Genomic DNA, 115,343 nt, shown 5'->3' on the forward strand with positions numbered 1-115,343 from the left:
TTTGGCAATTTCTTCTGCAGATTTGCCTTCATCTTCAGCATAATGTTTTAATTCGTCAACGGGCGTAATTTGTTTGAACGCTTTTCCATCCAAGGTAATTTTACTTCCTGACAAATCCTTTGGCACAAAAAATCCATAGTCCTTAAATTTTACAAATAATCCTGTACTGTCATCAGGAGTTTGACTCAATACCATCCAACAACCTTTAACCTGGCAAACGCCAGTCACATATCCAGTAACCTTTGTTAAAATACTATCCTTTGTTTTAAGGGCTTCTAATGCTTCATTTACAGAAATTGACCCTTCCGTCTGAATTGTATCACCATAATACGCTGTGACACCATTGCTTGATTCGGCAACAACAGTTTCCATTTTTTTATCTGTTTTACAGGATGTCCAAAAAAGGAAAGCAAATCCAAATGCGAAATATTTCATATTAACAAAATTTTAGATGCGCAAAGATACTAATCCTGCTTGGTTCTGTGTTTGCTTTCAAAGAAAGGTATTAAAAGATAAAAAAAAAATACTTTGTCATTTTTATATTATATATTTGTTTAATGTATAATATTCTTAAAATTAGCCTTATCGATATAAAATTACAATGTATCAACCACAATTATTGAATATGAAAGGCTTTATTGTTCTACTTATTTTGGCAGCCTTCCAGCAAATCTCCTTTTGTCAAGGATGTAGTAAAGGCAATTGTATCACTGGATTTGGAACCTATCATTACTCAAATGGTGGTCGGTACACCGGTGAATTTAAAGGAGGAAGAAAAGATGGAAAAGGAATTTATTATTATGCTAATGAAAATAAATATTTAGGGGAGTGGAAAAATGACTTCAGAACGGGGGAAGGCAAACTTAATTTTAGAAACGGGGATGTATATACTGGTAGTTTTCGATTGGATAAAATGGAAGGGCAAGGAATGATGGATTTCGCAAGTAAAGATCGATATACAGGATCCTGGAAAAACAATAAACCCAATGGAAAAGGAAGCTATTATTTTTCGACTGGCGAACGATATGAAGGAGAATTTCTAGATGCCCGATTCCATGGAGAAGGAACCTTATACTATAAAAACGGATCCACTTATAAAGGCCATTGGAAACAGAGTAAAAAAGATGGTTATGGTGAATTTAAAGATATTCGTGGAAAAATCGTAGCAGCTCAATGGAGTCAGGATAAATTGATCAAAACTTTAGATGAAACACTTGCTACCAAAAATGAAGAAGAGCATAACAAGAGCCTTACAGAAAATCAAATTTCCACAGAATCAAAAGATTCCATATTTCAAAATGAAAAACCAACAACAAATCCAGCGGAGCAAAAACCCACTGTAAATGAACATACCGTTGTAGAAACAAAAAAAGAAGAGGTTTTAACAAACCCTGAGAAATTAATAATTTGTACACCAGACGAAATAAATCTTCCGAATTGTAACACTACACATTGCGCTTCTGGAAAAGGAGTATTTACCTATAGAGATGGTTCTAAATTTATTGGCGAATTTAAAGATGGTCAACCGAAAGGAAAAGGAATTTGCTATTATGCAAATGGAGATCGCTATGAAGGAATTTGGGAACATCATGCTCCACATGGTGAAGGCACGATGTATTTTGCATCCGGACTTACCTATGGTGCAATCTGGGATAATGGTAAATCTAAAAAAGAATTATTTCGTAAAAAAGAATTTGTATTTGATACAAGCATCCATGTAGATTCTAATCCTGAAGTTAAAATCTGGGCTGTAATTGTAGGCATTGCGCGGTATGAACATATGCCTTCTTTAAAATATTCTGATGATGATGCCTATAAAATTTATGCTTTTTTAAAAAGTCCGGAAGGCGGCGCATTAAAAGATGAACAAATTCGAATCTTAATTGATGAAGATGCTACAAGAAATAATATCTTACAAGGTATGAATCAAATATTCATGAAAGCGGATGAAAATGATGTGATCATGATGTATTATTCCGGACATGGATTAGAGGGAACTTTTATTCCAATAGATTATGATGGAAAATCTAATATCCTTCAACATGAAGATGTCAAAGAAATTCTAAACCGCTCCAAAGCCAAACATAAAGTTTGCTATGTAGATGCCTGTTATTCTGGAAGCCTTTTGGCCGCTAAAGGTCCATTCTCAAATTCACTTTTATATTTTTATGATGAATTGGAAAAAACAGCTGGAGGAACTGCATTTTTAATGTCCTCAAAAAATAAAGAATTTTCATTAGAAGATGGTGGTTTAAGGCAGGGTGTTTTTTCTCATTTTCTGATTAAAGGATTAAAAGGGGAGGCCGATCTAAACAAAAATAAAACAGTGAGCATAAAAGAACTTTTTAATTATGTCTATTTTAATGTTAGACAATACACCGGAAATGTACAAAGCCCTATGATTGCTGGTAATTATAATGAAAATATGCCTGTTGGTTTTATACGTGAAGATTAAATAACCAATCCTTCCAATTCAAATTTTGGATTCCAACGAGGAATGCAAACAGCTCCCTTTGTTTTTAAACCAGATCCATTTCGCTTAGATTTTGTTGTTTTCGATTCCACTTTGGGAGCAATTTCAGGATCTGGTAATTTTCTTCTAACTCCATCTATTGCCACTGCCTGGGGGTTCTTAAAGGGTCTAATCACATTTGGCCAATCGAATTTTAAGCCACTTAATTTTTCAATTTCTTCTAGTCTTACCTGATATGTTTTTCCATCTTTAAAAACTAAATGTTCAAAAATATCATCGTCTTTTAAAAGACACAATACTTTTGTATTTACAAGGAATGGTTTTTTGATAATCGCATCTTCTATTAAAAAGGCTTCCTGACTTTGTATAAAACCTACAGCATAAACTTTTTTATCATTCTTCTTCCAAACAACTACTTTCCAAAATAAACTTGGAATTTTAATATCCGATCCATTTATTTGTGTTACAAAAATACCATCTGTATCAGATAATACAGGTCCTGTAAAAACACTGACTCTCAGATCCTGTGAATCTGCTCCGGTATGCAAAATATTAGCTTCTAAATCTGCCCAAATTTCCTGATTTAATTTTTCATGTTGGGGTGCACAATTTGGAAACCAAAAGGTATGAACACCTGCTTTAATGCTGAGTTCTTTTTCACCCCATTCCGGATCTTCTCTCCGCACTAAATGGCCCCTGTCAAATTTACTATTTTCAGCATTATAAAGCCTATCGCCCAATTGATCATCCATAGTAATTCTAGGATCCTCATTCCAGGTCCCTTTTCGACTATTATCTTGCCAACATGTTCCATCAATATTTACAGATGTAAAATAAGCAAGTTTCCTGCTTTTACACATGACCGCCGAATAATGAATATAATTAATCCGATATTTTCCTTTTTGAAATTTAAGTAAATCCTTTCTCTGCTTTGCAGATAACTTTGGCAATGCTATTAAATAATTACTTCCTAAAAATCTCGAATTATATCCACCATCTGTTTCTGGTTGCTTTTTAATTCTTGCAGCTTTTGTTACCACAGATAAATACTTTACAATTTATAATGAATCAGAAAAAATTATTTATAAATAATTAAACACATCAATTTACGATGATCGTATATTCCTTTTGCTCTATAGCTTGGTTTTCCCAGGATCTTTTTAATTGTAATACCAATTTTGAATTTCCTTTCTTTTTACCAGTTAATTTGACTTCAAGATTTTGCTTACCGCCAACCACTAAAGAATCTTTCTTAGAATTCCTGGCATCCATAGCAACCTGAACGACTTCTGTATGATTATTAAATAATTCCCACTGATAACCAGTACCTGCGGATTGCTCAAGTTGAATAATATGTATCTGACCAATCTTTAAATGGATTTCATTCATAGGCACATTTTCGCGACAAGCAATTATAAATAATAAACATAAAGCCAGATTGGTTAAAATATATTTTTTCATATTACAAATATAGGAAACAGAAGTAGACACTGGTTTAAGCAAATGCACAAAATATATAAATTAAATGCTTCTGGCTTTGTCTAAACCAATTTCTAGAATGCTCCAGTATCAAACCATCCTGCTTTTACAAGTGACCAGATATCTTCTGCAAGTCGATTTTCAATATACTTATAAGGGAACCATCCATAACCTCCATCCCCCCAACCTGTGCCCCAAGAGTTGCGAATTAAAAGTGCACCGGTAGTTTTTGAACCATCATCTGTATTTATAATTACTTTTTTATCATCATATCCTATTGCAATAATTGCATGACCACCCACTACGGAATCTGTTATTTTTGGATATGGAATGCAACCCCCATTACTGCTTGATTGATCTAATGCACTCTGATAACAGGTAAAACCAAACATACTTGGTAAGCCTGCTGCCAAATAAGATTTCATATTTGCTAAAGCTGCAGTACCGGTGGTTGTGCCTGAGTCCAGACGATAGTATTTAATTCCTTTATAATTTTGGGCAAAGGAGTAACAAAAAGCAGAAGGTTCCTCTTCAAATTTAGAAATTACATAAGGATGATATTTTTCCGGAGGGGCGCCAAATCCGGCAATAGCTTGCATTGTTGTGCGTAAATAAGCACCCGTGTCTCCCTTCCATAGCAGTAATTTCCTGGTTACTTTATATAAAAATAAACGGGATGCATCAATATGTTTTCCATATGCACGTTGTTCAAAATATTCTAATAAGCCAATTCCAGCATGCGCAGTACAGGAACCTAAACTTTTTTGGTCTTCTATAGGTGAACAAAAACTTCTTAAATCAACAGAAGTTGGAGTTTTTACTGGTTTTGCTTTGGCTTTTTTTATTCCTGTCTCATGAAAGTTATCAACTTTCAAAAGCTCGTTAGAAATAATTGCACTATCTGGTGTAAAATCTCGTAAATCCGGGCGATCTGGTATCCAACCCATACCTAAAACTTGAGTATCCATGATGTATAATTTTTTGGTTAAGAAATAAATTTAAAGAAAATAGCTCGATGGAAAATATTGAAACAAATGAAATTTTCTAAATTATCACCGCTTCGGATACAAAGTTCAGGAAATAAATATAATCAGAATGCACGAATGTGATTTGGAAAAACTTATATAATTTAAAATATAATGTTTAGTGATTTGATTTTCTTAGTAATATTCCAATAAAACGCTAAATGATCTGAATCCTTTTTTCTATTAAATGGTCCTAAAGTAGTATAGACGAGGAATGTATGCTATGCAAAATTTACATTCCAGAATATCATTCTAAAAAAAATTATTGCAATTTGTCTCCTCTTAATATACGAAATCGTTTACGAGCTTCTACTGCTAAAACGCTATTACTGAATTCCATAAATAATTTTTCATAGAGTTCTTTCGCTTTTTCCTTATTATTTAATTGATAATCATAGATCTGTGCAAGTTCGTATAAAGCGTTATCAGCACGGATTTCTTCTTTGTGTTTTTCTAAAATCAATTCATATTTTTTAATAGCAGCCTCCGTTTGCTTTTTATGATTATAAATTTTCGCTTCTAAAAACCAAACATCATCTTCCAGAAATTTAATCTCAGGATCTGTAAACGGAATTTGATTTAATTTATATAAAGCTGAATCATATTGATTTTGAAATACTTTTAATTCTGCTTGTGAATACATACTTAAAGATTCTCCTGTAGTATCCTGATTTAAATTGTCCTGAATAAAAACTGATAAATCAATTGCATCATTAGAAATAAGTCGACTTGTTGCCCTTTTTAAAATATCAAACTGCTCTTGAGCCCATTGAAAATCACCTGCAAAATAAGAAAGTCTTGCATTTTTAAAACGAGCCAATTCACCTAATTCATCTTCTTTAAAATCTTTATCCACTTGAGAATACAAAAGCGTTGCTTCCCAACGTTCTCCGGTAATTAAATAATAATCTCCAAGATCTAGTTTTGCTTTAGCTTTCGTATGGGGTTCTACAAAATTACTTTTCACCAATTCTAACAGAAGATTTATAGCTTTATCCAAATTATTTAGATAGCGCGCTTCCAATTCAGCATATTCTATAACTAATGGCGCGGATAAATAATTTTTACCAAACTCATCTTTGTATTTTTGATAATCTGTCTCCAGTGCTACAAGGTCTGCTTGTTTATAATCATTGCGTTCAATAATTAATTGTCTTCTGAATGCCAATACTTGTCGGCAAGCTTCATGATAAAATGAACCAGAAACCCCTTTTTCCCGAATGTAATTTAAGGCATCAATTGCGGTATGCAGATCATTATCTGCTGCAGCTGCCATTGCAAGATTAAAAATGCGGTTTCCATTTTCATTCAATTTTCGATCTAGCGCTTTCGCTTGTCTAAATGCATTACCATACTCTTTAACTTGCACTAAAGACCACATTAAGAGTTCTGCAAATGGAATGGATTCTGGATTTTTATCGAGTCGTTGATAAATTTGAGCCTGTAAGATTTTATATTGTTCTGGTGTTAAATAAGCGATTAATAAATTTTGAATTCCTTGCACCTGAACAGATTGATTTTCCAGCCCATCTAAAAAATACTTCATCATCGTTTCCAGATCCCCTTTACGTCTATAGAGATCTGCAAGATTATAGGTAAAAAAGGTCTGAGACTTCATTAGTTTTTCCCCTTTTTCATAAGTCTTTATTGCAAGATCGTATCGTGTAATCTGAATAAAGGCATTTGCCAATCTGTGAATGATGGAAACATCGGCCGTAAGTTTATCGACTGCATCTAAAAATTGCTTTTCAGCCTTGTCTGGATCATTTCTGCGAATTAACAAATTTCCATAGGTGACATATAATTGTACCTCTTTAGGTTTTCTATTAATTTCTTTACGAACGATGTCTTCGCATTCTGAAAATTGTTTTAAGGCCATTAGACAATCCACATAACGGTTAAAAAAATTATCGTTATTAGGGTTTTTCTGATACATTGACTGATACAAGGTTGCAGCTTTCTCATATTCCCCATCATTATAGTATTGTTGGGCAAGTCTGGGATCCTGACTATAGATCAGAGAACTATAAAAACACAATAGAAAAAGCAATTTTCTCATAAGCATTAAACGAATAGGAGGTAAAATTAGTTTAATTTAAGAGAAGCATATAAACATTCGTATTTATACCTGGGTTTGATTTATACTTAAATCCCCATGATACAATCTCAACTTTAAATGAATTGAAAATAAATCTGAATTGGAACCTATTGTATAATCCAGCGAATAGCCTGACAAAACGAATGCCGTTTTTCAATTTCCTATAATTAAAAATGGTTGCTGGAATCTAAATGTGTTACCAGAATTAGCAGTATTAAAAATAAGCAATCCGATAAAATAATTCTAAAAATTAGGTTTAGGAAGCTAAATCTTGTCGATTAATTTTCTTAAACCTGACCCTAAAAATGGATCTAAAATAAAGAAGCCAAATAATATACCGAATCCATTCGCTATAATATCTAAAACATCAAATTGTCTTCCCTGAAGGCTTAAATATTGAAGTCCTTCTAAGCTGATGCCTAGAAAAAGGAGCCAAAAACCTATCGATATATACTGTACCGTCTTAAATTTAAGTAGCTGATATTTTCTAAAACACCAGCTAGCAGCACCATAAAACAAAAGATGTCCGATTTTATCTAAGGCTAAAAAGTCAAGCCAACTTAATGTCTGCATACTTTTACCTGGCAATAGCGATAAAACAATGATAGACAAAACGACAAGCCAGCCAAATAACAAGAAATGATTTGGCTTAAAAACTAACATAGCATTGAAAATACTAGTGGCCTATAAGTTCTTTGTAACTTTTAGAATCTAATAGATGGTTTAATTCTTCAGCATTTAGAATCTCAATTTTAACGATCCAACCCTTTCCATAAGGATCTGAATTAATTAAAGTAGGATCATTACCAGATTTTTCATCTAATAGCGGATTAAATTCAAGGATTTTACCGGTGACTGGCATAAAGAGATCAGAGGTTGTTTTTACTGCTTCTACAGTACCGAAGATGTCATCTTTTGCAACTTCATCTCCAACAGTTTCAACTTCGACATAAACCAGATCACCCAATTCTGATTGAGCAAATTCAGTAATTCCAATAGTGGCATTCATTCCTTCTACAAGAATCCACTCATGTTCTTTTGTATACTTAAGTTGGTCAGGAAAATTCATAAGGCGAATATCGTTTTAATTGTTTGAATGTGCTAAAAAGCTTTTAATTTCTTCAGTAGTTAATGATTTTGGCCTTTCCAAAGGCAAATTATAGGCCCGATCCCAGCATAACTGCGCTAAGACACCTAATGCTCTGGAAACCCCAAACATTACAGTATAAAAATTATGTTCTTTTAAACCATAGTGCTCTAATAAGGCACCGGAATGAGCATCAACATTAGGCCAAGGATTTTTTACTTTGCCAAGACTTTCTAAAATTGGAGGAACCACTTCAAAAACATTCCAAACAATTTGAACCATGTCATCTTCTTTACAATGCTTTTCAGCGAAATCCTTTTGTGCTAAAAATCGAGGATCTGGTTTTCTTAAAACTGCATGGCCATAACCTGGAACTACGACTCCATTGCTCAAGGTTGTTTTTACATAATCTGCAATCTGATCTTTAGTCGGTGTCCTGGTACCTAGATCCCGGATCATATCATAAATCCAATCCATGACCTCTTGATTCGCCAATCCATGAAGCGGCCCCGCAAGGGCATTCATACCTGCAGCTAAAGAAAGATATGCATCACTCAAGGTTGATCCAACAAGATGCACTGTATGTGCTGATGCATTTCCACCTTCGTGATCTGCATGTATTGTCATATAAAGTCTCATTAAATCCCGAAACGCAGGATCATTTTTACCCAACATATGGGCAAAATTAGCACTCCAATCAAGACTTGGGTCAGACTCAATATGCTCGTTATTATAAAAGGTTTTACGATAGATATATGCAGCGACCAAAGGAAGTTTTGCAATGAGATTCATACAATCTTCATACATAATTTCCCAATAATTGGCTTTCACCATCCCATTTTCGTATTCATGTGCAAATACACTTTCAGACTGCATTGCCATAATCGCAATGCTAAATTGAGTCATTGGGTGTGTCCTGGAATCTAAATGGTCTAATAGGTCATAATCTTTAGGAGTCAATATGCCTCGGCGTTGCCATTCATTGCTTAACCAAATTACGTCTTCTTCTGTAGGTAAACTACCCGTTAACATGAGCCAAAACAGACCTTCCGGAAGCGGTTCGGTAGCGCCATTAATTTTTGGCAACTGTTCTCTTAAGTCGGGAATGCTAAAACCTCTGAAACGGATACCTTCTGTTGAATCTAAAGAAGATGTTTCCCAGATCATACTTTGGATTCCTCGCATACCCCCGTAAACCTGCTCAATCTGGACACTATCTATAATTTTAGTGCCATATGACTTGACCAGTGTTTTGATCTCCTCTACCGAGGAACTGAATCTCGATTTAAAAAGTGTCTTTAATCTATCCATGTACTTTCTGTCTGAAACTATCCTTTCAAAAAACAAAGCGCAAAAGTATAATGTTTTTAAAGAATTAAAAGAAAAAGATGATTCTTAACATTAATTTCATAAAATGCCTATTTTAAAATGCATAGACAATTCTTTTAATAATAATAAGTCCACCTGAATTCTCTGTTTTAGCTTTGTGCCATGTTTATTATAGATAACGTTTTGATTAGTGATGATGTTTTAGAATCCAATTTTATTTGTGCTTTAGATAAATGTAAAGGAGCTTGTTGCTATGAAGGTGATTTTGGTGCCCCGATTACAAATGATGAAAAAGATAAACTGGACTCTATTTATCATCAGGTAAAAGCATATTTATCTCCAAAAAGCATCCTTGAAATTGAAAAAAATGGCAACTCCGCATATTATCGTGAAATGAAATCCTTTGGAACTACCCTTATGCCTGATGGCGCCTGTGTCTATATGAATAAGGATGAACATGGGATTGCCGCTTGTGGAATCGAACAAGCATATAAAGCAGGAGCTACTGATTTTCAAAAACCAATCTCCTGTCATTTATATCCTATCCGGGTGAAAGAAAACAAAGCACAAGGATTTACGGCTCTGAATTATGATCAATGGGATATCTGTAAAGCGGCTTGCAGTTTAGGGGAATCTGAAAAGTTACCACTTTTTCGATTTGTTAAGGATGCTCTAATCCGAAGGTTTGGACTTAGCTTTTATGAAGAGTTGGAAGCATTGTACAAACATTTATTACTCCAAAAGAAAAATCCCAATATTTAGTTTTACAAAACTTGTTTAAAACATGGATGATTTATCCTGATCTTATCCCAGGACGGGTCCCAACCATTTTTTCATTGTGCTAAGGTCCCAGTTTTTGCGTTGACGATAGTCTTCAGCCTGATCCTGAGAAATTTCACTGATGGCAAAATATTTTGATTCTGGATGTGAAAAATACCAACCACTGACTGCTGCCGTGGGATACATAGCTTTACTTTCAGTCAAAATAATTCCCGTATTTTGTTCAACTTCTAACAAGCTCCATAGCAGATCTTTTTCTGTATGATCCGGACATGCCGGATATCCTGGAGCCGGACGAATTCCAACATATTTTTCTGAAATTAAATCTACATTAGACATTTTTTCATCGACTGCGTAAGCCCAAATTTCCGTTCTAACTTTTTCATGCAAATATTCCGCAAGTGCTTCCGCAAAACGATCTGCAATTGCTTTTACCAGGATCGCATGATAATCATCTAAAGCGGTTTCATATTCTTTAACTAATGCATCAACACCAAATCCTGTACATACTGCAAACGCTCCAATATAATCTAATTTATTACTTTCGACCGGAGCAATATAATCTGACAAACAAAAGTTTGGTTGATTTGCTGCTTTCTTTATTTGTTGACGCAATTGATGAAGTATCATTTTTTCAGTACCATCCTTTTCATATACCAGAATATCATCCATTTTTGAATTCGCAGGAAAAATACCAATGACTGCTTTTGCAGTTAATAAATTTCTATTGATGATATCATCTATTAATAAATTAGCATCCTGATATAACTTCTTGGCTTCAATACCAACAATTTCATCTTCCAGTATCTGCGGAAACTTGCCTGCTAATTCCCAACTTTGAAAGAAGGGAGTCCAATCAATATATTTTCTTAAAATGCTAAAATCTATAGAATCAAAAACCTGAATTCCAGTTTGTAATGGAATAGGTGGTGCATAATTTGTCCAATCTATTTTAACTTTATTGTTTCTTGCTTCGTGAATTGATAAAAACTCTTTGAAATTTTGACGCTGTTGTCGAAGTATCCGCGTTCGCTCATAATCCTCCCGAATTGCTTGTACATAATTTGCTCGTTGATCACCTTCTTCACTTAATAAATTACTAACAACGGTGACTGCACGAGAAGCATCTAATACGTGAATTACTGGCTGATTGTATTCAGGTTCTATTTTTAATGCGGTATGCAATTTAGAGGTAGTGGCTCCTCCGATCAATAAAGGTAGCATCATATTGCGCTTTTTCATTTCACTTGCAACATGAACCATTTCGTCTAAAGATGGTGTAATTAAACCACTTAATCCAATCACATCTGCATTGATTGCAATCGCATGATCCAAAATTTTATCACAGGAAACCATGACTCCTAAATCTGTAATTTCATAATTATTACAAGCTAAAACTACACCTACTATATTCTTTCCAATATCATGAACATCTCCTTTTACAGTTGCTAATAGAATTTTACCTTTTGCTTTTGCTGCTTGTGATTTATCTTCTTCCAAATATGGGGTGAGATATGCAACAGCTTGTTTCATAACCCGTGCACTTTTCACAACCTGAGGCAAAAACATTTTACCTGCACCAAATAAATCTCCAACTTCATTCATACCATCCATCAACGGACCTTCAATGACGTGTAAAGGTTTTGCAAATTCTAATCTCGCTTCTTCAGTATCTGCAAGTATAAACTCTGTAATACCTTTTACTAAAGCATGTTTTAATCGGTCAGTAACAGATTTAGTTCTCCATTCTTCTTGTATAATATCTCCTTTATCCTTTACTTTTTGTTTAACATTTTCAGCATAATCCGTTAAACGCTCTGTTGCATCTATTCTTCTATTAAATAATACATCTTCAACTAAGGCTAATAAATCTTTTGGAATTTCATCATAAATTTCCATTTGGCCAGCATTGACTATGCCCATATCCATTCCAGCCTGGATTGCATGAAACAAAAAAGCGGAATGCATAGCTTGCCGTACCGTTTCATTCCCTCTAAATGAAAAGGAGAGATTACTTACGCCTCCACTAATTTTTGCATATGGACATTGAATTTTAATTTGTCGTACCGCTTCAATAAAATTAATTGCATAATTATTGTGCTCTTCAATTCCTGTTGCTACGGCAAAAATATTTGGATCAAAAATGATATCTGCTGGTTGAAATCCAATTTTATGAATTAATAAATCATAGGCTCTTTTACAAATTTCAACTTTTCGCTGAATGGTATCTGCCTGACCCAATTCATCAAAAGCCATTACTACCACTGCGGCTCCATATTTTCGTACTTTTTTTGCTTGCTCTAGAAATTTTTCTTCCCCTTCTTTTAATGAAATCGAATTTACAATGGATTTTCCTTGTAGACATTTTAGTCCTTCTTCTATCACTTGCCACTTCGAAGAATCAACCATTACTGGCACTTTCACAATATCTGGTTCAGAACTGATTAGGTTTACAAACTCCTTCATCGCTTTCGCCCCATCCAATAAACCTTCGTCCATGTTAATATCAATAATTTGTGCTCCAGCTTCTACTTGTTGTCGGGCAACTGAAAGTGCATCATCATACTTATTATTGAGAATTAACTGAGCAAATTTTTTAGAACCTGTTACATTCGTGCGCTCTCCAATATTCACAAAATTAAGTTCAGGTCGAAAAATCAATGGTTCTAAGCCAGATAACATAGTTAGCATTGGATTTTGAGGTATCGCTCGTGGTTTTGCTCCTTCCATAGCTTCAACCATTAAGCGTATATGTTCCGGGGTGGTACCACAACATCCTCCAATAATATTTACAAACCCTTCTTTTACAAAATCTGCCATAAAGGCTTTCATTTCTAAAGCAGTTTGATCGTATTCACCCAATTCATTTGGCAAGCCGGCATTTGGATAAGCACTCACTCTGCAACTTGCAATTTTGCTTAAGGATTCCAAATGTGGTTTCATTTCCTTCGCTCCTAATGCGCAATTCAAACCGATAGAAAACAAAGGAAGATGCGTCATCGAAATATAAAATGCCTCGACTGTTTGGCCAGAAAGAGTTCTACCACTAGCATCTGTTATCGTTCCAGATATCATAAGTGGAAGTTTAAATCCTATTTCTTCAAATAATTCTTCAATTGCAAAAAGTGCAGCTTTGGCATTTAGGGTATCGAATATTGTTTCTACTAATAATATGTCTGCTCCACCTTCTACTAAACCTTTTGCCTGCGTATAATAAGCATCTTTTAACTGATCAAATGAAATGGCTCTAAAGCCTGGTCGGTTAACATCCGGACTTAAACTAGCGGTTCGATTTGTTGGACCTAAAGCTCCCGCTACAAAGCGCTTAGTTCCAGGATGCTCCCGCATAAATTCTTCAACTACTTGCTTTGCAATTTTTGCAGATTCGTAATTGATGGCATATGCCCAATCTTCTAATTGATAATCTGCTTGTGAAATAACCGTTGCGCTAAACGTATTGGTTTCTATAATATCTGAACCGGCTTCTAAATATGCTAAATGAATTTCCTTGATAATATCAGGACGGGTAATAGATAGCAAATCATTATTTCCCTTCAAATCTTTTGGATGATTCAATAAAAGTTCATTCCGAAAATCTGCTTCACTGAGTTTATATCGTTGGATCATGGTACCCATTGCCCCATCGAGGACAAGGATCCGTTTGGATGCTATGGATTCTAGTGTTGTTAAAATGCTCATGAAAAAACAAAGGTATATACATACTGATCAAATGTCCAAATTGTTACAGCAATATATCCATCTTATTAATTTTTTCTGCGCAAGCATTTCCATTTCTTTAACAAATCAAACAATTAAAATAATTGCATAATTTCCCAGAGATCCAAATTGTTTAAAAAGATTCCAAACAACTGAATCAAATTAAAGAAAAAGAAGTTTTCTGTAAAAAATAGTTCCACCGGAACTCGTCACTTGTATTATATAAATACCAGAAGTTAAATTGCATCTTTCAATACGAGTAACTGAAGTTAAACTTCCAATCTGAACCAAAACTCCTTTTGCATCATATAAACGATAGGAATCAAATTGGTTTGCATTAATAATAAAATGAGATGAAACTGGATTTGGATAAATCCGAAGGTATTCTTCAGTATAAGCATTGTCATTTGAAACTACAATTTCTTCTGTGATAGCAGTTGCATTCATAAATGCTCGATTCAGTGTATTATTTACATTTCTCATTCCCAATCGCACACTTCCTTTGGCAGCTAAGGAAGCTGTAAAAAAATCTACTATTAAATTCATTTTTTCTTTCGCCCTTAATGTTATCCGCGTACTATCAACGGATGTAGGATAACATACATCCAAACAAATACTGGAAGACCAATCAACCGGCATATTGTTCACTAATCGTTTTACATCAATAGAAACCGGAACATTGGAAGTGTTTTGTATAATGCCAGAGACATACATAGTAGAATTCACTTCTCCTTTAATTAGCGTATCTGTACTCATCATAAAGCTAAATTCTCCAACATCATTTGGAATTGAATCACAGGAATTTAAAGGATCAAAATATTTTTTTAGCTCACATAAAATATTATCAGGTTCACGATCAAACCAAGCATGTTTGATTCTTACGATTCCGGTAGCATCAATTAAGGTAGCATTATTTGGCGCCGGACCAAAATGAAGCCACCATTCATTACAAGGGCCGTCAATAAAAACCGGAACTTCCAAGTTATAGGCATTAAGAAGATCTTCAACAATTTTCAAGCGATCCGCATAAATTACTGGTTGACGATACAAAATCCCATCTTTTTGATTCACTGCACCTGTGTTTACTTTTCCGAAATATGGGCTAATATCCTTATCTGGATGTGCTTCCACTGTATAGATTACAATAATTTCAAGTTGATCTTTATAAAGTCTTTGCAATTCATTTATAACTGGAATCTTTCCTCTGAATATTGGACAGGTATAACTGGATGAAATTAACAAGACTGGTTTTCCGGTTTTTAAGAATTCCGATAAACGCCAAGGCTCACTGTCCTTATTATATAAATTAAAATCATGCACGGTATCACCCATATGATAACCGCTATCTGTAAAACTTCCCAGATAATTTGGAATAGGACAAATCAAATCATTTGACTGTGGAAGCTGATTTAGTCCTATAAATGGTTTAAGTTGTGCTTTAGGCTGAATACAAAGAAGTGCGCATGCAAAAACGACAATAAAAACTGATTTCATCTTCTGTATTTAAATTTTGAATTAAAAATAGTTAGATTCTATGAAATCTTCTTAAAAAAATATCTGCCTTATTAAACAAGTCTTGTATTCTTGCAAGGAACTCAATTCAAAAATTAATTAAAAATAATTTTCCGATAGTAAATATCCCCATTTGAATTTGCCAATTTCAAAAAATAAATACCAGCGGGAATATTTTTCTTTTCAATCGTCTCTGTTTCATCAATCCAACCTCTCTTATAAATAATACCTTTTTCATCAAATAAAATATATTGATTGTATGTTGAAGATTTTATTTTCAAATAGCTTACAGCCGGTTGAGGATACACTATCACATCTACTGTTTTATTAAAACCTTGATATACCGTTGCAATATTATTAATGGAAGCAGCACCCGTTAAAATATTAAATTGATTTTGAGCATGGATTTCAATATCCATCAATTTTAAGAACAAAACAAAAAATAATGTACGCATGATTCTGGATTTAATAATTGGACCTTGCCAAAGATTAAAAGTTTAAACAAAATAAAATTTAAATTAAACCCAGATCAAACAGCCTGAAGAGTGCTAAATATTCATTCAGAATAAATTACATATTTCTAGAAAAAATAGTAGAAGACTTTAAAACTCTATTTTATAGTATAATACAGGAGAAGCAAAAGCGGTATTTACCAAATTTTCACACGATCTTCTTCCTTTACAAACATTTTATCTGATGCTTGAATCTGAAAAGCATCATACCATTCAGGAACATTCACGATTGGTCCATTAATTCTTAAAAAGGGAGGGGCGTGGACATCGATCTTTACCCGTAATGCAATCATTTCGTCACGCATGTGTCCGAGCCATGAAATTGACCAACCAAAAAAATACCGCTGCAAAGGTGTATATCCACCTATTGAAATTTGATCTTGATATTGTTTTGTTTTTTTAAAAGCATCTAATCCTACCAGAATTCCTCCAAGGTCTGCAATATTTTCTCCTTGTGTAGCATCCCCATTAATATAAAGAGAATCCAATACAACAAAATTATTGAACTGAGTTACAATTTTACTACAGCGTTGTTTGAATTGATTTTTATCTGTTTCTGTCCACCAATCCTGTAAATTTCCACTTGCATCAAATTGGCTGCCTTGATCATCAAATGCATGTGTTAATTCATGTCCAACTGTTGAACCACCAGCATATGCATATAAAATGGCATCGTCTACTTGATCTTCTGGAATACCTGGAACAATAAATGCAGCCGCTGGTAAAACAATTTCATTATTCGATGGATTGTAATATGCATTATACGTTTGAGGTGTCATTTCCCATTCCAATTTATCCACAGGTTTAAATAATTTAGCGATAGCATATTCACGAAGCCATATATTTCCGTGTTTAACATTATTAAAATAAGATGCTTTGGATATGTTAAAACTTGAATAATCTTTCCACTTATCCGGATACCCGACTTTCTTTGTAATTGCATTTAATTTAGCAAGCGCTTTCTGTTTTGTACTGTCCTGCATCCATTCCAAATTTTTAATTCGATCCCTATAAGCGTATACTATATCTTCTACCAATTTCTCATGTCTGGCTTTTAATTCAGGAGAATAATATTTTTTAATATACAATTGTCCAAGTGCATCTCCTAAATAGGATTCTTGCTCTTGAAGCACCCGCTTCCATCTGGGCTTTTGCTTTTCTTTACCATTTAGTATTTTACCATAAAATTGAAAATGCTCAGAAGCAACTGCCTCATTTAGGTAATCCGCATATTTATGCACTAAATGCCACCGCAAATAGATTTTCCAATTTGACAGCGATTCCTTTTTTAAAATTGAATTTAATTGTTTAAAAAATTCTGGCTGTCCTACAATAATAGAATCCACTTTTTGTATCCCACTGGAAGTAAAATATAAATCCCAGTTAATTGTTGAATAGTTATTCTGAATTTCTTTCAATGAAAACTTATGATAATTTTTATAAGGATCTCTTAAATCTGCTAATTTTCGGGAAGCACTTGCCAATGCATTTTCTATACTCATTACAATGCTGCTATTTGTCACTGCCACTGCATCCGAATCTCCTAACAAACGAAACATATTCTGAAGATGCACTTTATACGCTTCCCGAATATTTGTTGTTCTCGTATCATTTTCTAAATAATAATCCCGAGATGGCAATCCAATACCTCCTTGACTGAAATGCAATTTATAATGGCTACTCGATTTTTCGTCCTGGTAAATTCCTGCATCAAATAAAATCGGAACACCAATGGAATGCAAGTAAGCTATCTGTTTAATAAATTGACTCATATCCTTAATAGAATCTATATGATTCAAGTCTTCACTTAATGGACTTATTCCTAAATTCTCAATTTGAAATGTATCCATACCAGATAACCAAAAATCACCAATCTTCTGAATCGCGCTTCCTGCTGTTGCATTGGATTGTATAGCCTCTTCATTTATTTTTCGAATCCGGCCCAAGATTTCTGCAGGAATGACTTGAAAAACACCCCAGGACGATTCATCTTCAGGTATTGGATTTCTTTTTAACCAATTTCCTGTTGAGAATTTATTAAAATCATATCCTGGCTTTATGCTTGAATCTACTAATGTTGTAAGATAATTTGTAGAATCCATTGCCTCTTTATTTTGATTTTGATGATTACACGAAAATCCAAAAATAAATGATAGGGATAGAAAGACTATCCAACATAACTTGTGTTTAATTTGCATTCAAGAATTTATAAGAACTTATTATATAAATCTGCATTCACGCTATAAAAATTTATTTCTAATTTAGTGTATACATAATGGTTAAGCCTCCATTAATCCGGACATCTTTATATTGATTCTGAACATACGGAATGGTCTTTCGGTAATCACAGAATAAACGGACATTTAAATTCTTATTCATGCTATACTTAACAGCCGGCGTGAAACTTATTTGCTTTGCACCACTTATTGGTTGACTTTTAATATTTACATCCAATCTATGGATTTTGGTAATATTATCTGTGATACCAAAATCAAAAGTAAATTCCAGATCATTTCCTTTTGGTGTACTTGCATTTTGTTGTTCTTCGGTTTGTTTACTCTTAGACTTACTTTTCTTCTTCTTAAAATTTACACCCTTATTTAATGCTTTCATTCCAGGAAGCCAGGATATAATAACATCTTTAATTACATAGCCTGCTTTAATTGTATAATTAGTTGCTTTGGTTTCAAGAAGTTGACCTTCAATTCCATTTTGGAGTTTCAGGTTTCTATTTTTATTTAAATCAAGCCCTAATTCAATCCCATTTTTTGCTTTAATATTAATACCCAATAAAGGCGCAAATTGTTCATTAATCACCATTTCCGGAACCTCATATTTTGAATGGTAAGAAGCTTTTAATTCATTTCCTCTTCTACTAATTGGCAATTCATTATTGTTGGTTCTATAATCCAGATTCGTTCTAAATGAATTCACGGTCAAGGTATTTTTATAACCGTGTCTTATGGAGAAATCCTGAAAAATATCTTTAAAAACACCAAGTCTACTTAAACCTGTATAATTAATCTGCCAGTTTGGCAATGGAAATGTATTAAATAAATCAAGATTAAAACTATTGGGATCCTTATTGGTATACGCTGCTAAAAACGCCGGACTCACCACATCAATGTGATCCCCCTGGAAACCATCGTAATAGTTTGGATCAAATGGACTTAAATTTCTAACCCCAAGTCGATCCGCTACTCTCTTTGAGATAATAGGACGAGACTTGCTAAAGCGTTCAAACACTGCATCAAGATCACTAAAAATAGTTTGAAGCGAAACATACGAAATACTATATTGCCCATTTTCAAAAGGTGTAAAATGTTGAAAAGCCATATCATTCGTTCCGAAAACAGAATCCAATTTAAATGTTTCTGCCAGATCCTTTGTGTAACTTCTATCCAAATTTAAATCAATACTAAAATCTTTGAATGGTTCTAATTTTATTTTAGCACCAATCGTATTTGATTTCCGTTGAATCATTTCTTTATTAAAATAACAATTTGTAGAAATCCAACCTTTTTCTGCTGCGCGATCCAACCAACCATTCTTACCAAAATCTACCTGATTTCCTGCAATAAAGTCCCAGCCTGGTGCTGTGAAATTCTTACTCATTCCTAACAAATTACTTTTTTCCATAAATCCAGGAATAGAGGTCGTCCTATTTTGAGAAAAATTAAGCTGAATTCTCTTAAGCATTAAAATTGGAGTTAATGCAATTTTGGTTAAAGGATCCACTTTTTCGGAAGTTTCTTTTTTCTTCTTCGTTTTCTCACCATCTTCTGGTTTCGCGCTCTCTTTTGTTTTAGCGGCAGGTCTAAATCTACCGGAAGAAGCACCTTCACCCGAATACTTTCTTAAAAATTTAGATTTATTATAGAGTGTTGTGAAATTAAGTTCATTCGTAATACTTATATTTTGTCCATTACTAATAACAGAACCTAAAGAATCGATACTGTTTAATGAACCCGCAGACCAATTATAATTTGCTGTGTATTGTGTTCTTATGGTTACAAAATCAAGAAATGGAATCAACCTTGTCGGAACTGCATATGCCAATGTAAAATTATGCTTGTAATCTTTTGTTCGCCCAAAGTTTCTTAAATTTTTTGCAACATATTTACTGCGTTCATCACATGGATACGCTAAACCTGTAATCGGATCAATACAATCTTGTCGCAATGGATTATACGTGATTTCATCAACCGCTGCCTCGTTTCGAGCGCTGAAATTAAACTTTAGCGATTTCGTAAAATCCCAGGCTAAACTATAATCTCGATTCCAGCTAAACTTACGATCTTCCCAGGTACTGTATTTTGGTGCTGCGAATCTATAAGTACGCACCGCATTTTTTCGATCCAGGCCATTTCTAACTGAAAAAGAATTTGGAATTAAATTAAAATTAAATTCACCTAATAATTTCAAATTTTTGTTTGTGATTAATTTTTTAAATGGCTCAATATATTTTGGAGTAAGTGCAAAATTATAATCGATTCCACCTTGTTGTGATTTCAATTTATCCAGCGCAATAATCGGATTGTGTTTTGTCGAAACCGATTGTGCATAACTTAATGAAAAATTTTCGATGTCCCAAGGTTTCGGCTTGCTACTTCCTTTGCGCTCTTTCCGAACATTATTAAATGCAAAACTTTTAATATCGGTATAATCTATTGCCTGGTCTCTAATAGAATCCTTTTTTGCCTCGGTTGTTGCTGAATTGATCCGATCTTTCAATTTTATATCTGTATGATTCGGATCGTATTCAGGTGTTTTCGTAATATGGGATACTTGCGCAGAAAATGGCAATCGAATGCCAATTTTTTCAGGAATAAATTTGTCCAAAGCAAGATTGACTGTAGCGTCTATTTGCTTTGTTTCATCCGTAGCACGTTGCGCTAATTTCTGATCAATTCCTCCCCAACCTACGGTTGAAAAATTACCTGCTAAACTTACATTCCCTAAATCGGCTAATTGAATTTCAGCTCTGGCAAGCGCTGCAAATCCTCCTTTTTCTTCAAGTCCTGTTAATCGAAGTTCATTAAACCAAACTTCAATATCCTGCACCGTGGCTGTGTTTTTATTGCGAACTCCTAATAATGCACCGCGCACCAATCCAATCGTTGGATTACCAATGACTCTAACTTTATTATCAGGTCGTTCTGGATCGGAAATTTCATATAAGGTTGCTAAATCACCCGATGGATCATTGTCCCTTTTGTTTTTTAAATCCACCAATAATTGCAATGGAAAATCAAAATCATTTCTTTTAAGCCAGATGGAATCCTGATCAGCCGGAAAATTTTTATCAGAATAGGCTAATGGAATTTCATACTCATAATAATTATTTGTAAAATCTTTTCCTAATCTCATGAATACACAGACTTTATCTACATTTTCTGATTTAATAGATTCCCCATGTACAAACATTTTAATCCGCTTGTATTTTCTAATATCAAGATCCAGAATTTTATAAATAGAATTTTCACAGCCCGCTAATAAATCTTCTTTACGCAATAATAAGGAAGATTCATTTTGTTGAATATCGGCATACTGTGTACTGTAAAATCGTTCTCTTTGAATTCCTGGTGGCGTCTTATAATTAAATGGTGTTTTACCAGAATTTTCTTCTATATCCACTTTATCTAAAATCAAACTTTTATTTCCATCATCAATACCAGTACAGTAATCTTTATATTTCCTCCAGGAGTTTCGACCTAATTGAAATTTAATTAATCGAAACGTTACCGATTGATCAAATCCAGCAAATAAAATTCGCATCGATAATATCGAACGAAAATCATTTATTTGTCCAACGGCTTTTCCAGACTTTACGGGTATTCTAAAGCGATACCATACTTCATCTTCATTTGAATTTGCAGGTCGTACGATAACTGTGTCTGTTATATAATTTGTAGGAGAAGATGGATCAAAAGCAATTTTAAAATCAGGCGTCCTTTCGATCGGAATTTCATAATTATAATAAGACTCTATTTCATTTAAAGATTTATCGTAATTCAAATCTTCTTGATCTGGATAACCGGTATAAGCGGTTGATTGATTATTGTCCGTTTCAATTTGCCCATTCCCTTCAGGCATATTATATCGTTTGTATTTATCAAGTACTGTTTCCCCACCGGTAAAAGAATTGGAACGATAAGAAACATAATCATCATTCGCAGGATCATTAATTACAGTGGGTAAAATTCTAGGATCCAAAAATGCTTTTTGCTTTGATATATAATCAGAAAAAATAATGGCTTCATCTTTATTTACAATGTTTGATGAGCTGTTAAGTCCGTCATATCCTAAATCCTGTTGTTCCCGGTCATTTACATCAAAACTACTTGTAAGTGGAGGTACTCTTGCGATTTTTCCAAAAACACTATAGTCAACTGGAAGATTTAATGAAGTTGTTGGCAAACCATGTTCAAATTGTTGTTTTCCATCTTTTAAAATATCTTCTGAGAAATTTCCTAATTGAAAATACATTTTACCAGAATTGGTTACCGGTTCATTTGGATTAGGTTTTGCTAAAAATGGATTTAGCATCCAAAAATCGATATACTCGACATTATTTGCTTCAAAATCATTTGTATTTAAACGGGTCATTAAACCACCCCAGCGCGTTTCAGGACTCAATAATTTATTGGATCCATCAATTCCAAATGTAGTTACTGTATTCCCATTAATATCAGTACCTGTCAATCCTCCATTTACATCAAAATTATAAGGTCCTTTTTCTTTTGGGTAATAACTAATATCAAAAGTTAACTCTGTACTAAATCCAATGGGACGTTGTTTATTTGGAAAAATTTCAGTTTCATCAACTAATCTTGTATAAGAATTCTGCGAACTGGATGTATTTGTACGTGCGTATTCATCAATTCGATACCAACTCACGAGTGCGCGATTTGCATTGCTGATCACATTATCATAAATATCTGATCCGGCAAATGAAGGGTCACTTAAACCTTGTGGAGCGGATGCTAAAATCCATTGAGAAACATTATAGCCTAAACCAATTCCGGAAGAGCTTCCTTCAAAATCATCAATATACACCACTCCGCCTTCACTGCCTTGTTGATTGATTGCTTTTGAGTGACCTGGTATCAGGGCTGCTGCTTCTGCTTGCAAGGTCCAACTAGAAGCTTCCTTTGTGGAATATAAAGGAAGTTTATCCAAAAATCTGGTCATCCAGGGAGCTTTCCGATTGATATTAAAATCCAATCCAACGACCCGATTATTGATAGGATCTTCGCCAATATTTACTTTTTCAGTGAATGGCTTTTCAAAAAGGTGCATATATGTAGCACCAATAGATAAATCTTTACGTTTTGAATATTCAGCTCTCAATCCAATCATTGTCTTCGTTTGAAAACTAAATAAAGAATTGTCTTCAAATTTTACATTGATTGGTACTCCAGATTGTAATAATGCTTCATTTAAGATGGTAACTTTTCCTAAATTCCGATCGACAATATAATCTGAACCTTCATTTAAAGTTAAGGATCCTGCACTTACAATGACCCTTGCATTTGGATCTAAATTAAATGTGTTTAATGGAATTTCATTTGACTTCCCTGATTTGTAACTTCCTTTTATTAAAAACTGATTTGATTTTAAATCTCTTCTGGCTGCGGTTATTGAAGTGTCATATAATGATTCATAATTATACTTTTTATAAATAGCATCTTCAAGTGTTGGGTTCTTTACAACTTTAGCGAGCAATTTTTTAAATGAAGATCCAAAGGGTTCCAATACAGGAAAAATAACAGCACCACTTGGAGGAATTACTGTTTGCCCGGGAATAAAATCAAACACTCCATCTGGTTGCGGATCATTTGTTTTATTTAAAAAATCCATATTAAATAAATTTAATAATGGATAACCATCAATTTCCTGAATGTATCTTTTTGCAATTCCATCCTGATCTTCATAATAAAGGTCCATGGTAAAATCATCTTGATTCAGATTAAATCCACCCGTGGGATACACGTTTTTCATCATGAGTTTGTAGGATGGTAAATCTGTGCGTTGACCAGATGATTTTAGCATTTTAACAAAAATCACTTTATAACTTAAGGAATCGGATTTAACATCTGAACTCATTTCACCTACTTTATAGATGGCTCCAGTTCTAGGATCGATTTCACGACCATTCTGCAAATATTGATAAGAAACAGCAAGCACCTGATTAGGTCTTGGCCTTGAACGCAATGATATAAATCCTAATTCTGCATTGTAGCTATATTCATTTGGACTTAAACGTTTAGCCCTTACTTTTTCAAAGTCGCGTCCCTGTTTTAAATTTAAACCATTAGGATCTGATAAATAACGAACTACTTTATTTAAATCTCTTGCCTGATCATTAATTAAAATTTGATCCAGTAAAGTATTTGAAGTATTTGATGGAACTAAAGCTCCAGACTTGTCTTTTGAAACAGCGCTGCCCGGCAAAAAACGTGCTGCACTTGTGATTCCCATATCAAATAATTCGGCTTCCGCTACTCCAAGATCATTTAATGCTACGATATCTCTGAGTTCAGTTTCCCGACTATTTTGCGCATCTTCTGTTAACCAGACTTCAATATTTTTAATTTTAAATTGACTATTGATCTCTGGTAAATTAGCCAATGCAATTTCATAAGAATTTCGATTATAATGGCTTAGAAAAAAATGTCGGTTTTCATCATATTGGTCAGGACGAACTTCATACTCCTGAAATACACCTCCACCTTTAGTTTGAATATTTTCTTGCTTTGATTTTTGTTGGGAAATCAATCCGGTTAATCTTAAATGTCCAAATTGCCAATCCGTTTTAAAACCAAATAAATTTTGAGAACCCTGAATAAGATTTGTACGCAATGGTAAACTCACATTCCCTGCTTCTATTTTTTTAATAATATCATCTTCCGAAAATTTTTCAGAATCATAGGCAAGTTTGAGTTTATTCTCAAAATCAAAAGCCGCTTTTGTATCGTAATTTGTATTTAACTTTAATTTGTCTCCAATATTTCCGGTGACATCCATCCGAATATCCATATCAAAATCAGGCGTCAATTGTCTTCGTTGTCTTTCTGGAATTTGAGGATTTGCGGTGTATGAATAATTAGCCCCTAGCGTAAAACCGATAGATCCTTGAGGTTTAATATCGATTCCAAAGCCTCCAAATAAACGGTCTGCAAGATTTTTCTTTAAATCAATTTTACTGATTGGATCTACAATACTTGCATAATTTCTTTTTGTTGTAGAAATGCCCGCTAAGTTTTTAAGATATTCCTGATCTTGTTGACGTGCTTTAAAATTTAGAAATTCAGTAAATGTTAGATTAGAAGACGGGCGATAATAATCGTCCCCAATTTTTTCACTGACATTATATTCACCGGTTTCAGGATCGTATTCAATTTTTTGGTCAATTACTTTAGGGTCTTTAAGATCAAAGGGATTGTCTTTTGGATCATCCACAAAATTTCCTGGACGATCTTTTAATGGGATCGTGTCTTGCACAGATACCGTGGAAGGCTGCTCCCAGTCAGGCAATTGGTGTCCACCTGCAACCAAATTCCAAAAAACTAAAAGAGTAAAACCCACTATAAATGTTATACGTTCCACACTATTCATAAATCAAATCAAATAAATCATTAAGAAAAACCGCCTGACTATAACGTAGAAATTGGCACAAAGGTATGTTTTACAGTATTTCAGGCTAATTTTTTTAATGCCAATTTTATCAAATCTTCTACCGGGATGTCCGGATCGTTTGCTTCTGCTAAATTTTTGAAAACCTGATCAATATTTGATCGTCCAAATCCTAGAGCCACTAAAGCCGAAATTGCCTCAAGTCGGGCTGTAGAACGACTGGATACTGCTCCAAAGGCGGTTTCAGAACCCGCTTCTTTCCCGATTTTATCATACAAGTCAATTAAAATACGTTGGGCTGTTTTTGGGCCAACTCCTTTAATTTTTCTAAAAACGAGATCATCCTTATGAATTATGGCCATTTTTATAGCTTCCGGTTCAAGCGATGATAAAATTAATCTGGCTGTATTTGGACCTACCCCATTTACAGAAATCAAAAGCACAAATAATTGCCTTTCTTCTTCTGTGCCAAATCCATATAAGTGTTGCCCATCTTCTTTTACAATAAAATGAGTCAAAACCTTCGCTTCTTTTAAACCTTCTAATTGACTATAGGTATTCAAACTTATAAAAATCTGATACCCTACACCATTTGCTTCCACGATCACATAGGTTGGGTGACGCGCTATAATCGGACCTTTAATATAATAAATCATTTTTTGTATTCAATCTGCGAAGGTAAAGATTATATATAATATTTTTATAATATGATTAAATTCAAATTTATCCATCAATATCCATCCCTTTATTATCTTTAACTTTCATTCAATTAAAACAAAACATATGTCAATCAACTGGTTAGTAGTATTAGGAGCTGGTTTTATCCCGCTTATCTTAGGTTTTATTTGGTATCATCCAAAGGTTTTTGGAACGATTTGGATACAATTAGCGGGTGTATCTGAAGAAAAAGCCAAGCAATCCAATATGGCATTGATTTTTGGTGTTACCTTATTATTAGGTATTTTTCTCTCAGCCGCCATGTTAACGATGGTCATTCATCAAACCCATATGATGTCAAGTTTGATGAATATACCCGGTTTTGGAGTAGAGGGATCAGAAGTCAATACGTATTACCTCGACTTTCTCAACAAATATGGAAATGAATTCAGAACCTTTAAACATGGTGCATTACATGGAATGATCGGAGGTATTTTAATTGCATTCCCGATTGTATCCGTAAATGCAATGTTCGAACAAAGAAGCTTTAAATATATCCTTATTAATGCAGGTTTTTGGACAGCATGTATGATCCTTATCGGTGGCGTAATTAGTGCCTGTGCTTAATTTTTAAATTCATTTGAAATATGAATTTAAAAGCAGATGTCATTTCCATCAAAATAACAAAAGTGGAATTGGTTTAACTTTTAGACTCTAATAATATTTTATTTTTGGGAAATTTTATTTTGCATCAAGCCTACTTTTGAAAGGGTCGTAAAATATAGAAGCTTGCAAATTTTATCTTGCTTAAAAAAGCAAAATAAAATTTTCCAAAAAATTCAAGATAAGCTTTGAATTGAATATACCATTCAGCTTATACATTCGAAATTATATTAGAATGTTAATGTTTTAAAACAGATTTCAATTCAACAGTAAGTTTGGGTGACAGGCTAAATTAACTTACGAGGGTACCAATTCTTTCTCCTTTAATAATTCGCTCAAAATTAGATTCTTGATTTACATCAAAAACTATAATGGGCATTTGATTTTCTTTGCACATTGTGAAAGCAGTCATATCCATTACTTGAAGACCACGGGATATTACTTCTGTAAAACTTAACTGATCAAATCTTACGGCATCTTTATGTTTTAAAGGATCTTTATCATAGATACCATCAACCCGGGTTGCTTTTAGGATAACCTCAGCATTGATTTCACTCGCTCTTAAAGCAGCTGCAGAATCTGTTGTAAAATAGGGGTTACCAGTTCCTGCAGAAAAGATAAGAACCCGTCCCTTTTCTAAATGACGGATTGCCCTTCTTCGGATATACGGTTCTGCAATTTGCCGCATTTCTATAGCAGAAATTAATCTTGTATAAACGCCCAGGGTTTCAAGAGCACTTTGTAAAGCCATTCCATTAATACAAGTTGCCAACATTCCCATATAGTCACCTTGTGCTCGTTCGATTCCGGAACCTTCTCCATCCATTCCTCTAAATATATTCCCACCACCTATAACCACTGCCAATTCGATTTTATGTGAAACGGCCATCTTGATTTGCTGAGCATAATATTTCAACATGGAAGGTTCAATACCATATTTTTGCTCACCCATTAATGCTTCGCCACTTAATTTCAATAAGATACGTTTGTATTTGGACATGGTTTCAAATTTAGTTTTAATAAATGCGCATAAACTTTTAAAATACGTTTGCAATATAATTCCTATAAAGTGAATACCATTGCATTTTGTCAAAGAAAGAAATTTCAAGATTAAAATTCAATTCACCAATCGGTGAAAAAGATCTTCCATTATTTAGAATTTTTAATAACAAACTAGCTGGAACAAAAAAAAAGCGAATGAAAAATCATTCGCTTTTTAAAATTTTATCCTAATTTGACATGTTTGAATCCTATTACTGTAAGATCCTTATCAATTGATTTCAAATAACTTGAAATAGTTTGTCCACCATCTTTCACAAATTGTTGATGTAACAGCGTATTTTCTTTATAGAATTTTTCCAGCTTTCCTAAAGCTATTTTTTCAAGCATTGCTTCTGGCTTTCCTTCTGCACGTGCTTGTTCTTTTCCAATTTCAATTTCCTTTTCTATGATACTTGGATCTACATCGGATTTATCTAGTGCAACTGGTTTCATGGCTGCAACTTGCATAGCAACATCACGACCTGCGTCTGTATAAGTGTCACTGGCTTTATTCAATCCAACGAGCACTCCTGCTTTATTTCCCATGTGAATATAGCTTTCCACTTGTGGCGCTTCCAGCTTTTCATAATTGCTTAATTCAATTTTTTCACCGATGGCTGCTACCATGTCAGTAACTTTTTCACCTACACTTGTATTTCCATCAAATGTCTGATTCAACAGTGCATCCAAATTTTCTGGAAATGTTGCCAATGCGATATCTGCAATTTTTTTTGTAGTATTTATGAAATCTTCATTTTTAGATACAAAGTCTGTTTCACTACTTAATTTAACTACGATCCCTTTGGTTTTAGAATCATTCACTTTTGCAATAACGGTACCTTCCTTTGCTTCGCGATCAGCACGTTTCACTGAAAGTTTTTGACCTTTCTTACGAAGCACTTCAATTGCTTTTTCAAAATCACCTTCCGCTTCCGTTAACGCAGCTTTGCAATCCATCATACCTGCACCGGTCGCTTCTCTCAAATTTTTAACATCTGCTGCTGATAATGTAAAACTCATATTGTATTATTTAAAAACTAAACTTATTTGATTAATTATTTTCTTCTTTTACTTCTGCATTTCGCTCTTCTAAACCTTCGCGAATTGCATCTACCATATATTTTGTGATAATAGCAATAGATTTAGAAGAATCATCATTCGCTGGAATTGGAAAATCCACAAGATTTGGATCACTATTCGTATCTACCATTGCAAATGTACGAATGCCTAAACGTTCTGCTTCGTCTACAGCAAGATGCTCATTTAATATATCAACTATAAATACGGCAGATGGCAATCTATTTAGTGCTGAAATACCACCAAATACACGTTCCATTTTATCGCGTTCCCTGCTTAAAGTTAATCGTTCCTTTTTTGTAATATTGGTAACCGTTCCGTCTGCAAGCATCCGATCAATATTGTTCATTTTTTTTACAGAACGACGAATCGTTGTAAAGTTTGTCATCATCCCTCCTAACCATCTATCGGTTACGAATGGCATGTTGACACTTTTTGCAGCATCTGCAATAATATCTCTCGCTTGTTTTTTGGTTGCAACAAACATTATTTTTTTACCAGATTTTGCTATTTGCTTCATTGCCTGACCTGCTTTTTCCAAACATTCAGCAGTCCGATTCAAATCTATTAAATGTACGCCTTTGTGTTCTTTAAAAATGAACTGACGCATTTTTGGATTCCATTTTTTACGAAGATGGCCAAAATGAACATTGGCTTCCAACAATTGATTATAACTAGGTTTTTCCATGATTTTCGAAAAATTAAAAAAGTAAAAAGATTAACGCTTACTAAACTGTGAACTACGACGTGCTTTTCGTAAACCGAATTTTTTACGTTCAACTTCACGCGCATCTCTTGTTAAAAATTTCTTTTCCTTTAGTACCGGACGATTTTCCAAATCGATTTTGCAAAATGCTCTGGATATTGCCAATCGAAGTGCTTCTGCCTGTCCTTTTAATCCACCTCCTTTAATGACTGCAGAAATAGAATAAGTAACTTCTCCACCGATCGTTTGAATTGGATCCATTACTTTTTGAGCAATGTCTTTTATGGGGAAGTATTCATTTAAGGCTCGGCCATTTATGGTAACTTCTGATGTTGCAGCAGTTCCTTTGCGAAAATAAACCCTGGCTACAGCGGCTTTTCTTCTGCCAATTGCGTTAATCATTTCCATAGATTAAATAGTATAAGGTTCAGGTTTCTGAGCTTGATGTACATGCCCCGGACCATCATAAACAAATAATTTTCTAAACATTGCATCACCCAATTTATTCTTTGGCAACATTTTACGGACTGCAGTTTCTACAACCCGGGTTGGATGTTTAGCCAACATTTGGCGTGGGGTAATACTTTTTTGTCCTCCAGGATAGCCACTATAGGTCAGATATACCTTATCGTCTAATTTCTTTCCTGTAAAACGAACTTTTTCGGCATTGATTACGATGACATAATCTCCAACGTCAACATGCATACTATAATCAACCTTATGTTTTCCCCTAAGAATACTTGCTATTTGGGAACACATACGTCCTACCACCAGGGCTTCTGCATCGATGACATACCACTTCCGCTGGACATCTTCCGGCCTGGTGTGCATGGTTTTGTAACTAAGTGTATTCACTTTATTGTAATTTTAATGAATGATTTGCTCTTTTCTGAAGCGGGCACAAAGGTAATCGCGGGTCTTATTTCTAGTATCTTTTTATGAAATTATTTTTAGAATAAAATGATGTAACTAGTTGAAAAACAGCTCAAATTTTGACAGTTTTTAAAAACAGATGGTCTTAAATTACTGGTTTTGAACGTTTAAGAACATTGCATCGGACTATAAAAAATCGTTTGCAAATAATTTGTTAAACCTGGAAAAGTTTACCAAACAAATATCCTTGCTTGAAAATTGAAACATATTCAATAGATTTTAAGCTTTCATACTGTACCTGTAGCCAATAGCCAAGGAATAATCAACCATCTTATAATATAATATATTGAATTTCAGTGTCAAAAGATTAGAATTGGACTTCAAACTACGTTTTACATTAAGCTCCTAAATAAAGCGAACATAACAAACCTGTACTGATTGCAATCCCAAAACTCAATAAGGTACCAATCATAATATATTCCGTCAATTTACGGTCGCCAGATTCTTTTAAATCACCAAACCGGAAAACTGATTTAGCCGTAAGGAGGAAACCAATTGCTTCCCAATGTCCCGTCATTACAAAAACAAATAATAAAAGCCTTTCAAATATACCAATAAACTTACCTGCATTCATTAAGGATTCATCCTCTGCATTTGAGGTATGCGGAGTCCATTTTGAAATAAATATTTTAATAGTCAAAGAAGTTGGAGTCGTAAGGAAAACTCCCGCAACGAATAGTAGCAAATTCCGCTCTGTAATTAAAGCACTAAAATCATATATCATCTCCTGATAGCAATAACTCATGGCTCCAATTACTGTCAGATGCGCTAACTGATCTAAAATAAACCAGGTCCATCGATTTGTTTCTTGCTGAAAATACAGTTTTATGACATCTATGATACCATGTGAAATGGCAAGTATAACAGGGATATACCATAAACTGAGATCCCAAAGAAGTATGAAAGCAAGAATACCATGTATAAAAATATGATAATATAGTTTTGCAGATTTAGCTTTAAGTTTTTCTTTTTGCAATATCCAGGATGTTGGTTGCAATAAAAAATCACCTACCAAATGAGCACATAAAAGTTTTAGAAAAAGGATCAATGTATTTTAGATTTATAAGTGGTAGAATTTTACGATATCATGTTTTTCAAATAGATATAATTTTAATTAGGCTACTATTAAATTCTATTAAGATGTAAGCGATTCACTTTGAATCAACTTTAAAATTTTACTTCGAAAATGCATTTCAACATCCAAGATTTCAAGCAAATGAGCACGTTTTTGACGTTCGCTAACCGAGGATTGACTAATTCCAAGAAGTTCCGCTAATGCTTGTTGATTACGCTTTTGATTTTGCAAACTCAAGCTAACAAATTCTGCAGAATTAACCGTCCAATCATCCATAACAATTAAAGCAAGACGAAGATAAAGATTCATTTCATTATCAAAATCGTTCCACATTGTTTTAAGGGCTAAATTTTGCTTATCTACTTTAAGTCTGTCAAATTTTTCACCTGAAAAAACAAATGCCTCTCCATTCGATTCACTAACTCGGGCTGCTTTGTAATCTAAAGTTCCGATTCCAATACCCATTCTGACATCCAGACCTCTTATACATTTAATCGTTGCTTTTAAGCGAATGGCGAACAGCAATACCGTTTCTGGCTGCTTTACTACAATTTGGAAACTATCTCCCCGATAAATTTCCCATACTTCCGGTTGTAAACCGATTTCTGATAGCAATTTTTTAAATGGAAGCATCCATTCTAATGGATTTTTAAATTTCCTTGAATGGATCAGGTCACCTGTTATTACAGCAATCATTGTACAAATATAGTACAAATAGCCGATATATTAAATTATCTGTTATTTTATCTATATATTAATTTATCTGTTGATTTATAGATATTTTAAATTATCCAACAAATTTTATCCTTATGAAAGCATCAATCTTATCCTTGCTTTCCTATAGTAACTCCTCTTATCGTGGATTTCAGCTTATCTTCACACCCTGATTTTCAATATTAAAGAATGGAAAAAGTAAAAATAGGAATTACCTGCGGAGACATCAACAGCATTAGTCTGGAAGTCATTTTAAAAGCTTTAAATAACGATACCGTTTTTAAATCCATCATTCCAATTATATACGGAAATGTAAAAATCGCTTCTTACCATAAAAATATCGCACAACTTGAAAATTTAAGCTTTAACATGCTTGGACAAGGTGAAAGACCCCGTGCTGGTAGAATAAACTTAGTAAATTGCTGGAATGACAATGTAACCATTACGCTGGGCAAACCGAGTCCGGATGGAGGAAAATATGCTCAATTGGCATTGGATAGAGCAATCCAGGACATTCAAAAAGCTGAAATCGATGCATTAGTAACTGGGCCTGTTCATAAAATGTCGATGAGAATGGCAGGATTTCAGCATTCTGGTCATACCGGATATCTATTAGAAAAATCGACTTCAAAAGATTGTCTGATGTTTATGATTTCAGACAAAATACGAGTCGGGCTTGTAACAGAGCATATTCCGATTGCCCAGGTTACTTCTGCTATCACCAAGGAAAGCGTATTAAGTAAATTGAGGATTATGGAACAAGCTTTAATGGTTGATTTTGGAATTGAAAAACCACATATTGCAGTTTTAGGCTTAAATCCGCATGCAGGAGACGAGGGCTTAATAGGTTCAGAAGATGAAGAAATTATTCGACCGGCAATTATTGAAGCAAAAAAAGCTGGATTATTTGTAGCTGGACCCTATTCATCAGATGGTTTTTTTGGAAGTGGTCAATTCAACAAATTTGACGGCATCCTTGCGATGTATCATGATCAGGGATTAATCCCATTTAAAACCATTTCCCAATATCAGGGAGTCAATTATACTGCAGGATTAAATTTTGTTAGAACGTCTCCGGATCATGGAACAGCATTTGAACTTGCTGGAAAAAATGAAGCTGACCCTACTTCGATGTCTCATGCTCTATTTATGGCTAAAGACATTATTCTTCAAAGGAATGGATATCATGAAATGCACCAGAATGTGTTGAAAAAAAGGCCAAAGCTATCAGAAGAATTGAGCGAGTAGGTTCGTCACGCTAATATCATTCGTCTAGGTTTGAGATTGGTTTACTTCGACTCTGACAACCTTGGCAGGACAAAGTTACTAAATTCTCATTTTCCGCTTCTTCTTTTGCCCGCTTTTATATTTTTTCTTAGTTATATTTTTCTTAATTACATTAGAAACTAAGGATGGTTTAAGCGTAACTTCTGGTATTAGATTTTGTTGAACTCCTTTGTTGGTCGTCTGATTAGAAATAATTGCCAAAGGTTCTGCTGCGTCTGTTTGTATATCCAATAAATCCAGATTGTATTTTTGTATCGTTTTAATCAATCGTTCGGCATAACTTGGATCCGTTGCATACCCACAACGTTTTAATCCGTAAGCCCAGGAGACATAATCTGTTTTTGAAAAATTAAATAATTCTTTATACCGAGCGCGATTCATTAAAAAATCAGAATGATCTTTATAGGAATCTATAGCTGAAGAATAGGATCTAAAACAGGAAGGAATAATTTCTCCACTACTATCCCGATCATCATCTTCATGATAATAATTATTTCCGGTCCAACTGCTTTTACATTTTATACCAAAATGATTATTTGCTTGTGTAGCTAATTCGCTTCTTCCAGATTGAGATTCTAATAATCCTTGTGCCATTTTAATACTTGCAGGTATACCACTGCGTTGCATTTCATTGATAGCAACAAATTTAAACTGCTCAATATACTTTTCTTGAAAAGAAATAGGCCTGTTTGAATTAAAGCAAACAAAGAAAACAAGCATTAAGCTGTACCAGGAACGGAGGGGAATTGTAGATAGCATCATTATTATTGGTATCGATTCGTTTTCTAGGTACAAAAATAATACCAATTTTGATTTCACCAAGGGGGTAGTAATATATAATATATTATATTACAATTTTTTATAAAGTATAAATAATTATAATATGTATTAAAATGACTCCTAGCCTTCTATTTACAATTGGGATTTAATGCCCTAAGTTTCCTTTCTATATTTAAAAAAAGGTCACCACTCCATAATAGAACTCCTAATGAGCCCAGCCGACCCTATTTCCATTTGATATTGCAACCCATACTAGGATATTGTATTGAATCTACTGGCTGATTTGCTAAAACGGCATCGAGTGCATTGCGAAGATCCTCGCCTGTAACCGGAGTGCCTGAATTAGGCCGGGAAGCATCCAACCGCCCCCGATATTCTAATATTTTGTTATTATCAAAAATATAAAAATCTGGTGTGCACGCAGCATCATATGCTTTGGCTACTTCTTGCGTTTCGTCGTACAAATAGGGAAAAGGATAGCCTATCCGAATGGCATGCTCTCTCATTTTTTCTGGACCATCCTGAGGATATTTTAAAATATCATTTGAACTGATTCCTATAAAACAAACATTTTTCTTCAAATATTCTTTGCACAATTCTATCAGTTCGGGGTTTATATGAATTACATATGGGCAATGATTGCAGATAAAAAAAATGACATATGCCTGATAATTATTCATTGCACTCAATGAAACTAAATTTCCATTGACAACATTTGGTAAATTAAAATCCGGAGCTTGAATTCCAAGCTTTAACATATTAGATTCTGTTAAGGACATAGTATAATTTAATGTTGATGATTTACATTTCGAACGTAATCCAATAAATTTAATGATTTAAGTGCAGTATAACCTTTAAACCTAAAATTCTTTTGATCTTCGAAACCTTTTAATTGTGCTTTCCAAATTTTTTCTGCAACTGAAATATAGGACCAATGCCATTTTTCTTCATTGAATCCGGTAGGTCTTGATTGTCCGAGTGGAGTATAGGTTTGACAAAAGCCAAATTGTTTTGCATTCTTTTGTAACCATTCAAACACTTTCTTTCCTTCTTCTGTTTCAAAATACTCAGGTTCTGTAGAATTTAAATCGATATCTGTACCCCAATGATGTCTTGAAAAACCTGGAGGAGCCGAATATTCCAATATTTTTTTTGCACGCAATACGGGATCCTTTACTTGCAAGTGTAATTTTTTTCCATCGACGGGTGTTTTACCGGTCCATTTATTTTCCCACAACTCTTTTTGATAATCGAAACTGCGTGTTGCCGATACAATTCCTAAAGTAATTGAATCTTTCAATGCAGCTTTTGCCATTTTTAAAAAGGCAATATACACTTCTGTTCTTAGGAACATCGAATAGGTAGAAGTATCTGAATTAAAACTTACAAACTCAGGATTTTCAGCGGGATCAAATCGTCCTGCAATATATTTTGGATCTTCAATATCTAATACTTTATTTCGATTCATAGTATTTACAGAATTCATTGCTAATTCCAATAAATTAGCGGGTGTAATCATACATATTAAAATAATGAGTAGATACAAGATATGGATCTTTAATTTATTAAATCCTTAAGTTTTTCATTACGTTCCGCCTCTTCCATTTTAATAACATCTTCTAAGGTTTTCTTTTGCTCTACTGTTTTAGAATATCCACCTTGTTTATCAAATAAATAATAAATATTTGTCAACCATTTTGAGGTATCGGGTTCTTGCGATGGAGATGTTACATATTCTTCTATTACCGGGATTCCCAGGGTAAATGGAGAGTTATCCAGCATATAACTTAACTGGGCATGTGCATTTCGAAGGGTTCGATAACTTCCGTAATGTTCTAATCTCAAACACTCCGTCGGTTTCAAATCGAAAAATGTCCAACCAGCCATATTTGGAAGTTTTTCATTCACAGGCAATGCTGCCATAATAAAAACATATCCGGTTTTTGCTTCCCAATCTAATATAAGACCTGCTGGAGGACCTGCCACTTCGATATTCATAGAATCTAATTTGGCATAAATTTTAGGGTAGTTTTTTGCATAGAATTGAGGAATTTTAGAATTCACTACAACATCCATCAATCCAAAATATTTTTTACCAGGATAAAGTACTTTTGCTGCATTAAAGTTACTATTTACCAGACCTTCGATGTACGTTTTTATTCCATCAATATCTGCATCAAGCATTTGATCCATGCGCGATTTCATTCCATAATAGAGTCCGCGTTTATAAAATGGAATCATTCCGGGGATTCGCGCTTTTATATCAACATAAACTGATTTTTTATCTTGTGGAATAATTTGCCAACTCAATTGTAGGGTAGCTGGTAATTTGTCAGTTTTAAGATTTGCAGAAACAAAAGAATCCTGAAATGATTGTGTTATTTCAACATAACCATTCCCAAATTTGGAACTTTCAAAACTAAAATTGGCACCAAGATGATGCTCTCTTCCGCCTAAATTAAATATTAAATCAGGATCTTGTTTTTTCCAACTATACCATTTTGGCCAATCCTTTACATCATTGAGGATTAGGTAAACCATCTTATAAGGACCATCCACTTTAATCTCTTTATTAAACTTATAAACAGATGGTGATAGAAAACAAACTATAAGATAAATTAATACAATTCCTAAAATCCCTAAAATACCTATTAACTTTTTTGACATATGATCCTATTAATTTGCAAAATTAAGTCTTCTAATGCTCATTTTGAAGCTTTGTTCGTAGCTTTGAAGTCCAATAACAAATACAATCAAATTAATTTACGATTCATGATACAATTTAGACCATTTCGTTGGGTTATAGTGGGTTTATTCTCATTTATTCTATCAACGCTCATTTTTTCACAATATGATCCTTATTTACAGATTAGGGTTGATGTTGTTTATCTTTCTTCGGATGACCTACAAGGCCGGGAAACTGGTACAGAAGGGGAGGTGATGGCTGCAGAATATATTCAAAGCAGAATGTCAAAAATAGGCTTAAGTCCAAAAGGGAATGAGGATTGGCTTCAGCCATTTAAATTTTCATCCAATCCGCATGGAGGAAATGTACAGGATAAAACAGGCAGAAATGTTATTGGTTTTTTAAATAAAAAAGCTAAAAAGACTATAGTAATTGGTGCCCATTACGATCATTTAGGGCATGGTGCCACAGGTTCTTTAGCTCCCAATGATCATTCCATCCATAATGGTGCCGATGATAATGCCAGTGGGATTGCTTCCATGCTTTATTTAGCCGAAAATCTAAAAAATGACAAGAAACTTAAATATAACGTCTTGTTTATTGCATTTTCAGGAGAAGAATTTGGTTTATTTGGCTCCAAAGCATTCATGGAAAATCCTACTATTCCAAAAGAAAGTATCCTGGCTATGATCAATATGGATATGGTTGGCAGGTTAAATGCCGAAAAAACCATTGCCATTAGTGGTGTAGGCACTGCTATTGAATGGAAAGATATTTTGGAAAGCTGTAAAAGTCCTGGTTTCACTTTCAATTATAGTGATGGTGGTATCGGACCCTCAGATCATACTTCCTTTTACCTAAAAGAAATACCAGTATTACATTTTTTTACCGGACAGCATAAAGATTATCACAAACCAAGTGATGATAGTCCTTTAGTTAATTATGAGGGGATTTTCGAGGTTTCACAAATCATTTGGGGTGTTGTCCAAAAGCTTTCTGAAAAGACAGCTCTTTCATTTCAAAAAACCAAGGACGAAAACAAGCAACAATCGAGCAGTTTCAAGGTTACCATGGGTATCATGCCGGATTATGTCTTTAATGGAGAAGGAATGCGTATTGATGCTGTTTTAGATAATCGTCCGGCTCAAAAAGCTGGATTGGAAGCTGGGGATATTATTATTCAGGTTGGAGGCTTTAAAGTAAAAGATGTTTACGAATACATGGAAGCCCTAAGTAAATTCGAGAAAGGTCAATCTGCAGAAGTAAAAGTGAAAAGAAAGGACCTAGAAGTTGTCAAAAAGGTAGATTTTTAAGATTAAAAATGGTTAGTAGGATCCTGGTTTTATTTATTATTTCGTTCCACTTTCCTTCTATACAGCGGATAGATGCCAATAGCTGAATAAGCTTGACCCACTATAACGAACAAAATTCCTGATAAAATTGAAAATATTCTTAGATTTGCCCTCCTTTTAAAGGTCGGGTGGCCGAGTGGCTAGGCTGAGGTCTGCAAAACCTCCTACAGCGGTTCGAATCCGCTCTCGACCTCAAAAACCATATTTCCCCTTATTCTACCGGATAAGGGGATTTTTTTTATGCTGATATTTAAATAAGTGCTAAGATTGGGTTTCCTTCCTTTGCATATTCCGTTCGTTACTAATAATAAGGTTTAAAAGGAAGTGTGATTTTGTTGCATAATCCAGTCCATAGGTTGCCACTAAATCCAATGCATAGGTAACCACTAAATCCGGATCAAAGGTACCCGGCTTTTCCGGAGTATAGGTTTCCACCATATCCGGATCAAAGGTACCCGGCTAGTTTGAAGCCATTATAGGTTTGAAAATTAAGTTGGATTGTCTTATATTTTATAATAGGAAGTATCTTTGACTTATGCGAAATATTTCGTGTGTTTTTATGTTAGTGGCCATTTTTACCAAATCACTACTAACAGGCAAAATAATTGACAAAAAGAGATATGAATTGTAAAACTTGCGACAAAGAATTAACTTCAAAATTTTGCCCAGACTGTGGACAGCCAAACGAACTTAAAAGAATTGATGGACATTACATAATTCAGGAAATTAAACACGTTTTACATTTTGAACGAGGAATTTTATACACGATTAGAGAACTAATTACAAATCCAGGACAAAACATAAAAAACTATCTAACCCAAAATAGAAATAGACTTGTCAAGCCAATAATATTCATAATTATCACGTCACTTATATATTCATTATGCAATAAATTTTTTCATTTTGAAGACGGATATGTGAAATATTTAGCCGATACAAAATCGACAACAAGTGCAATTTTTAAATGGATACAAGGTAATTATGGATACTCAAATATTCTAATGGGTATTTTTATTGCCTTATGGACAAAATTGTTTTTCAGAAAACATAAATACAACATTTTTGAAATTCTAATACTTCTCTGTTTTGTTATGGGAATGGGTATGCTGATTTATTCGGTTTTTGGAATATTTCAAGGTTTGACAAATTTCAACATAATGCAAATTGCAGGAATTGTAGGGTTTATTTATACGACTTGGGCCGTTGGACATTTCTTCGAAAAAGAAAAAGTCATTAGTTATGTGAAGGCTTTTTTCGCTTATATTTTAGGTATGCTAACTTTTTCATTAATTGCAATTTTAATAGGATCTATAACAGATTTAATAATAAAACATTAAAAAATATGGACAGTAAAAAAGGAATGAATTGGTTTTTTGCATTGATTGCATTTACACTGGGCTTGACTTTGATTAAACACATTGACTTTAAGAACTTAACACTTAAAGAACCAGCATTAGACATTCTATATATAATTGTGCTTATAATATCAATATACATAATCATAAAAGACTTAAAAAAAAAGACTGACAAATAAAAAACTGCCACTGACAGGGGTTTGGCAAAATGGGGGCAGAAGTGCAAAATTGAACATTAGTAATTCAATTTGGCATTTGTTCAAACCTAAGCATTTTTGCTTCTAATCCGCCACTAAGTCAAGCGCCAAAACATCAGGATGTGAAAAAACTTAGTTAAAATAAATTGTAAATTTCTTTGTATAATAAATTATGATTTGTATTTTTTAATATTATAAATCATATAACAGGCTTACCAAGATTACAAATGCAAATGTGTTCACTTGAGGATTATATTGATCAGGAAAACCCAGTGCGATTTGTTCCTGCCCGACTGCAGGCGGGGATTTATTTGTTGAGCAATTTGATTTATTAAAACTTGGCTTTGATGTTAAAACTTTAAAGAATGAAGGACGTCCAAGTTTTGAATCTTCTACTCTATTAAAAATTTATTTGTATGGCTATCTAAATGGATTGAGAAGCAGTCGTAGGTTAGAAAGTGAATGTTGCCGCAACATTGAACTCCAATGGCTCACCTTAGGATTAAGACCAAACGATCATACGATTGCTGATTTTAGAAAATACAATCCTAAAGCATTGAAAAACGTGTTCAAATTGTTTGTTTCCTTTCTAAAAGATATTGATTTAATTGGACGTCAAATTATTGCCTTTGATGGTACTAAGTCCAGAGCCCACAATAGCAAAAAAAATAATTATAATCAGAAGAAAATTGATAGGCATCTAGCTTATATAGAAGACAAAAGCAACGAATATCTATGTCAATTGGAGGATATTGATACAAAGGAAGATTTTACAAAAGTCTTGAATATCCAGGAAAAAATAAATAGACTTAAAAAAAATAAGATTAAATATGAAGTTCTACAAAAACAACTAATAGCTTCTGACGAGCCACAAGTTTTCAATCCGAATGCATTCAACGCAGAGCGCAATACTTAACCACTCCGTTTGAACTCATCGAATCATTGACTATACCGCAAAATGAATAATTAATAAATAGTTTACAAATAAATTCCTCTATGCTTTTATCGTTTTCCTGAATCAATCCATTTTATCTCAACAAAGTCACATCACCTTTTGCTTGGTGATACCCCCCAAATTTGTCGTGCCAAACTACGCGGTAAACAAAAACAGCAGGACTGGCAGGTTGATTTCGGAAAATTCCATTCCAGCCATATTGAGGATCATTGGGAGGTATGTTTTGTTGCGCGAAAACTACTTCCCCCCAACGGTTATAAACTGCAAATTCATCAATCAAATGAACATCTTCATTTGCATACACAAAGAAACGATCATTAATTTGATCACCGTTTGGTGTAAAAACATTGGGCACATAAACCTCTCCTCCGTCCGAAATCATTAAGACCAGATATTCAATGGAATCACAGCCTTTATGGCTTCGATGGTTATAAATATAAACACCGCTTTGATTGTAAAGCTGATTGGTAGTTGACCAAACAAAACGGTCTAATGCACAAATCGTGTCTCCAAAATGATACTCCGGATTTATCATAAGCTGCATCTGATATGTAGAATCACAACCTTCGCTGGTTTTGGAATCATACCGATAGCTGCCGCTGTTATTATAAATCTTTCCGGTAATGGGCCAGGTAAAATTGATACAGCTTTCAATGGTATCTTTAAAATGATATTCCGGCCGAATTCGAAGATTTATATTCAGGATCGAGTCACAACCGAATTGATTCGCACCATTTAAAATAATTCTGCCGGATTTATTTGTTTCATTAAATACTACCTGATGAATGGACACATTCCCTCTTGGACAAATAGAAGTGTCTATGCGATATGCTGACTCTGGTCGTATATGAATCTCAACTTGAATTATAGAATCACAGCCCACCACATTAGCCCCTGAAAGTACAATCCGACCGCTTGGATTTAATTCGTCAAATCGCTGATTGTGCAAGAGAATGAATCCTCCTGGACAAATAGCACTGTCTAACTGGGACCTTGATGTTGTACGCAAACTGACGCTTACTTCTATAATAGAATCGCAGCCCACCGCATTAGCTCCTGAAAGTACAATCCGACCGCTTGGATTTAATTCGTCAAATCGCTGATTGTGCAAGAGAATGAACCCTCCAGGACAAATAGCACTGTCTAGCTGGGACCTTGATGTTGGACGCAAACTAACATTTACTTCTATAATAGAATCGCAGCCCCATTGATTCGCTGCATTCAAAATAATACTTCCTACAAGATTTGATTCATCAAAACGTTTATTATGCAATAGAATAAATGAACCAGGACAAATCGTGGTGTCCAGAGTCGCTTTTGTAAAAGGTAGGAATTGCAACTTTACATGGATCGTAGAATCACAGTTCCTATGATTGGCTCCGGGTAAAATAATATCTCCTGAACTTCGGTTTGCATCAAAGGTTTGGTTGTGCAAGATTACTTTACCGAATACACAAGTAGTGGTATCCAAATTAGATTCTGACTTCGTAAGAATATTTAGGTTTACCTGAATCACAGAGTCACAACCAAATTGATTTGCAGCTTGCAGAAAAATGATTCCGTTGGTCTTGTTTTTATCAAAAATTTGATTGTGCAAGTTCAATGAATTTCCATCACAGATCGCTGTGTCTAAGCTATAACTTGTCTGCAGATGAATCGCAGTATTTACAACGACCAAAGAATCACAGCCGAAGCCACGGGTATTTGGAAACCTAACTAGCCCAGAAGGATTTGATGCTGAAAACCAGCGATCGCCTACTTTTACAGAATCCGTAATACACAAATCATAATAGATAGAATCAGGTTTGACCTGAAAGCAAGGAAGCAATCCAAAGTCGATTGAAAAATCATTTTCACCGTCTTTACCACTCAAATAATTAATAGCAAGTTTATCCTTATAAATTAGCGGGAGCGGAAGTGATCGCGATGCATCTGAATCATTTTCGGAATTTCCAAAATTTAGGCGCGTATGAAAGGCAGATGTCGAAAAACTTTGCTTGTTAAAGATTAATTCACCATTGATATAGTTGGTATCTGCACCCAATTGTATAAAATATTCGGTGTAAGGATCCAAGTCGCGAAAATAATATACACCATTCTGATCACTATTTGTTTGTTTAATTAATGAATCTTTCGCATTAAAAAGTAACACCGGAATATTCATTAATGGAGTTTCACCCGGGTCTTGAATCCCATCCTGATCCAGGTCATTCCAAATAAAATTGCCAAGAGATACACCAATACCTTTAGGTGTAGATGAGCCAATGAGTAATTCGATATCGCCTAGTCCTGCTGCTTTACCAAAGGTCCCAAGCTCTCCGGTAAAAATATTGTAATTGACTTTCTTTGTACCTAAGGAATTATCAAGTTGACTCCATCCATTAGACCAAATATTTGCTGGATCCATTAGGGTAGCTAGTACCGTATTGTAACTTGGATGGACAGCTAATGCTCCTAAGCTGCTTTCCTGATGACTGTAAAATCCATCTTGAAAATAAAATTCCCCGCCACAAACTCCCTGATTGTTATCTTTTCCTTGAGTGGTATAAAATCCAGAACTTGCATTTTGTTCTAATATATATTCGTTTTTAAGTTTGAATAATTTAAGGTTGTCTCCACCCGCAAAAGTGATGTATCTAATATTGTCTTTAGTATTCGTCCCGTAATCTCGTCCACCTGTTTGATATCCATATCGGTCTCCAAGTGACACGATCATATTTTCCTCAGAATCGAATTCTATATCTGAAAGCACAGGAACAGGGCCACAAACCACATCTCCTTGAATAAAAAACTTGTAAAAATCATTATTCCAAGGGCGGAATGTGGAGCAAATGTTTCCGTCTAAAAAACCTTTTGTATAGTTGAGTTCAAAAGAAACTTCTTGTTTAAAGTTCCCGTTGGTATAGGAATATACCACTGCACGTAAATCATCCCAATTGCCCGTTGATTCTGCTGAACAAACACCTCCAACATAAAGGGATCCATCTTTGTATTTTAGTCCCCAGGGCCGCCAATCACTGGCAATAGAACATCCAGGATCTGGAATTGGAATTTCCCGAACGCGATCTGCGGTAATCGGCAATCGTAAAGGATTTCCGATTGCAATAATTATAAGAGACCGGTTGTAAAGATTGACAACAAATAAAGTATCCCCGGCATCGTTAACATCCAGATCGCCAAGTCCCCATTTTCCAATTTTGTCAAAAGCAGACGAATCGTGGGAAGCATCCAAAGGATTAATTGGAAGATTTCGAATGAGCAAACGTTCGTCCCCGGTTTGGATACCAAAGGAATCAAGATTTACCATCACTTTTGTGATTCCAAAATAACGATAACCCGGTAGTATTTGTGGGTTCGGTAAAAATCCACTTAAGTCCGTAACATAGATCGCACCCAGTCCGCCAGGCCCTAAAGAGGCGTTTCGTTTTAAAAAAGAACCAGAAAATAACTGACGTGTTTCTTTTTGAAAGCTGAGTCCCCAAACGGATCCAGTTTCTCCTGCATTGGCAATATAATAATTCCCATTAGGTCCTGTCCGAGGCCCACCTTCGGTGGTGGAGTAGAGATTTGCTACGAGTGTAGGCTCCGTATGTGCCGGACTGGCAGGATTTAGAGCGTCCCCCTTTGCAAAACAAGTGGTGACCATCCAGGGATTTGGATCAATCACCTTGGTCAACTGATAAATACCGAGGTCAACATTACAAGTACCTACCGTTGCAAATTGAGTACGGGTCTTATTTTCAGGTCCAGGTATGGCATCAAATAAACCGGCCGGTATCTGGTATTCTACTCTTAGTTTTTGTCCTGCTACTAAATTATCAATAGCCCATAGACCATTTGTTTTAGTAGTAGTAACTGCATGTAACTTTTTGGCATCATCATATAATCGAACTTCAATTCCGCGCAATCCATTTTCGGAACTTTCCTGTAAGCCATTGTTGTTAAAATCAGAATAAAGCTTACCACCGATTGCCATCGGACCAGAACAAACGGGTGGATTACATGGTAAGGGTAAAATAATATTCACTGGATTGGCTGCACAGTTTCCTGTAATAAAAGAAGCATCCACTGAATAGTTGCCGCCATCTGGATCTAAAATAAATTGGACAAAAGGAGGACAGCCTTTCATAAAAGGATCAAAGAGTTTAGTCATCCCATTTAGTCTTACTTGTATTTTTTCACCAGCCACGGGCATTGACCATGATAAAAAGACTACGACGATCACTTTAGATTGATTTCCAGTACGCAGTCCATATTCACATTCGCCAACGATTACGCGGTCAATCGTTAAGGTACATATCGCATTCTCAATAATAGACTTATGATAACTTTTTCCGAAAGTTAAGTCTGATCCAAAAACTATAAAAGCGAGGGTCCACAGTGCCATTAATCCTATTTTAATCATAGCTCTATGATTCAAGAAGTTAATTGACTAAATAAAGGTACTAATAAATAGAACCTTTAAGCATCCTTTATGCGTTTAGTGGAATTCAATCTGAAAGTGTGTAAAAGTGAATTCTGTCTCGTCCTAAAAAAACCTGACCGATTGTAGGCGGGGTTTACAGGTTAATTCATTAATCCTGCTATTCGTTTACATTAGTTTCAGTGCTCCGCAGACACTTTTGTGGTTAATCAAACATTGGTTCTACGCATCAATATTTGAGGTATAAATAGCCATCTTCGCCAAGCCTGAAAACCTTATGCTTGACCTTAAAAAAGGCGGTAAAAAATAAAGTGTCGTATTAAAGAAACTATTATCTTCGTCAAAATGATATGAATGGAAGACCTTTTTAGGGTTGAATTGCTTGATGAGGCTACTGAATTCATAGAGCAACTTGACGAAAAGACTAGAGATAAAGTCTTTTACAACCTTAAAAAAGCATCCAAAAAGTAGGATTCAGAATTATTTAAGCAATTGGACAATGAAATCTGGTATTTTAGAACACTTTACAATCGGCAAAAAATCAGATTATTTGAATTTTGGGACAAACAAGATAAGAATGATACTTTAGTAATAGCGACACATGGGATCATAAAGAAAAGTGATAAACCGTCAATTTCTGAAATAAATCACGCAAAATATTTAAGGACGAAATATTTAAAAAAGAAATATAAAAAATAATGAAAACAACAAGCTTAGATACATTAATTGATAAACATATTGGAAAAATCGGGACTAAAAAACGGGATGCATTCGAAAACGAACTTCGATTAGATTTACTTGGAGATGCTGTGAAGAAAGCAAGAAAAGAAAGAAACTTAACTCAAGAGCAACTTGGCAAATTAGTGGGAGTGCAGAAATCACAAATTTCAAAAATTGAAAATTCTGTAACAGATGCAAGATTTGATACTATGTTGAAAGTATTTAAAGCTTTAAAGGCTAAAGTAAGCTTCAGCGTAGAAATTGATAAAAGAAAACTTCTGTTAACAGAATAAAACAGGCCAGAGCATAACAATGCACTAGCGGATAGACTCCCTAACGGTCGTCCATTGCCAGCGCTGTCTCGTTATGCGTCATTTTAGATAACATACAACAACATGACAATGAACAATGTCGATAATAATTCTTCTTACCGCAAATTTGGCCGGATTACTTGTTTGATGGTATTTGCACTAGGAATATTTTATGCCACAATAACTGCGATAGGATTGTTTTCTCTTGAATCATCACATGATTCTATTGGTAATCCATATTTTACAATAATGGAAATTTTAAATATCCAAATTGCCCTGTTAATGGCGATCAGTATGCTTGCAATTCACCATTATGCATCACCAGTTGACAAACATTTTAGTCTTATTGCACTTATTCTTATGTTAGTGGTCAAAATAAATATTCCCATTATGGAAACTTTTTGTACAATTTCATAAAGATTTAATTTGCGAATCATTGCGAGAAAAACGTTAAAAGATTTTTGGACTAAATATCCAGATAGCGAACAATCTCTAAAGTCTTGGTATAGAGAGATTAGTGCTAATAGTTGGAGGAATATAAACGATCTCAAAAAACAATTTCCAAGCATGGGTATTGTTTCTAATAATAGAACTGAATTCAATATAAAAGGAAACAACTATAGGTTGCTAGTCCGCATAAATATTGAATATCAATTAATTTATATCAGGTTTATCGGAACGCATAAACAATATGATAAAATTGATGCTACAAAAATTTAATATGAAAATAAATCCAATCCATTCAAGGAAAGATTATCAAAGTGCGATGAAAAGAATTGATGAAATATTTGATTCGAAAAAAGGTTCACCTACTGGTAATGAGTTAGAAATATTAAGTATTTTAGTAGACCACTATGAAAGAGAAAACTTTCCTATTGAATCTCCTGAACCTATTGAAGCCATAAAGTTCAGGATGGAACAAATGGGTATGAATCAAAATGAACTTGCAAAAATTATTGGGCAAAAAAGCAGGGCAAGTGAAATCTTGAATAAAAAACGAAAATTAAGTTTGGAAATGATTAGAAAACTTACTAAAACTCTAAATATTCCAAGTGAAGTATTGATCAAACCTTACTAAATAAATTGTGAGATCTAAAATACAGCTACTAACAAAGTATTTGCGATCTCTCAAAATATTTATCTTAAAAAAATAGTTCCATTTAAGGAAACAATTCTTATATTTGCAAATTATGGCCGCATTAAATAAGCCTATAGTTGTCATTTTGGATGATGAAGCTGAAGCCTTCTTCGAAAATCTTAATGAGAAAACTAGAAATAAATTCTACGTTTTATTCGATAAAACTGAATCTGGGTATAGAGGTGAATGGTTTGAACCTTTAAAAGAGACGGATGGGTTATGGGAATTTAGACTTAGATTTAACAAGAATTTCTATAGGTTAATAGCGTTTTGGGATCGAGATGAAAAAGTCGAAACATTAATAATTGCTACACATGGATTCTTAAAGAAAACTAACAAAACACCTAGTTCAGAAATTAAAAAAGCAGAAATTATTAAAAAGAAATATTTTAAAAACAAAAGAAGTAATTAATATGATTCGAGTATCAGATTTAAAGGACAAAACGCTAGGCAAGGTTGGAACTCCTAAAAGGGACAAATATGAAAGAGAGCTTAAATTAGAAATTATTGCAGAGCAAATAAAACAACTACGTGAAGAAAAGCACCTTACTCAAGAGCAGCTCGGTGAACTAATAGGTGTGCAAAGAGCCCAAGTTTCCAAACTTGAAAACAGTACAACTAATATTACATTAGGTACAATTATTAAAGTATTTGATGCTTTAGATGCGCAACTCAGTTTTCAAGTACATAAGAAACCACTTGCAAAATCAAAGAACAAAAGAGGACTGCAAGTTACATAGTACTTGCGATCATGCCGCCAACAAAGAATAATATTCCCACATGGCACTTAGTAAAAAACATTTTCTTTCTTTTGGCTTCCGATTAGATGGCGGCTCGTCACAAGTACTGGTCCGTTAGCGGTCAAGCTATAACAGCAACCCAACGATACCAAATATCAGTTTTAAATTAGCACTTTAATAAAATTCGACAGCGTATAAATAAAATGGACATTCAGAAAAATTGGACAGAAATAAGAAAGCATTTCAACAAATGTTTCAGGACTAATTTTCACGTTTCCCTTGCTTCCGTTGACAAAGAAGGCTACCCAACAGTAACCCCAATTGGCTCTTTATTCCTAAACAGCAATCAAAATGGGTTTTACTTTGAAAAGTTTCCGACAAAACTTCCGGAAAATAGTATAGACCACAAAAATATTTGTGTTTTAGCAGTAAACAGCAATACCTTTTTTTGGTTAACTTCATTATTTAAAGGAAAATTTAATAGCTATCCTGCAATTAAACTTTACGGACAACTTGGCGATAAAAGAAAAGCGACCGACAATGAATTAAAAAGACTCAACGCAAGAATGAGGACAACCAAATTGCTAAAAGGGAATAAATATCTATGGGGCAATATGGAATTTGTAAGAGAAATAACTTTTACAAAAGCAGAGAAAATTAACTTGGGCAAAATGACCGAAAACTTATGACACAAGAAACCCGAACCGCTACCAAGGTATTCCCAAAAGCATGCCTGAACGTCTTCGAATGGACATTTATTAAAGGTTCAACTTCCGTTTTTCGATTGAACTTTTGCGCTAAAAATCCCCCACTTCAACAATACAGACACATTAGCGGTCAGGCTAAGACGACAGTCATAAGTACACATAACCTTTGGCAATAATAATCAAGAAATGAAATCAAGTTACAAAGCAGAATTAGACATATTGGTGCAAAAGAAAAAGAACGAAATGCCGACTTCTTTTTCTGAAATGGCTCTTGACACTATTTTCATAACACTTGAATATACGCCTCAATACTTGACTGAGTTTGCGACACACTTTGACGATAAAAGTTCACTAAAACCAATTATTGACGGAAAAAGGTCTTTCAAAGAAACCTTGATACACTTGTTGAATTTTGAAGGACTTAACTACACAACCATATATCCTGCTTTTCTGATAAACAATCCGAAGGTTTACCCATTACACGCTGAAAGGGATTTTGACAAGTTAAGTTTATTTTCAGATTTTCAATTTAAGGAACTATTGACAGCATTTTGTTTTGAAAGGAGAAAGTATTTGAATTTTTTAAAATCATTAAAGAAAAAGGACTGGAACAAGCAATTAAGAGAAGAAGGAAAGGCAAGAGTAGAAACAATTTATTTAATGGCACGAAGAACGGCAGTTCACGATTTTACACACATTCAAATTCTTAAATTTCAAACTAATTTTTTTTAGGACCATAAACAGTGAAAAAACAAATGACAAAAGCCAGAACCGCTATCAGCACATTTGCAATAGGCGAGGCTTCATACTCCGCAGACAGTTTTGTGTTTACAGAAAGTGAATAATTAATATTTTCATATTAGGACTTCTGACAAGTTGCTCAACGTTTAATAAACCTGTCGACAACAAATCAGTATTCGCTATTAGTCTGGACTCTCTGAAATTGTATGACCAAAGCAGGCAAAGAGAAATTCCAATTGCTATTTATAAACCTAAAGCAGACAAAAAACTAAGAAATTAGAACTTTGTTTTTTTCAGTCACGGGTATGGACAAAATAAAGGCGGAGATTATTTGGCTTATTCATAATTGACAAAATATTTAGCTTCCAAAGGATATTTCGTTGTCAGCATTCAACACGAGCTTTCGACTAACTGTTTAATACCTTTGACAGTCCTTTCACAAATATTCTGCTCAGGTAAATAAATTTGTTGTGGTTTACTTTGTAAGGTTAAAAAAAATCGCAATAGTAAAAATTGGTTTTCATAATTTTAATATTAAATAATTATTTAAAATTCTTTGGTTAAAGAAAGTCCTATGTCCATTTTATAATTTCTAATCCAATTCGTATGCCCAAAGGTAATGCGTGGACTGAATTCTAAATCATATGCAGATACTAAACCATAGCTTAAGGTATGATTTATTTTTATTTTTATATCGTTTATTTTAAAAGGAGTTACCTCAATGTAATACGTAAGCCCCCAATCAAATTTATTAAATGAATAAAAAAACAATGGGAATGTATTAGCTTTAAATCCAACTTTTTCGAATGTAGTTGCAAGATAAATTCCAGGTAAAATTCTCAATCTATCGTTAAATAGGTAAACACCTAAGCATATTGGAACACTTAAATAAGGTATATTAAAATCAACATCCTTTTTATTAAAAATTGCTCCTTTGGTTTCATAATTTATCTCAGTTCGAAATAGTAAAATGCTTGAAACTTTCTTGCTAATACTAAAGCCAACACAATAGGTTATTTTACTGTCTAAAGTACCAGTATTATTTTGGTCAATTAAATCTGAATTACCTAATCTATAATGTAATCCTAATTCCAATTGAGCAAAAATACATTGACTAATAAATAGATTAAATAAATAAAAACTAATTAGCTTTTTAACGCTCATAACAAATTGGAAATACCGCAATAATCTTTTATCTTGACATTAAAATATTTCGAAATCGGAATCAAAATACTATAAACAAACTATTTTTTATATTATTATTATCCGACTAAAATACACTAAAATTTTGATGTAGCCCTTATTAAATCAAATTTTGCATCAATTTTATGGTGGTTTGAAATTTCAGAGTAGTTGGAGTGCTCAAATTAGCTTGTATTAAAAACAGTAATTTCATGTTTCTTCTAAGCTTTATAAGCATCCTTTATGAATGTACACAATTCAACGTAGCTCATTAGATGAAGCTTGATAACGGTGATCATATTTTCAAAGATTTCCTTGCCATTGCTTTTTGGAAGTTACCATCTTTAATAATTGGGCAATTAACACACATTACACTATCTTCATCAACACCAAACTCTATGATTTACTCAAAACGTAATTTATCACATGTGCTTAACTTGTACCTTAGAAATTTATCCTGTGCATTTTATGATGTTTTATACCCGCGATAAGCTTGTCATGTGCATAACGTGTACATGACAATAGTCTCATGTTCTTACAATGTACATAACAGATCAATTAAGTCCCATTTTGAATCATTTTGGTGCAGGACACAGATCTCGTGGTATAGTTTGCTTCACTACAAATTATATCATCTACAGGAATGAATTTCCTGCATTTTAAAATATGAAAAGATCTGTTTACTTAATCAACAAAAGTTTATTATGGATTTCTTGGCCATTGAATTGAAGCTTGCAAGAATAAATTCCAGCTGGAAAGTCAGATGCATTCCAGACAATTTGATGGTCTCCACCTTCTTTGACTTCATTTATAAGTTCGGCACAATGTATTCCAGCTGAATTATAAATATGAAGCTGAACGAATCCTTTAGTTGGGATCTGGTATTTTATTTTAGTATTGTATTGAAACGGATTCGGGTAATTTTCAATCCGAAGTTTTGAAGCTGATTCTCCGGATGAAACGGAAGTCAAAACTGCCAACACACTGGTAGCCCAAGAATTCCCAACGCGTATGCCATCGATTTTTATGTCGCATCCTGTCAATCCAGATTGTGCATAATTATTATTCAAATAGACTGAGCCCTGGCCGGTGTAATCATTTCCTTCAATGGTTACAGCCAATGGCTTATTTGGTTCAACTCCCGGTACTCCATTTGCAAATACATATAAGCTGGAAGAGTCATTGTTTACACCAGCTACAATCGAATACTTTAATACAACAAGATAGGTTTTATGAATATCATAGGTCGAATTGCTAAAATCTATATAACTCAATTTTCGAACCCCGAAATCAAACGTTTTATCGGAAAGCCTTTTAATATGTAATGCCGTATTTAAATTAGTCCCGCCGGTATTTGGATTAAATGCTATACCATAACCTTGTGTAACGGTTGTAGGCAAACTATCCACTCTAAACAAAAAAGACATATAAACTTCACCTGTAGCAATTGGTGAACTGAAATTTCTATATACTATGTCACCTTCTCCAGAATTGCTGATCAAACTACAATTTCCTCTAGCAGATCCCACATAATTAGCATATTCAAGTCCAGGTGAAACAATCTTTATATTATATTTTGAATTTATACCACTGCGATACCAACTGCCCGAATTTTCAAGACTGTCTACAGGATCAAAAATAAAATCTTCTGAAAGCACATTTTGGGAGAATAATCCAATTGTCATTGAAAAAACAAAGCATAAAATCAAGTAAACATTTTTCATTGTAGTAAATTGAAAATAATTAATTTATATTATAATAAAATACATTTCTAAAAATTATAAAACTTAAAATGCTATAATAAGCCTCCAGATTTCAGGAGTCAAAATTAAGAATATTTTTGAAAATCAGAATTCAATATTTTGCACTTAGATTGAAAATCAAATAATTATTAAATAGGATGCTTTATTTTGTAATCAAACTTTCAAGCTTTTTCGCAAAGTATTGAATATCAATTTATTAATGCTATAACTCCTGAATAAAAAACATTGGTAAATTCAATATTTTAATAGTTGATTTATGATATGCTTTTTAAATCAACCTAATAAAAAGACACAATAAGATACTGCATTACCGCAATTCACTGTTTTTAGAATACCTGAAGTTTATGTATTCAATTTGATTCTTTCAAAAATAAACAGTAGTGTATTTAAAATTTAAGACAAAAAATATTGTTTCTACTCGTATTTAAAAATAAATAAAATCCTTTATACCCAATTTAAGATCATTCAATATTAATCTATCATTTAATTTTAATGAAATACGGCAATGGCATCAATATAAAATACAAATGGAGCCATCTTGCGATAACTCCATTCAAATATTTTAATTGTAATTTTAAATCGTATCTACTTATTTGGTTTCTTTTTCTTCTTTCGAACTAACATTCATATCCCGTACACAAACATACTTACCATCCCGTTTTTGAAAATAAGACATATAATGTCCTTTCTTTATTTCTGCACCAGCTGTATCTATTACTGTCCAGGAACCAATTTCTACCGCCATATCCCCTTCAGCAAACAGATCTACAACTTTATACACATTATACTCTCCTGTAGTATCCTTTGCAAAGCCTTTTAAAATTTTTTCCTTAATGGCTGCTCTACCTGATGCTGGTTCTGAATTCCGACTATAGCTTATAGCATCCTCACTATAATATGCTACGACAGCATCCGCATCTTTTGCCTTTTCTGCAGCAGCAAAAGCATCTTCCATTTTCTGGATGTCTCCTTTTAATTTTTCCAAATCCATTGGTTTTGGAGCTTCAACAGGAGCCGTACAAGATACTACCAGGAAAGCGATCATCCCACAAATGGATGCAAATTGAGTTTTCATTCTTTTCATAATTGGTTTTAGTTTAGTTTAATTAATCATGCAATATAAGAATAATTACCTTGTTCAACAAAATCAAAAAAATTCATCCATTGTTTCTTTTAAGTGTTTGTTGAAATTAGGTACCTACCAAAGCTCTATTCAGATTTCATCTAATTACCAAAATGGACAAAGTAATCTCTAGTTCAAAATAAATTAATCACTAAAAACCGCTTATAATAAATAGATTTCTTTACTTCAATTATTCATTAAAACGGAATGCTTATAGAATTCATAATTAACACTAAAAAAAATGGAATGAAATGAATATTAATATACTAAAATATAGTCAAAAAAAACAGAAGCATGCTTCTTAAAAATTCATTGATTGTTCAATCAAAATATTTCTAAATAAAAAAAATCCTAAACCTGGCTTTAATATTCCAAATTTAGGATTTTACTCAATACTAAAACAAATACTAATTCAATTTAAAATTTAATAAACTGATTAAAATTTATAAACATCCTATTCATATAAACGCAATTCCGAATTACCGAATAACTTCAAATTTTCCATTCTTCATTGATCCATCTGCACTCTTTACTTGAATAAAATATAAACCTTGAGACCAATCGCCGGTATCCATTTTATGAATTGATTCAAAAACTGTATTATCTGAAAAATAAACTTGCTTTCCATCAAGATCAAAAACTTTTACAGATTGTATGATTCCATTTTTTAATCCTATACTAAGAATATCTGATACCGGGTTTGGAAATAATATCAATTCATTTTCTTTAAATATCAATTTTTCAATTTGATCTTCAGGAATTGTGCTCTCGGATACATCCAAAATTGAATTCAAACAATTTTCTGCACATAATAACTTATAAATATCATTTGTACTTTTTAATGATTGATTTCCACCATGCGTCACATTATTGACGATATTTATACAATAATCTTCAACTTCTCCATACAGGAATGTACAACAAGGATTCGCCGGATAAGATCCATAGGACATAGCAACCCGCATTCTGGTAGATTTTGGAGTGCATCCAGGGATTGTCACATCGCCGCAAATTTTTGTTGTCCCGGTTCCATATGCAAATAATTCACCTGCATCTTCAAAATCAGAATCTCCATTAAAATCTATCCATACCTTCCAATAAACTTGATAGCTTCCGCCAGCAAAGCCTGGTGTTAAACATAAATTATAGGTGTTCCCTGTGATGACCTCTATACATGGATTACTAAAATATTTATAACCTCCATTTGGACCTGAACAATTATCCACATTTGCTAATTTGACACATTGGATCCAAAGATTACTACAATCTAAACCCTTAGATGGACAATATGTACTTCCATTACAATTTACCGTTACATAAAAGCTACAAGTATCTGTTGCTTTTCCTTGTTTAGCAACATAGGTCACTTTTGTTGTTCCACATGGAAATAATGCTCCACAAGGCGGCCCTTCAATTTGTGTTATGGTATAACATGGAATTTTACAAATAAATTCACGGGTACTGGTATTGTATTGATCATTCCAAGTTCCATCTGGTACCAATTCAACATAATCTTGTTCTCCATTTGCATTATTCGGCTGTCCGGTATACCAGTTCGTAAAACTTAATGGCGAACCATCAAGCCATTGAAAAACACCTTCAATATTGCTATCGTGCAATCCAATAAAGGCTGTTTGTCCCATTAGTTTATTGGCAACCCATTGATTTTCTGCAAGTGAATTCATAACACATAATTGTCCGCCAACATTTTCACAAATCACTTTAGCCGATGGCCAGGTCGCAGGACTTAAGGAACAAAAATATCGATTCCCTAAATAGGTACCCATGTATATAAATCCGGAAATAGTATCATTACATGGTTTACAAGTCGTAACGGTAGGATGATTCCAATTTACGACTGCACCATTCCAATTAGGATCTTTATCCACGGTTATATTATTAGGACACTGAATCTTTAGGCCAGTTCCTAAAACCGTTACTTTGAAACTATGGTTGGTTAAATTTCCACAATAATCTAATGCAGTATAAACTACCACCGTAGTTCCTGCTGGAAAAGTATTACCAGGTTTGTAATTAGACGTCACTTGCTTTACACCACAATTATCTGTTGCAGTTGCTGGATTCCACCATGCTTTTGCTTCACAATCTCCTTTTGCATCCACTGTAATATCTTGTGGACAATAATTAAAAACAGGCGGGATTGAATCTTTCAAATCAATAATCTGTGTACACTCCGAAAATAATTTTGGATCATTTGGATCCGTTGCTCTCCAAATTCGCTTAAACAATCTGGCATTTATACAAGAATAATTTTTTATTAAAACATCTACATACGTAATTACTGGAGTTCCACAAGAACTTGAATAGGGTATCGCAGTAGCAACGCCAGAAATCACCGGATTACAATTTATTTGAGGACAAGCAAAATAATCAGGCGGACAAATAATTTTTGGAGGCTTGTTACAACAGTTACCGATAACATTCACTTTAAATGAATACGCTTTAGAATTCCCACAAACATCAGTAGCAATATAATTTACAAGCGTAGTACCTAAAGGAAATCTACTCCCAGGTGTAAATGTGGAAACTAAAGAAATAACTGCACAATTATCTTTTGCATCTGGTAAATTCCAATTTGCAATTGCACTACAGGTAATTGTATCAACAACAACATTTACATCAGTAGGACCTGAAATAAAATGGGGTGCAATGGTATCTTTTAATTGAATATCTTGCAAACACTGTACTTTTAAATTAGGGTCATTTGGATCAATAGCTGACCAATGACGAATCAATCGTGTTGCGCCCATGCAAGGCCCAGTACTAATAATAATATCTTTATATGTTACGATGGGTGTAGAACATCCTGGATTCCCGGGATCCACCTTAGGAACACCGGTAATTGTTGGATCCGTAGAACTTCCCGGACAAGCAATAAAATCTAACGGACAGGTCATTGTTGGATTTACATTACAACATTCTGAAACCGTTATATTGAATGTCCATTGTGCCGTATTCCCACATACATCAGTCGCAAGATAATTGATAGTAGTGGTGCCAACATTAAAAATTGTGCCTGGCTGAATATTTGAAGTGATCACCACACCAGTGCATTTATCCGTTACTTGTGGAGTAATCCAATTTACTTTTGTTTGGCAATTAATTCCAGGACTTACAGTAATATCAATTGGACAACAGGTAAAAACCGGTGCCTGGTCATCTTTTAATTCTATAAATTGGGTACATGAAGATTTTTTTATTGTATCAATTGGATCCAAGGCTGTCCAAATACGGATAAGACTTATCGAACCCGGACAAGGACCTGAACTCAAAATAGAATCGCGATATCTATAAACTGGCACATTACAAAGTGGAGAACCTGGTGTCACAATTGCAACTCCCGTTTTTGAAGGATCTGTTCCATCATTTGGACAGCCTAAATAATCTGGTGGACATCTTAAAACTGGAGGCAAATCACAGCAGGATCCTAAAACATGAATACTAAAACTACAACTACTCATATTCCCGCATGGGTCTTCCGCACTATAGGTAACCTTTGTAGTTCCAATTGGAAATATATCACCAGAAACATGACTTACGGATAAAAATAATTTACCACAATTATCAGATACGTTTGGTGAATTCCAAAAAACAGTAGCATTACAATTGCTATTTGCTATCACCGTAGTGTCTTTCGGACAATCATGAATCGTTGGTGCATCTGTGTCTTTTAGAATAATTTTTTGTAAACAGGAAGTGTTGAGTTTAGGATCTTGAGGGTCTGTAGCAGTCCAAACTCTATTGATCTCAATACTATTGATACAAGGTCCTTGAGAAATAATATTATCCAGAAAACTGATTAAAGGTTGACTACAGGAAGGTCCTCCAGGTATTCCATTTGCAAACCCTGTATTCGCAGGAGCTGTAGAGACTCCCGGGCAAGCATTAAAATCAGGTGGACAAGTAATAATCGGTGGAAAATTACATGCATAAATTTTCGAATTTGATTTTCCAGCTTTCTTTAGAAGCTTCGTTTGTGCAGATGTCATTGTAAGGAAGACAAACAAACATAAAATCGTTAAGCAATTCTTAGTAATTGCAATAGAGAACTTGTCCATAACAGGGTATAGATTTGAATAAAAGTGAATAAAGCGCTTAAAGGCGCAAAGAATGCTTAAAGTGTAACTGTAAAACGTGTGACGATAGGTGTCCCAAAACCTGGGAAAAACAAAAATATTAATTCAAAGGTAATAAATTCATTTAATACTATCACATTAAAAATTAAATTTTAAGCATTCATTTGAAATAGCAAATACAAATTCTAACAAATCCATAAATTCAGAATCCATACTTATTACACTTCCAAATTGTATTCAATTTAAATTATTCTATTTGAAAGTCCAGTTTCAACTCCCTTCTTAAAAGTAAATTACCTTGTTTATTTATAAAGATTAGCATCTGGATTACCGTCTCCATTCGCATCAAAACCAGTTACCTTGAGTTTAATTTTTAAATATCCATTTGTGCCTGTAGTTCCAAATTGATCTGTTATCAATAATAGCCCATATGCCTGCCGATTTCCCATTTCTGTTTTAATTGCGAAAACCTTTCCATTTATTTTTGTCCGGCTCTCAAATTTATCTTTGAATCCGGAAATTTGTTTGATCACCGCCATCAATTGATTATTATTTTGAATTTTTTCAAATTTCTCTGCAGTTAAACTGGTCAAGGCAATTTCACTTTCATTTACTTCATCCCATTGCTTTACAGGAATGTTTACGTCTTTAAAATTGCTTCCTCTAAAATAATAATTTGAGAAATTATCTTGTTTCACATAAGATGGAGTTAACAATGCATACATGGGAGCAGATCCAAAATAATCTGTAGCTGTGAAAATTAAATCTACATTGGAAGTATTACCCGCTGCATCTATATCATCCATGACTTGACCTTGCATTATGTCAATATAACAACCATATTGCTTGTGATTTTGATTTCCAAGATTGGCTGTACCATCAACATTGTAATCTGAAGATTCAGGAACCAATATAGCTTCTTCAGGAGATTCCTGCACGATGTCTTCTGCATCCGTTGCTTCTAAACTTTCAGTGGGCTCTTGTAAAGTCTCTGTAACTTCTGAATTTGGATTCGGAGCATCCATAGAATTTGATGACTTTTTTAATCGCAATCTCAGAATCGGTTCAAAAATTTTAATAATTGATTTTACATTTTGCACCGTTGATTTTACTTGTACACCTGCCGTTTGCATATTTTGATTCATCAATGCACTTTCTTGTTGGATTTCCATACTTTTCTGGCTAATTTTTTCAGTAGTCTTGACAGCTTTTTGTCCTGCTGTTTTCTTTGCAGCAGACTCTTGCGCATTTGACTTCTGAACCAATGCACATAAAATTAGGATTAACATTTTACAATGAGATCGTATTAAAGATTTCATGATGTGAAATTTTATTGGATTTATTTAAATTAAAAATTATTATTCTAATTTTCTACAGTGTCTGTGCCCAGTTGGATTAAATTAGCAAACCAGCTCAAAAAGCATACTACTATTTAGTACCCGGATTCACTATCAAAGAATTGTTTGACAAAATGGCATCATCATTATTCGTATTATTGTCATTGACAATATCTGGATCAAATACAATAATTACTTGATAATCTGGTACAAACTCTTTACCAATCTTAAATGCTGGTCGTTCAAACACAATCTTTATCTTTTCATTGCATTTCAGATTTTTGAATGGAATTTGCTTGACCAATTTCTTTTCAGTATCAGAATGAATTTCCCAAAGTTGAATACTTTGTTGATTCGTATTGGAAATGAAATCTTTGCCCCCGATATTCTTTACGGTTCCTATAATCCGAAAATTACTGCCAGTTGCTTTTTTAATAGCTTTAAAGTCAATAGAATTTACAGCAATATCCACCGTATTTAAATATACTGAATTGCTATTTGTGATAATTTGCCTATTTGCAGATTTTACTTTTGGATTATGCTGTGCTTGAAGAAGACTAACAAAAAAGAAACTAAATAAAACAAGGGAGCAATTTTTCATAATCATTAACTTTATATTAAACTTTTCAGAATTAAAGCGATGAAAATTAATTAAGCCTTTTAAATACTTAAAGAATAATTTTTGCTTCAAATGGCTTGTTATTCCCATCAAATCTTACAAGTGGTTTACCAAAAGCTCCAAAAATATCTTTGTAATTTGAGCCTTCCTTTGCAATGATACGAAAAGAATCCATATTCCAGTTATCGCCACCAATGCCGCCTCCAAATGTAGTTTGTAAAACAACACTTTTAATTTGATCTAACTTTACTCCAGGTTCTAAACGAATTGGTACAATCTGATAATAATTATCAATCCAACGTACTCTTTTATTCAGGTTTTCGAATTTTTGTGATTTTCCGTTTTTGTAATATACGGTGGCATTTAAATTGTCATTTCCACCTCTTAAATCATCTGCACCTGTATAAAATTCCAATAATAATTCTCCGACATTACCATTTTTACTCATCACTTCAGATTGTATTTGTGGTGGCCTAACAGGTCTATAATTTTTATCTACAAAATAGGTCATCCATGAACAGCTTAAATCTTCTTTGTAATGGTAACTATTCTTTGAAGGGTCTGGTACTAATGTCATGGTTCTATTTGGAAAATTTGGATCACATATGAATATTTTCAAATCTTCTTTATAGTTTCCAAGATCCCCCTTATAACGACCTAACTGATACCCGATAGCAATCACTTGGTGATGTGCTTCTGTACCTCCACTTCCTGCTTTAAATAAACCTAGCACTGCTGGTCTTCCGGAATCGATAATTTCTTTAAGTTCTTGTAAACGGCCTCCATTAAAACCCTGGATGCCCCAATTAAAAAACTCTGTTGTCCGCGTTCCAAACGGATTTACAATAAGTTCTGCCCATTTATCCACATTTGATAAAATAGATTGTTTTTGTCGATCTTCTATAAAATTTCCCAAGGTTGATCCATTATATGGACGAAACATTTGTTGTGGAATTGTTTTACCTGCAAAATAATAATCCAACATAGTGTAAGACATGCCGCCACATGCTCCAGCAAGGACAGGCCCATTTGCAACAATTAAAGGCAACTCCCAATGAATATCGTTTACAAATTTTAAGCCATGGATCTCCGGTTTAAAATTTGACATTTTACTATTCAGGAGTAAATTCTGCGTTTTAATAGGAACACTTGTTATTTTAGCTGTATGCTTTGATTGCGAATAACTTGCACTCATTGCTATTGTTACAATAAATAAAATGCTGATTACATTAATTTTTGATTTCATAATTTTAGTTTTAATGGATATGATTGAATTATATTTTTTTATACTTTTTAATAATATTATCTGCAAGTAGCACCATAAACAGGCATGGTATATCGCTTATTACTTCCAGTAAATCGAACTAACGGAGCACCTGATCCTCTGAATAATAGAACTCCATCTGGATAAGCACTACTGATATAATAAATGTTGAGTTCATCTACATTCCAATTATCAGTACTATCAAATATGCTTGCTCCACCACTTTCATAAGTGAGTCTCATGTCCAGAATTTGATCTAATCTTACACCTGCAATTGGAAATTCCATGGTTCGGTTTGAATTTCCTGTTAGTCCTCCATTGCCTGCTACAATCCGATGGATTCTAGTTCCAGAATTCATGACATTGACATGCATACTCGCTTTACTGCCACCCCGAAGGTCATCACTTCCTGTTTTGAGAATTACCCGGAGCCTTGAATCAGCAGCATTTATTGTTCTGGAGATTATGGTACATCCTCTAACTCCAAGGTTTGCGCCTGCTCCTGCTTCATTTCTCCAAAATTTACAGATGCCTGTACAGCCACCTTCATTGGCCATCAATACTAAAACTCCTATTGGAATTTTAATGGATTTAACATTGAAAGGAAGACTGATTTCTCTGCTAATACCTACGCGCTGTGATGTTCCTCTGTAATCCGGTTCACTATAGATGATAACTTGACTCGTTAATGAATTAGAAATGCAGAAAAAACTGCAGAATAAAATAAAATTAAATACTTTGTTTTTCATAATTTATAAATTTTTAAAATGAATAAAATAATAAAACAAAGGTATTGGGGTCTGGAACCAGAACCAAAAAATTGCCATCACATGATCGTGTTAAAAATCCTGCTCAAGCATCACATAATCATGTTTAAATTCTTAAGAATGTGGAGTATTTAAAAAATTTGAGAAATTCCAATTTTTATAGATAAATAATTTCGTATTAGCGATGCCAATCCTTGATTCTGGAGGCCGCAAGTTTAGACTCAATAATAAAAATGGAAAAGAAGAAAATCAGTTACCGAAATTTACTAAAAGCATAGATGGCTTCTGTAGCACTATTCACTTGAAGTTTTTTATATATTTTTTTGATATGGGTTCTAATCGTATCAATACTTAATTGCAATTTATCCGCCATCATTTTATAGCTATATCCCTTAACCAATAAGTCCAGGATTTCAATTTCCCGCTCTGTTAATGTTTCCGGTACATTCCCTTTAGAAGGACTAGATTTTGAAAATGAATTTAATATTTTTCTGGCAACACTTCCAGTCATTGGTGCACCTCCTTTCAATACTTCCCGAATTGCTGAAATTACATTTTCAAAGTCATTCTTTAAAAGGTATCCATTCGCACCTGCACAAATCGCATTATAAATATTATCATTATCATCGAATATAGTTAACATAATAACAGGGATTTCAATCTGCTTCCCCCGAATAATCCCTAATGCTTCAATTCCATTCATAATTGGCATATCAATATCCATTAGTATAACATCTGGATTAAATTCCTGAATATCATTTAATACTTCTGATGGATTAGCTTTTGCGGATAATACCTCAAAGTCCTGATTCCACATGAAAAGCGAACAAAGACTGCTTCTTAAGTGATCATTATCTTCGTATATTATAATTCGAATGGGCATATTAAAATTTTTACAAAGGTACAAGAATGAAAAACAAATAGAGAATCACATAATCATGCGATCGGTAAAATCAAATTTACCTGTGTCCCATTTTGCCCAGGTAAAACTTCAAGTTGTCCACCAATGGCAAGAGCTCTTTCTTGCATACTACGCATACCTGTTCCAGTGCTTCCTAAAGATCCCTTCCAAACTCCATTATCAGTTATTTGCAATTGATAATTAGACTCAGAATGAACCCATTGAATTTTCACCTGGTCAGCTTCTGCATGCTTGATAATATTATTGATAACTTCTTTGAAGATCAATAATACTTCTTTTCTTGCTTGTATTGGTAGGACTTTGCTTAATATTTCTTCGTCCACATTAAACACAACATTAATATTTTTTGGTTCAAGCGTCTTACCAGCAAATTCACGCATCCTTGCTGTGAGAGCTTCTATTTTTTCGTTATCAGGTCGGATTGCCCAGACAATATCACTCATGTTTTGCTGAATGGTTTTACTCTGAGTCGCAATTTCACCCAACATTTCTTTTGCTTGCTCCGGTGCCTGATCAAAAGATTGCTTTGAAACATGACTTAATATATGAATACTTGTCAAGGTACTTCCAATTTCATCATGGAGGTCTTTAGCAATATTATTCCGAATATTAAAAAGAATAGTTTGTTCTGCAATTTTCTTTTTTAATTGAAACCGATTAAACAATAAAAAGCCTATGAAAGCTGCTACTAATAAAGCTAAAAGAAACATTTGAGTATAGGCTTTCTGTTTTTGTATTTGCTTTTCCTTTATCCATTTTTCTTGTTCCAGGATTTTTATACTCTGATTAGAAATCGATAATTGTTGCGTATTTGTCTGGTTCAATAATTCCTGCATACTCTTTTCAGATTCCATTTCCTGTAGCTTGGCCTCTTGAATATCCTGATCTTTTTCCAATAATGAAATGTGTTGTCTATTCTTCAGATTCAATAATTCCTTAATTTGGATTAATTTATCTTGTTTATCGATTTCCAATTCCGACTGTTTTTGCTCAGCACTTAATTTTGCTAATTGAAGATTTTTCTTTTCTGTTTCGTATTTGAGTTTAAGGTCTTCAATATTCGTTTTGGTTTTTTCATCAATTAAACTGTCCTTATAAGTTGTATTTAAATCCAGATTCTCAATTGCTTTCGAGTAATTTTGATGTCGTCTATAAAAATTGGCTTTATTAAAATAATAAGCCTGAAGTAAAGGTTTGTTTTTTTGATCCCATGCGATTGAATATACTTTTTCAAAAAACCCTTCTGCAGCTATAGAATCTGACAAATTATCTTTTAGATTTGCGCACTGAATATATTGACTAGCAACTTTATTTAAATCCCCTGTTTCCAGATAAATGCTTGCTGCTTTTTCTTGTAACTGAAAAGCTTCTGAAAATTTATTTTGCTTATTCAACAATGTTGCTGTATTTGAATAAGCTTGTGCTTTATTACTTTTAATACCACTCCGTTCTGCATATTCCAAAGCTTTTTGCTGATAAATCAATGCAGAATCCAAAGAAATAGAACTATAAAGTGTCACTAAATTTCCAAGAGTAGTAGAAATTCCTTTTATATCTCCAATTTTTTCACGAATCGCTAAGGATTGCTTAAAAAAATTAGCTGCCTCTGGTTTGTTATTTAAACGAAAATAAGAAATTCCTACATTTCCTAAACAATTGGATACTTCCTTTTCATTTCCAAGTGCTTCAAAAATTCTCAAAGCATCCAAATAATTATTAATAGACAAAAGATATTCCCCTTTTTTATCCAATAAAAATCCCAGATCATTCCTTGTTATCGCAATATAAAAAGAATCGGTTCTAGCTAAATAATAGGATAGTGCTTGTCTTAATGCTAAGATAGCGTTATCATATTCATTAATAGTTCTTAAATATTGTGACTTTTGATGATATGCTAAACCCATCATCAGGCTATCCTTAATTTCAAATCCGATTCGCAAGCCTTCATTTAAATGAAACTTAATATTCTCGTATTGTGATTTCTTAAGTAAGAGATCTGCGATTTTAAGATTAGCGTATCCTTCTCCACGGCGCATCTGCTTCTCCTGACTTATAAATAATGCTTTTTTAACTTGAAGAAAAGCATCCTCAATTTTTCCTTCAAAGTCTTTTTCATCAGCCGCATCCAACAAAGAATAAATAAGGATAGAATCCTGAATAGTATACAATGACTGGGCTCCACCATATTGGGTCCAAAGGAGAGCCAAACATATGTATAAAGAAAACTTGAAATCACCTTTCAGCATGACAAGAATTTTCCAGCATTTATCCTGAAAGATAATGTACTTCTGGCAAACTGAACAATATCATTACCAATCCATATCCCAACGCTATAATAACAAAATGAAAATTATAATTATTCTATTGAGAAGTTCTGCCTGATTAGATATTGACCTAAATACTATGTTCATGATTTTGTTGACACAAGTTATGAGCATCCCAATCCTGTTAGGTCAATTAAAAGATAAGAAAAAGAGCATTTTAGCATCTCTGGGAAATTATTAATGAAGCTTTAATATCTCTGTTAAAAATTAAGAATTCAAAATAAATTCGTAATATTGCGGCTATAAAAACTAAAAAAATTCATATGAAATCTTCATTATTATTATTTGCAGTACTCTCCATATTTGTAGGATTAAATTCTTGCAAAGATGAAAAAAAGGCTGAAACCACACCATCAACAGAGCAAGCTCCGGCTCAAAATCCAAATGCTGGTGCAACACCTACTGATCTTTCAGCTCCACAAGGAACTCCACCTGCTAATGTTACGCCTCCTGCTACAGCAACGCCTGAAGCGCCACAAAATGCAAAAGGAGTTTGGCATTTCACGTGTAGTAAAGGTTGTCCAGGTGGCGCAGGAACGCAATCCAATTGTGCAAAATGTAATAATCCATTAACGCATAATCCTGCTTACCATACCAACTAAAATAAGCAGTTAATCAATTGCTTTACAAATTAAAAAAGAGGCCAAGAAGTATATAAATACTTTTTGGCCTCTTTTCATTTCATAAGGAATGAATGATTCAATTTTCAAAGACTCAGGATTTTACCAGGGTCAGAATGAACACTTTTATTATTAGAGATACCCGCTAAAATTGATATTCACTTGTGCTCTGTTATTTAGCCTATTTGAAATTTGATACAATGGATAGAATACAAATTAATCCAACACTTTTATTTCAAATTTAAGGTGTTGAATGAAAGCAAAATTCCCTGTGTTGCGATTCAATATATCAATGTCTTCCCCAAAGCTCCACAACTGCTTTAGTGTTTTTATAATTTTTGGTATCATACCAGAATACAACTTTAGTAATGACTCTTCTGTTTCCAGCAAGATCTATAACCCGGCTTTCTTGTCCGGCTTTAAAGTTATTTCTAAGTTCAATATCTTGTGTAGTGCCATCTCCAAAATGAACAACCATTTTATGCATATCTAAAGCAGAACGAAGTACTTTAATCTTTAATCCGGTAAAAAAACCTTCTTGCCTGGTGACTAAAATTTCATCTCGGTCAAGGCCATATTTTACTGTTCTGGTGCCTAACACCTCCCAACGTCCCTGAATTAAGGTTGGATTTGATGGAGTCGCACAGTTACTGATAACAAAACTTCCAACAAACAAAATCATAATGTTCGCAATTTGAATTACATTTTTCATATCTAATATTTTTAAAGTTTGCAATACTAAGTCAGACCAAAAATAAGTAGAATAGTTTAAACAGCAAATCATTTAATTGAATTTAATGCCCAGTTATAATCCATATAGGATATTTTGGTTTTTTCTGAAATTTCTGACGGACCATATTTTTTTACAAATTCACGCACTCCACCTAACACATTAAAATCGGATTTATACCATTTAAATATCATAGATAGTTGAGCTATTTTTGAATTCACATTATTTCTAATTGGATCCGCCAAAAAACGTTTACTTTGATCATCCAGTTGCGTATCCAATTTTTTGGGATCATAGGCTTCATTTCGCAAAGCCGGACAAGAAACAGAAGCACATACTAAAGCCATGTGAATTCTAGGATCTTCATACTTTTTCCGAAGTTTACCATGCTCAATATTATTCAGATCCAATATTTCATTTCCAATGGAAATAAATTTTATATCCCAGGTACTATTGATAAATGGAATTTTACCACCAATTTCTTTTATACTTTTTATCGGGTAGTTTCGGATTACCAATTGAATTGTAAAGGCATTATAAGCATTCATCCAATATGCCTTTATTTCATTTTCATTCCAATGAGTCTTAGGAGCATTTGAAGAAAGCATCCCAAGATATTCATTTAACCGGGTACTATCCTCTATAAAACCTTTATAATCAACATCTCCATTGGCACGCACATTTTTTTTAAGCAGTACATCAAAATTCTTATGCAACGAGGATTGAGCGAATAGTAGCTGTACAAAAGATATAAGGAAAATTGAAAATTTTAAAACTTTACACATACTTAATTTTTAGAATAACAAATAATAGTTGACTTCAGTTGCAATAAATATAAGTTTTCAATGTACTGCTTCAGCCATTTAAACTAATCCAAGCAATTCATTGTATTGACAATTTATGCATTGCAAATTGCAAATAGATCCTGGATCGGAATCGAATTTAAGTTTGGCATTCGAAAACGAATTGGTAAGGTATCAAAAAGAATTCGCAAAACATATGCATTCTAAAAAATAATTTATGGATTTTAATCAATAATCGTTTTGTAAAAATTAAAAATATCTGCTGATTCTTTTTGTAATTTTTCAGGATACATAATGTAACAATACACTAAAATTGCTACTATATTTAGATTCATTTGGCCCATATAGTTCTGCAATTTTTTTTCTTCCGTGACTAAAATTTTACAAATTATTGACCAAATTAAATCAGCATCTAATTTGAAAGTTGCAGGCATTTTATGAATCTTTATAAAAATACAAGCCCATTCATATAAAGCAATATTAAAAAACGCATCCGGTTTTACATACGCTGCTTCTAACGCATCACTCGCTAAAATAATTACCCCATCTTCATCTTGTGTTTCTGACAAATGAAGATATTGTTGTTCAGGACTTGGAAATGCATGGTGATAAAATACAATTCGACCATAGTGTTTAACAGCAGGATCTTTAAATGAAAGGTTTAATCGAATTGCTGGAGCAAGAGCCATAATTTTTAATTCCTCCGGCATTTCTTTTTCAGACATAGACGTAAATTGTTTTTCCGTGAGTTGTATTGCGAGTTGATTACAAAAATGATCTTGCGCTATTTTTGGCAAATTTTTATAAAACGGAACAAACCGTTTTACCCAATTCAATTCATAATCACTGAGTTTTGGAGGGTTTCGTTGATACCATTTTTGATTGATTAAACTTCCAAAAACAAAGCTAGCCAATGCAAGAATACCTGTTGGAATGAGGACCCAAAGACTATCCTCGGTAGATTTATCAATAAAAAACAAGGTAAGTAAGAATAAAGTGGTGCATAAGGTCTGTGCAATTCTTGAAGGCATCTTAGTACTTTAAAATATATAAATTATTGAATTCCAAAATATTACGCAAATTTAAAGATTGATTTTTAGAAATCGGTTAAAATTTAGGATCTTATTTAAAAAAAATACAAACTATCCGGGTCGATTTAGTTTCCATTTTCTAAATTCAATTATATTTGCAGCCCAAAATCATCAAAATCAAATAGGATTAAACTTCTATTTGATTTTTGGATGGTACCTTAGCTCAGTTGGTAGAGCACAGGACTGAAAATCCTGGTGTCCCTGGTTCGATCCCTGGAGGTACCACAGAAGCAGAGCGAGAATGAGAGCGAGAGCGTAATTTGGTGCTCTTCAAAATTTTAAAGCCACATTTTTTGTGGCTTTTTTAGTTTAGGGAGTAGGTGTTCTGGTTTGTGTTAATCTTAATCTCATATCTTCCTAAAACTTCGTGGGAAGCAGAGCGAGAATGAAAGCAAAAGCGGAATTTGATGCTCTTCAAAATTTTAATGCCACATTTTTGTGGCTTTTTTAGTTTAGGGAGTAGGTGTTCTGGTTTGTGTTAATCTTAATCTCATATCTTCCTAAAACTTCGTGGGAAGCAGAGCGAGAATGAAAGCAAAAGCGGAATTTGATGCTCTTCAAAATTTTAATGCCACATTTTTTGTGGCTTTTTTAGTTTAGGGAGTAGGTGTTCTGGTTTGTGTTAATCTTAATCTCATATCTTCCTAAAACTTCGTGGGAAGCAGAGCGAGAATGAGAGCAAAAGCGGAATTTGATGCTCTTCAAAATTTTAATGCCACATTTTTTGTGGCTTTTTTAGTTTAGGGAGTAGGTGTTCTGGTTTGTGTTAATCTTAATCTCATATCTTCCTAAAACTTCGTGGGAAGCAGAGCGAGAATGAGAGCGAGAGCGGAATTTGGTGCTCTTCAAAATTTTAAAGCCACATTTTTTCTGGCTTTTTTAGTTTCAAATAGAACTGATTCAAACTAAATAATTTTGATTAAAAATTACACATTATACCTTTTTAATCCATTCCATTTTTATTTGAAAAAGTTCAATTATCAATTTTAAATTGCTCATTTTCAAAAATTGCTTGATTTTCCTTTTAAAAATATAAAAATCAAGAATTTTTAATTTATCTTCAATTCTATTTTTTAATCTGCTTACTTTTTGCCAAGCAGCATTCTTTCATCCATAGGGATCATTAGCATATGAAAAAGCAATTGAAAAACCTTGTATTCACTGCCTTACTTTTAGTAATTAAACTTCATTTCTTGCAAACTCAATGCTCTCCACCAATGTCGGAAGAGTGCAATCAGGTGAATGTCCTTTGCTCATTGGATGAACTGAATGGTTATGCTTGTAATAATACGAGTACAGTACCGAGCCATTGTGGTCCGCTATGTTCTCAAGGCGGAATCGGAGAAAACACAAGTTGGTGGGGCTTTGTAACGGAAGGCGGGAATGTCACGATGACCTTAACTATAGGTTCGTGTAACACCGGTCAAGGACTCCAATTTGGAATTTGGGGAGATTGTCTGTGTGAGGAAGAGATTGTATGTCGTTCTAATCCTTGTTCAATACCTAACAGTGTAAATACGGTAAGTGCAAACCTTCAGCCTTGCAAAACGTATTATTTTTGGATAGACGGTTGTAATGGAGATTTTTGTGATTTTACGATAAGTACTTCAGGAGGTGCCGCACCTACTTTATCCCCTTTAGGGAAGATCAATAATAAAGCAAATATGATTCTTGAACCTATTTGCGAAGGTGCTTGTAATGTATTGTTTTTTGTTAATCCACAAAGCGGAGGATGCAAACCCCATTATGTTTGGACCCTAGATGGAAATGAAGTAGGTGGAAATATAAACGAGATTCGACTTGATTTACCGGATTCAGGAGATTTTATTCTCTGTGTAACTGCTTATATAGGCAATCCTCAAAATGGTTCAGTTTGCGCTCAACAAGGTCCGCAATGTGCTACGCTAAAAGTCAGACAGATTCAAAATAAAATTGGATTGCCACGCATTCTTTGTAAAGAGCAAACAAATGCTAGTGGATATAAATGGCATTCTCTACGAATTAAGGAAAGTGGAATTTATAGTGAGCAATTTTCGGATGCGAACTGCTGTAAATTTGATTCTATTGTTGAATTTATTGTTTTAGAAGCGCCAATACCTGAAGCTGTTTATTATTTAACATGTAACAATACACCCTATACGGATGCTGCTGGTAAAAAACATCAACCTTGTTTGTTCCAATCTGAGATCGCACTTCCAAAAATAACAAATCCATATCGCTGTGATAGTTCTATCCTGTTAACAGCCGTAAATGTAGATTTTGCGCCATCATGGGATATTCATTGTTTTAATGCTAAGGTTGAATTAATACCCAATTTAAGCATTTTAAAACCTTGTAATGCCGGTGAAATCTATGAATTTGAATATCGCTGGTTTAAAAAAAGTGATCCCTTAAATATTTTGAGTACGGATGAAAGATTATTCGTTAATCCTGTTTCAGAAGACTATTGTCTGCAAGTCATAGTAAAGACAACACTTGAAAATAAAACTGCGATTTGTACTAAAACCTTTTGTGAAACACTTCAGGAAGGTAGTTTAAATCCTGAATGTTCCTTTACCATGAACAGTAGTAAAATATTTTGCTTTGATTCCATTGGGACATATTGGATTGATTCATTTCTCCCTAAAAAAGCAAACTTTTATACCTGGACAATAGATGGAGGATTTATAGTTTCAAATCCTGACAGTTCTGTTGTCAATGTAAAATGGTTATTAAATTCTAGAGATACCGGAAAAGTTTGCGTATCCTATGATACAGATTGTGGGACTAGCTGCGAAAAATGTATTGACGTCATACCAGACACAAAAATAGCTGGTCAGGATTTTGAAAAAAGAGGCCTTTCAGCTTATTTAGATGCAAAAGCAAATCCAAATGGTAGCTGGAGACTCCTTAGTGGTCCACATAAGGTTACAATTTTAGAACCCAACAATCCAAGAACAAAATTCATAGCATTTAATTATGGTGTCTATTGTTTTGAATGGACAATCAATGACCCCAACTGTATTGTGAAAGATACGCTTTGTGTCAACTTGCATAGCTTTAAAAAAGCAAGTCCTAAATATCCAGATTTAATATTTGAAGAAAGGGCTGGATCCATATCTGATCAAAATGGAATGCAGAATATACTCTTTACACCTAATTTGATTGAAAATAATGGAGTAAGTTTTGTAACCACAAATGTTGCCATAAACAGTATTATAAATTATAGCTGGATTGATATTTATGGTCGCACCATACATCAAGAAAAAAAATTATTAGAACCGGGAATTCAGCGTGTCAATATAAATTCTCCAATGAGTTCAGGAATGTATTTTTTAGTCATTGAAATAAATGGAGAACATTCTATTAGCAAAGTTTGTGTGCTTGATTAAACGAGCATTATTTTCTAAGTATACAATATTGCTGATATAGTCTGGTTTAGCAGTGTGCGATAATTTGAATGAAGAAAACGAAAAAATTAGAAATAAAATAAATTCAATTCAAGCCCATCCATCTCTGGATGTTGTAAATCTTAGTTTGAAAGAATACAAATTTCATTCAGGAATTCAATTAACTTTGTTGCCATAAACTTTTAAACATGGCTATGATTAAATCGAACTGTTTTTTGACTTTAGGATTCCTATTTCTCAATCTGATATATGCATTTTCCCAGCAAACCATAAGGTCAAGTATTCTTCATGATGGCCTCACCCGCACATTTTCATTTTATGTACCTGCCAATTATACTTTAAAAAAACCGGTCGCCCTGGTCTTTAATTTACATGGATATGGCTCCAATAATGATCAACAGGAATTTTATGGAGATTTTAGAAAAATTTCTGATACTGCTGGTTTTATTGTAGTACATCCAAATGGCACATTGTTTCCTCAAAGTAATCAAAGCTTTTGGAATGTAGGCTTAGTCGGAAACAGCAATGTTGACGATGTCGGATTTATTCATGCATTAATAGATACCCTTTCAAAAGCGTATTCCATAGATCCTGAAAGAATTTATAGTACCGGAATGTCAAATGGTGGTTTTATGAGTTACCATTTAGCCTGTGTTAGTAATCGCTTTGCAGCCATCGCTTCTGTCACAGGATCTATGACTTTGCAAACCGTTTCCGCTTGTAAAAACGCTTCTCCATTACCAATTCTTGAAATTCATGGCGATGCCGACCCTGTAGTTGATTACAATGGATCCACAGGGGTTTCTTCCATTCCATCTGTCTTGGCTTATTGGATAGCTAAAAATGGCTTGAACACCCAAAACCTAATAAAATCCAATGTTCCAGATATTAATAAAACTGATGGTGCTTCTGCAGAACTTTATATCTATCCGGGATTAAATGAAGTCCAACATTATAAAATTCTAAATGGCGGACATACCTGGCCTGGTGCATTAATTGCTATTGGAACTACCTGCATGGATTTTAGTGCAAGTACTGTGATTTGGAACTTTTTTAATAAGTACAGAAAGCAAACCGTAAATACACAAGATTTAAATATTGCAGATTTCCAGATTTCACCCAATCCTGTAACAAATACGATCAAAATTACTCAAACAGAATTTAATGAGGGTGCAAAATCAATTCAATGTATAAATCAATTAGGAATTGCGCTTCGAACAATAACAATTCAAAGTTCTGAAACATTAGTAGATTTAAGTGATCTGCCATCGGGCATATATTTTCTGGTAAGTCAATCACAGAAAAAAAGTAATCAAATAAAATTTATTAAATTGTAAGCAAATAATAAGTTTCAAAAAACAACAGTATGCTTGCAAAAATATAGCCGAGACTTATGCTGAATTTAATACAGATAAAATAATCTTTTGCTTTCTAAATAGCAACTAATTCCTGTATTCAATTTTATTAAACTAGTTTATCTCACTCGCTTAATTCGGCAAGCACAATTTATTAGTTGATAATTCGCCACTGGGTATAGGCCAGATATAATTCTTTGCACTTGTTAAAACTTCTGGAGCAGTTCCAATACTTCCAGTCTTTGCAGGTAAACTTTGTGTTCTCCTTTGTAAATCTTGTAACCGAAGGCCCTCTCCTAAAAATTCAATACGTCGCTCCGTTAAAATGGTATTGATCAAACTATCTTTGGTCGAAATTGCTTCTGAAGGAAAAACATACGTTGGATTCGAGCGATGTCTAACGGCATTTAATAAATTCGCAGCGGTGCCTAAATCATTTAAATTTGTTGCTGCTTCTGCATAATTAAGCATCACTTCTGCATAGCGTAATACAGGAACATAATCCCTAAATGGAGCCGTTGTAATAGAAAATTTCTTTAATACTTTTTGCTTGGCTGCATTACTTGTAATGAATGCACTTCTGGCGTCTTCCTTCCCGGTTAACGCTGGATTACCAACGATTCCTGCAGTCGCTAAGAAAATTATTGGTTGTGTTAAATAATTAAATGCCAACGCATATTGTGCACTTGGTGTTTCTGTATTTGAATTCGCAAATGGAATAAAAAAAATAGCTTCTGGTCCTGTATATGTTCCTGTAAACACATTTGCAATGGCAGATTCTAAATTGTGCGTAATGGAGCCGGATGTGTATTGATATGGACTGTTTAAGGGTACTAATTTAGAAGCCTCTTCCACAACTTTTTGGTAATTTGCCTGATTCAGATAAACTCTTGTTTTTAAAGCGATCGCAGTACTCTTATGCGCTCTTGAAATATTTAATAATGGCGTAGTATATGCAATTGGTAAGTCCTCTTCTGCTTCATTCAAATCTAACAATATTTGATTATAAACTTCTTCTACGGTGCTTCTAACCAAATCATTATATCCTACTCCAGTAATAGCCGTTAATCGTAGCGGTAATCCCAATGCTGTTCTATCTAAATTAAAAGGCTTTGCATAGGTTTGTACCAGACTTAAATAACACAATGCTCTTACATATTTTGCTTCTGCTATATATAATTTAGCAAGACTGTCTGAAATTACTTTTGTCTTTTGCAATTGCTCAATTAAAATATTGGAAGCATTTATAGCAGTATAACCTGCAGACCATACATTATTAATATATTCATTAGTAGAGGCCACATTTTGATTCCAAACTGCAGAACCTGTCGCTGCGTTTCCATCATTTTGCCCAAACTCATCACCCCTTTGTTCATTAAAAACAATAAAACGACCTCCATAAAAATTTTGATTCTGCAATTGACCATACAAGCTATTTACTTGTGCTAAAATTTTTCCTGGTGTGCTAAATGCTTTTTCCTGATCAATACTTGTTTTAGGAACTGTATCTAAAAAATCCCCTTCACAAGCTGAGAACAGAACTATCGAAAAAATTCCAATAGTTAAAAGTTTTAAATGTATTTTACTATAGAGACTCATAAAATGAATTTAAATTTATTTTAAATTAAAAACCGACATTTAAACCAATGGTAAATGTTTGTGCATTGGGCGGTACGTTTTGATCTTTTCCAGAATGAATTGAATTTCCATTTATAGAAACTTCAGGATCTGAACCTCTGTATTTTGTAATTGTAAATAAATTCACTGCTTGCAAATAAATCCTTGCTGATGAAATTTTACCTCTGAATACATTGTTATTTACAGGAAGTTGATATCCCAATGAAATATTTTTTAACTTAAGATAATCTCCATCTTCAACTTTTGATGTAGCTGAAAATGAAAATCCGGCAGATACATTATCCCCATAATACAGTTTTTGTATTTCGGTTTTCTGTCCAGGTGTAGTCCAACGATCTTTAATAAAAGTTCCATTATTAAAATACCGTTGATCTGAGTTGGTAGCCCGGGTTCCATTATACAGTTTATTGCCACCTACAAATGTAAAATTAATGTTCAAATCAAAATTTTTATAAACTAGCGTATTGTTAATTCCTCCAAAATAAGTTGGCAAGGATGGGCCTTGAATGACTCCATCTTTATAATTATCAATGGCGGGAGCGGCAGTTCCATCCAAATAGGTCCATCTTGGAGATCCTATATGATTATATTGTACTTGTTTACCTTCGCTATTTAAAAAAACCATCAATCCATTCTCAGGATTTACTCCTATGGTAGGAACTGCAAAAATAGAACCTATAGAATATCCAACGCGGGTCATGTTTTGAACTCCAAAAATGCTTGGCACATAAACATCACTCACCAAAGAGGTTACTTTGTTTTTCAAAGTAGAAAAATTAAAATTAATATCCCATTTAAATGAATTCAAATTTAAAACTTGTGCATCCAATCCTAATTCAATCCCTTCATTGTACATACTACCCACATTGGCATTGATATAGTTTCCAGGAATCCCAGCCGAAAGTGCTTGAGGTGCTTTCAAAATCAATCCATCAATCAAATTTTTATAATAATCAAACTCTATAGAAATCCGATCTTTCAAAATGGTAAAATTTAAACCCACATCCAGTTTAGTACTCGTTTCCCATTTAAGATCCGGATTGCCGGCTTGCGCATAATTTAAAGTTGGGACTCCACCATATGTATTTGAAGTATATGCACCGATTGCAGGATAATCACCGATTTCACTATTACCAACAACCCCATAGCTTAATCTTATTTTTAGATTATTAAAATATTCTTTAAAAGATGCGTTTTGAAAAAAGTCTTCTTTATAGACATTCCATCCAATTGACGCCCCTCCAAAATTTCCAAACTTATTTCCATCTGCCAAGGCAGATAAACCATCCCGACGGAAATTAAAACTCAATAGATATTTTCGATTAAAATCATAAGTTACATTTGAAAAATAAGATAACAATGCATTCTCTGTAAATACATTTCCAATAGGTGATATATTCGCAAAACCTCCCTGATAATTTGAATAATCAGGATCTGTTATATTTGAACGTTGGGCTCCCCATGAATTGACCGTAGTTTTAATTCGTTCCGTTCCTAAAATAATACTAAAATTGTGGTGTTCTCCTAATGTTGTATTAAAGGAAAGTGTATTTACCCAATCAAAACGATAAAATTTAGAAAAAATATTTGTTGCACTACCATTTGCAGATGCACCGCCCCCATGTATCGGATTTAAAAATGATTTATTCTGAACTTGCAAATTATTAATGCCATAACTCGATCTGAATAAAAGATTTTTATATACTTTATACTCTCCGTAAACATTTCCTATCAATGTATTATTTTCAGAAGTATTCACATCGAGCTTTTGAACCATAGCTAAGTTATAGGCATTAATCGTTCCTATCGTGCTTGGATTATTTTTGCCATATCCTACACTGATTCCATTTTGAATACTATAAGTACCATCTGTATTATACACAGGTACGTTTGGCGGCAACACATAGGTCATCCTGGCTAATGGCTCATTGGTAATATATTCAGAATTGTAAGAAGACGAAGACAAAGAGTTACTCGGAATGGCTCCTGTGTTTGGACCAATATTCATCCCATTACTATAAGACATATTTGCTCCAACCTTTAAAAAATTATTCAATGTATTTTCAATATTTAAGCGCGCTGAATAACGCTCGAAACTATTATATTTGATAAAACTATTTTGATTGGTATAACCTAATGAAAAATAATAACTCGTTGAATTATTTGCACCTGAAATACTAAGATTATGATTGTGTGAAATTCCAGGTCTAAAGGCAACGTCATACCAACTGGTATTTACAATACTACTGTCAGGATTATACATTAATGCATATCCCGGAGCTCTTCCTGAATTTACCATAGCCTCATTCTTAATCATTACATAATCTTTAGCATCCAACAGTTCTGGTAAATTGTAAGGTGTACTTCTGCTTAACCAAGTATCATAATTAACTTTGACTCTTCCCTTTTTTCCTTTCTTAGTCGTAATAACCATAACCCCATTTGCTGCTCTCGATCCAAAAATAGCTGCAGCAGAAGCATCTTTTAAAACGTCAATAGATTGAATATCATTTGGATTAATATCAGACAACGGATTGTTGCCAACCATCCCACCAATTGATCCTACAAAAACAGCTACACCATCCACAACAACTAAAGGAAATAATCCAGACGTAATCGTATTAATACCCCGAATTCTTAGTACCGGTGTATTGTTCAAAATATTTGTTGGCTGAATAATATCAATTCCTGGTGCTTGTCCACCTAAAAGCTGATCAAAACTTACGGAGGGTCTACATTGTAATTGCTTCGTACCGATGCTTGAAACAGCACCAGAAAACTCGCTTTTCTTCTGCACAGAATATCCACTTACAACCAAGACTTCCTCTAACTCTGTACTTTTTTCTTGCATTAGAATGGTCACAAATTCGGAGGCATTCAGAATTAATTCTTGTGAATCATAACCCACATAACTAATGTTTAATACTAATGGAAACTGATCTGGTACTAAAATTGAAAATTCACCTAATGTATTTGTTAATATTGAAGCTTTCAAAGATTTAAAATAAATGTTGACCCCTTCGAGAGCAGAATTATTCTTGGAATCTACCACGCGTCCTGTCAGTGTAATATTTTGTGCAAATACAAAATTAGAAAGAAACAGAAATAATAAGATTGCTAAATAATTGTTTATCCTTAAAACGTATGTATTTATAATATTCATCAGTAATGGTTTAATCAACTAAATAAACTTAAAATAATTCAATACTCAATGTTTAATCTTCTTTCAATATTAGCTATCTTAATTAGCACAGTTCCCGATTGCTATAATGATATTTCCAAGAAATTGCAATTAATAAAAAAATGGCAAATATTAAAAGTGAATTACAAAAGTAAGGTATTTCGAAATCATGAGCCAGATTGACTTCAATTCTGTAAAATTAAATGATGAAACCAAGCTTTATTCTTACAAAATGACCAAATTAATTGATTAAAAATCATAATTCAGGTACACAATAATAATTATAACTAAAATTTTACATACATAACAAATTGAAAATGGTGCAAACTCCTAAAATAAATTGAATTGATAAATTCCATTTATTTACTTGATTATAAAAAATGTGTTTTGCTGATTCATCCAATAGATAATTTGACAAATTAAATTGTATAGCAATAAAATTCTACAAATAGATTATCTAATCTAATAATATTTCTTAATTATCACATATTGATTCCATATCAATTGTTATTAACCTTAGTTTAAAACAAATGCCAATTTTCAAACTTAAAACACAGGAATTACTTTATAAATTTATTGAACACCCGACTCCAGGCTTCCGTTAAATTCTTTGCAGGCTCCGATATATGAATCCGTGGAATGTTCAAGGATTTCGTTATAAATTCAGCAATTGATTCCAATTCAACTTGATTTACTAACACATGAATTACAGCGTTCTGTATTGTATTTAAATAATGCCAACTTGAATCTTCAAAGGAATGTAAAAAATTGATAATTGGAATTCCAGTTGCTTGATACTCATTCAACTTACTTGGCAATCCAGGATTGTCCTTATTCGCAAAATTTATTAAAATATCCGTATTTGAATAAGCCTGAATGAGTTCATCGTCAGTCTGACAATATCGAATTTTAATAATATTCGGAAAAATATTCTCCAATTCATGCAATTTTGAAAATTGAACTCCATATAATTGAATCAATATCCTGGTTTCCGGAAATAATTCCACCAGCTTCAAAAGTATTTTCATTTCATCCAATCCTTCCCGCACTATAGGATAGGTATTTCCAATAAATGATAGCCGTATTTCATTAGATTGAATATGGCGGATTCTCTCAATATCCAATGATATACCATTTGGAATGACTGTCATTTTTTCATTCTGAATCAAAAAGTAGGATAGATAATATTGTTTTAAAGAATTTGCATTTAAAACAATATGGTCACTAAAATTTAAAACGCTCTTTTCATATCGATTTATCAAAAAAGCGTAAGGACCGTTGTTGGAAGTATTCTGATTTGAAAAAATATCACCAATATCCACAATCCATTGATGTCTAAAAAATAACTTTAAGAATACACCAATTAAATGTGCACTTATTGGGTTCGAAACGGTCATGATAAGATCATCTTTCCTTCGAAGTTTAAATATATAATTAAATAGAAATGGAATCATATAAATTATTCTGTCATCGGGAAAAATATATTTATGAAAAAATCGGATTACAGAAAAACGTTTTAATTTACCCCTAAGTTTGCTCTTCATTCTGATTTTAAATCCACTTCGGAAAACAAAGCTGGGATCAGCACATTCTTCATCAATGCTACTTGTTATAGTCAACAAATCATATTTTTCATGCAAATATTTACTATACAATCCAACCCGGAAAGATCGCGGATTTCTTAATGGAGGAAAGTTCAAGCTAAATACTACGATTCGCATACCATGGATTGATAAACGGACCTCAGCTCAGCCGCAGAAATATTATTAGAACAATTAATATCGACCGTCTCCAAAGCGTTTCTACATAATTGCAAATACTCCTTCTGATTAAATTTGAGCAAGGAATCCAACATACATTCCACTGCTTCCGGATCATCCTCCGGTAAAAGGATACCATTATAAGCATTCACGATAATGTCAGGAATATCACAATGTGCTGTAGTAATGACTGGTCTTGCTAAGCTTAAACTATCTTTTAATAAGACCGGACAGCCTCCTTCTGTATCCTGCGCACTCGATTTCTTACTTAAATTAATTGTAAAATGAGAATTACTTAGCTCCTTCAAATACGCATTAAAAGGCAATAATCCTTGTATCCGGATATCATGTTTTTGCTTTAAGTCTATTGCTTTCAAAAGATTTACATAATAGTTTCTATCTCCTTGCTCCCCGTAAAAAGATATTTGAAATTTTCCTATATGCCGATCTTTTAATGCATCTACCAGTGCAATTTGGTTTTTCTTTTCAGTAAAAGTAGCTGCTTGAAAAAGTTTAATGGGTGTTTTACACTGAGGTTTACTAAATCCATTTTCAATCTTAAAAAGCATATGGACTTTAAAGATTTTTGATGCAGGAATTCCATAGGATGCAATTAAATTTGCAGAATAATTACCCTCCACAATAAATCTTCCACCCAAATTCGCTAATTCTATATAATCTTGTTTGGTTTCTGGTTTATAATGGATTAAATACTCATAATCAAAACCATAAAGTGAAACACAAAAAGGAATGTCAAGTTTTTGCAACAAATCTCTATATTCAATTGCAAGATGTCCAAAATGAAAATGAAGAATTTGTATCTTCTGCTCAATTATTGATTGCTTCAATTTACGCACCGTACTTTGGAAACGAAGTCTCTCTTTGAATTTATCTAGAATACCAATTGGGTAATTAATTGACTTTTGTGGATTTATAAAATAAAACACAGTATTTGGATCTTTGATATAGTATTTTGCAAATATAAAATGTTCACAATAATTAGCAGTACGTTGCCATAATCTTTCCATCCAATTCATGGTCTCTGGTAAGTAACAATCTATAATATGCAGTACTCTATAAGACATTGGAATTATTTTTTGAAAGCATTCTCAAAATGAGCACTAATGACAACATCCGCAATTTCCGTTCTCGGTTATGCAAAGTATATCTAAAGTCCAGATCTAAAATATCCCGCCTAAACTCCTGAATCCAAAAATTAATTTCCTGATCAAAAAGGTTATAATTAATAAAATGCCTGGAGCTCTTTGAAATTTGAAAAAGCCGCTCTACGATCGAGGGAATCCTGAAATTTAAACTTCTTACATTCGCACTTATTCTGGATGGTGGAATGCCTGTTTTTTGCCAGGCAATATCTAATAAATTTTTAGATAAGCTTGAATTCAAAACTTCTAAATAAAATTTACTATTTAACTGTAATTTATCGTCAATACTATAATTAAAATCTAGCCACTCCATATTGTAAAATGGAATAACAATTTTAGCATAAGAAGACATTAAATAAATACTATGCGCCGATTGATTTCTAATTTTCTGATCTACAATATAGGGATCAATAGATTGTGTATCATAAAATGAATCATCTGTTTTAAGATTCTGTGCTACACTTTTAAAATGACGAAAACCAATGTCTTCCGTAATTCTTTGGTTTAGTTCATATGAACTTGAATAAATTCCACCCCCATAAAACCCATGAAAGATATGCGAATATTTCGAACGCCATTGACTCTGCAAATTGCCTTCATGTAAATGACCTAAATGTAACAATCCATCGACTTTCCAAAAAGAATCTAGCCTGTTTTGCAGCCAATCCTTCACTTCTATATCAAATAAATGATGCTTAATTCCTAGCTCCTTTGCTACTTTAGATGCTAATAAAACTTCTTTATTATTCCCAGTTGCAAAGGTGAATGCTTCCATTGGAAAAAATCCAGTTGAAAGTTGTGCAATCCATCTACTATCCAATCCGCCACTCAAACTTATCCCAAGGCTTGCAGAAGATTCAAATTTTAAATTAGAGATTCCGTTTGTAAATAGTTCAATATATTTTTGTATTTGAACTTCTTTACTCAATGATAGCTTCTTTACCTTCTCCCAACTCCAGTAATAGCTATGTGTTAAACGCACATCATTGTTATTCCAGTGATAGATACTAGCGGGTCTCATCCTTGAAACCTCTTTATACCAACTTTGATCAAACATTAAATGTCCATTCTCGAGATAACTAAATAAAGCTTCCCGATTAATATGAAGTCTAGACCGCCTCAGCGTATTAAAATATTTAATTTCTGAACTGATCAAGAGTACTTCAGAGTCTGAATAATAATAGACGGGATAAAATCCAAGGTGATCTGTAAATAGATACCAATTGTTACCATTTTTATCAAATAAAAAAGCACAAAAAAGTCCATTGAATTTTCTAAAAACTTCATCCAAAACATCTGCCTGAACTGCTCCATTAAAATAAAGACTATCGAGATCTATTTTAAAATCACGATACTGTGTAAAATTTCCCAGAATATATAAATCTACTTCCGAATTCTGAAAATGCAAATAATCTTCGTCAAAATTGGAATCATTCAGTAACGCTGCATCATACATCGAATGCAATACAGAAAAGGATTCATTTAAAACTTTGCAATCCTTTAGCTTTGACTTGGTAAATGTTTTATAAAAAAGAAAAGCGCCCATTACATGATCCGAAGTTTTAACAAATCCAGAACTTTAGTTTTGTAAAATAACAGGCTTACAAGAAAAAGAAGACTTACACTACAAAATAAAGAGGGAATCAAAGACAAATGAAGTCTGGATAAAAGAAATATTAAAGCAACACATACTAATAAATATAAAATATATCGAATTAAAATATCAAAAAACGACTTTCGATTATCACAGTATTTTAGCAATTTAAAAATGGTATAAATCAAGACACTTAAACTTACAAAGATATTAATCAATAGAAACGTTAAAATATCTGTCTTTGTAATGAAAATAATTCCTATAAATAAATAATTAATAATTAATACTACAATATTCCATTTGAATAAATTCTTAGATTCCCCAAGAGCTAACAATTGATTGAAAATGATATTATTCACGGATCGAATGATCGCCATTATTAAAATGTACTTTGCAAATAACAAGATCTTAGCCTCGGGATCCTTAAAAGCGAATGCTATAATAGGTTCGATGTGTGCATAAAGAAGAATATAAATAGAAATGCATATTAAAGCATGACTTAACAATGATTCCGTGATAATAAGCTGTCGGGTTTCATTATCCTGCTGGTGTTTAGAAAGTAGCGGCAGGATTGCTCTATTAAAAATTGGATTGATTTTTGAAAAAAGCAAATAACTTATCTCTGAAGCAAAATTATACGGACCTAATAATAGCAATCCAAATAAGGAGCCCACAAGCACCGTATCAAAATTACCTTGCACAAAACTAATACCCTGGTTTAAAACTTGATATGCAGAATATCGAATATGCTCTTGCTCTGAAATACGATCATTCTCTTCAATCACTAATTGCTTATAATATAAGTAACAAACAAAATAATAAACTGAAAACCGAATTAATAATCCAATACTAAAAACAATTAATGGCGAAAAATACCAAATGGTAGAAACTATAAAAATAAATTCACAACTGGCACCTGCCATTTGGGAAATGCTAACTTGCTTTTGCTTTAAATAATGACTTAAAATACTAGCATAATAACTAAAACCTCCAATGATTATAAAAAGCAATAAGCTATTCAATACGATGATGGGGTTCATCATTAGGTAATTTGATTCCCAGATAAAAAAAAGTGCAATTAAAATTAGTCCTAAAATCACCAACATCCATTGAATAAACTGTTCCTTTCGTACAATTTTAAAAGTAAATCCAGGTTTTTGGATAATCGAAACAAACATTCCAGGCTCAAATAATGCAAGTGCTAAACGGAAAATGATTTGAAATATCGTATAAATTCCTAACTCCTTATAGCTTAAAAACTGCCCTAATAAAACAATACTAATGAGCTGCAATATGGACATATACAAAGAACCTCCAAAATTCCATCGAAATAAATGGTTAAGAGTAAGATGAGGAGATTTTTCTTTCACTGAATTAGTCAAAAAGTTTTTTCAATTGAAAATAATAGAATATAGCGGGAAGATAATTAACTTTCTCAATAAAAAAACCAAATCCATCCTTCACAAGCACGAATCCTAATCTTTTTATTTTAAGTTTAGGAAACGATTCTGTGAGCCCATCGTAAGATTTCATTCGGACTACCAATTGATCATTCAAAATTAAAAATGGACTGTAGTTACACTTCGCCTTCCATTCAGACACTGGATCTGAAAATTGAATTCTAATATAATTCATAAAATCATGTTCACTATGACTACTTATTCCTTTAGAATCTTGTACTATGCGCTCTTTTGTTCCAGCGATTAATACAAACAATTGATTCGAAGCATGCAGGATGAGCTGATTGCATATAGAGCTGACATTCCCTTTTGAATTTATAGGAACCTCCTTTTGTAATAAAATATCACCAGCATCCATTTGAGTATTCATTAAATGAAAACTATAACCAAAAATTGGATCTCCAGATATCAATTGCCAAAATACAGGATGTGTTCCCCTGAATTTTGGTAAAAGAGAATAATGAAAATTAATAATGCCACATTTTGAAGCATTCAAAGTTAAATTCTTAAATTTAGATGAAATTCCAGCCGTAAGCACAAAATCCATATTTTTCAAACGCTCTTGAATAGTGTTTCCATTCACATCCGTTTCAAGTTGAAACTCAATTTGATGTAATCGACAATAATAAATCCAATATAATATCGAGCTTTGCTCTTGCAAATAATACAATATTCCTTTTAAAAAATAAACAAATCTCAATATAGCATCAGGTTGCTTGCTATAATATTTACGTTCCTTTTGTTTGATACAAAAATAATACAATTGCTCAGGGCATAACTCCTGTAATTTTACTAAAAACTTTTTAGTAAAATAACTTTCTGGAGTTCCGATAAAAGAAATATGTAAACCCTGCACTATCTGATTAACGTTTTCATTCTAAAGATATCTTATTAACGAAGACAAAATTACGCTAGCATTCCATATGCAGGGAATAGAATTTTCATATATTTAGTTTAAAATGAATTTACTTTGTTATAGATATGGAATATGATATCAGGCAGATCAAAGAAGCAGAAATGCGCAGCCTAAAATGGCTTTTAAGTTCATATCTTAAACATGGAACAGGTGGTTTTCCGCATAGCCGCTGGAACTATCTACCTGCTTGTATTGCCTGGACTAAAGATTATCCTGAAACAACCGGTTATCTAATTGAAAATCTGCTTAGCAAGCAAACTTTGGAAAAAACTCAAACAAAAAAGATTGCCGAAGCATCCGGGGATTGGTTACTAGCGATTCAAAATCCGGAAGGTTATTTCTGTTCAGGCATTAAATTTAAAAAACCGAGTGCCTTTAACACTGCACAAATACTATTTGGATTTCATGAACTCTACTTGTTAACCAAAGAAGAAAAATATTTAAACGGCCTTAAAAAAGCATTTAACTGGATACTAAAAAATATAAATCCAGCTGGTATTCTGACTGCAGGACTTTATGTTGAAGGCTACTATGCAGCCTATTATTCAAGAGCTTTATGGCCCCTGATTTTAGCCGATAAACAATATTTTAAAACCGAAAATATAATATTACTAACAAATTCAATGGACTCCTTATTCTTAAATAAAAATGAGTTTCATTTTTTCAATAACTGCGGATTTTCAAAATCCCAATCTGCAATAAGTCATACGGTAGCCTATGCACTTGAAGGATTTTATGAATCCAGCACATTGCTAAATAATAAAGGGATCCAAAGTTATATCATCGAAATTTTAGAAATTATAAGCAATCAAATACTGAAATACAAAAAAACACCTGGCTCTTATTACAATAATTTAACAGGAGATTATTCCTTTGTTTGCGTCACAGGAGAAGCACAATTTTGTGCATTGCTTTTAAAAGTATACCACCAAACTGAAATTTTAAAATTAAAAGAAGCAGCCAAAATACTTTTTGGTAACCTACTAAAATACCAAATTCATTCTGCATCTCCAGAGCATCATGGTGCATTTCCTTCTTCAGTACCTATATGGAAACCCTACTTCCCATTTCGATACACAAACTGGACTAATAAATTTTTCCTGGATGCCTGTTTTGAAATGAAAAAATTAAATGCCTGAAAATAATCCCGCATAAGATTTAAAGAATCTACAATCTCGATATTAATTCCGGAAATAAAACGGTCTTTAAGCTTAGCGTTAAATAGTATAATAGTTAAAACGAAGCCATAATATTAAGGAATCCTTATTTGTAAATCAAGATCTTTAGATTGTAGCATTTATAAATTCAAAATCTCAAATTCTATCTCAGAATCACCATTTTACCAAAATCATTCTTGAAATAATTATCTGTATTTGTATCGAATTTATCCCAGGACTTATTAAGTTTATCTTTTACTACAAACCGATATAAATATACACCATTTGCCAATCGATCTCCATATTGATCCGTTCCATTATACTCAAATTCAGTCATATGTGTACCTATGGAGAGAGGCCCCAATTCTTCCCGTGTGATTTCACGAACCACTTTTCCAGATACTGTTAAAATTTGGATCATATAATGGTCAGGCAAAATATCTCCTGTTAAAGTATAAACAAATCTTGTTTTGGATGTAAACGGATTAGGATAGTTTAATAAATTACTTACAGATGATTTCCGGATGATGGTAAAGTCTGTAATATAATCCTGATCTGTTGCTGCATTTCCGGAACCGTCAATTGCTGTTACATACAAAGTATGAATTCCATCTCTTGTAAAGTCTCCTTGAATGATCGCTTTAACTTTATTGTCTGTGGTTGAAGCTTGTATAAATCGCACATTATTCTGTCCGAAATAAATCCGTTGAGGAAAGCCTCCAGGTTCTTTAATTTTAAGTGTAAAAACTGAGGTATCATTTAATAATAAATCTCGGTTTTCATCTTGTAGTGTGATTTCAATAACTGATTTACTTGAAACAATTTCTTCATTATAAATTTTATTTCGATCAAAAGTCACATCGATATATGGTTTTCGCTTATCTCTACGCACAAAAAATGGAATGATGGCAGTATTATTAAAAGAATATAACTCAGGTTGATCATTTTCCGGATTTAATTCAATGAATAATTTATGCGGACCATAAACACTTGAGCTATTAAAGCTGAACGGGATCTTTAAATATTCCAAAGCCAAAATTGGAACAAACCTTTTAAAAGATTTAATTTGTTGGTTTGCCTGATTTACAATCGTAAATTTCACCAAGAGGCTATCCATTTTTACTTCACTAATATTTTGAGCTACAATCTCCACATCATAAATATCCCCTTGATTAATAGTGTCTTTAGCTTTCTTTAAAAAATTTGCCGGATTAAATGCAACATCTGGTAAACTTGCATATTGCACACGCCAGAAATTTAAAGCAGGTGCTGTCCTTGAGCTGGTATCACTAGATTTCCATTCTAATTTAATTTTCGGATACTGCGCCGTGTTGATCGAACTTAGATCTTGCTCCGTATTGGAGAGGATACCAAACAGTTTATTCTCAACACCGTTGGCATCAATTCCATAAATTGAAACTTCTTGCTGATCTTCATTCGAATCAAAACCTTTATAATTCCAAATAAATTTATCCCAAACTTTTGCAGGTCCGATGATTCTTGATTGTATGTAACCAGCTGTTTGTGGTATTGTAAAGGAATGTGAAATTTCATTCTCGTCTGTAAAATTACCAACACTTTCTTTCACTTCAAAATCGGTTCTACCTTTTCTGAAAATCATCAAGTATGGAACCGAATTAAAGGATCTTAAGCTTCTCACTTCTTGAGCACCTAAAGATTCAAGCACCGTATAAATATTTTTTGGCCCATCAGATTCCCATAGTTCTGGATAATACGAATTTTGATACTGACTCAAAGTGCTTATTATAACTACATGATCCTTTGGAATATGCTGCTCCAAAAATTCAATGAGCGCAGCTCGTTCCAAGGTTGTTTGCGTCTTAAAAACGAAAAATGGTTTATTTATATATCCAGGATCTGTATAACTATTAAAATCACCACCCGTACTATTGATCCACATTCTGCCATTTACAGGATTAAATACATTTATAATGATTCCTGAAAAATTTACATTGTAATTCCAATAGTCATAATCGGCTGCAACATCGGTTCCAACATATACCCGAGGACGAATAAATGTGGGTAGTTCTATATACCCGTTATTTGCCCGAATTTCTATAAAGGATTCTGCATATGCAAAATTTCGTTCTGGTTCATTCAACTGCATTTTATAGAAATCATTCTTTTTATGTTGGAAATAATGAGACTGATTCCAACCAGGAGTCCCTGATGGCAGAAATATAAAAGATGAATTTCTCCAGGCAAATACACCGGAACCAATACTATCAGGAGCTACCCTCCAGTAATACACTGCATTTGCAATTAAACTTTGATTCGGAGTCCAACTGATTACACCACCTGTCTGTTTGATTACTGTTTTTTGCAATAATGAACTATTAAAATATTCTGTGGTATCCATTTCAAGAAAATAATTGCCAACCGTAGCTAAGGTATTTCCATTACTTGCAACTAATTTTACATTATTCTGATTCACAATGCCAAATTCTTGTGGGAAAACAGGTCTTGCTTCATTTCCAAAAATATAAAATGAATAGCCTCGCTGTCCTTGAATTATTAATTCATTATTATTTTCTGCATCTGCTAAGGGTCCTTCTGAAATTTCATTCTTGGCATCTAACTTAACATACATCGTATTGTATCCAATGGATTCATCATTACCTATTGGAACTTTAATTGTAAATGCTCTTCTGTTTGAAGGTGTAACTATTTTTGAATTATAAACACTGATTACTTTACCATCTGCTTCCTTCTTTTCAATGCTTAGTAAAATGCTATCACTTGTATAGGCTCCGAGATTAACGATTTCAAATTTAAACTCAAATTCTTTTTGAGAACTAAAAATTAAGGAAGGATTTGTCGATACCGTTTTTGAATCTATAGTATAGTCTTGATTTGCATTTACATTCAACTGAACCGCAGGATCGCCATTAAAACTCGTAGAATACGCTTGTGTTAACAACCGCTCTCCCCCTTGCTTTTTAAGATTTATATAGGTTTCTTGAATAGCATCCCCGATCGGTTTTCCATAAAATTTTCCTCCTAACTGCCTATAAAACTCACTCCCGTAAACACCTAAAATATCAGGAAAACCAGCGGTTGTATTGGCAAGATACACAACAGACCCTTTTTCCGGTGCCAGATTATGGTCTTCACTGATCGATCTGTTGGGCGCAAACATAGAGCCTGCATAACAACCCATAGCCATAAACATATGATACTTGTCTTTATTCTTATAGGAGTCTACATTTTCAAGATTAAAATCTAAGCGAACAGCTGCTGAATGTCCCATAAAAGCTATAATTGAGCTCCCTTCATTGATCGAATTTTTTAATTTTTCACTATTTGCTACTTCAATTGTACTGCTACTTTGTTTATAAAATGTTAGAACATTTGCTCCAAATGAATTATTTTTTATCACTTGCTCCATTCCATTGAGCTGCCCACTTATTTGCGTATAAATACTTGGATCGCCTCCTGATAAATGAACAATTCTTTTCTGCCATTCTTTGGCTTCAATGGTATGAGATGAATTCTTTAAATAATTTTCATGCGATTTAACTTTATCCAGATAATTCTTTATTTCTGTTCCATTAATTACGGGCAATCTTCCAAAGGAGCACAATGGATTATTTTGATTGTCAGATACCAGAAGCATATCTGCGGCAGGATAAGAAAATGTCGGCACAAAGAAAAAATTGGGATCCAAACCTGCTTGCCTATAATAAGGATATTCCAAACCTTTTCCAATGACTAAAAAATATTTCATCTTTGGCCAAATGGTTTTTACATATTGTGCAAAATTTTTGACAGCTAATGGATGTGTGTGAATACCAAATGCAAATAAATCATATAATTTTTCAACATTAACCAAGGCTACCTGGTATGCACCACCTTCCGGAGAAGATCTATAATTTGCATATTCCTGAACATAATTATTTCCATTTCCATCATTTGTTAACCTAGGATGATATAAAATAATATAATTAAAATCACCTGCATTAAGATTTAGAAAATCCACTTTTTCAAGAGCTTGAATGGCTTTAACTTCGGAATTATTCCATACCAAAATTTCTCGGTCTAAAGTGGAAGCAGGAATGGAAATTTTATAATTACCATTCGCTTCTTTTATACTATTTAAATAAAAATTATTGGTTAAGTCATAAACAAAAATCTCATCCCCACCATCAAAATTTTCAATCTCCAAATATTTTCGAATTAATCCTCCTTCCAGTTTAATCTTTGCAAATTTTGCCTGATTAAATTTAAATAAACTTGGATACGTATATTCCAAAATAGAAACTGAAATTTTGTCTTCCGGATTTGCAATCGCTTCTATTGAAATTTCCATTTGATCTTTTAGATCTGCTGAAGGAAAATTCATTTCTTTTGTGCGAACTTTATATCCCGCAAAAATATCTTGTCCAATCTGGTTTCCACTTAATTTATAGGTGACTTTGTGTGAGGAATTATCCTCTCCATAGCCTCCGGAAATTACCTTAATTTTTGTATCCGGACCAGACAAATAAGCGTTTTCTGTATTTATTGGAAAAGAACGAAATTGAAAATGATCCGTAGCATAGCCTTGACAAGCATCAAACAATGGATATTTTTGTGAATTTTGATACCCTACCCCTCTTTTAAAAGATATTTCAGAAAAAACAACTTGTTTTGTATTTAGAAAATAAGCATCTTTTGGTATTGGTGAGGATAAATCATTTTGAATTTTTGATACATTATTAGTACTTGCAGTTGTTTCCCAACTTATAAAATAAGCCATCGTATCATTGTGCATACTATACTCGCGATTGATTAACTGACTTGGGTCTTCGAATAGCGGCAAATCTAGTTCTGAACGATTTTTAAATGCATAAAATAATAGGTAATCATTGGATGTCATAATCCCGTTGGTGGATCGAATAATTGGAATTTCCACTCCAAATCGGTACACTTTAATTTTATCTGCAGAAACTTTATCTACCGGAATTCCTGCTTGTTGTAATTGTTGAAATGCAATTTTATAAACTCCGTCTGACGCAATTTGAAATTTATAATAGCTCTGGCCTGGCTTAATCCATTCATTTCCATAAACAGATTGCCCATTAAAATTCATTTGGGCATTAAGGCAAAAGCAAAAAGCAATAAAAACGCTCGCTAGGATGATTCGCAACATAGATCAATATTTTGTATGGAACAATAGATAATCAGGGACAAACATATTACATTTTTTTATAATATTTAATTGTTTTAGAGAATTTTTTACCTTTAATGGTGATCTTAGGATTTTGGCTCGTTTTTTTGGTTTGCTCATTTACCCTTCAAATTATTCATTGGGTGTTCATTTTCAGCCGTTTAGCTATAAATATTCAAGCAAAAAGCACAAATTTTGAGAATCCCGTTTCAATTATCATCTGTGCTCGAAATGCACGTTTGCAACTTGAACATAATCTTTTTGAATTCTTAAATCAGGATTACTCTGCATTTGAAGTCATTGTAGTGGATGATGATTCAACAGATGGAAGCTTCGAATGGTTAACATCCTTGTCGAGAAATCAACCAAAACTTAGAATATTTAAAAATCAGAAAACCAAAGAGGGTAAAAAACAAGCCTTGCAACTTGGAATTTCGAAAGCAAGGCATTCTTGGATTGCACTCTCTGATGCCGATTGCAAACCTTCCACTTCGCTTTGGTTAAAAATGATGCTATTAAACGTTTACCAGGATACTAAAATTGTTTTAGGCTATGCTCCTTATCATATTAAAACCGGCTGGTTAAATAAACTCATTCGCTTTGAATGTGCAATCAATTCCATTCAGTATTTGTCTGCTGCCCAATCTGGAATACCCTATATGGGAACCGGTAGAAATTTAATCTATCACAAATCAATCTATAGTGCCTTTGCTTTGCAACCAGAAATAGCCTATGGAGATGATGATTTACTCATTGGTTCTAAAGCTACGAATGAAAATACTAGTATTTGTATTTCACCTATGTCCTTTATTTATACAGAACCAAGTTCTACCTATCAGTCCTATTTTAGTCAAAAATGGAGACACTATGCTGCATCCATTCACTATAAATTAAAAGTTCAAATTTATCTCATGAGCTATTATTTCAGCTTCATTGGATTCTTCATCAGTTGTGCTATTATTTTATTCAGCCCTAATTCGATATTTTCGTTTGTTTTGATTACCATTTATTTTGCCATTTGTTGGTCAATTTTTGCAAAACTAATGAAACGATTAAAAGAAGAAAATTTAACAGCCTACTTTCCTTTTTTATGCATATTATATATAGGACATCTAATGTTGCAGATTCCCTTTTTATTCATCCAAAAGAAATCCTGGTAAATGGAATTAATATTAAACTATTTTCCTGAGTTATCAAAAGAACAGAAAGACTCTTTACAACAATTAAAACAGTTATACGAAACGCAAAATGCATTGGTCAATGTTATTTCAAGAAAAGATATTGATGCTCTTTATTTGCATCATGTTTTACATTCTCTTACCATCACTAAGTTTATCCAATTGAATGCTCAATGCAAACTCCTTGACTTAGGCACTGGTGGAGGGTTTCCAGCGATTCCATTAGCCATTTATTATCCAGATATATCTTTTACTGCGATAGATGGAACTGGCAAAAAAATTAAGGTTGCAAACCAAATTGCAGAAGCATTAAATTTAAAAAATATAAAATTCCTACATCTGAGAGCTGAAGAATATAAGGAAAATGTAAATTTCGTTGTGAGCAGAGCCGTTTGTTCTTTGGATCAACTTTGCAACTACAGCAAATCGATTCTTAAAAAACAATCAATCACCGCTTTGCCAAATGGGGTCATAGCATACAAAGGTGGCGATTTAAATGAGGAGTTAAAAGCAATTAAAAATAAGGCGTATTATGAAATTTGGGATATCTATGATTTGTTTCCAGAAGCTTATTTCCTAGAAAAAAAATTAGTCTATTTACAATTACATGAATAATTAAAAAGCAGCTGCGCCATTCATTAAAACCTAAACTGATACTCCAGACCTGCTACAAATTTTCGGGTCAATCCATCGGGTCTTACATCTCTCACAACCAGCGGAAAACCGGCACTTACATTGATTCGATTTCGTCTCGTAAGATCATACCCCAGGAATAAATTACCATTCACCGTGATACCTTTTGAGCCGGTAATCGTTTCAGAACGATTATTACAAGAATCAAAATAAGTATCCTCTTTTAAATGATAGATTGGCAATATTGATGGGATTATTGAAAACTTATTTGATATCTGAATTGGATATGAAATGCGCAATAAGATATCCCCATTTCGTTCAAACTTATTGGTAGATTGCAAATTATAAACGATTTCGTTGCCATTGCAATTTAGATAGCTATTCTTATTTTGCGTTAATGGTTGTTGTGCCGCCAGAAATAAATAAATATTTTTAATATTATAAGCCACACCAAAAATAGCATCAAAGGTGCCTAAACTTGCTTGATAATCTAACGGTGCCGGGGCCCCCTTGATTTTCATGTTTCCATCCTGCAAAGGAACTTTAAATCCAAACGTAAATTGCATATTTCGTACAATTTTCCAATTTACATTCAGATAAAGATCTGAAACATTAAAATTAGAAATTGATAAACCCGATGCGGTTTCTCCATTTTGAGATGAAAATGCTAATTTAATATCTGCACTTGTTTTAGAACTTACTTCTTTATGGTATTCTATAAAACTAGAAATAACTTGAATATCATGATCTGCTTTCCCATAGGAGCCTCCAATTTTAATTTGATTTGTGTATTTTGAATCCAAAGAATCAGATTTTTTTACATTCAAGCTATTGAGTGTGCAAAATCCAGCATCACTGCATCCCTGCGACAATAAATTATAGAAACAAAAAAATCCGAAAATTAAACTTAGGTATAATTTCATATGCTTTGAGTTAAAATTTGAAATCAAAAATACTACAAAATAGAATGCTACAAACTATATCTGCTCTGTTTTATGTGCTCTATTCAAATGAAAGACAGCACCTATTACAACATTGAACTGATAGAAAAAGAAATTTTGATTTGCCTGATCTAAATTTGACTTTGTGGTACGAATATTTGGCAAATTAATAAAGCCAAATTTTTCCTCTGATTGTATAAAAAAGTGTTTAAAAAATTCAATGTTAATCCCAAACAATGCATTGACCCCATATCCAGATAAGTGAAAAGCATCATGACGGTCGTTATTTAATAAGGTACTGTTTGTTTTTGTTATGACAACACCTGCCCCGAATCCTTCAATAAAATGAAATTTAACTTTTTTACAATCTAAAAATTTATCTAATCGATTAAAGTCCAAATTAAAATAATTTAAGCCATCTGAATGTTCAAATTTTAAAAAATCTTCCGCAAGAATTAAATCATTTTGTTCATAACTACCATCATATTTGGTTCCGGTGTTTCCAATCTTCCCTGTAATCTGGACGCGTTGGTTATTCTGTACAATATACTTCATGTGGTCATTACCCAAAGAAATGCTATAGATATCATTTAAATAATATCCCAACTTAAAATTATATTGTGGTATGGTAATATAACCAGGATTTAAATAGGTTTTAAAACTCAATTTGCTAAATCTATCTTTTGCTCTTACATTATCCAAAGTAAAATCATACGATGGCCCATTAAACTCAATATCGGATGCTGTATATTGCGCACGATTCCATCCCCAATAAAAATAAAAACTTCCTTTTTTCCCTCTTTGTGTTTGTTGAAACGTATGTTGCGATTGGGCGGCAGCATGAATAAAAATAGAAAATGAAAATAAAATAATATATTTCATCAGCGGTTATCTAGTATATTAAAAAATGATTTTATTGCAATTTTTCAGGACAAATGTAATAGATAAAACAGCGATTCGAATGAAATCAAATCAAGTTCTTTTATTTTAATATTTTATACTGCATTTACGTGAGCATACGATCCAATTATATTCATCCAGCTGGGACTTACATTAGCCCTAAATAAATCTATTTGATCTTAAAGAATAAAACCAGTCATTATTTCCTAATTTTGCAGATTCAAATTTATGTTTCCAAATTACGATGTCATTGTTGTAGGTGCCGGACATGCCGGATGTGAAGCTGCTGCTGGAGCTGCTAACATGGGGTGTCGCGTTTTACTGATTACGATGAATATGCAAACGATCGCCCAGATGTCATGCAATCCTGCAATGGGGGGTGTTGCCAAAGGTCAAATTGTACGTGAAATTGATGCTATGGGTGGTTATTCTGGCATAGTTACCGATGAAACCAGAGTTCAATTTCGGATGTTAAATCGCTCTAAAGGTCCTGCTATGTGGAGCCCAAGGGCACAAAGTGACCGAAATTTATTTGCTCGTAAATGGAGAAACCTATTAGAAGATCATCCGTTAGTAGATTTTTGGCAAGATATGGTCAAAGGATTACTAATAAAAGATAAAATGGTTTACGGGGTACTTACTGGAATGGGTCAAGAAATAACCGCTAAAACGGTTGTTTTAACGAATGGTACCTTTCTAAATGGAATCATCCACATCGGTGAAAAACAATTTGGAGGTGGACGAGCTGGAGAAAATGCTGCAAAAGGAATTACCGAACAACTTGTTTCTGTTGGTTTTGAGAGTGGTAGGATGAAAACTGGCACACCCCCTCGATTAGATGGCAGATCCATCGATTATAACCAAACGGAAATTCAAGAAGGGGATCCGGTTCCTTCTAAATTTTCATTTCTAGACACAAAGGTTCCAGACAAACAACTTTGTTGTCATATTACCTATACTAATCCGGAAGTTCATGCCATCCTTCGCACTGGCTTTGATCAAAGTCCGATGTTTGCTGGAAGAATTCAAGGATTAGGACCCCGGTATTGTCCTTCTATAGAAGATAAAATTGATCGTTTTGCGGATCGGGATCGGCACCAATTATTTATCGAACCAGAAGGTTGGGATACACATGAAATTTATATCAATGGTTTTTCTTCTTCATTACCGGAAGAAATTCAATATAAAGCTTTACAAAAAATTCCAGGACTTCAAAATGTTAAAATGTTTAGGCCTGGATATGCTATTGAATATGATTATTTTCCTCCTACGCAATTGACTTTAAGTTTGGAAACTCATTTAGTCAGAAATTTATTTTTTGCAGGACAAATAAATGGAACAACTGGCTATGAAGAAGCTGCCTGTCAAGGATTGATGGCAGGTATCAATGCAGCATTACGGGTAAAAGAAAAAGACCCTTTGATATTATCCAGATCAGAAGCCTATATAGGCGTTTTAATAGACGATTTGGTAAATAAAGGTACCGAAGAACCTTACCGTATGTTTACCTCCCGTGCTGAGTATCGCATTTTATTAAGACAGGACAATGCCGACATCCGCCTCACTCCTATTTCAGTAGCAACAGGTATGCAAAATATGGAAGCCAGAAACATTCGGATTGAACAAAAGATAAATGCAGCGGCTACCATTAAATCATTTTTACAAAAAGTATCCATTGCTCCGGAAGAAATTAATGGGTATTTAGAAAGTATTTCATCTTCTCCAATTGATACCAAAATGAAATTTGCACAATTGGTACCAAGACCCAATGTAGCGCTTAAGGATTTATGTAATTTCAATGAAGCATTGGCTTCAGAATTGAGTGTTTTTGATGATGAAATTATTGAAAGCGCAGAAATTCAAATAAAATACGAAGGTTACATTAAACGAGAACAGGAATTGGTTGATAAAATGTCGCGATTGGAAGGTGTAAAACTTTATTCAAATTTTGACTACCATTCCATTCCAGCACTAAGCAATGAAGCGAAAACAAAACTAAGCAAAATAAAACCTTCATCCATCGGTCAGGCAAGTCGAATCAGTGGAGTGTCTCCTTCTGATATTTCAATATTACTGGTGTATATTGGAAGATAATGAAATTAAATTTCATTATTACAAATTTAAAATTACAATTTCAGAAACTAGAGATTCAATCCGATTAACTCAAAAGCTATTTCTAAATATGATCCTTTAATTTTGAAATACCTGGCAAAAGCAATAATTTTTAAACACGACCCTAATCCAATATAATTTTACGTGGTTAAAACAATTTTCATTTTAATAATTTTAAAGCTATTTTTGAACTTCGTCAATTCATAAAAGATGTTTCAAGCTATTTTAAAATATTGGCCATTGCTTTTAGGATTCATAGCGGGTTTAATCTTAGTACCCTTTAATATCCTGGGCTTTAATTTTAACTATTTGCCTGGTGATCTGGGAGATGGACGATTTAACAATTATATATTAGAACATAATTTTCAATATCTTATTGGAAATATTGAAAGTTATTGGAATGCTCCGTTTATGTTTCCTGTAAAGCAAGTAATCTGCTATTCAGATAACTTAATGGGCTCATCTCCATTCTATATAATATTCAGATTCCTTCATTTTGATAGAGAATTTTCTTATCAGGCCTGGTTATTGGTCATTTGTATTTTAAATTACTTCAGTTGTTATATCTTCCTTTGGGAATGGACAAAAAACAAATACGCAGCGGTTTTAGGTGCATTTATTTTTGCTTTTTCAATTGCCTTACAATCTCAGGTAACACATACTCAGGTTTTCCCAAGATTTTGTATTCCGCTTTCATTTTTAATGCTCTTATTGTTTATAAAAAAGTTTCACGTTAAATATTTCTTTGGATTACTTTTCTTTTGTGTCTGGCAGTTTTATTGTGCAATTTACATCGGTCTCCTATTAAGCATCCCACTCATAATATCCACATTCATCGTGTTTATAAAATATAATAAAAAGCTGTTAGAATTATTTCATAATAGTAGATGGCGAAATCAAATGCTATTTAGCCTGCTCGCAAATTTTACAATGCTTTTTTTATTAATGTATCCTTATATAAATTCCGTTGAAAAAACTTCCGAACTTATCAATTATCAAACGGTTATTAATTCAGTACCAACTATTAGCTCGTATTTTTTCAGTCAACCGGGTAGTTTGTTCTGGGATTTTTTAAGTAGCCATTTAAAAGAATTACCTGCTTATTGGGATCATCAGATTTTTGCGGGTGCAATTGCTTCTGTGAGTTTAATGATATTCTTTTGTACATTTTATATTCCCCATTACTTTAAAGCCTTAAACTTAGCTGAGCTTAGAATATTTGCAATAACAGGAATGCTTTGCTTTCTCTTGTTCTTAAGAATTGGAAATTATAGCTTGTACTATTTTATTTATTTAATTCCTGGCTTTAGTGCAATGAAATCTCTAACGAGAGTTATTAATGTTGAATTATTATTCTTTGGAATGGCTGTAAGTTATAGTTTTATAATGCTGACTCGCCTAAATAAAATTAAACAAAGTATCCTTTTTCTTTCAGTATTTGGACTTATCATTTTGGATAATTTCTTTAAATCGGACTCTGTTTATAAAATTGAAAAAGCAGAGGCACAATCCAGAACAAATGCATTAATCAATAAATTAGAAGGAATACCACCCAATGAAATCGTATCTTATGAACCGGAAGAGCTTCATTCTGCATCGATTCATTATAATTTAGATGCAATGTTGGCATGTCAGCAAAAACAATTAAAATGTGTAAATGCCTATACTGGCAATTCTCCCCATTTCTATTCTTCTTTTTGGCATGAACCGAATACTAAAAATCGACTTTACTTTTTTTCAAAAATGAATTTTACGCCAGAGAAGGTATATATTGTTAAGGATTTACAAGCATTTTTAATTGAAAATACGAAAGCTATAATGAAATCTTCAGACAGCTTTAGCAAACCTACCATAATTGATTCCATGGCGATTTCTAAAATGGTCGATAAAATAAAACTCGATCCTGGTTGGTTTGAACATGTAAAAAAGAAAGCAAAAGAAAAAAACATAAGCCTGGATAGCATGTTGACATTAGATGCGATTTGGGTATTAACGAATGAAAATAAATAATTCGATTTTAACTAAGAATGAAGTGGATATACACAATAAACCGTCAATCGATTGGCTCCAAAAGAAAAAATATTTTTACCTGGTGAAATACTGGATCACATGAATCCGCTCTAAGTTCGGCGATTATTTATTCACTATTTGCTACGTATAAGCTTTATGTATGTCGTCAAAATAATTTGAACTTTTCATTAAGTAATGTTTCTATATACTAACTAAACAATAAATTTAAATGCTTTTATTATTTTTCCGGATTTCATTTGAAGGATATACATACCAGGATTTAATCCACTGATTGGTATAGTAATTTCGTATTCGTAAGATGCAAGTTTTTGTTTTAATATAGTTTGTCCATTTAAATTTAGCAAATCAATTTCCAATTCTGGTTTTCGAATACCCTGTTCAAATCTGATTATCAACTTTACTTGGTCGTTGTTGATTGTCCAGTTATAACTTTCTTTCTTTTTTAAATTTACAGTTGCAGTAACAGATTCTTTTAAGATGATTATGGTGTCTGATTCTGTACAATCATTATATGGACAACCCAGACTATCTAGCTTTACCAATAACACATCCTGATCAATTTCTCTCCATTGATTATAAAAAGTATAGCCACCGGAAACTATTATTCCACCATCTTTTGTTTCATCAACGGCACCAAAATTTAACTCAATGGGTGATTTGTCTGTCCACGGGGACATATAGTACCTTCGTTTCCATTTTAGTTGACCGGATGGAGAAATCCGCAGCAAACCGGAGCCCCTTGGTTTTGTGGATTTAAATCGCTCAGCAGTATCATATAATCCTATCATATCACCATTAGACCATCCAAAAATAGAGGGATAGTATATTGCCTCCCAGGGTGAATTTATAATCGTTCTCCAGATTTTTTTTCTTGTTGAATCAAATGCATAGATAAGAATTCCTTCATTCCAATTATACTCTGATATCCAAACGGCATTATGATTTCTGGTAAATGCCCCTTTAATGGGATAAAAAGTGTAATTAAATGGATCCCGTTCAAGTGGATAAAGCTTGCCTTCATTAAGTATCTGGCCATTTTGATTGAGAATTGCTGTATATGGAATTGTTTCAGCTTGAGATAAAATGGTATCTACAGCCACACAAACGAGGATATTTCCTTGTTCATCAAATTGTAAATATCGGCTCTTTGGTTGAAATGTTTTTGGTGGATTCGTTGAATTGAGTCTGGTTTTCCATAAAACAACTCCATTGGTATCAATTTTGATAACTCGAATATAGGAACTGAATCCAATAGTATCTTTATTCCAAACACCCTCCAACATATAAATGTGTTCATTGGAGAATTTAAAGTAAAGTGCTATGTTCTGAATTGGAGAATTTGGATCTTCCACTTCTCCATAAAAATACTTCCATAAGGTATCACCACTTGCGTTAAGTTTTAATATAAATGGTTTAAGATTATGATACAAATTGTCAGGTCTATAAAAGTGGCTGTTGCCAACTAAATAAATTGAATTATTGAAAGATGAAACCGCTGAACACTGGATTTCAGGATCTCTTATAAATTTATTATTCCAAACAGAAATACCTTCTAAATTTGTTATACCAAAAACCATGCATCCTTTTTGCTCATTATAACAATAAGTACCAGAACAGTAGGCATAACCTTCTGCCATAGATTTCACAGACCAAGCATAATCACCATCGCGGGGTCCTTTAATAATGCTGGTAAAATATTCCGATTGACCTAATCCTAAAAAATGTAGCTCAATTATTGATGCCAGTGTAATTAATAGTTTAATATAATTTACATACGTCATAAGTTAATATTTTATAAACACTTTTGAAGTATGAAGGCCATTGAAATTGCTGTGTGACTCTAATATTCATGACGAATGCATTTTACACAATAAAATCTATGAAACTGCTTATCTATTTCCACTTCTTGCGATCACTTTCATGCTTAAGTTAATCTCATCCCCTATAAAACCATTTTTTAAGGATGCAAGTATCTTCTTTGATTGATACATAATATTATATTGCGTGCGGTCTAAACTAAATTCCGGAACTGAAATTAATATTGCATCTTCAGCATGATCAATTTTACATTTTAACTGCAATGGTTTCATAACATCTTTTACGGTAAGGTAGCCATGCACAATTGCATTATAGGTAGTATCTTGAATCATCGTAATAGAACTTAAACTAAATCTAGCCTCAGGAAAAGAATCTGTTTGAAAAAAATCTGCATCCTTTAAGTGTTTTTCTAAGTCTAATCGATCCAACGAATCTTCCAAATCTAAATTCTTTAAACTATTCATATCGGCTAAAACGATTCCGGCTTTTAGAATTTTATCTTTAGAATACAGTTTACCACTTTTAATTTTAATACTCCCATTATGTGCGCCCGAAGGTGAGGAACCTTGCCAATAAATAATGCTTTGCGTAGGATCTATATAAAATGAATCCATTTGACTAAGTTCAGATCCCGGGGCATCTTTAACGCTTGTATTCGCAGAAGGTTCTCGTTTACAAGAAAAAAACAAGAATAGTCCAATGCAAATAATCAAATGAATCTTCATATAAATAAATTATTTTTTACAAAAGCAGGAAATTTCTTTTACCGTTTTAATAAATTGTTCAAGTTCTTCAAAACCTTCTGTAATTCTTACAAACTTACTTTGATCTCTAAAATGATTCGAATAATATCCTGTCAACAAAAGGATCGGAGGATCTTCCATTTCAGAAATTCCATTTATTAAATCCTCGACAAAGCTTATTGAGGATTCCTCATGTACAATACTAAATAAGAATTGGGGTTTAATAATTTGGATTCCATCCAAAATATCAGATACGGTTAAATCAAATCCTAAATCAATTGTTCGAAAATTATTCTTACGAATGAATAATTCGACAAAATAAAGATTGAGCTCTTGCTTTTCTTCTGGTGGAAGAAATAACAAAAAACAAGTGTTAATTTCGTGTTCCTGATTTTCAAGATGACATAGTTCGTGAATGATTTTTTTCTTAATAAATCGATTTACAAACTCTTCATGAACTTTTTTAATACTCCCACTTAACCACATGTTGTTGAGCTTATCCAACAAGGGCATAAGAATTTGATTAAATGTATTTTCAAAACCCAATTGGTGGATATTCGTATTTACCAGGTGTGTAAAGTTTTTCTCATTTAATTGAAGTATGGATAAGCTTAAGGCATCTAAGGCATCCTTATTGAAAACTTCAACATCACTGATATTTGCAACCAGAGATTCGATTTCCTGCACTTGCATTTCTGAAATCAAGGAAATTTTATATCCCTTATGATTTAATAAAGCAATATTTGCAAGCTTCTTTAGGTCTTCTTCGTCATAAAACCGAATGTTGGTTTGGGTACGTTTTGGATTGATTAAACCATATCTTTTTTCCCAAATACGGATGGTATGGGCTTTTATGCCTGTCAACATTTCTAAGTCCGCAATGGTATATATAGCCATATTCGCATCTCTGTTCAAGAGGTCAAATTAACATTTGGTTAAAAAAATTGTTTAAATAATTCAGAATCTAATGATGTTGAAAATAGGAATTGTTTGTTATCCTACTTATGGTGGGAGCGGAGTGGTTGCCACTGAACTCGGTATGGCACTAGCCAGAAATGGTCATCAGGTACATTTTATAAGTTACCGACGGCCTGCCCGATTGGCGCATTATTTAGCCAATGTTTTTTATCATGAGGTAGCTCCTATGGAATATCCTTTATTTGATTTTAAGCCCATGGATACCGCCTTAGCAAGTAAAATTGTTGATGTCGCCTTATTTGAAGAATTGGATGTTTTACATGTCCACTATGCTATCCCACATGCAACCATTGGGTATTTGGCAAGAGAAATTTTAAAAACTAAAAATAAACAACTTCCGTTTGTCACCACCTTGCATGGTACAGATATCACATTGATCGGTGCAGATGGTTCCTATTTTCCTGTTGTAGAATTTAGTATCAACCAATCCAATGCTGTTACATCGGTTTCAGATGCCTTACGAAAACAAACCTATGATATATTTGATATTAAAAAAGATATTCATGTTATCCCAAATTTTATAGACTTTACAAGGTTTAAAAAGAAAGAAAATCCAGGCCTGAAAAATGAAATCGCCAAAGATCATGAAAAAATTATCGCACATGTATCAAATTTTAGAAAAGTAAAACGTGTGGATGATGTATTAGCTGTTTTCAGAGAAATTAACAAGGAAATTCCTTCAAAACTTTTACTTATTGGGGATGGACCGGAACGACCCCGCATAGAAATGCTGAGTCGCGACTGGGGTATTAGCCAGGAGGTCAGATTTTTGGGTAAACAAGATATGGTTGAAGATTTATTAGCAATCACAGATTTGTTTTTATTACCTTCTGAACACGAAAGTTTTGGTTTAGCTGCCTTAGAAGCTATGGCTTGTGAAGTACCTGTAATAGCCTCTAATATTGGCGGACTCAATGAAGTGATTGAAAATGGTGTTACAGGTTTTACCTGTGATGTTGGTGATATTCAAAAGATGTCTGAAAAAGGGAAATATATACTTTCAGATAATGATATTTTAAATCAATTTCGAAAAGCTTCTTTTCAACGAGCAAAAGATTTTGATATCATAAAAATCTTACCCATGTATGAAAAAATATATTTCGATTTAAAAAATGGGGATTGAATTTGTTCTTTTTAATGTTAAACATTCGCTTGTTTTTTTGAAATAAATGGCAAGTAATAAATTTTACAATTCATTCATTTTATTTACAGAATTATAAATGAAGGTCTGCAAAATTTAGATTTAGAACCCCTATTAATTCAATTTATCGAAACCTATTCAAATCCATTAAAACTAAAATAATTAGTAGTTGGATTTGCTAGAATCATCCATCTAAATGCAGGCTTCTTCTTAAAAAATTGCATCTCCTTGTTGGGCTTAATATCAAGCATTCTATTGCTAACCAATACAGATTAGGAGACATTCAATCCAAAGGAATATAAAATTCATTCAAACCTGAACTCAAATGGTCTTTTAGAATCATATTAAAAATGGACCTTTTAAGGTATTGCTTTTGCATTGGAAAATAATGTAACTTTACAAACTTAGTTGATTCTTAAAATTTTTAATTATAAAAAATGAAAAATTTAAATCCTTTGTTCTATTTAGTAGCAGCTTTTATTAGCCTTATTTCATCTTGTTGTCAACCTTGCAATGATCCAGCGCTCATTAAACCTGCAACAACTGGCTGCAATACACAAATACGCTGGGAATATGCTCAGGCAGTAAACCATAGTAATGGCACGATGACAAGTTCAATCAGTATTGTACCAAATCCCACAGTTCCAATTAATACAAATCTCACAGACTCCACGAGCACTACTGTATTTGTGAGTGCTACCGATACGATGTGCGGAATAAAATGTATTTCTATTAGCGGTGGATTCGGCTTAACTTGCATTTCCCCTCCTCCGGCAGTAGGCATTGCTATAGATGGTAAAATCACAAACCAAAATGACTGTTCTCCATTAACTACATGTGCCTTTAAAACTATGCGACTTTCGATTCCAAATCTTGAAACTTATATGCGCTCTTGTAATCTCCCTCGGGTTTTTTCAGGTGGTGGTGTAGGAATCACTGCCATTGTCGAAAATACCAATGGTCAAAAAGATACAAGCATGTTAACGATCCAGTTTCATTAAACTCATAAGCTTTAAAGCAAAACCGGGAATAGACATTTTGTTTATTGAACCCTATTGTTTAAAATATTGGACTTATCCAAGGGGTATTTCCTAAATTTAAACTTTTCATTAAGAACGATCCGAAGCTATTTAAATGGGCTTATAACGATGCATTTAAATTTTATTGAGAATCCAATTGTTTACCTTACTAAAACGATTTTAGTTACAATTGCTTCAGCAGTTTCAAAGTCTTGCGTTGAGTTTGCAAATACCAGATACACTCCAGAGCTTGCTTTTTTTCCTAAATAATCTCTGCCATCCCAAATAGCTTCTCCACCATTTGCAATCGTTTCAAAAACTAAACGTCCGCTAAGGTCTGTTATTTTTATCCTTGCATCGCGGGCTAATCCTTTAATTGCTATGGGTCCATCATATTCTGGAGGAACCGGATTTGGAAACACCAAAGGGCTCCCTATGAACACATTTTTTGCCAAAGTAGCATCTGTGCGAAACACCTGTAAACCTCTTGCTGTTGCGATCCATGCTTCTCCAGTTTTAGGATCAATGTTTATATCCAGGATATTGTTATCCATTAATGGACTATTCCCAACATTAAAATTATAGATTTGAAATTCCCCACCCGGTGATTGTACATAGATACCATTATTATTAGTGCCAAACCATTTTCGGTTTGCACCATCAATAGCAATGGTAGTAATAATCTCAGATGAAAGCAAATAATAGATTATTCCATCCTGGTCAACTTTTCGGCGACTGCCTTTACAGCTTCCATCAAAAATGGAGGAACCACATTCAAATACGACAGGTCCTTCCGCGGTACCAACCCAAACATCCCCATCAAGATCTACTTCCACCGTGCGAACATCATTCGTTGTCATTTCTGTATTTGATGTTGTTAGCAAGATACTCTTATCATCTCCAATTACATTTGGATCTCCTTCATCAAAAACTAAAATACCACCACTTAATCTATTAATAATCCATTTATATCCATTCTGATCGATTTTCAATTCAGAAAATAAATTTGAGTTGTTTGGAAAAATATACTTTTTCCAATCTCCTTTAGTATTCAAAGAAAGCAATCCTGTAGGAGCCAAATAATTTGTAATCCAAAGCGTTTTTTCTTTATCAAATGCAAGTCCTGACAATCGAATATTTACGGAATCCCCTACAGTACCTTGCAATGGAGAATTGGTTTTGTTATACACAGTATAATGATCTGTGACCCGATTGTATTCAATAAGCCCTTTACCAGCACTTGCATAATAAATTTTTGTTTTGTCTGGATGTTCGGCTATGCGAATTACATCAGAAATTTCAAATGGTTTTAAATCCTCTGTCACATATGAATTAATAGAACTCCAGGTTTTATTTGAATATTTTAATATACCATCAAAGATATAATTCGGAGTAAACGTTGCATCCAAGCCACCAGAAGCTACATAAACACCATCCTCCAAAGCAGCAATTTCAAAACAATTATTTGTAGCTGGACCACTTATCCAAATTGAATTACAGGATTCCCCAGCTTTGCTGGAATACCGAAAACTCCATCGAACATCGGCATACCAAATCGTTCCATCTCCAGACTCAACACTATATAAATTTTTTTCTGTACAATCTGGATTACTAAGTGTTAGGTTCAATTGCTCATTAAAAAAACCCACCCGGTCACCACAATTATTCTTACAATGTAGGCCTGCCAATAAATGCATCGGACCTGGATTCAAATACTTAATGGTATACTCACTATTATTATAAATTGAATTAAACTGCTTGTTTTTCCATTGAAAAATTTCATTGGTTCCAGAAACAAATACAGAGCCTTTATAAACTACACTAGCATTAAATGTTCCGTTTTCAGGTAGGCCAAAAGAAGCGCCTAATTTTTGCCAACCACCAAAATTTTGAATAATGTTTGTGCCATTATCTTCAAATAAATAAATTCCAGATTCTGTAGCTAAAAAATATTCATTATTATTTTGTGTACAATCGTATACTTTTATATTTGGGGTGAATAGGGTAAAATTAAATCTACCGGTGCGAACATCTAATTGTGAAACGCCATAGTTACCAGAAATAAAAACATGTTGTTCATCCTGATATGAAATCGTATTAATAAATTTATCTATCGGTATATTATTAAAATTTAAAAGATCCACTACCGGTTTAACGCCCGATTCTGTAACTAAATCTAATATACCATTTTCATAGGCAACCAATAAAGTACTGCTTGGTTTATGAAAATAAATAGTTCGAATACGACTATCGCTTAATCCTTCAGTACGCGTAATGCGTTCAAAACTATAATCTTGTTTATTGATTTTGAGAATTGCAAAATCCGTTGAAAAATAAACAAATTGATCACTTTGGGTGACATGATTTCCATTATTAAAGGGTAAATGTGTTGCCCATTCGCCAATGGAGAGTTCGGATTGGGAGCTTCCTAAAAACGGCAAAAAAAGGAAAACGAAGTAACGCAGCATGTTCTAAAAAATTGATTCGTCTTATTAAACGAATGAACCTAGATATTATTCTGATTAAATTGGAAAGGAACAAAAAAAAAGATCGACCCGGGAGGGCCGATCCTTTAAATAACACTATGAGAACACCCTAAAAATTCTAATTTGTTTAACTATTTTAATAATTATAAGTAACTTAATTATAGCGTCCTTATCAAATAGCTATTGCAAATTAAGTACATTTATATCATACCATCCAAATATTTTTCAAAAAAATTTTAAACAATTTGAAATATAATAAATTTATCATTATTAACTGATTGTACTACAAGCTTTTAATTGGCATTATTAGAATTAAACGAAACTCCATTTTGCCATAGAAATTAATGCTCTAGGTTAAATCGGGGTTAAAAAATGCATGTTAGTGGATCTTTTTATTGACTTTTGAGTTTTAAATTGAATGGGAAAGCAAGCGATATGGTTTGTAATCGGCTTAATGGCTGTAGCATTAATTGGTACTACGATTGTCCAGTTATATTGGATTAATTGGTCTGTCAACCTAAAAGAACAACAATTTAATGAGTCAATTATAGCGGCTTTACACAGGGTAGGGACCCGACTAGAAAAACACGATCCTAGTTTAAGTTTATCTTCCGCCTCGTTATTAGAGAGATGGGATGAAAAGCAAAAACAAATAGAATTAATAGACCGTGAAATTCGGTTACAAAAATTTCCACTGGAGCGAAGAATTGATCCTTTATTTTTAAAGAAAATAATAACTCAAGAATTTATTGAGCTTAATTTGGATTTGGATTATTCCTTTGGGGTTTTTGATAATTTTAGAAAACGCATGATTATTTTGAATGGAAATTATCAGGCGGATTTAGGAGTAAACTATAGGGCTTCAAATCCAGGTTTAAAATTGGAAACGCAGCTCCAAAATTCAGAATATGAAATAGGTTTGTTTCCTGGAATTACCGGAAATCCAGGTACGCTAAAAGTAATTTTTCCCACAAAAACAAGCTGGCTGTGGCGATCTGTATGGCCATTATTAGTTTTAAGTTTATTATTAACTTCATTAATAGTTGCTTGTTTTTCATATGTCATTTATGTGGTTTTCCGACAAAAAAAATTATCTGAAATCAAAAATGACTTTGTCAATAATATGACGCATGAATTTAAAACACCCATCGCTACAATTTCATTAGCCTCAGATTCAATAACGAGTCCAATGGTTATTAATGCACCCGATAAAATTCGGCGGTTTGCAGATATTATTCGTCAAGAAAACAGACGGATGTTAAGCCAGGTTGAAAAAGTACTTCAAATGGCACTTTTAGATAAACATGATTTTAAAATGAATCTAAAAGAACTGAATATCCATGAAATTATAGAACAAGCGGTAGCAAATATCAGTTTACAGGTTCAACAACGCGATGGATTTATAATTAAAGAATTAAATGCTTTGAATTCAAATGTAATGGGGGACCAAATTCATTTGACAAATATTATTTATAATTTATTAGATAATGCCAATAAATATTCTGTCGAAAAACCAGAAATTAAAGTGACAACAAAAAATAAAGGTGGTTTTATAGAAATTAGTGTTTGCGATAAAGGGATCGGAATGGCGAAAGATGTTCAGAAGATGATTTTTGAAAAATTTTATAGAGTTCCTACTGGTAACCTACACAATGTCAAGGGTTTTGGTCTTGGTTTGAGTTATGTTAAAGCTATGGCTATAGAGCATAACGGACGGGTGGATGTAGAAAGTGAAATGGGAAAAGGAAGCCGATTTACACTTACCCTACCTGTAAAAACATAAAAAAAAAAATTGCAATGCAACGACAAACTGAATTTCTAATCGTTATACTGTAAAACCTTGACTATGGTTGGCAGCAAAACGGAAACAAACCCTACTACAAAAATTCTACTTGTAGAGGATGATCGCAATTTTGGAGATGTTCTAAGATCCTATTTGGAAATGCATGGCTATGATGTAGATCTTGCTGTGGATGGCATTGATGGATTTGAACAATATCGACGTGGGCAATATGACCTCTGTATTCTCGACGTCATGATGCCAAGAAAAGATGGTTTTTCACTAGCTAAAGACATCCGTTCTAAAAGTAGTGAAATTCCAATTATATTTCTAACCGCAAAAACTTTAAAAGAAGATATTTTAGAAGGTTTTCGCATAGGTGCTGATGATTATGTGACAAAACCTTTTAATTCTGAAGAACTGCTATATCGGGTACAAGCTATTTTGAAGCGATCTATGAAAAAGGTCGATCCAAATGATGACACAACAGAATACGCTATAGGTTTTTATTTTTTCAACTTTCCACTTCGTGTTTTATATCTTAAAGAAAATAACGAAATCAGTGAAAAAATCAAATTATCACCAAAGGAAGCATTATTATTAAAATTATTTTGTCAACACCGAAATCAAATTTTATCCAGATCTGAAGCACTCACTAAAATTTGGGGTGAGGATAATTATTTTACGGCTCGAAGTATGGATGTTTTTGTTACCAAGCTTCGGAAATATCTAGCTAAAGATGAAAATATCGAAATTATCAACATACATGGGAATGGCTTCCGTATGATTGTTAAGGGAGAATTGGGTTCTGAGCTTTAATTAAAAAAAATTCTAAGTTTTATTTGACATCACTTTTGCTGGTTTAGTGTTACTTGGTTTTATTTACCTTTGCCGGAACACGATTCATGAAAAAGAATGTTTTAATTTTAGGTTCCGGCGGGCGGGAACATGCCTTGGCATATAAAATCAAACAAAGCAATTTAATCGCTCAACTTTTTGTGATGCCGGGGAATCCGGGTACCGCAGCCTTGGCTTTAAATCTACCTGGCAATCCTTCAGATGCAGAACTAGTTAAAACTACTATTTTTAATTTTGATATTGATATTGTGATTTGCGGGCCAGAGGTTCCATTAGCAGATGGTTTAATGGATGCATTGTCTATAGCCTCCTGGGACCATAAACCTATTTTGGTAGGCCCTACAAAAGCCGGGGCAATGCTGGAAAGCAGTAAAGCGTTTTCAAAGGAATTTATGCTTAAGCATTCTATTCCAACTGCCGCTTTCCAAGCTTTTACCAAAGATCAGGAACAAGAAGCTTTGGAGTATATGAGCTTATTGAAACCACCTATTGTATTGAAAGCCTCTGGACTGGCCGCAGGTAAAGGGGTCATTATAAGTCCGGATCACCATCAAGCTGAACTTGAGTTATTAGATCTACTCCATGGTAAATTTGGAGCAGCCTCTGAAACGATCGTCATTGAAGAATTTTTAGATGGCATTGAATTTTCAGTATTTATCCTTACAAATGGAACACAATATGCTCTTTTACCAATAGCTAAAGATTATAAACGAATTGGAATTGCCGATTCCGGTTTAAATACAGGTGGAATGGGTGCCGTTTCGCCAGTTTCCTTTGTAGATGAAATCTTGTTAGAAAAAGTTCGTTCGCAAATCATTCAGAAAACACTTGACGGACTTAAAAAAGATCAAATCCCGTATCAAGGATTTATTTTCTTCGGACTAATCTGTGTGCAGGGAGAACCCTATTTAATAGAATACAATTGTAGAATGGGCGATCCGGAAACAGAAGTTGTAATGCCAAGACTAAAAACGGATCTTATCGAACTCATTCTAGCTATGCAAGAAAATAGATTGGATCAAGTTAAAATTGAAACCGATCCTCGATATGCTGCTACGATTATGTTGGTCAGTGGTGGTTATCCTGGAGTTTATGAAAAAGGTAAAACCATTCAATTACCCACTGAAGGATACCAAAATTCAATCCTTTTCCATGCAGGTACAAAAGAGCAAAATAGTATCCTTACCACAGATGGAGGTAGAGTAATTTCCATAACTTCCTTTGGAAATACAAAAGAAGAAGCCGTAGATACTAGTTTGGATTTAGCAGCTAAAATACAATTTGAAGGAAAATATTACCGTCAAGATATTGGATTTGATTTAAGCTAATGCCACTGCTTTAACTTACATACGATGCATTCTTTTAAAATTGTTAAACGATGAAACAAGTCTTTATACTGAAACTAAAAAATGATTTATAGCGTCCGAGAACTTGCTGCCATACTTGATGTTTCTGAATACAACACTTTATTTGAAGATGTCATTATAAAACACACTGAAATTGACAGTCGCTATGTCATCAAAGCAGAAGAGACCATTTTTTTTGCATTAAAAGGAAATCAGTTAGATGGTCATGAGTTTGTTCCAGACCTTATTGAAAAAGGAGTTCAGGTCTTTGTAGTATCAAATGATATTAAAATTAAAAATGCCTGTTTTTTAATAGTGCCGGATGTGCTCCGAGCCTTACAGAAACTAGCTAGTTATCACCGTTCCCGGTTTCTAATACCGGTCATTGGGATCACTGGTAGCAATGGTAAAACGATTGTAAAGGAATGGCTCAATACCATTTTACAAGAAAAATATATTATTTGCAAAAATCCAAAATCTTTTAATTCACAATTAGGTGTTGCCTTGTCTGTATTGGAGCTGAATGAAAGTCACCAATTGGGAATTTTTGAAGCAGGTATTTCTAAACCTGGTGAGATGGACCTGCTTCGTGAAATGATTCAACCAACCATAGGTATCATCACAAACATTGGAGATGCGCATCAAGCTGGTTTTTCTGGTATGGATGAAAAAACCAAGGAAAAATTAATTTTATTTAATGGCGTTCAAAAATTAATTTATTGTAAAGATTATCAAAGTATTGAACATCATCGAAAACAACATCTTAATAATCGAAACTGGTCACAAAAATTAGATGCAGATTATAATGTTGTTACATTAAAGAAACACAAAAAAGGACTTCATTTAAAATTAAAGTACAAAGAACTAATTTCTGATTTTGAATTAAACTTTCAAGATGAAGCTTCTCTTGAAAATATTTTACATTGTATTGTTCTTGCTTTAGAACTACAACTTACTACCTCTGAAATTCAAGCCGGTATCAATCAATTGCATAATCTGACCATGCGGCTCGAGCAAAAAGAAGGAATCAATGGATGTATTTTAATTAATGATAGTTATAGTCTCGATTTTAAATCTTTACAATTAGCCTTGCAGTTTGTAGATCAACAAAATCAGCAGCTTCCCAGGACACTGGTCCTTACAGATTTTGCTGAACAAAAAGGAACTTTAGATTTATGGCCCTCCGTTGAATATTTATTGGAAAAATATAAAATTCAAAAATTGATAGGCGTTGGGAAAGAAATAAAAGAAATAAAATCTTATTTGACCAAACAAATTACATTTCTTCATTTTGAATCTACAGAAAAACTAATTGAAAATTTTGATTCTCTTTATTTTAAAAATGAATTAATATTAATAAAAGGTGCAAGAAAATTTAAATTAGAACAATTTTTTCAACAGCTTAGTTTATCTAAGCATGATACGATTCTTGAAATAGATTTAAAAGCGATCACCCATAATGTAAATATATATAAGTCCTATTTAAAAGAAGATACAAAGATTATGGCGGTTGTAAAAGCCGCAGCTTATGGAAGTGGTCAATACGAAATTGCAAGATTGTTAGAACATAAAAACATAGATTATTTTGCAGTAGCATACCCGGATGAAGGGATTTTATTAAGACAAAAAGGAATTTTAACACCTATACTCGTAATGAATACGGGTACTACGGACTTTAATTTATTATTAGATCATCGATTAGAACCTGAAATTTTTTCATTGGCCCAGTGTCAGCGACTAATTACGGAATTAGGAAAATTTACCAAATTTGATATCCATCTGAAACTAGATTCAGGAATGCATCGTTTAGGTTTTTTAGAAAATGAAATTGAAGCACTTTGCCAATTCTTAATTTCAAATCGACAATTAACTGTAAAATCGATTTTTTCACATTTATCTGGCAGCGATCAAAGTGAATTTGATGACTTTACTAAAAAACAAGCGGCACTTTTTAAACAAATGGCAGATAAGATTTCACAAGTTTTAAATTATAAACCATTATTCCATATTTTAAATAGTGGTGGCATAGCCCGTCACCCTGATTTGTGTTTTGACATGATTCGGCTAGGGATTGGGATGTATGGAATTGATAATGATCCGAAACTAAAGACCCTCCTTGAAAAAGCCCATACTTTAAAAACACGGGTTTCTCAAATTAAGATCCTACCAGCTGGTGAAACGGTGAGCTATAATCGGAGTGGAACCATTTCAGAATCTACCAAAGTAGCTGTTTTAGCAATCGGTTATGCTGACGGTTTACCGCGAATAGCTGGATTGAAAGCATATAAACTTTGGGCAAACCGTGTCCAAATCCCATTAATCGGGGTTGTTTGTATGGACATGTGTATGGCTGATGTGAGCCAATTAGGTCAAATCGAAGAAGGCATGGAAATAGAGGTATTTGGAAAAAACGCTGCCATCGAAAGTTTAGCAAAAATTGCAGATACCATCCCATATGAAATATTATGCGGTATCTCAACCCGGGTAAAGCGGATCTTTCTTCAAGATTAAGACCATATTCATTAATATAACGTTAATAAATCATATTAAGCCACTATAAAATGGGTTTTAAACGTATCTACTGCTTAATTTTGACCGTTTTTAAACAAAAATTCCTATGAAATCAATCAGCTTTGTAATTGCACTTTTAATTTCTATTGTTGGATTTAGCCAAGGGCCAGATCCAGTTTTGTTTTCCGTTGCTGGAAATGCAGTCCATGTTTCTGAATTTGAATATATCTACAATAAGAATAATGGTAAAGAAGCCGACTATACCAAAAAGTCGTTGACAGACTATTTGAATCTTTATACTAAATTCAAACTAAAGGTTCAGGCAGCCCGGGATATGAAAGTAGACACGATCCCGGCCCTTATAAAAGAACTGGAAGGTTACCGTCAACAATTAACAACAAATTACTTAAATGATAAAGAAGTTACCGACCGTCTTGCTCGGGAAGTTTACGATAGACAGAAGAAAGATTTATTAATTGATCATATTCTTTTTAGCATGAGTCCGAATGCTTCCGGACAAGATACAGTCCAACCATTCACACAAGCTTCAAATGCAATTCGACTTTTAAAAAATGGAATGAAATGGGACGATGCCGCTAAAATGTCAAATGATTTAAATTCTGCTCAAAAAGGTGGAAAATTAGGATGGTTTACTGCGATGTTCCCAGAAGGTTTTTATGAATTAGAAAATGCAGCGTATTCCCTAAAAACTGGTGAGGTTTATCAAACACCAATCCGTACCCGTTTAGGATATCATGTTTTAAGATTAGAAGCTGAAAGAGCAGCTTTTCGCAGAATGGAAGCAGCCCATATTTTAATTAAAAAAGCAAGTAGAGGTCATAGTGATTTAATAGCGCAAGCGAAAATAGACAGCATTTATAAAAAAATTAAAGAAGGTCAAAGCTTTGAAGAATTAGCAAGAGTGCTAAGTGATGATAAAACAACCGCTTCACAAGGTGGAAATATTGGCTACTTTGGAATCAACCAATTTGAACCAGCTTTTGAAGATGCTGCATTTAAATTGGCTAAAGATGGCGATTTTTCATTACCTGTTGAATCTGCAATAGGCTGGCATATTATTAAAAGATTGCGCAAAGATGAAGAATTGCCATATGAACGTGCGAAGCGAAAAATTCAAGTTGATATACAACGGGACCAACGTTTTAATGTAGCCCAAAGTACCTTGATCGAAAAAATAAAAATGGAAGCTGGTTATAAAGAAAATCAAGTAGTACTAACTCGATTTATAAACTTAATAGATACCAATTTCTACACTTATAAATGGAGAGTTCCAGATAGTTTGAAAGAGGAAGCTTTATTTAGTTTGGGAAATAAAGATTTCGGTACCTTAGAATTTGCAGAATATGTAAAAACCAACACACGTCAAAGACTTCAAGGTGGAGATTCGAAAGATGTGCAAGCTACTTTGAAAACCATGTTAAAAGAATACTCTTCTCAAAAATGTCTGCAGTTTGAAGAAGGAAAATTAGAAGATAAATATCCCGATTTTAAAGCATTAATGAGAGAATACCGG

The 115,343-nt window shown here is 33.4% G+C and carries 84 protein-coding genes, 2 tRNA genes and 1 pseudogene (2 of these 87 only partly in view); 33 read left to right on the plus strand and 54 right to left on the minus strand.

What is annotated here, in order from left to right; all coding sequences use genetic code 11:
- On the minus strand, positions 1-372 hold the 5' portion of the coding sequence (locus tag IPO86_01135; GenBank protein ID MBK9726700.1) for a DUF4920 domain-containing protein. It extends 63 nt beyond the left edge of the window; the window shows 372 of its 435 coding nt (coding positions 1-372); it begins with the start codon at positions 370-372; the stop codon falls past the left edge of the window.
- A 253-nt stretch (positions 373-625) separates the two neighbouring features.
- On the opposite strand from IPO86_01135, the gene IPO86_01140 reads away from it, so the two are divergent.
- A complete protein-coding gene (locus tag IPO86_01140) occupies positions 626-2,455 on the plus strand; it encodes a caspase family protein (protein ID MBK9726701.1) in 1,830 nt (609 codons plus the stop codon).
- Here the strand turns inward: IPO86_01140 and IPO86_01145 are convergent.
- The 7 genes from IPO86_01145 to IPO86_01175 all read right to left on the minus strand — a co-directional run bounded on the left by IPO86_01145 (position 2,452) and on the right by IPO86_01175 (position 9,473).
- Positions 2,452-3,513: a DNA/RNA non-specific endonuclease gene (locus IPO86_01145; GenBank protein ID MBK9726702.1), complete on the minus strand. Its 1,062-nt coding sequence runs from the start codon at positions 3,511-3,513 to the stop codon at positions 2,452-2,454. The two genes, IPO86_01140 and IPO86_01145, sit on opposite strands and share 4 nt — an antisense overlap.
- A gap of 61 nt (positions 3,514-3,574) precedes the next feature.
- Entirely contained in the window at positions 3,575-3,934 is a 360-nt protein-coding gene (locus tag IPO86_01150; protein ID MBK9726703.1) for a protease inhibitor I42 family protein, read from the minus strand.
- 92 nt (positions 3,935-4,026) lie between these two features.
- Positions 4,027-4,923, minus strand: a complete 897-nt coding sequence (locus IPO86_01155; GenBank protein MBK9726704.1) for a cysteine protease — start codon at positions 4,921-4,923, stop codon at positions 4,027-4,029.
- A gap of 316 nt (positions 4,924-5,239) precedes the next feature.
- The gene (locus tag IPO86_01160; protein ID MBK9726705.1) at positions 5,240-7,036 is read right to left on the minus strand and encodes a tetratricopeptide repeat protein; all 1,797 of its coding nucleotides are present in this window, start codon (positions 7,034-7,036) and stop codon (positions 5,240-5,242) included.
- Between the two features lie 303 nt (positions 7,037-7,339).
- On the minus strand, positions 7,340-7,738 hold the full coding sequence (locus tag IPO86_01165; protein ID MBK9726706.1) for a hypothetical protein: 399 nt from the start codon (positions 7,736-7,738) through the stop codon (positions 7,340-7,342).
- A gap of 13 nt (positions 7,739-7,751) precedes the next feature.
- Positions 7,752-8,144: a glycine cleavage system protein GcvH gene (gcvH, locus tag IPO86_01170; protein MBK9726707.1), complete on the minus strand. Its 393-nt coding sequence runs from the start codon at positions 8,142-8,144 to the stop codon at positions 7,752-7,754.
- Between the two features lie 15 nt (positions 8,145-8,159).
- On the minus strand, positions 8,160-9,473 hold the full coding sequence (locus tag IPO86_01175; protein ID MBK9726708.1) for a citrate (Si)-synthase: 1,314 nt from the start codon (positions 9,471-9,473) through the stop codon (positions 8,160-8,162).
- A 180-nt stretch (positions 9,474-9,653) separates the two neighbouring features.
- On the opposite strand from IPO86_01175, the gene IPO86_01180 reads away from it, so the two are divergent.
- Positions 9,654-10,253 (plus strand): DUF3109 family protein, encoded by a 600-nt coding sequence (locus IPO86_01180; GenBank protein MBK9726709.1) that lies wholly within the window; start codon positions 9,654-9,656, stop codon positions 10,251-10,253.
- A gap of 42 nt (positions 10,254-10,295) precedes the next feature.
- Here the strand turns inward: IPO86_01180 and metH are convergent, their stop codons facing one another.
- The 6 genes from metH to ruvA all read right to left on the minus strand — a co-directional run bounded on the left by metH (position 10,296) and on the right by ruvA (position 26,307).
- The gene (gene metH, locus IPO86_01185) at positions 10,296-13,970 is read right to left on the minus strand and encodes a methionine synthase (protein MBK9726710.1); all 3,675 of its coding nucleotides are present in this window, start codon (positions 13,968-13,970) and stop codon (positions 10,296-10,298) included.
- A gap of 180 nt (positions 13,971-14,150) precedes the next feature.
- Entirely contained in the window at positions 14,151-15,482 is a 1,332-nt protein-coding gene (locus tag IPO86_01190) for a T9SS type A sorting domain-containing protein (protein ID MBK9726711.1), read from the minus strand.
- Between the two features lie 113 nt (positions 15,483-15,595).
- On the minus strand, positions 15,596-15,955 hold the full coding sequence (locus IPO86_01195) for a T9SS type A sorting domain-containing protein (protein ID MBK9726712.1): 360 nt from the start codon (positions 15,953-15,955) through the stop codon (positions 15,596-15,598).
- A gap of 194 nt (positions 15,956-16,149) precedes the next feature.
- Positions 16,150-18,210 (minus strand): M13 family metallopeptidase, encoded by a 2,061-nt coding sequence (locus IPO86_01200; GenBank protein MBK9726713.1) that lies wholly within the window; start codon positions 18,208-18,210, stop codon positions 16,150-16,152.
- Between the two features lie 58 nt (positions 18,211-18,268).
- Positions 18,269-25,633: a cell surface protein SprA gene (gene sprA / locus IPO86_01205; protein ID MBK9726714.1), complete on the minus strand. Its 7,365-nt coding sequence runs from the start codon at positions 25,631-25,633 to the stop codon at positions 18,269-18,271.
- 80 nt (positions 25,634-25,713) lie between these two features.
- Positions 25,714-26,307: a Holliday junction branch migration protein RuvA gene (gene ruvA, locus IPO86_01210; GenBank protein ID MBK9726715.1), complete on the minus strand. Its 594-nt coding sequence runs from the start codon at positions 26,305-26,307 to the stop codon at positions 25,714-25,716.
- A gap of 127 nt (positions 26,308-26,434) precedes the next feature.
- Between ruvA and IPO86_01215 the strand changes: the two genes are divergently transcribed.
- Positions 26,435-26,935, plus strand: a complete 501-nt coding sequence (locus tag IPO86_01215; GenBank protein ID MBK9726716.1) for a DUF1761 domain-containing protein — start codon at positions 26,435-26,437, stop codon at positions 26,933-26,935.
- Positions 26,936-27,263: 328 nt separating this feature from the next.
- On the opposite strand, the gene IPO86_01220 is transcribed toward IPO86_01215, so the two are convergent.
- From IPO86_01220 to IPO86_01250, 7 genes are all read right to left on the minus strand, one after another.
- Complete coding sequence (locus IPO86_01220; protein MBK9726717.1) at positions 27,264-27,971, minus strand: UMP kinase; 708 nt, start codon at positions 27,969-27,971, stop codon at positions 27,264-27,266.
- 224 nt (positions 27,972-28,195) lie between these two features.
- The gene (locus IPO86_01225; protein ID MBK9726718.1) at positions 28,196-29,032 is read right to left on the minus strand and encodes an elongation factor Ts; all 837 of its coding nucleotides are present in this window, start codon (positions 29,030-29,032) and stop codon (positions 28,196-28,198) included.
- 31 nt (positions 29,033-29,063) lie between these two features.
- Positions 29,064-29,777: a 30S ribosomal protein S2 gene (gene rpsB, locus IPO86_01230; GenBank protein MBK9726719.1), complete on the minus strand. Its 714-nt coding sequence runs from the start codon at positions 29,775-29,777 to the stop codon at positions 29,064-29,066.
- 30 nt (positions 29,778-29,807) lie between these two features.
- Positions 29,808-30,203 (minus strand): 30S ribosomal protein S9, encoded by a 396-nt coding sequence (gene rpsI, locus IPO86_01235; GenBank protein ID MBK9726720.1) that lies wholly within the window; start codon positions 30,201-30,203, stop codon positions 29,808-29,810.
- A gap of 3 nt (positions 30,204-30,206) precedes the next feature.
- Positions 30,207-30,626, minus strand: a complete 420-nt coding sequence (rplM, locus tag IPO86_01240) for a 50S ribosomal protein L13 (protein ID MBK9726721.1) — start codon at positions 30,624-30,626, stop codon at positions 30,207-30,209.
- A gap of 439 nt (positions 30,627-31,065) precedes the next feature.
- Positions 31,066-31,776: a DUF3307 domain-containing protein gene (locus IPO86_01245; protein MBK9726722.1), complete on the minus strand. Its 711-nt coding sequence runs from the start codon at positions 31,774-31,776 to the stop codon at positions 31,066-31,068.
- A gap of 87 nt (positions 31,777-31,863) precedes the next feature.
- Positions 31,864-32,499, minus strand: a complete 636-nt coding sequence (locus IPO86_01250; GenBank protein MBK9726723.1) for a transcriptional regulator — start codon at positions 32,497-32,499, stop codon at positions 31,864-31,866.
- Between the two features lie 207 nt (positions 32,500-32,706).
- On the opposite strand from IPO86_01250, the gene pdxA reads away from it, so the two are divergent.
- Entirely contained in the window at positions 32,707-33,765 is a 1,059-nt protein-coding gene (gene pdxA, locus IPO86_01255) for a 4-hydroxythreonine-4-phosphate dehydrogenase PdxA (protein MBK9726724.1), read from the plus strand.
- Positions 33,766-33,843: 78 nt separating this feature from the next.
- Here the strand turns inward: pdxA and IPO86_01260 are convergent, their stop codons facing one another.
- From IPO86_01260 to IPO86_01275, 4 genes are all read right to left on the minus strand, one after another.
- On the minus strand, positions 33,844-34,524 hold the full coding sequence (locus tag IPO86_01260; GenBank protein MBK9726725.1) for a glucosaminidase domain-containing protein: 681 nt from the start codon (positions 34,522-34,524) through the stop codon (positions 33,844-33,846).
- A gap of 284 nt (positions 34,525-34,808) precedes the next feature.
- Positions 34,809-35,363 (minus strand): thioredoxin family protein, encoded by a 555-nt coding sequence (locus IPO86_01265; protein MBK9726726.1) that lies wholly within the window; start codon positions 35,361-35,363, stop codon positions 34,809-34,811.
- An 8-nt stretch (positions 35,364-35,371) separates the two neighbouring features.
- Positions 35,372-36,103 (minus strand): M15 family metallopeptidase, encoded by a 732-nt coding sequence (locus IPO86_01270; GenBank protein MBK9726727.1) that lies wholly within the window; start codon positions 36,101-36,103, stop codon positions 35,372-35,374.
- Between the two features lie 38 nt (positions 36,104-36,141).
- Positions 36,142-37,251, minus strand: coding sequence for a hypothetical protein (locus IPO86_01275; GenBank protein MBK9726728.1), 1,110 nt, complete (start codon positions 37,249-37,251; stop codon positions 36,142-36,144).
- 105 nt (positions 37,252-37,356) lie between these two features.
- On the opposite strand from IPO86_01275, the gene IPO86_01280 reads away from it, so the two are divergent.
- Together IPO86_01280 and IPO86_01285 are read left to right on the plus strand one after the other, a co-directional pair.
- Positions 37,357-38,583 carry a M20/M25/M40 family metallo-hydrolase gene (locus IPO86_01280; protein ID MBK9726729.1) on the plus strand — a complete coding sequence of 409 codons (1,227 nt, stop codon included), beginning with the start codon at positions 37,357-37,359 and terminating at the stop codon, positions 38,581-38,583.
- 161 nt (positions 38,584-38,744) lie between these two features.
- A tRNA-Cys gene (locus IPO86_01285) sits at positions 38,745-38,815 on the plus strand.
- Between the two features lie 68 nt (positions 38,816-38,883).
- Here IPO86_01285 and IPO86_01290 read toward each other — a convergent pair.
- Positions 38,884-39,060, minus strand: coding sequence for a hypothetical protein (locus IPO86_01290; GenBank protein MBK9726730.1), 177 nt, complete (start codon positions 39,058-39,060; stop codon positions 38,884-38,886).
- A 182-nt stretch (positions 39,061-39,242) separates the two neighbouring features.
- Here IPO86_01290 and IPO86_01295 point away from each other — a divergent pair, with 182 nt between their 5' ends.
- Together IPO86_01295 and IPO86_01300 are read left to right on the plus strand one after the other, a co-directional pair.
- Complete coding sequence (locus IPO86_01295) at positions 39,243-39,959, plus strand: DUF3667 domain-containing protein (GenBank protein MBK9726731.1); 717 nt, start codon at positions 39,243-39,245, stop codon at positions 39,957-39,959.
- A 492-nt stretch (positions 39,960-40,451) separates the two neighbouring features.
- The gene (locus IPO86_01300) at positions 40,452-41,090 is read left to right on the plus strand and encodes a transposase (GenBank protein MBK9726732.1); all 639 of its coding nucleotides are present in this window, start codon (positions 40,452-40,454) and stop codon (positions 41,088-41,090) included.
- Between the two features lie 112 nt (positions 41,091-41,202).
- Here the strand turns inward: IPO86_01300 and IPO86_01305 are convergent, their stop codons facing one another.
- Entirely contained in the window at positions 41,203-45,516 is a 4,314-nt protein-coding gene (locus IPO86_01305; GenBank protein MBK9726733.1) for a gliding motility-associated C-terminal domain-containing protein, read from the minus strand.
- A gap of 390 nt (positions 45,517-45,906) precedes the next feature.
- Here IPO86_01305 and IPO86_01310 point away from each other — a divergent pair.
- The 9 genes and pseudogenes from IPO86_01310 to IPO86_01350 all read left to right on the plus strand — a co-directional run bounded on the left by IPO86_01310 (position 45,907) and on the right by IPO86_01350 (position 49,900).
- Positions 45,907-46,251, plus strand: a pseudogene (locus tag IPO86_01310) (type II toxin-antitoxin system RelE/ParE family toxin).
- Positions 46,251-46,565, plus strand: a complete 315-nt coding sequence (locus IPO86_01315) for a helix-turn-helix transcriptional regulator (GenBank protein MBK9726734.1) — start codon at positions 46,251-46,253, stop codon at positions 46,563-46,565. Before IPO86_01310 ends, IPO86_01315 begins: the two are co-directional and overlap by 1 nt.
- 102 nt (positions 46,566-46,667) lie before the next feature.
- Complete coding sequence (locus IPO86_01320; protein ID MBK9726735.1) at positions 46,668-47,000, plus strand: hypothetical protein; 333 nt, start codon at positions 46,668-46,670, stop codon at positions 46,998-47,000.
- Positions 47,001-47,009: 9 nt separating this feature from the next.
- Positions 47,010-47,303: a type II toxin-antitoxin system HigB family toxin gene (locus IPO86_01325; GenBank protein ID MBK9726736.1), complete on the plus strand. Its 294-nt coding sequence runs from the start codon at positions 47,010-47,012 to the stop codon at positions 47,301-47,303.
- A 1-nt stretch (position 47,304) separates the two neighbouring features.
- Complete coding sequence (locus IPO86_01330) at positions 47,305-47,661, plus strand: helix-turn-helix domain-containing protein (protein MBK9726737.1); 357 nt, start codon at positions 47,305-47,307, stop codon at positions 47,659-47,661.
- A 112-nt stretch (positions 47,662-47,773) separates the two neighbouring features.
- On the plus strand, positions 47,774-48,133 hold the full coding sequence (locus tag IPO86_01335; protein ID MBK9726738.1) for a type II toxin-antitoxin system RelE/ParE family toxin: 360 nt from the start codon (positions 47,774-47,776) through the stop codon (positions 48,131-48,133).
- Between the two features lies 1 nt (position 48,134).
- Positions 48,135-48,461: a helix-turn-helix transcriptional regulator gene (locus tag IPO86_01340; protein ID MBK9726739.1), complete on the plus strand. Its 327-nt coding sequence runs from the start codon at positions 48,135-48,137 to the stop codon at positions 48,459-48,461.
- Between the two features lie 203 nt (positions 48,462-48,664).
- Positions 48,665-49,150, plus strand: coding sequence for a pyridoxamine 5'-phosphate oxidase family protein (locus tag IPO86_01345; GenBank protein ID MBK9726740.1), 486 nt, complete (start codon positions 48,665-48,667; stop codon positions 49,148-49,150).
- A 204-nt stretch (positions 49,151-49,354) separates the two neighbouring features.
- Positions 49,355-49,900: a hypothetical protein gene (locus IPO86_01350; protein MBK9726741.1), complete on the plus strand. Its 546-nt coding sequence runs from the start codon at positions 49,355-49,357 to the stop codon at positions 49,898-49,900.
- A 555-nt stretch (positions 49,901-50,455) separates the two neighbouring features.
- Here the strand turns inward: IPO86_01350 and IPO86_01355 are convergent.
- The 10 genes from IPO86_01355 to IPO86_01400 form a co-directional block, all read right to left on the minus strand.
- Positions 50,456-51,073, minus strand: a complete 618-nt coding sequence (locus tag IPO86_01355) for an outer membrane beta-barrel protein (protein ID MBK9726742.1) — start codon at positions 51,071-51,073, stop codon at positions 50,456-50,458.
- A 698-nt stretch (positions 51,074-51,771) separates the two neighbouring features.
- A complete protein-coding gene (locus tag IPO86_01360; GenBank protein MBK9726743.1) occupies positions 51,772-52,815 on the minus strand; it encodes a T9SS type A sorting domain-containing protein in 1,044 nt (347 codons plus the stop codon).
- A 628-nt stretch (positions 52,816-53,443) separates the two neighbouring features.
- Entirely contained in the window at positions 53,444-53,929 is a 486-nt protein-coding gene (locus IPO86_01365) for a nuclear transport factor 2 family protein (protein ID MBK9726744.1), read from the minus strand.
- 527 nt (positions 53,930-54,456) lie between these two features.
- Positions 54,457-58,056 (minus strand): HYR domain-containing protein, encoded by a 3,600-nt coding sequence (locus IPO86_01370; GenBank protein MBK9726745.1) that lies wholly within the window; start codon positions 58,054-58,056, stop codon positions 54,457-54,459.
- A 320-nt stretch (positions 58,057-58,376) separates the two neighbouring features.
- Positions 58,377-59,393 carry a hypothetical protein gene (locus tag IPO86_01375; protein MBK9726746.1) on the minus strand — a complete coding sequence of 339 codons (1,017 nt, stop codon included), beginning with the start codon at positions 59,391-59,393 and terminating at the stop codon, positions 58,377-58,379.
- A 109-nt stretch (positions 59,394-59,502) separates the two neighbouring features.
- On the minus strand, positions 59,503-60,012 hold the full coding sequence (locus IPO86_01380; protein MBK9726747.1) for a hypothetical protein: 510 nt from the start codon (positions 60,010-60,012) through the stop codon (positions 59,503-59,505).
- A 67-nt stretch (positions 60,013-60,079) separates the two neighbouring features.
- Entirely contained in the window at positions 60,080-61,276 is a 1,197-nt protein-coding gene (locus IPO86_01385) for a hypothetical protein (GenBank protein ID MBK9726748.1), read from the minus strand.
- 56 nt (positions 61,277-61,332) lie between these two features.
- Positions 61,333-62,043: a hypothetical protein gene (locus IPO86_01390; GenBank protein MBK9726749.1), complete on the minus strand. Its 711-nt coding sequence runs from the start codon at positions 62,041-62,043 to the stop codon at positions 61,333-61,335.
- A 271-nt stretch (positions 62,044-62,314) separates the two neighbouring features.
- Entirely contained in the window at positions 62,315-62,944 is a 630-nt protein-coding gene (locus IPO86_01395) for a response regulator transcription factor (protein ID MBK9726750.1), read from the minus strand.
- Positions 62,945-62,997: 53 nt separating this feature from the next.
- On the minus strand, positions 62,998-65,229 hold the full coding sequence (locus tag IPO86_01400) for a tetratricopeptide repeat protein (GenBank protein MBK9726751.1): 2,232 nt from the start codon (positions 65,227-65,229) through the stop codon (positions 62,998-63,000).
- Between the two features lie 341 nt (positions 65,230-65,570).
- On the opposite strand from IPO86_01400, the gene IPO86_01405 reads away from it, so the two are divergent.
- On the plus strand, positions 65,571-65,909 hold the full coding sequence (locus IPO86_01405) for a hypothetical protein (GenBank protein ID MBK9726752.1): 339 nt from the start codon (positions 65,571-65,573) through the stop codon (positions 65,907-65,909).
- A 307-nt stretch (positions 65,910-66,216) separates the two neighbouring features.
- Here IPO86_01405 and IPO86_01410 read toward each other — a convergent pair whose 3' ends face one another.
- The 3 genes from IPO86_01410 to IPO86_01420 all read right to left on the minus strand — a co-directional run bounded on the left by IPO86_01410 (position 66,217) and on the right by IPO86_01420 (position 68,491).
- On the minus strand, positions 66,217-66,639 hold the full coding sequence (locus IPO86_01410) for a hypothetical protein (GenBank protein ID MBK9726753.1): 423 nt from the start codon (positions 66,637-66,639) through the stop codon (positions 66,217-66,219).
- Between the two features lie 68 nt (positions 66,640-66,707).
- Complete coding sequence (locus tag IPO86_01415; GenBank protein ID MBK9726754.1) at positions 66,708-67,373, minus strand: DUF547 domain-containing protein; 666 nt, start codon at positions 67,371-67,373, stop codon at positions 66,708-66,710.
- Between the two features lie 311 nt (positions 67,374-67,684).
- Entirely contained in the window at positions 67,685-68,491 is an 807-nt protein-coding gene (locus IPO86_01420; GenBank protein ID MBK9726755.1) for a zinc-dependent peptidase, read from the minus strand.
- 212 nt (positions 68,492-68,703) lie between these two features.
- On the opposite strand from IPO86_01420, the gene IPO86_01425 reads away from it, so the two are divergent.
- From IPO86_01425 to IPO86_01435, 3 genes are all read left to right on the plus strand, one after another.
- A tRNA-Phe gene (locus IPO86_01425) sits at positions 68,704-68,776 on the plus strand.
- A gap of 905 nt (positions 68,777-69,681) precedes the next feature.
- A complete protein-coding gene (locus IPO86_01430) occupies positions 69,682-71,922 on the plus strand; it encodes a hypothetical protein (GenBank protein ID MBK9726756.1) in 2,241 nt (746 codons plus the stop codon).
- Between the two features lie 212 nt (positions 71,923-72,134).
- Entirely contained in the window at positions 72,135-73,277 is a 1,143-nt protein-coding gene (locus tag IPO86_01435; protein ID MBK9726757.1) for a T9SS type A sorting domain-containing protein, read from the plus strand.
- A 150-nt stretch (positions 73,278-73,427) separates the two neighbouring features.
- On the opposite strand, the gene IPO86_01440 is transcribed toward IPO86_01435, so the two are convergent.
- The 7 genes from IPO86_01440 to IPO86_01470 all read right to left on the minus strand — a co-directional run bounded on the left by IPO86_01440 (position 73,428) and on the right by IPO86_01470 (position 84,947).
- Positions 73,428-74,894 (minus strand): RagB/SusD family nutrient uptake outer membrane protein, encoded by a 1,467-nt coding sequence (locus tag IPO86_01440; protein MBK9726758.1) that lies wholly within the window; start codon positions 74,892-74,894, stop codon positions 73,428-73,430.
- A 25-nt stretch (positions 74,895-74,919) separates the two neighbouring features.
- Positions 74,920-78,096 (minus strand): SusC/RagA family TonB-linked outer membrane protein, encoded by a 3,177-nt coding sequence (locus tag IPO86_01445; protein ID MBK9726759.1) that lies wholly within the window; start codon positions 78,094-78,096, stop codon positions 74,920-74,922.
- Positions 78,097-78,674: 578 nt separating this feature from the next.
- Positions 78,675-79,835 carry a glycosyltransferase gene (locus tag IPO86_01450; protein ID MBK9726760.1) on the minus strand — a complete coding sequence of 387 codons (1,161 nt, stop codon included), beginning with the start codon at positions 79,833-79,835 and terminating at the stop codon, positions 78,675-78,677.
- Positions 79,823-80,959, minus strand: coding sequence for a glycosyltransferase family 4 protein (locus tag IPO86_01455; protein MBK9726761.1), 1,137 nt, complete (start codon positions 80,957-80,959; stop codon positions 79,823-79,825). Before IPO86_01455 ends, IPO86_01450 begins: the two co-directional genes overlap by 13 nt.
- Positions 80,949-82,583 (minus strand): hypothetical protein, encoded by a 1,635-nt coding sequence (locus IPO86_01460; GenBank protein MBK9726762.1) that lies wholly within the window; start codon positions 82,581-82,583, stop codon positions 80,949-80,951. The genes IPO86_01455 and IPO86_01460 overlap by 11 nt, the downstream gene beginning before the upstream one ends.
- Positions 82,583-84,013, minus strand: coding sequence for an oligosaccharide flippase family protein (locus IPO86_01465; GenBank protein ID MBK9726763.1), 1,431 nt, complete (start codon positions 84,011-84,013; stop codon positions 82,583-82,585). Before IPO86_01465 ends, IPO86_01460 begins: the two co-directional genes overlap by 1 nt.
- On the minus strand, positions 84,006-84,947 hold the full coding sequence (locus IPO86_01470) for a hypothetical protein (protein MBK9726764.1): 942 nt from the start codon (positions 84,945-84,947) through the stop codon (positions 84,006-84,008). Before IPO86_01470 ends, IPO86_01465 begins: the two co-directional genes overlap by 8 nt.
- Before the next feature lie 125 nt (positions 84,948-85,072).
- Here IPO86_01470 and IPO86_01475 point away from each other — a divergent pair, with 125 nt between their 5' ends.
- Positions 85,073-86,146, plus strand: coding sequence for a hypothetical protein (locus IPO86_01475; protein ID MBK9726765.1), 1,074 nt, complete (start codon positions 85,073-85,075; stop codon positions 86,144-86,146).
- A 181-nt stretch (positions 86,147-86,327) separates the two neighbouring features.
- On the opposite strand, the gene IPO86_01480 is transcribed toward IPO86_01475, so the two are convergent.
- Entirely contained in the window at positions 86,328-91,316 is a 4,989-nt protein-coding gene (locus IPO86_01480; protein MBK9726766.1) for a hypothetical protein, read from the minus strand.
- Positions 91,317-91,477: 161 nt separating this feature from the next.
- Between IPO86_01480 and IPO86_01485 the strand changes: the two genes are divergently transcribed.
- Positions 91,478-92,494, plus strand: a complete 1,017-nt coding sequence (locus IPO86_01485; GenBank protein MBK9726767.1) for a glycosyltransferase — start codon at positions 91,478-91,480, stop codon at positions 92,492-92,494.
- A complete protein-coding gene (gene rsmG, locus IPO86_01490; GenBank protein ID MBK9726768.1) occupies positions 92,495-93,127 on the plus strand; it encodes a 16S rRNA (guanine(527)-N(7))-methyltransferase RsmG in 633 nt (210 codons plus the stop codon).
- Between the two features lie 23 nt (positions 93,128-93,150).
- Here the strand turns inward: rsmG and IPO86_01495 are convergent, their stop codons facing one another.
- Both IPO86_01495 and IPO86_01500 read right to left on the minus strand, forming a co-directional pair.
- The gene (locus IPO86_01495; GenBank protein MBK9726769.1) at positions 93,151-94,068 is read right to left on the minus strand and encodes a hypothetical protein; all 918 of its coding nucleotides are present in this window, start codon (positions 94,066-94,068) and stop codon (positions 93,151-93,153) included.
- Positions 94,069-94,122: 54 nt separating this feature from the next.
- Positions 94,123-94,932 carry a hypothetical protein gene (locus tag IPO86_01500; protein ID MBK9726770.1) on the minus strand — a complete coding sequence of 270 codons (810 nt, stop codon included), beginning with the start codon at positions 94,930-94,932 and terminating at the stop codon, positions 94,123-94,125.
- A gap of 282 nt (positions 94,933-95,214) precedes the next feature.
- Between IPO86_01500 and mnmG the strand changes: the two genes are divergently transcribed.
- Both mnmG and IPO86_01510 read left to right on the plus strand, forming a co-directional pair.
- A complete protein-coding gene (gene mnmG, locus IPO86_01505; GenBank protein ID MBK9726771.1) occupies positions 95,215-97,080 on the plus strand; it encodes a tRNA uridine-5-carboxymethylaminomethyl(34) synthesis enzyme MnmG in 1,866 nt (621 codons plus the stop codon).
- A 228-nt stretch (positions 97,081-97,308) separates the two neighbouring features.
- Positions 97,309-99,108 (plus strand): hypothetical protein, encoded by a 1,800-nt coding sequence (locus tag IPO86_01510; GenBank protein MBK9726772.1) that lies wholly within the window; start codon positions 97,309-97,311, stop codon positions 99,106-99,108.
- A gap of 212 nt (positions 99,109-99,320) precedes the next feature.
- Here IPO86_01510 and IPO86_01515 read toward each other — a convergent pair whose 3' ends face one another.
- From IPO86_01515 to IPO86_01525, 3 genes are all read right to left on the minus strand, one after another.
- Positions 99,321-100,910, minus strand: coding sequence for a T9SS type A sorting domain-containing protein (locus IPO86_01515; GenBank protein MBK9726773.1), 1,590 nt, complete (start codon positions 100,908-100,910; stop codon positions 99,321-99,323).
- Between the two features lie 108 nt (positions 100,911-101,018).
- The gene (locus tag IPO86_01520; GenBank protein ID MBK9726774.1) at positions 101,019-101,672 is read right to left on the minus strand and encodes a YceI family protein; all 654 of its coding nucleotides are present in this window, start codon (positions 101,670-101,672) and stop codon (positions 101,019-101,021) included.
- Between the two features lie 9 nt (positions 101,673-101,681).
- Complete coding sequence (locus IPO86_01525; GenBank protein MBK9726775.1) at positions 101,682-102,605, minus strand: MerR family transcriptional regulator; 924 nt, start codon at positions 102,603-102,605, stop codon at positions 101,682-101,684.
- A 58-nt stretch (positions 102,606-102,663) separates the two neighbouring features.
- Between IPO86_01525 and bshA the strand changes: the two genes are divergently transcribed.
- Together bshA and IPO86_01535 are read left to right on the plus strand one after the other, a co-directional pair.
- A complete protein-coding gene (bshA, locus tag IPO86_01530) occupies positions 102,664-103,791 on the plus strand; it encodes an N-acetyl-alpha-D-glucosaminyl L-malate synthase BshA (GenBank protein MBK9726776.1) in 1,128 nt (375 codons plus the stop codon).
- A 455-nt stretch (positions 103,792-104,246) separates the two neighbouring features.
- On the plus strand, positions 104,247-104,810 hold the full coding sequence (locus IPO86_01535) for a hypothetical protein (GenBank protein MBK9726777.1): 564 nt from the start codon (positions 104,247-104,249) through the stop codon (positions 104,808-104,810).
- A 179-nt stretch (positions 104,811-104,989) separates the two neighbouring features.
- On the opposite strand, the gene IPO86_01540 is transcribed toward IPO86_01535, so the two are convergent.
- Positions 104,990-107,296, minus strand: a complete 2,307-nt coding sequence (locus tag IPO86_01540) for a hypothetical protein (protein MBK9726778.1) — start codon at positions 107,294-107,296, stop codon at positions 104,990-104,992.
- Positions 107,297-107,732: 436 nt separating this feature from the next.
- Between IPO86_01540 and IPO86_01545 the strand changes: the two genes are divergently transcribed.
- The 5 genes from IPO86_01545 to IPO86_01565 all read left to right on the plus strand — a co-directional run.
- Positions 107,733-109,097, plus strand: coding sequence for a HAMP domain-containing histidine kinase (locus tag IPO86_01545; GenBank protein MBK9726779.1), 1,365 nt, complete (start codon positions 107,733-107,735; stop codon positions 109,095-109,097).
- Between the two features lie 63 nt (positions 109,098-109,160).
- Entirely contained in the window at positions 109,161-109,913 is a 753-nt protein-coding gene (locus IPO86_01550) for a response regulator transcription factor (GenBank protein MBK9726780.1), read from the plus strand.
- Between the two features lie 86 nt (positions 109,914-109,999).
- Positions 110,000-111,280 carry a phosphoribosylamine--glycine ligase gene (gene purD / locus IPO86_01555; GenBank protein MBK9726781.1) on the plus strand — a complete coding sequence of 427 codons (1,281 nt, stop codon included), beginning with the start codon at positions 110,000-110,002 and terminating at the stop codon, positions 111,278-111,280.
- Positions 111,281-111,361: 81 nt separating this feature from the next.
- The gene (locus IPO86_01560) at positions 111,362-113,809 is read left to right on the plus strand and encodes a bifunctional UDP-N-acetylmuramoyl-tripeptide:D-alanyl-D-alanine ligase/alanine racemase (protein MBK9726782.1); all 2,448 of its coding nucleotides are present in this window, start codon (positions 111,362-111,364) and stop codon (positions 113,807-113,809) included.
- Positions 113,810-113,915: 106 nt separating this feature from the next.
- Positions 113,916-115,343, plus strand: the 5' portion of a protein-coding gene (locus IPO86_01565) for a peptidylprolyl isomerase (GenBank protein MBK9726783.1). The gene runs 534 nt beyond the window's last position; only the first 1,428 of its 1,962 coding nucleotides appear in the window; its start codon is at positions 113,916-113,918; its stop codon lies beyond the right edge, outside the window.

This window comes from Saprospiraceae bacterium (assembly GCA_016717265.1).
In the GTDB taxonomy this organism is placed as follows: Bacteria; Bacteroidota; Bacteroidia; order Chitinophagales; family Saprospiraceae; genus Vicinibacter.

What these genes read in the sequence shown, in the direction of transcription:
- IPO86_01535 (MBK9726777.1), top strand. Translation starts at nt 104,247, where the DNA reads ATGAAAAATTTAAATCCTTTGTTCTATTTAGTAGCAGCTTTTATTAGC.
- purD (MBK9726781.1), top strand. Translation starts at nt 110,000, where the DNA reads ATGAAAAAGAATGTTTTAATTTTAGGTTCCGGCGGGCGGGAACATGCC.
- IPO86_01405 (MBK9726752.1), top strand. Translation starts at nt 65,571, where the DNA reads ATGAAATCTTCATTATTATTATTTGCAGTACTCTCCATATTTGTAGGA.
- IPO86_01320 (MBK9726735.1), top strand. Translation starts at nt 46,668, where the DNA reads ATGACAATGAACAATGTCGATAATAATTCTTCTTACCGCAAATTTGGC.
- IPO86_01445 (MBK9726759.1), bottom strand. Translation starts at nt 78,096, where the DNA reads ATGAATATTATAAATACATACGTTTTAAGGATAAACAATTATTTAGCA.
- rsmG (MBK9726768.1), top strand. Translation starts at nt 92,495, where the DNA reads ATGGAATTAATATTAAACTATTTTCCTGAGTTATCAAAAGAACAGAAA.
- IPO86_01475 (MBK9726765.1), top strand. Translation starts at nt 85,073, where the DNA reads ATGGAATATGATATCAGGCAGATCAAAGAAGCAGAAATGCGCAGCCTA.
- IPO86_01510 (MBK9726772.1), top strand. Translation starts at nt 97,309, where the DNA reads ATGTTTCAAGCTATTTTAAAATATTGGCCATTGCTTTTAGGATTCATA.
- metH (MBK9726710.1), bottom strand. Translation starts at nt 13,970, where the DNA reads ATGAGCATTTTAACAACACTAGAATCCATAGCATCCAAACGGATCCTT.
- rplM (MBK9726721.1), bottom strand. Translation starts at nt 30,626, where the DNA reads ATGCACACCAGGCCGGAAGATGTCCAGCGGAAGTGGTATGTCATCGAT.
- IPO86_01370 (MBK9726745.1), bottom strand. Translation starts at nt 58,056, where the DNA reads ATGGACAAGTTCTCTATTGCAATTACTAAGAATTGCTTAACGATTTTA.
- IPO86_01215 (MBK9726716.1), top strand. Translation starts at nt 26,435, where the DNA reads ATGTCAATCAACTGGTTAGTAGTATTAGGAGCTGGTTTTATCCCGCTT.
- IPO86_01225 (MBK9726718.1), bottom strand. Translation starts at nt 29,032, where the DNA reads ATGAGTTTTACATTATCAGCAGCAGATGTTAAAAATTTGAGAGAAGCG.
- IPO86_01545 (MBK9726779.1), top strand. Translation starts at nt 107,733, where the DNA reads ATGGGAAAGCAAGCGATATGGTTTGTAATCGGCTTAATGGCTGTAGCA.
- IPO86_01160 (MBK9726705.1), bottom strand. Translation starts at nt 7,036, where the DNA reads ATGAGAAAATTGCTTTTTCTATTGTGTTTTTATAGTTCTCTGATCTAT.
- IPO86_01515 (MBK9726773.1), bottom strand. Translation starts at nt 100,910, where the DNA reads ATGACGTATGTAAATTATATTAAACTATTAATTACACTGGCATCAATA.
- IPO86_01305 (MBK9726733.1), bottom strand. Translation starts at nt 45,516, where the DNA reads ATGGCACTGTGGACCCTCGCTTTTATAGTTTTTGGATCAGACTTAACT.
- IPO86_01220 (MBK9726717.1), bottom strand. Translation starts at nt 27,971, where the DNA reads ATGTCCAAATACAAACGTATCTTATTGAAATTAAGTGGCGAAGCATTA.
- IPO86_01200 (MBK9726713.1), bottom strand. Translation starts at nt 18,210, where the DNA reads ATGCAAATTAAACACAAGTTATGTTGGATAGTCTTTCTATCCCTATCA.
- IPO86_01260 (MBK9726725.1), bottom strand. Translation starts at nt 34,524, where the DNA reads ATGCTTGTTTTCTTTGTTTGCTTTAATTCAAACAGGCCTATTTCTTTT.
- IPO86_01440 (MBK9726758.1), bottom strand. Translation starts at nt 74,894, where the DNA reads ATGAGTCTCTATAGTAAAATACATTTAAAACTTTTAACTATTGGAATT.
- IPO86_01165 (MBK9726706.1), bottom strand. Translation starts at nt 7,738, where the DNA reads ATGTTAGTTTTTAAGCCAAATCATTTCTTGTTATTTGGCTGGCTTGTC.
- IPO86_01280 (MBK9726729.1), top strand. Translation starts at nt 37,357, where the DNA reads ATGATACAATTTAGACCATTTCGTTGGGTTATAGTGGGTTTATTCTCA.
- IPO86_01315 (MBK9726734.1), top strand. Translation starts at nt 46,251, where the DNA reads ATGAAAACAACAAGCTTAGATACATTAATTGATAAACATATTGGAAAA.
- IPO86_01250 (MBK9726723.1), bottom strand. Translation starts at nt 32,499, where the DNA reads ATGATTGCTGTAATAACAGGTGACCTGATCCATTCAAGGAAATTTAAA.
- IPO86_01460 (MBK9726762.1), bottom strand. Translation starts at nt 82,583, where the DNA reads ATGGGCGCTTTTCTTTTTTATAAAACATTTACCAAGTCAAAGCTAAAG.
- IPO86_01150 (MBK9726703.1), bottom strand. Translation starts at nt 3,934, where the DNA reads ATGAAAAAATATATTTTAACCAATCTGGCTTTATGTTTATTATTTATA.
- IPO86_01175 (MBK9726708.1), bottom strand. Translation starts at nt 9,473, where the DNA reads ATGGATAGATTAAAGACACTTTTTAAATCGAGATTCAGTTCCTCGGTA.
- IPO86_01385 (MBK9726748.1), bottom strand. Translation starts at nt 61,276, where the DNA reads ATGAAATCAAAAATTAATGTAATCAGCATTTTATTTATTGTAACAATA.
- IPO86_01360 (MBK9726743.1), bottom strand. Translation starts at nt 52,815, where the DNA reads ATGAAAAATGTTTACTTGATTTTATGCTTTGTTTTTTCAATGACAATT.
- IPO86_01430 (MBK9726756.1), top strand. Translation starts at nt 69,682, where the DNA reads ATGAAAAAGCAATTGAAAAACCTTGTATTCACTGCCTTACTTTTAGTA.
- IPO86_01330 (MBK9726737.1), top strand. Translation starts at nt 47,305, where the DNA reads ATGAAAATAAATCCAATCCATTCAAGGAAAGATTATCAAAGTGCGATG.
- IPO86_01275 (MBK9726728.1), bottom strand. Translation starts at nt 37,251, where the DNA reads ATGTCAAAAAAGTTAATAGGTATTTTAGGGATTTTAGGAATTGTATTA.
- IPO86_01290 (MBK9726730.1), bottom strand. Translation starts at nt 39,060, where the DNA reads ATGGTGGAAACCTATACTCCGGAAAAGCCGGGTACCTTTGATCCGGAT.
- IPO86_01270 (MBK9726727.1), bottom strand. Translation starts at nt 36,103, where the DNA reads ATGATTACACCCGCTAATTTATTGGAATTAGCAATGAATTCTGTAAAT.
- gcvH (MBK9726707.1), bottom strand. Translation starts at nt 8,144, where the DNA reads ATGAATTTTCCTGACCAACTTAAGTATACAAAAGAACATGAGTGGATT.
- IPO86_01350 (MBK9726741.1), top strand. Translation starts at nt 49,355, where the DNA reads ATGAAATCAAGTTACAAAGCAGAATTAGACATATTGGTGCAAAAGAAA.
- IPO86_01340 (MBK9726739.1), top strand. Translation starts at nt 48,135, where the DNA reads ATGATTCGAGTATCAGATTTAAAGGACAAAACGCTAGGCAAGGTTGGA.
- IPO86_01380 (MBK9726747.1), bottom strand. Translation starts at nt 60,012, where the DNA reads ATGAAAAATTGCTCCCTTGTTTTATTTAGTTTCTTTTTTGTTAGTCTT.
- IPO86_01375 (MBK9726746.1), bottom strand. Translation starts at nt 59,393, where the DNA reads ATGAAATCTTTAATACGATCTCATTGTAAAATGTTAATCCTAATTTTA.
- IPO86_01355 (MBK9726742.1), bottom strand. Translation starts at nt 51,073, where the DNA reads ATGAGCGTTAAAAAGCTAATTAGTTTTTATTTATTTAATCTATTTATT.
- IPO86_01550 (MBK9726780.1), top strand. Translation starts at nt 109,161, where the DNA reads ATGGTTGGCAGCAAAACGGAAACAAACCCTACTACAAAAATTCTACTT.
- IPO86_01410 (MBK9726753.1), bottom strand. Translation starts at nt 66,639, where the DNA reads ATGAAAAATGTAATTCAAATTGCGAACATTATGATTTTGTTTGTTGGA.
- IPO86_01435 (MBK9726757.1), top strand. Translation starts at nt 72,135, where the DNA reads ATGATTAAATCGAACTGTTTTTTGACTTTAGGATTCCTATTTCTCAAT.
- IPO86_01365 (MBK9726744.1), bottom strand. Translation starts at nt 53,929, where the DNA reads ATGAAAACTCAATTTGCATCCATTTGTGGGATGATCGCTTTCCTGGTA.
- ruvA (MBK9726715.1), bottom strand. Translation starts at nt 26,307, where the DNA reads ATGATTTATTATATTAAAGGTCCGATTATAGCGCGTCACCCAACCTAT.
- IPO86_01450 (MBK9726760.1), bottom strand. Translation starts at nt 79,835, where the DNA reads ATGCGAATCGTAGTATTTAGCTTGAACTTTCCTCCATTAAGAAATCCG.
- IPO86_01560 (MBK9726782.1), top strand. Translation starts at nt 111,362, where the DNA reads ATGATTTATAGCGTCCGAGAACTTGCTGCCATACTTGATGTTTCTGAA.
- IPO86_01335 (MBK9726738.1), top strand. Translation starts at nt 47,774, where the DNA reads ATGGCCGCATTAAATAAGCCTATAGTTGTCATTTTGGATGATGAAGCT.
- IPO86_01495 (MBK9726769.1), bottom strand. Translation starts at nt 94,068, where the DNA reads ATGAAATTATACCTAAGTTTAATTTTCGGATTTTTTTGTTTCTATAAT.
- IPO86_01345 (MBK9726740.1), top strand. Translation starts at nt 48,665, where the DNA reads ATGGACATTCAGAAAAATTGGACAGAAATAAGAAAGCATTTCAACAAA.
- IPO86_01395 (MBK9726750.1), bottom strand. Translation starts at nt 62,944, where the DNA reads ATGCCCATTCGAATTATAATATACGAAGATAATGATCACTTAAGAAGC.
- mnmG (MBK9726771.1), top strand. Translation starts at nt 95,215, where the DNA reads ATGTTTCCAAATTACGATGTCATTGTTGTAGGTGCCGGACATGCCGGA.
- IPO86_01140 (MBK9726701.1), top strand. Translation starts at nt 626, where the DNA reads ATGAAAGGCTTTATTGTTCTACTTATTTTGGCAGCCTTCCAGCAAATC.
- pdxA (MBK9726724.1), top strand. Translation starts at nt 32,707, where the DNA reads ATGGAAAAAGTAAAAATAGGAATTACCTGCGGAGACATCAACAGCATT.
- IPO86_01400 (MBK9726751.1), bottom strand. Translation starts at nt 65,229, where the DNA reads ATGCTGAAAGGTGATTTCAAGTTTTCTTTATACATATGTTTGGCTCTC.
- IPO86_01190 (MBK9726711.1), bottom strand. Translation starts at nt 15,482, where the DNA reads ATGAAATCAGTTTTTATTGTCGTTTTTGCATGCGCACTTCTTTGTATT.
- IPO86_01455 (MBK9726761.1), bottom strand. Translation starts at nt 80,959, where the DNA reads ATGTCTTATAGAGTACTGCATATTATAGATTGTTACTTACCAGAGACC.
- IPO86_01265 (MBK9726726.1), bottom strand. Translation starts at nt 35,363, where the DNA reads ATGTCCTTAACAGAATCTAATATGTTAAAGCTTGGAATTCAAGCTCCG.
- rpsB (MBK9726719.1), bottom strand. Translation starts at nt 29,777, where the DNA reads ATGGAAAAACCTAGTTATAATCAATTGTTGGAAGCCAATGTTCATTTT.
- IPO86_01295 (MBK9726731.1), top strand. Translation starts at nt 39,243, where the DNA reads ATGAATTGTAAAACTTGCGACAAAGAATTAACTTCAAAATTTTGCCCA.
- IPO86_01540 (MBK9726778.1), bottom strand. Translation starts at nt 107,296, where the DNA reads ATGCTGCGTTACTTCGTTTTCCTTTTTTTGCCGTTTTTAGGAAGCTCC.
- IPO86_01480 (MBK9726766.1), bottom strand. Translation starts at nt 91,316, where the DNA reads ATGTTGCGAATCATCCTAGCGAGCGTTTTTATTGCTTTTTGCTTTTGC.
- sprA (MBK9726714.1), bottom strand. Translation starts at nt 25,633, where the DNA reads ATGAATAGTGTGGAACGTATAACATTTATAGTGGGTTTTACTCTTTTA.
- rpsI (MBK9726720.1), bottom strand. Translation starts at nt 30,203, where the DNA reads ATGGAAATGATTAACGCAATTGGCAGAAGAAAAGCCGCTGTAGCCAGG.
- IPO86_01420 (MBK9726755.1), bottom strand. Translation starts at nt 68,491, where the DNA reads ATGCCTTCAAGAATTGCACAGACCTTATGCACCACTTTATTCTTACTT.
- IPO86_01195 (MBK9726712.1), bottom strand. Translation starts at nt 15,955, where the DNA reads ATGCGTACATTATTTTTTGTTTTGTTCTTAAAATTGATGGATATTGAA.
- IPO86_01390 (MBK9726749.1), bottom strand. Translation starts at nt 62,043, where the DNA reads ATGAAAAACAAAGTATTTAATTTTATTTTATTCTGCAGTTTTTTCTGC.
- IPO86_01520 (MBK9726774.1), bottom strand. Translation starts at nt 101,672, where the DNA reads ATGAAGATTCATTTGATTATTTGCATTGGACTATTCTTGTTTTTTTCT.
- IPO86_01180 (MBK9726709.1), top strand. Translation starts at nt 9,654, where the DNA reads ATGTTTATTATAGATAACGTTTTGATTAGTGATGATGTTTTAGAATCC.